Origin of the sequence: Christiangramia gaetbulicola (assembly GCF_003054225.1) — a bacterium.
GTDB classification, from domain to species: Bacteria; Bacteroidota; Bacteroidia; order Flavobacteriales; family Flavobacteriaceae; genus Christiangramia; species Christiangramia gaetbulicola.
The window spans coordinates 461,374-576,716 of sequence record NZ_QBKQ01000002.1; the positions used below are offsets into that span (position 1 = coordinate 461,374).

At 38.5% G+C, this 115,343-nt stretch carries 103 protein-coding genes, 1 tRNA gene and 1 riboswitch (2 of these 105 only partly in view); of the genes, 55 read left to right on the plus strand and 49 right to left on the minus strand.

The window, feature by feature from the left end:
• A protein-coding gene (locus C8P64_RS08720) for a nicotinate-nucleotide adenylyltransferase (protein WP_108171689.1) crosses the window boundary here: on the plus strand, positions 1–718 show its 3' portion. It extends 746 nt beyond the left edge of the window; only the last 718 of its 1,464 coding nucleotides appear in the window; its start codon lies beyond the left edge, outside the window; its stop codon occupies positions 716–718.
• 71 nt (positions 719–789) lie between these two features.
• Here the strand turns inward: C8P64_RS08720 and murA are convergent, their stop codons facing one another.
• From murA to C8P64_RS08735, 3 genes are all read right to left on the minus strand, one after another.
• Positions 790–2,103: a UDP-N-acetylglucosamine 1-carboxyvinyltransferase gene (gene murA, locus C8P64_RS08725; protein ID WP_108171690.1), complete on the minus strand. Its 1,314-nt coding sequence runs from the start codon at positions 2,101–2,103 to the stop codon at positions 790–792.
• A 15-nt stretch (positions 2,104–2,118) separates the two neighbouring features.
• Positions 2,119–2,763: a DUF4290 domain-containing protein gene (locus C8P64_RS08730; RefSeq protein ID WP_108171691.1), complete on the minus strand. Its 645-nt coding sequence runs from the start codon at positions 2,761–2,763 to the stop codon at positions 2,119–2,121.
• A 101-nt stretch (positions 2,764–2,864) separates the two neighbouring features.
• The gene (locus C8P64_RS08735) at positions 2,865–3,158 is read right to left on the minus strand and encodes a DUF493 family protein (protein WP_108171692.1); all 294 of its coding nucleotides are present in this window, start codon (positions 3,156–3,158) and stop codon (positions 2,865–2,867) included.
• An 82-nt stretch (positions 3,159–3,240) separates the two neighbouring features.
• Between C8P64_RS08735 and C8P64_RS08740 the strand changes: the two genes are divergently transcribed.
• From C8P64_RS08740 to C8P64_RS08760, 5 genes are all read left to right on the plus strand, one after another.
• Positions 3,241–3,774: an AAA family ATPase gene (locus C8P64_RS08740; protein ID WP_108171693.1), complete on the plus strand. Its 534-nt coding sequence runs from the start codon at positions 3,241–3,243 to the stop codon at positions 3,772–3,774.
• Positions 3,775–3,780: 6 nt separating this feature from the next.
• On the plus strand, positions 3,781–5,682 hold the full coding sequence (locus C8P64_RS08745; protein WP_108171694.1) for a RecQ family ATP-dependent DNA helicase: 1,902 nt from the start codon (positions 3,781–3,783) through the stop codon (positions 5,680–5,682).
• Complete coding sequence (gene fmt, locus C8P64_RS08750; protein ID WP_108171695.1) at positions 5,679–6,626, plus strand: methionyl-tRNA formyltransferase; 948 nt, start codon at positions 5,679–5,681, stop codon at positions 6,624–6,626. Before C8P64_RS08745 ends, fmt begins: the two co-directional genes overlap by 4 nt.
• Positions 6,627–6,811: 185 nt before the next feature.
• Positions 6,812–7,084, plus strand: a complete 273-nt coding sequence (locus C8P64_RS08755) for an HU family DNA-binding protein (RefSeq protein WP_006990442.1) — start codon at positions 6,812–6,814, stop codon at positions 7,082–7,084.
• Positions 7,085–7,203: 119 nt separating this feature from the next.
• Positions 7,204–7,764: a YqgE/AlgH family protein gene (locus C8P64_RS08760; protein WP_108171696.1), complete on the plus strand. Its 561-nt coding sequence runs from the start codon at positions 7,204–7,206 to the stop codon at positions 7,762–7,764.
• Here the strand turns inward: C8P64_RS08760 and C8P64_RS08765 are convergent.
• Together C8P64_RS08765 and C8P64_RS08770 are read right to left on the minus strand one after the other, a co-directional pair.
• Entirely contained in the window at positions 7,761–8,606 is an 846-nt protein-coding gene (locus tag C8P64_RS08765) for an aminotransferase class IV (protein ID WP_108171697.1), read from the minus strand. The genes C8P64_RS08760 and C8P64_RS08765 overlap by 4 nt on opposite strands.
• 50 nt (positions 8,607–8,656) lie before the next feature.
• Positions 8,657–9,043 carry an START-like domain-containing protein gene (locus C8P64_RS08770; RefSeq protein WP_108171698.1) on the minus strand — a complete coding sequence of 129 codons (387 nt, stop codon included), beginning with the start codon at positions 9,041–9,043 and terminating at the stop codon, positions 8,657–8,659.
• Between the two features lie 190 nt (positions 9,044–9,233).
• On the opposite strand from C8P64_RS08770, the gene C8P64_RS08775 reads away from it, so the two are divergent.
• Positions 9,234–9,307: transfer RNA gene (locus tag C8P64_RS08775), tRNA-Met, on the plus strand.
• A gap of 158 nt (positions 9,308–9,465) precedes the next feature.
• On the opposite strand, the gene C8P64_RS08780 is transcribed toward C8P64_RS08775, so the two are convergent.
• Positions 9,466–12,114 (minus strand): cation-translocating P-type ATPase, encoded by a 2,649-nt coding sequence (locus C8P64_RS08780; RefSeq protein WP_108171699.1) that lies wholly within the window; start codon positions 12,112–12,114, stop codon positions 9,466–9,468.
• 131 nt (positions 12,115–12,245) lie between these two features.
• Positions 12,246–13,094, minus strand: a complete 849-nt coding sequence (locus C8P64_RS08785) for a universal stress protein (protein WP_108171700.1) — start codon at positions 13,092–13,094, stop codon at positions 12,246–12,248.
• Positions 13,095–13,416: 322 nt separating this feature from the next.
• On the opposite strand from C8P64_RS08785, the gene C8P64_RS08790 reads away from it, so the two are divergent.
• Positions 13,417–14,178, plus strand: a complete 762-nt coding sequence (locus tag C8P64_RS08790; RefSeq protein WP_108171701.1) for an SDR family NAD(P)-dependent oxidoreductase — start codon at positions 13,417–13,419, stop codon at positions 14,176–14,178.
• 69 nt (positions 14,179–14,247) lie between these two features.
• On the plus strand, positions 14,248–14,922 hold the full coding sequence (locus C8P64_RS08795; RefSeq protein ID WP_108171702.1) for a peroxiredoxin: 675 nt from the start codon (positions 14,248–14,250) through the stop codon (positions 14,920–14,922).
• Positions 14,923–15,291: 369 nt separating this feature from the next.
• On the opposite strand, the gene C8P64_RS08800 is transcribed toward C8P64_RS08795, so the two are convergent.
• A complete protein-coding gene (locus C8P64_RS08800) occupies positions 15,292–15,843 on the minus strand; it encodes a hypothetical protein (protein WP_108171703.1) in 552 nt (183 codons plus the stop codon).
• A 155-nt stretch (positions 15,844–15,998) separates the two neighbouring features.
• On the opposite strand from C8P64_RS08800, the gene C8P64_RS08805 reads away from it, so the two are divergent.
• Positions 15,999–16,949, plus strand: a complete 951-nt coding sequence (locus tag C8P64_RS08805) for an aldo/keto reductase (protein ID WP_108171704.1) — start codon at positions 15,999–16,001, stop codon at positions 16,947–16,949.
• A 32-nt stretch (positions 16,950–16,981) separates the two neighbouring features.
• Here the strand turns inward: C8P64_RS08805 and C8P64_RS08810 are convergent, their stop codons facing one another.
• From C8P64_RS08810 to hisS, 4 genes are all read right to left on the minus strand, one after another.
• Positions 16,982–18,043: a DUF6515 family protein gene (locus C8P64_RS08810; RefSeq protein ID WP_108171705.1), complete on the minus strand. Its 1,062-nt coding sequence runs from the start codon at positions 18,041–18,043 to the stop codon at positions 16,982–16,984.
• Positions 18,044–18,073: 30 nt separating this feature from the next.
• Entirely contained in the window at positions 18,074–18,805 is a 732-nt protein-coding gene (locus C8P64_RS08815) for a DUF2092 domain-containing protein (protein WP_108171706.1), read from the minus strand.
• Positions 18,806–18,992: 187 nt separating this feature from the next.
• Positions 18,993–19,589, minus strand: coding sequence for a DUF502 domain-containing protein (locus C8P64_RS08820; protein ID WP_108171707.1), 597 nt, complete (start codon positions 19,587–19,589; stop codon positions 18,993–18,995).
• A 143-nt stretch (positions 19,590–19,732) separates the two neighbouring features.
• Positions 19,733–21,106: a histidine--tRNA ligase gene (hisS, locus tag C8P64_RS08825; RefSeq protein WP_108171708.1), complete on the minus strand. Its 1,374-nt coding sequence runs from the start codon at positions 21,104–21,106 to the stop codon at positions 19,733–19,735.
• Between the two features lie 134 nt (positions 21,107–21,240).
• Between hisS and C8P64_RS08830 the strand changes: the two genes are divergently transcribed.
• Entirely contained in the window at positions 21,241–22,479 is a 1,239-nt protein-coding gene (locus tag C8P64_RS08830; protein WP_108171709.1) for an ABC transporter permease, read from the plus strand.
• A gap of 4 nt (positions 22,480–22,483) precedes the next feature.
• Here the strand turns inward: C8P64_RS08830 and C8P64_RS08835 are convergent, their stop codons facing one another.
• From C8P64_RS08835 to rpsF, 4 genes are all read right to left on the minus strand, one after another.
• Entirely contained in the window at positions 22,484–22,957 is a 474-nt protein-coding gene (locus C8P64_RS08835; RefSeq protein WP_108171710.1) for a DUF6495 family protein, read from the minus strand.
• A 148-nt stretch (positions 22,958–23,105) separates the two neighbouring features.
• Positions 23,106–23,555: a 50S ribosomal protein L9 gene (gene rplI, locus C8P64_RS08840; RefSeq protein ID WP_108171711.1), complete on the minus strand. Its 450-nt coding sequence runs from the start codon at positions 23,553–23,555 to the stop codon at positions 23,106–23,108.
• 12 nt (positions 23,556–23,567) lie between these two features.
• Positions 23,568–23,867, minus strand: a complete 300-nt coding sequence (gene rpsR / locus C8P64_RS08845; RefSeq protein ID WP_026916063.1) for a 30S ribosomal protein S18 — start codon at positions 23,865–23,867, stop codon at positions 23,568–23,570.
• A 2-nt stretch (positions 23,868–23,869) separates the two neighbouring features.
• Positions 23,870–24,208 carry a 30S ribosomal protein S6 gene (gene rpsF / locus C8P64_RS08850; RefSeq protein ID WP_108171712.1) on the minus strand — a complete coding sequence of 113 codons (339 nt, stop codon included), beginning with the start codon at positions 24,206–24,208 and terminating at the stop codon, positions 23,870–23,872.
• A 163-nt stretch (positions 24,209–24,371) separates the two neighbouring features.
• Between rpsF and C8P64_RS08855 the strand changes: the two genes are divergently transcribed.
• Positions 24,372–25,082: a LytR/AlgR family response regulator transcription factor gene (locus tag C8P64_RS08855; RefSeq protein ID WP_108172217.1), complete on the plus strand. Its 711-nt coding sequence runs from the start codon at positions 24,372–24,374 to the stop codon at positions 25,080–25,082.
• 50 nt (positions 25,083–25,132) lie between these two features.
• Here C8P64_RS08855 and priA read toward each other — a convergent pair whose 3' ends face one another.
• From priA to nadC, 5 genes are all read right to left on the minus strand, one after another.
• On the minus strand, positions 25,133–27,586 hold the full coding sequence (priA, locus tag C8P64_RS08860; protein WP_108171713.1) for a replication restart helicase PriA: 2,454 nt from the start codon (positions 27,584–27,586) through the stop codon (positions 25,133–25,135).
• A gap of 146 nt (positions 27,587–27,732) precedes the next feature.
• Positions 27,733–28,158: a DUF2147 domain-containing protein gene (locus C8P64_RS08865; protein WP_108171714.1), complete on the minus strand. Its 426-nt coding sequence runs from the start codon at positions 28,156–28,158 to the stop codon at positions 27,733–27,735.
• Between the two features lies 1 nt (position 28,159).
• Positions 28,160–28,720, minus strand: a complete 561-nt coding sequence (locus tag C8P64_RS08870; RefSeq protein ID WP_108171715.1) for a chalcone isomerase family protein — start codon at positions 28,718–28,720, stop codon at positions 28,160–28,162.
• 26 nt (positions 28,721–28,746) lie between these two features.
• Positions 28,747–29,670, minus strand: coding sequence for a YihY/virulence factor BrkB family protein (locus C8P64_RS08875; RefSeq protein ID WP_108171716.1), 924 nt, complete (start codon positions 29,668–29,670; stop codon positions 28,747–28,749).
• Position 29,671: 1 nt separating this feature from the next.
• Positions 29,672–30,529: a carboxylating nicotinate-nucleotide diphosphorylase gene (gene nadC, locus C8P64_RS08880; protein WP_108171717.1), complete on the minus strand. Its 858-nt coding sequence runs from the start codon at positions 30,527–30,529 to the stop codon at positions 29,672–29,674.
• A gap of 51 nt (positions 30,530–30,580) precedes the next feature.
• Between nadC and rlmH the strand changes: the two genes are divergently transcribed.
• The 4 genes from rlmH to C8P64_RS08900 all read left to right on the plus strand — a co-directional run bounded on the left by rlmH (position 30,581) and on the right by C8P64_RS08900 (position 34,479).
• Positions 30,581–31,054, plus strand: coding sequence for a 23S rRNA (pseudouridine(1915)-N(3))-methyltransferase RlmH (gene rlmH / locus C8P64_RS08885; protein WP_108171718.1), 474 nt, complete (start codon positions 30,581–30,583; stop codon positions 31,052–31,054).
• 7 nt (positions 31,055–31,061) lie between these two features.
• The gene (locus C8P64_RS08890; protein WP_108172218.1) at positions 31,062–31,634 is read left to right on the plus strand and encodes a non-canonical purine NTP diphosphatase; all 573 of its coding nucleotides are present in this window, start codon (positions 31,062–31,064) and stop codon (positions 31,632–31,634) included.
• Positions 31,635–31,848: 214 nt separating this feature from the next.
• Entirely contained in the window at positions 31,849–33,645 is a 1,797-nt protein-coding gene (locus C8P64_RS08895) for a DEAD/DEAH box helicase (protein WP_108171719.1), read from the plus strand.
• 81 nt (positions 33,646–33,726) lie between these two features.
• Entirely contained in the window at positions 33,727–34,479 is a 753-nt protein-coding gene (locus C8P64_RS08900; RefSeq protein ID WP_108171720.1) for a carboxypeptidase-like regulatory domain-containing protein, read from the plus strand.
• Here C8P64_RS08900 and C8P64_RS08905 read toward each other — a convergent pair.
• From C8P64_RS08905 to C8P64_RS16575, 3 genes are all read right to left on the minus strand, one after another.
• Positions 34,476–35,006, minus strand: coding sequence for an SRPBCC family protein (locus tag C8P64_RS08905; protein WP_108171721.1), 531 nt, complete (start codon positions 35,004–35,006; stop codon positions 34,476–34,478). The genes C8P64_RS08900 and C8P64_RS08905 overlap by 4 nt on opposite strands.
• Before the next feature lie 34 nt (positions 35,007–35,040).
• Positions 35,041–35,694 carry a TrmH family RNA methyltransferase gene (locus C8P64_RS08910; RefSeq protein ID WP_108171722.1) on the minus strand — a complete coding sequence of 218 codons (654 nt, stop codon included), beginning with the start codon at positions 35,692–35,694 and terminating at the stop codon, positions 35,041–35,043.
• Between the two features lie 61 nt (positions 35,695–35,755).
• The gene (locus C8P64_RS16575) at positions 35,756–37,708 is read right to left on the minus strand and encodes a CHRD domain-containing protein (protein WP_211307604.1); all 1,953 of its coding nucleotides are present in this window, start codon (positions 37,706–37,708) and stop codon (positions 35,756–35,758) included.
• 136 nt (positions 37,709–37,844) lie between these two features.
• On the opposite strand from C8P64_RS16575, the gene C8P64_RS08920 reads away from it, so the two are divergent.
• The 3 genes from C8P64_RS08920 to purB are packed head-to-tail and all read left to right on the plus strand — an operon-like array spanning position 37,845 to position 40,467.
• Entirely contained in the window at positions 37,845–38,531 is a 687-nt protein-coding gene (locus C8P64_RS08920) for an SIR2 family NAD-dependent protein deacylase (RefSeq protein WP_108171723.1), read from the plus strand.
• Complete coding sequence (locus tag C8P64_RS08925; RefSeq protein ID WP_108171724.1) at positions 38,528–39,073, plus strand: hypothetical protein; 546 nt, start codon at positions 38,528–38,530, stop codon at positions 39,071–39,073. Before C8P64_RS08920 ends, C8P64_RS08925 begins: the two co-directional genes overlap by 4 nt.
• Before the next feature lie 56 nt (positions 39,074–39,129).
• A complete protein-coding gene (purB, locus tag C8P64_RS08930; RefSeq protein WP_108171725.1) occupies positions 39,130–40,467 on the plus strand; it encodes an adenylosuccinate lyase in 1,338 nt (445 codons plus the stop codon).
• A 92-nt stretch (positions 40,468–40,559) separates the two neighbouring features.
• On the opposite strand, the gene C8P64_RS08935 is transcribed toward purB, so the two are convergent.
• Genes C8P64_RS08935 through C8P64_RS08950 form a run of 4 tightly spaced genes read right to left on the minus strand, consistent with a single transcriptional unit; the run spans position 40,560 to position 42,647 of the window.
• Positions 40,560–41,162 (minus strand): DUF4252 domain-containing protein, encoded by a 603-nt coding sequence (locus C8P64_RS08935; RefSeq protein WP_108171726.1) that lies wholly within the window; start codon positions 41,160–41,162, stop codon positions 40,560–40,562.
• Between the two features lie 3 nt (positions 41,163–41,165).
• Positions 41,166–41,693, minus strand: a complete 528-nt coding sequence (locus C8P64_RS08940) for a DUF4252 domain-containing protein (protein ID WP_108171727.1) — start codon at positions 41,691–41,693, stop codon at positions 41,166–41,168.
• Positions 41,694–41,704: 11 nt separating this feature from the next.
• Entirely contained in the window at positions 41,705–42,151 is a 447-nt protein-coding gene (locus C8P64_RS08945; RefSeq protein ID WP_108171728.1) for a hypothetical protein, read from the minus strand.
• Positions 42,138–42,647: an RNA polymerase sigma factor gene (locus C8P64_RS08950; RefSeq protein WP_108171729.1), complete on the minus strand. Its 510-nt coding sequence runs from the start codon at positions 42,645–42,647 to the stop codon at positions 42,138–42,140. Before C8P64_RS08950 ends, C8P64_RS08945 begins: the two co-directional genes overlap by 14 nt.
• Before the next feature lie 140 nt (positions 42,648–42,787).
• Between C8P64_RS08950 and C8P64_RS08955 the strand changes: the two genes are divergently transcribed.
• Positions 42,788–44,293, plus strand: coding sequence for a S41 family peptidase (locus C8P64_RS08955; RefSeq protein ID WP_108171730.1), 1,506 nt, complete (start codon positions 42,788–42,790; stop codon positions 44,291–44,293).
• A 62-nt stretch (positions 44,294–44,355) separates the two neighbouring features.
• Here the strand turns inward: C8P64_RS08955 and C8P64_RS08960 are convergent, their stop codons facing one another.
• Entirely contained in the window at positions 44,356–45,426 is a 1,071-nt protein-coding gene (locus C8P64_RS08960; protein ID WP_108171731.1) for a YncE family protein, read from the minus strand.
• 2 nt (positions 45,427–45,428) lie between these two features.
• Positions 45,429–47,258, minus strand: coding sequence for a TonB-dependent receptor (locus C8P64_RS08965; protein ID WP_108171732.1), 1,830 nt, complete (start codon positions 47,256–47,258; stop codon positions 45,429–45,431).
• Between the two features lie 32 nt (positions 47,259–47,290).
• Positions 47,291–47,516, minus strand: a riboswitch (cobalamin riboswitch).
• Between the two features lie 70 nt (positions 47,517–47,586).
• Here C8P64_RS08965 and C8P64_RS08970 point away from each other — a divergent pair.
• The 8 genes from C8P64_RS08970 to C8P64_RS09005 all read left to right on the plus strand — a co-directional run bounded on the left by C8P64_RS08970 (position 47,587) and on the right by C8P64_RS09005 (position 55,054).
• On the plus strand, positions 47,587–48,720 hold the full coding sequence (locus C8P64_RS08970) for an ABC transporter substrate-binding protein (RefSeq protein ID WP_108171733.1): 1,134 nt from the start codon (positions 47,587–47,589) through the stop codon (positions 48,718–48,720).
• A complete protein-coding gene (locus tag C8P64_RS08975) occupies positions 48,720–49,751 on the plus strand; it encodes an iron ABC transporter permease (RefSeq protein WP_108171734.1) in 1,032 nt (343 codons plus the stop codon). Before C8P64_RS08970 ends, C8P64_RS08975 begins: the two co-directional genes overlap by 1 nt.
• On the plus strand, positions 49,752–50,543 hold the full coding sequence (locus C8P64_RS08980; RefSeq protein ID WP_108171735.1) for an ABC transporter ATP-binding protein: 792 nt from the start codon (positions 49,752–49,754) through the stop codon (positions 50,541–50,543).
• 76 nt (positions 50,544–50,619) lie between these two features.
• Positions 50,620–52,047 (plus strand): DNA recombination protein RmuC, encoded by a 1,428-nt coding sequence (locus C8P64_RS08985; protein ID WP_108171736.1) that lies wholly within the window; start codon positions 50,620–50,622, stop codon positions 52,045–52,047.
• Positions 52,044–53,186: a serine hydrolase domain-containing protein gene (locus C8P64_RS08990; protein ID WP_108171737.1), complete on the plus strand. Its 1,143-nt coding sequence runs from the start codon at positions 52,044–52,046 to the stop codon at positions 53,184–53,186. The genes C8P64_RS08985 and C8P64_RS08990 overlap by 4 nt, the downstream gene beginning before the upstream one ends.
• 1 nt (position 53,187) lies before the next feature.
• Positions 53,188–53,553 (plus strand): 6-phosphogluconate dehydrogenase, encoded by a 366-nt coding sequence (locus C8P64_RS08995; protein ID WP_108171738.1) that lies wholly within the window; start codon positions 53,188–53,190, stop codon positions 53,551–53,553.
• A gap of 2 nt (positions 53,554–53,555) precedes the next feature.
• Positions 53,556–54,107 carry an acyl-CoA thioesterase gene (locus C8P64_RS09000; RefSeq protein WP_108171739.1) on the plus strand — a complete coding sequence of 184 codons (552 nt, stop codon included), beginning with the start codon at positions 53,556–53,558 and terminating at the stop codon, positions 54,105–54,107.
• Positions 54,104–55,054, plus strand: a complete 951-nt coding sequence (locus C8P64_RS09005; protein WP_108171740.1) for a bile acid:sodium symporter family protein — start codon at positions 54,104–54,106, stop codon at positions 55,052–55,054. The genes C8P64_RS09000 and C8P64_RS09005 overlap by 4 nt, the downstream gene beginning before the upstream one ends.
• 8 nt (positions 55,055–55,062) lie before the next feature.
• Here C8P64_RS09005 and C8P64_RS09010 read toward each other — a convergent pair whose 3' ends face one another.
• The 3 genes from C8P64_RS09010 to rpmH all read right to left on the minus strand — a co-directional run bounded on the left by C8P64_RS09010 (position 55,063) and on the right by rpmH (position 58,692).
• Positions 55,063–55,461: a DUF423 domain-containing protein gene (locus tag C8P64_RS09010; protein ID WP_108171741.1), complete on the minus strand. Its 399-nt coding sequence runs from the start codon at positions 55,459–55,461 to the stop codon at positions 55,063–55,065.
• Positions 55,462–55,564: 103 nt separating this feature from the next.
• Positions 55,565–58,417, minus strand: coding sequence for a carbamoyl-phosphate synthase large subunit (carB, locus tag C8P64_RS09015; protein WP_108171742.1), 2,853 nt, complete (start codon positions 58,415–58,417; stop codon positions 55,565–55,567).
• A gap of 116 nt (positions 58,418–58,533) precedes the next feature.
• Positions 58,534–58,692, minus strand: coding sequence for a 50S ribosomal protein L34 (gene rpmH, locus C8P64_RS09020; RefSeq protein WP_011708966.1), 159 nt, complete (start codon positions 58,690–58,692; stop codon positions 58,534–58,536).
• A 151-nt stretch (positions 58,693–58,843) separates the two neighbouring features.
• Here rpmH and C8P64_RS09025 point away from each other — a divergent pair, with 151 nt between their 5' ends.
• Both C8P64_RS09025 and C8P64_RS09030 read left to right on the plus strand, forming a co-directional pair.
• On the plus strand, positions 58,844–59,359 hold the full coding sequence (locus C8P64_RS09025; RefSeq protein WP_108171743.1) for a tetratricopeptide repeat protein: 516 nt from the start codon (positions 58,844–58,846) through the stop codon (positions 59,357–59,359).
• Between the two features lie 126 nt (positions 59,360–59,485).
• Positions 59,486–60,187 carry a TlpA family protein disulfide reductase gene (locus tag C8P64_RS09030; protein WP_108171744.1) on the plus strand — a complete coding sequence of 234 codons (702 nt, stop codon included), beginning with the start codon at positions 59,486–59,488 and terminating at the stop codon, positions 60,185–60,187.
• 9 nt (positions 60,188–60,196) lie between these two features.
• On the opposite strand, the gene C8P64_RS09035 is transcribed toward C8P64_RS09030, so the two are convergent.
• Together C8P64_RS09035 and C8P64_RS09040 are read right to left on the minus strand one after the other, a co-directional pair.
• Positions 60,197–61,156: a lytic transglycosylase domain-containing protein gene (locus tag C8P64_RS09035; protein ID WP_108171745.1), complete on the minus strand. Its 960-nt coding sequence runs from the start codon at positions 61,154–61,156 to the stop codon at positions 60,197–60,199.
• Between the two features lie 6 nt (positions 61,157–61,162).
• Positions 61,163–61,870, minus strand: a complete 708-nt coding sequence (locus tag C8P64_RS09040; protein ID WP_170106647.1) for an alpha/beta hydrolase family protein — start codon at positions 61,868–61,870, stop codon at positions 61,163–61,165.
• Positions 61,871–61,971: 101 nt separating this feature from the next.
• On the opposite strand from C8P64_RS09040, the gene C8P64_RS09045 reads away from it, so the two are divergent.
• Both C8P64_RS09045 and C8P64_RS09050 read left to right on the plus strand, forming a co-directional pair.
• Positions 61,972–62,685 (plus strand): pirin family protein, encoded by a 714-nt coding sequence (locus C8P64_RS09045; RefSeq protein WP_108172219.1) that lies wholly within the window; start codon positions 61,972–61,974, stop codon positions 62,683–62,685.
• Positions 62,686–62,696: 11 nt separating this feature from the next.
• Positions 62,697–62,993, plus strand: a complete 297-nt coding sequence (locus C8P64_RS09050; protein ID WP_108171747.1) for a GNAT family protein — start codon at positions 62,697–62,699, stop codon at positions 62,991–62,993.
• On the opposite strand, the gene mtaB is transcribed toward C8P64_RS09050, so the two are convergent.
• Entirely contained in the window at positions 62,990–64,321 is a 1,332-nt protein-coding gene (gene mtaB, locus C8P64_RS09055) for a tRNA (N(6)-L-threonylcarbamoyladenosine(37)-C(2))-methylthiotransferase MtaB (RefSeq protein WP_211307605.1), read from the minus strand. The genes C8P64_RS09050 and mtaB overlap by 4 nt on opposite strands.
• 194 nt (positions 64,322–64,515) lie before the next feature.
• Between mtaB and C8P64_RS09060 the strand changes: the two genes are divergently transcribed.
• Positions 64,516–64,731, plus strand: coding sequence for a hypothetical protein (locus C8P64_RS09060; protein ID WP_146167201.1), 216 nt, complete (start codon positions 64,516–64,518; stop codon positions 64,729–64,731).
• Here the strand turns inward: C8P64_RS09060 and C8P64_RS09065 are convergent.
• Together C8P64_RS09065 and C8P64_RS09070 are read right to left on the minus strand one after the other, a co-directional pair.
• The gene (locus C8P64_RS09065) at positions 64,728–65,900 is read right to left on the minus strand and encodes a GlmU family protein (RefSeq protein ID WP_108171750.1); all 1,173 of its coding nucleotides are present in this window, start codon (positions 65,898–65,900) and stop codon (positions 64,728–64,730) included. The two genes, C8P64_RS09060 and C8P64_RS09065, sit on opposite strands and share 4 nt — an antisense overlap.
• A 125-nt stretch (positions 65,901–66,025) precedes the next feature.
• Positions 66,026–66,280, minus strand: a complete 255-nt coding sequence (locus tag C8P64_RS09070) for a type B 50S ribosomal protein L31 (protein WP_108171751.1) — start codon at positions 66,278–66,280, stop codon at positions 66,026–66,028.
• A gap of 149 nt (positions 66,281–66,429) precedes the next feature.
• Between C8P64_RS09070 and C8P64_RS09075 the strand changes: the two genes are divergently transcribed.
• The 7 genes from C8P64_RS09075 to C8P64_RS09105 all read left to right on the plus strand — a co-directional run bounded on the left by C8P64_RS09075 (position 66,430) and on the right by C8P64_RS09105 (position 73,637).
• Entirely contained in the window at positions 66,430–66,948 is a 519-nt protein-coding gene (locus C8P64_RS09075) for a DUF4199 domain-containing protein (RefSeq protein ID WP_108171752.1), read from the plus strand.
• A gap of 14 nt (positions 66,949–66,962) precedes the next feature.
• A complete protein-coding gene (locus C8P64_RS09080; protein WP_108171753.1) occupies positions 66,963–67,922 on the plus strand; it encodes a glycosyltransferase family 2 protein in 960 nt (319 codons plus the stop codon).
• Positions 67,923–67,971: 49 nt separating this feature from the next.
• Entirely contained in the window at positions 67,972–69,702 is a 1,731-nt protein-coding gene (locus C8P64_RS09085; protein ID WP_108171754.1) for a phospho-sugar mutase, read from the plus strand.
• 10 nt (positions 69,703–69,712) lie between these two features.
• Positions 69,713–71,536, plus strand: coding sequence for an ABC transporter ATP-binding protein (locus C8P64_RS09090; RefSeq protein WP_108171755.1), 1,824 nt, complete (start codon positions 69,713–69,715; stop codon positions 71,534–71,536).
• A 529-nt stretch (positions 71,537–72,065) separates the two neighbouring features.
• A complete protein-coding gene (locus C8P64_RS09095; protein WP_108171756.1) occupies positions 72,066–72,614 on the plus strand; it encodes an RNA polymerase sigma factor in 549 nt (182 codons plus the stop codon).
• Between the two features lie 31 nt (positions 72,615–72,645).
• On the plus strand, positions 72,646–73,179 hold the full coding sequence (locus tag C8P64_RS09100) for a hypothetical protein (RefSeq protein ID WP_108171757.1): 534 nt from the start codon (positions 72,646–72,648) through the stop codon (positions 73,177–73,179).
• Between the two features lie 2 nt (positions 73,180–73,181).
• Positions 73,182–73,637 (plus strand): hypothetical protein, encoded by a 456-nt coding sequence (locus C8P64_RS09105; RefSeq protein WP_108171758.1) that lies wholly within the window; start codon positions 73,182–73,184, stop codon positions 73,635–73,637.
• A gap of 78 nt (positions 73,638–73,715) precedes the next feature.
• Here the strand turns inward: C8P64_RS09105 and C8P64_RS09110 are convergent, their stop codons facing one another.
• Positions 73,716–74,780, minus strand: coding sequence for a WD40/YVTN/BNR-like repeat-containing protein (locus tag C8P64_RS09110; protein ID WP_108171759.1), 1,065 nt, complete (start codon positions 74,778–74,780; stop codon positions 73,716–73,718).
• A 158-nt stretch (positions 74,781–74,938) separates the two neighbouring features.
• On the opposite strand from C8P64_RS09110, the gene C8P64_RS09115 reads away from it, so the two are divergent.
• A complete protein-coding gene (locus C8P64_RS09115) occupies positions 74,939–76,150 on the plus strand; it encodes an RsmB/NOP family class I SAM-dependent RNA methyltransferase (RefSeq protein WP_108171760.1) in 1,212 nt (403 codons plus the stop codon).
• A 26-nt stretch (positions 76,151–76,176) separates the two neighbouring features.
• Here the strand turns inward: C8P64_RS09115 and C8P64_RS09120 are convergent, their stop codons facing one another.
• Positions 76,177–76,743, minus strand: a complete 567-nt coding sequence (locus C8P64_RS09120) for a DUF4377 domain-containing protein (RefSeq protein WP_170106648.1) — start codon at positions 76,741–76,743, stop codon at positions 76,177–76,179.
• 133 nt (positions 76,744–76,876) lie between these two features.
• Here C8P64_RS09120 and purL point away from each other — a divergent pair, with 133 nt between their 5' ends.
• The 7 genes from purL (at position 76,877) to C8P64_RS09155 (ending at position 89,873) form a co-directional block, all read left to right on the plus strand.
• Complete coding sequence (gene purL / locus C8P64_RS09125) at positions 76,877–80,542, plus strand: phosphoribosylformylglycinamidine synthase (protein WP_108171762.1); 3,666 nt, start codon at positions 76,877–76,879, stop codon at positions 80,540–80,542.
• Between the two features lie 124 nt (positions 80,543–80,666).
• Positions 80,667–82,448 carry an AMP-dependent synthetase/ligase gene (locus tag C8P64_RS09130; protein WP_108171763.1) on the plus strand — a complete coding sequence of 594 codons (1,782 nt, stop codon included), beginning with the start codon at positions 80,667–80,669 and terminating at the stop codon, positions 82,446–82,448.
• Positions 82,449–82,609: 161 nt separating this feature from the next.
• Positions 82,610–83,062 (plus strand): MarR family winged helix-turn-helix transcriptional regulator, encoded by a 453-nt coding sequence (locus tag C8P64_RS09135; protein ID WP_108172220.1) that lies wholly within the window; start codon positions 82,610–82,612, stop codon positions 83,060–83,062.
• A gap of 18 nt (positions 83,063–83,080) precedes the next feature.
• The gene (locus tag C8P64_RS09140; RefSeq protein ID WP_108171764.1) at positions 83,081–85,486 is read left to right on the plus strand and encodes a 3-hydroxyacyl-CoA dehydrogenase/enoyl-CoA hydratase family protein; all 2,406 of its coding nucleotides are present in this window, start codon (positions 83,081–83,083) and stop codon (positions 85,484–85,486) included.
• A 61-nt stretch (positions 85,487–85,547) separates the two neighbouring features.
• Entirely contained in the window at positions 85,548–86,738 is a 1,191-nt protein-coding gene (locus tag C8P64_RS09145; RefSeq protein ID WP_108171765.1) for an acetyl-CoA C-acyltransferase, read from the plus strand.
• A gap of 111 nt (positions 86,739–86,849) precedes the next feature.
• Entirely contained in the window at positions 86,850–88,658 is a 1,809-nt protein-coding gene (locus C8P64_RS09150) for an acyl-CoA dehydrogenase family protein (RefSeq protein ID WP_108171766.1), read from the plus strand.
• A gap of 159 nt (positions 88,659–88,817) precedes the next feature.
• Entirely contained in the window at positions 88,818–89,873 is a 1,056-nt protein-coding gene (locus C8P64_RS09155; RefSeq protein WP_108171767.1) for a M43 family zinc metalloprotease, read from the plus strand.
• Between the two features lie 65 nt (positions 89,874–89,938).
• Here the strand turns inward: C8P64_RS09155 and C8P64_RS09160 are convergent, their stop codons facing one another.
• Entirely contained in the window at positions 89,939–90,934 is a 996-nt protein-coding gene (locus C8P64_RS09160; RefSeq protein WP_108171768.1) for a hypothetical protein, read from the minus strand.
• A 206-nt stretch (positions 90,935–91,140) separates the two neighbouring features.
• On the opposite strand from C8P64_RS09160, the gene C8P64_RS09165 reads away from it, so the two are divergent.
• Both C8P64_RS09165 and C8P64_RS09170 read left to right on the plus strand, forming a co-directional pair.
• Positions 91,141–92,901 carry a mechanosensitive ion channel family protein gene (locus C8P64_RS09165; RefSeq protein ID WP_108171769.1) on the plus strand — a complete coding sequence of 587 codons (1,761 nt, stop codon included), beginning with the start codon at positions 91,141–91,143 and terminating at the stop codon, positions 92,899–92,901.
• An 88-nt stretch (positions 92,902–92,989) separates the two neighbouring features.
• Positions 92,990–94,036, plus strand: coding sequence for a mechanosensitive ion channel family protein (locus C8P64_RS09170; protein ID WP_108171770.1), 1,047 nt, complete (start codon positions 92,990–92,992; stop codon positions 94,034–94,036).
• Here C8P64_RS09170 and C8P64_RS09175 read toward each other — a convergent pair.
• Complete coding sequence (locus tag C8P64_RS09175) at positions 94,033–95,829, minus strand: glycoside hydrolase family 15 protein (protein WP_108171771.1); 1,797 nt, start codon at positions 95,827–95,829, stop codon at positions 94,033–94,035. The genes C8P64_RS09170 and C8P64_RS09175 overlap by 4 nt on opposite strands.
• Positions 95,830–95,924: 95 nt before the next feature.
• On the opposite strand from C8P64_RS09175, the gene C8P64_RS09180 reads away from it, so the two are divergent.
• The 4 genes from C8P64_RS09180 (at position 95,925) to C8P64_RS09195 (ending at position 100,864) form a co-directional block, all read left to right on the plus strand.
• Positions 95,925–98,138 (plus strand): bifunctional alpha,alpha-trehalose-phosphate synthase (UDP-forming)/trehalose-phosphatase, encoded by a 2,214-nt coding sequence (locus tag C8P64_RS09180; RefSeq protein WP_108171772.1) that lies wholly within the window; start codon positions 95,925–95,927, stop codon positions 98,136–98,138.
• A 138-nt stretch (positions 98,139–98,276) separates the two neighbouring features.
• Positions 98,277–98,561, plus strand: coding sequence for a YtxH domain-containing protein (locus tag C8P64_RS09185; protein WP_245889686.1), 285 nt, complete (start codon positions 98,277–98,279; stop codon positions 98,559–98,561).
• A 107-nt stretch (positions 98,562–98,668) separates the two neighbouring features.
• Complete coding sequence (locus C8P64_RS09190) at positions 98,669–100,021, plus strand: M28 family metallopeptidase (RefSeq protein ID WP_108171774.1); 1,353 nt, start codon at positions 98,669–98,671, stop codon at positions 100,019–100,021.
• A 15-nt stretch (positions 100,022–100,036) separates the two neighbouring features.
• Positions 100,037–100,864, plus strand: coding sequence for a dienelactone hydrolase family protein (locus C8P64_RS09195; protein WP_108171775.1), 828 nt, complete (start codon positions 100,037–100,039; stop codon positions 100,862–100,864).
• 29 nt (positions 100,865–100,893) lie between these two features.
• Here the strand turns inward: C8P64_RS09195 and C8P64_RS09200 are convergent, their stop codons facing one another.
• On the minus strand, positions 100,894–101,859 hold the full coding sequence (locus C8P64_RS09200; protein WP_108171776.1) for an App1 family protein: 966 nt from the start codon (positions 101,857–101,859) through the stop codon (positions 100,894–100,896).
• Positions 101,860–101,930: 71 nt separating this feature from the next.
• On the opposite strand from C8P64_RS09200, the gene C8P64_RS09205 reads away from it, so the two are divergent.
• Positions 101,931–102,803 carry a diacylglycerol/lipid kinase family protein gene (locus tag C8P64_RS09205; RefSeq protein WP_108171777.1) on the plus strand — a complete coding sequence of 291 codons (873 nt, stop codon included), beginning with the start codon at positions 101,931–101,933 and terminating at the stop codon, positions 102,801–102,803.
• Between the two features lie 12 nt (positions 102,804–102,815).
• On the opposite strand, the gene C8P64_RS09210 is transcribed toward C8P64_RS09205, so the two are convergent.
• The 6 genes from C8P64_RS09210 to C8P64_RS09235 form a co-directional block, all read right to left on the minus strand.
• Positions 102,816–103,736 carry a GyrI-like domain-containing protein gene (locus tag C8P64_RS09210; RefSeq protein ID WP_108171778.1) on the minus strand — a complete coding sequence of 307 codons (921 nt, stop codon included), beginning with the start codon at positions 103,734–103,736 and terminating at the stop codon, positions 102,816–102,818.
• Positions 103,737–103,738: 2 nt separating this feature from the next.
• Positions 103,739–105,100: a vanadium-dependent haloperoxidase gene (locus tag C8P64_RS09215; protein WP_108171779.1), complete on the minus strand. Its 1,362-nt coding sequence runs from the start codon at positions 105,098–105,100 to the stop codon at positions 103,739–103,741.
• Positions 105,097–108,378, minus strand: coding sequence for a VCBS repeat-containing protein (locus tag C8P64_RS09220; RefSeq protein WP_108171780.1), 3,282 nt, complete (start codon positions 108,376–108,378; stop codon positions 105,097–105,099). Before C8P64_RS09220 ends, C8P64_RS09215 begins: the two co-directional genes overlap by 4 nt.
• Positions 108,371–111,679: a VCBS repeat-containing protein gene (locus tag C8P64_RS09225; protein WP_108171781.1), complete on the minus strand. Its 3,309-nt coding sequence runs from the start codon at positions 111,677–111,679 to the stop codon at positions 108,371–108,373. Before C8P64_RS09225 ends, C8P64_RS09220 begins: the two co-directional genes overlap by 8 nt.
• Entirely contained in the window at positions 111,672–114,962 is a 3,291-nt protein-coding gene (locus C8P64_RS09230) for a VCBS repeat-containing protein (RefSeq protein WP_245889687.1), read from the minus strand. Before C8P64_RS09230 ends, C8P64_RS09225 begins: the two co-directional genes overlap by 8 nt.
• A gap of 86 nt (positions 114,963–115,048) precedes the next feature.
• Positions 115,049–115,343, minus strand: partial view of a RagB/SusD family nutrient uptake outer membrane protein gene (locus C8P64_RS09235; protein WP_108171782.1) — the final stretch only. Its footprint extends 1,238 nt past the window's final position; only the last 295 of its 1,533 coding nucleotides appear in the window; the start codon falls outside the window, past its right edge — the gene reads right to left on this strand; the stop codon is at positions 115,049–115,051.

Here is a 115,343-nt window from a genome sequence, read left to right on the forward strand (position 1 = left end):
TTACAAAAAGAATATTCTTGCTTTAAGAGGTAGCTTTAGACCTGTTACCAAGGTGAACATGGATATGTATGAGCGATCTAAAGAAATGTTCTTTAGCGAAACCAAGGTTAATAAAGAGAATACTGAGATCATATTTGAGATCACTCTTTCCAACCTGCGCGCAGAAGGTGAGATCGATGAAAGAGATTTCATGGACCGTGCAGAATTACTTTGTTCTCTTGGTCAAACCGTAATGATCTCTAATTTCCAGGAATATTACCGGGTAGTTGAATACTTCTCGAGATATTCCAAGCAACGAATGGGTCTTACCATGGGGGTTCAAAACCTGGTGGATGTATTCGATGAGAAATATTATCGTCACCTTAGCGGTGGTATCCTTGAGGCCTTTGGTAAACTTTTCTTTAAAGACCTTAAAGTTTATCTATACCCACTTAAAGATCCGGAAACAGGAGAGATCACCACTAGTGAAAATGTGAAGGTACATCCACGTATGAAAGAGCTTTACAAGTTCTTCAAATACAATGGTCGTGTAGAAGACATCACCAATTACAATCCAGATATCATGGATATCTACTCTCGTGAAGTTCTTAAAATGATAAGCGAAGGGAAAGATGGATGGGAAGATATGCTTCCGGAAAAAACAACGAAAATGATCAAGGAAAAGAACCTTTTTCATTATCAGGAGCGCAAAGAGAAAGCAAAGACCGAAGAGGTTTAAGTCTGGAGAAATAATTACATAAAAAAAGCTGTTCGATCGAACAGCTTTTTTTATTTCTTAAGTTTAAAAGATTAGTCCAGCCTGGTGATCTTGGCACCAATTCCCTGAAGTCTTTCAACTATATGCTCATATCCTCTGTCTATCTGCTCGATATTATGAATAGTGGAAGTTCCTTTTGCCGACAGTGCCGCAATTAATAAGGAGATCCCAGCTCTAATATCTGGAGAGGTCATTGTAGTAGCTTTCAACTGAGAAGTAAAATCATGACCAATTACCGTAGCACGATGAGGATCACAAAGAATGATCTTAGCTCCCATATCTATCAATTTATCTACAAAGAACAATCTACTCTCGAACATCTTCTGATGTATAAGAACACTTCCTCTAGCCTGGGTAGCAGTTACCAGAATGATACTTAAAAGGTCTGGAGTGAATCCAGGCCATGGTGCATCACTAATGTTCATGATAGAGCCATCAATAAAACTTTGTACTTCATACCCATCCTTATGTGCTGGAATATGAATATCATCACCCTTCTTCTCTACCGTAATACCAAGTTTTCTAAATGTAGTTGGAATGATGCCGAGCATATCCCAGTTCACATTTTTAATAGTGATATCACTTTTTGTCATTGCGGCAAGACCTATCCATGATCCAATTTCGATCATATCTGGTAAAACAGTATGCTCACAACCGCCAAGCTTTTCAACACCTTCAATGGTAAGTAAGTTAGACCCAACACCGCTAATATTAGCACCCATCGAATTCAACATCTTACATAATTGTTGTAGATATGGCTCACAGGCCGCATTATAGATCGTAGTGGTTCCTTTAGCCAGAACTGCCGCCATCACAATATTGGCAGTCCCCGTAACTGAAGCTTCTTCCAGAAGCATGAAATCCCCCTTCAGTCCGTTTGGAGCTTCTACCCCGTAAAATCTCTCTTCTTTATTATACCTAAAGTCGGCACCCAACTTCATAAAACCTTCAAAATGGGTATCCAGTCTTCTTCTTCCTATCTTGTCACCACCTGGCTTCGGAATAAAACCTTTTCCAAATCTACCTAACATAGGGCCAACGATCATAATGGAACCTCTTAGTCCTCCACCATCAATCTTAAATTGTTCGCTGTTGAGATAATCCATATTTAGATCATCACTCTGGAAGGTATAGCTCCCCTTACCTATCTTTTCAATTTTAACCCCAAGGTTACCCAAAAGATTGATAAGTTTATTTACATCAAGTATATCTGGAATATTATGTATTGTTACTTTTTCATCTGTTAACAACACAGCACACAGAATCTGTAGCGCCTCGTTTTTTGCTCCCTGGGGTTGAATTTCCCCGCTCAAACGGTGACCACCTTCAATTTGAAAAGTTCCCATTAAAAGTTGTTGAATTTAGTAGCGTTTGCGACCTCCTTTACTACGGCCGCCTTTTTTTGTGTTCTTGGTATATTTTTTCTTTCCTCCGCCTCGAATAAGCTCTGAAGCCTGGCTTAGGTCTTCATCCAGAAGATTTTTAGGATTGATCTTCCCGTTGCTCAGCTCCTTAAGGTGTTCAAAGATCACATCATCATCAACAGAATCCCTGTTCCAGTTAAGATATGATTTCTTCATGTGATTGGCAATAGTAAGCACTAAAGCCTCCTTAAATTCACCTTCTTCATAATCTTTTGCCGCATCGATCATCCTTTTGATATTGTTTCCGTAGAAACGATACTTGGGATTATTCTCAGGATACTGCAGCATGTCTGGTCTTTCAGCCAGCATTTCTCTCGTTGGCTTTGGAAATGGTGAATCAACATTAAGTTTAAAATCACTTATTATAAATAACTGATCCCAAAGTTTATGCTGAAAATCGGGTACATCCCTAAGGTGAGGATTCATGTTTCCCATAACTGCGATGATTGAGTTCGCGACCTTATTTCTTTCCTCGTCGTCCTCAATACTTACAGCATGTTCAACCATTTTTTGAAGATGTCTGCCGTATTCGGGAATTATCAATTTACTCCTTTCAGAGTTATATTCTAATGCGTTTGTCAAAATTGAAGTTTAATTAGGTAATTACTGAAGTTATACTCCTGCCTGCAAAATACTAAATATTACCAAAGAACCACAATAAAAAGGATTCTTTTATACGGTGCTTAAAGAGATATAACCCCTTCTACTTTAATGGCAACTTCCTTGTATTTCTCAATGACATGATCTGGATTCTTCATCCTCACATTGATGGAAACACTAGTGTATTTACCTTTTTTAGACTGCTTGGTTTCTATTACAGCCCCCATATTATTGAAAATGCCCTGCACCTGTGAAATTTGATCACCTTTGGTGGGAACAATGAATTTGTATAAATATTCAGAAGGCCACATAGCCGTATCCTGAAGTTGCTTTTTTAATTTGGCGTAAAATTCTTCCGGATTCTTTGATTCACTCATAATTTTTCTCCTTCGTTTAATTGCAAAGATACGAGTAATGATAGCATTTTTATAATCAAAATCAAATGTCGAAATTTGCGCTGTGAAAAATAGAAAAATTGTAATTACCGGAGGCCCTGGCACAGGAAAATCTTCCATTATTCATAAACTGGAAGCTAAGGGCGAAAAATGTCTTCATGAAATTTCCAGGCAGGTTACGCTTGAAGCCCAAAAAGAAGGTATAGACCAGCTGTTCCTGGAAAAGCCTTTACTTTTCAGTGAAAAATTACTGGAAGGAAGACTTAAGCAATACCACGAGGCGAAGGATTTTGAATCTGACCATATCTTCATAGACCGTGGTCTGCCAGATGTGGTGGCCTACATGGATTATTTCGACACGAATTATCCAGGGGTATTCGATAAAACCTGTGAAAATCATCGTTATGACCTCATATTTATCCTTCCGCCCTGGAGGGAGATCTATACAAGCGATAACGAACGATATGAGAGTTTTGAGGAAGCCTTAAAAATTTCGTCTTATCTTTATTCTACGTATAGAAGGTACGGTTATGATCCTATTGAAGTGCCAAAGCTCAGTGTGGAAAAACGTACTAACTTTATATTGGATAAGATCTAAGGAAATTTGCAGGAGGAAGCTTTAAAAATATTAGAAAAATACTGGGGCTTCCGGGAGTTCAGACCGCAACAGCTCGAAGTAATAGAATCCATCCTAACGGGAAAGGAAACCTTAACCCTATTCCCTACCGGAGGCGGCAAATCTATTTGCTTCCAGGTTCCCGCATTGATAAAGGAGGGGATATGCATAGTCGTTTCACCCTTGATCTCTCTTATGGAGGACCAGGTGAATACCCTTCAGCAGAAGAATATAAAGGCAATGGCCATTACCGGTGGTATCTCTTATGCCGATCTGGATCGCAACCTCGATAACTGCATCTTCGGAAATTATAAATTCCTTTATTTATCCCCGGAAAGACTTCAGCAAGAGCTGGTAAGAGAACGCTTAAAACAAATGAACATCAGCCTTGTCGCTATAGATGAGGCTCATTGCATCTCTCAATGGGGGCACGACTTTAGGCCTGCATATAGAAACATAGCAGATCTTCGGGAATTACTACCAGAGGCTACATTCGCGGCTTTTACGGCTACTGCCACCAAGGCAGTAGTAAAGGATATTTGCGGGCAATTAAAGCTAGAAGATCCAGATATTCATCAAAAATCATTTGAAAGGTCTAACCTTATTTATGAGGTTATAAAAACCGAGGATAAATATTTCAGGTTAACCCAAATTCTGAATGAAGATTCTGCCATCATATATGTTAGAAGCAGGAATGCAACCCAGGAGATAAGTCAGTTTCTGAACAAACATGGAATTACAGCCGCAGCTTACCACGGGGGATTAAAGAAAGAAGATAAATCCAAGAAATTTGAGCAATGGCTTACCAATAAGGTTAGTGTAATGGTGGCTACCACGGCCTTTGGTATGGGGATAGATAAGCCCGATGTACGCACGGTGATACATATAGATCTTCCGGAAAGTATGGAAAGTTATTTTCAGGAGGCCGGAAGGGCAGGTAGAGATGGCAAACCTGCCAAAGCGATCATACTTACCAACTCTGGAGATATTCCTGTATTGAAGAATCAATTTCTAAACAATCTTGCTTCTGTAGAAGACGTAAAACTCCTATACCGTAAACTGAATGCTTATTTCAGGATCGCTTATGGAGAAGGTGAAAACACAGAGCATGATTTTAATTTCTCCAGTTTTTGTCATCATTACCAGTTTAATTCCCACAAAGCTTTCAACGCTCTTCAGCTATTAGACAGATGCAGTATTTTAAGGCTTTCTCAGAATTATCAGAAAAAGACCGAGATACAGGTTTTGCTTTCTGGTCATCATTTGGACAATTACCTGGATGAAAATCCAAGATATGCTCACCTTTTAAGGACGATCTTGAGAAATTACGGCGGCGTATTTGAGAATCTTGTGCCCTTCAACCTAAATTCGGTTTGCGATAAGGCCAATATGCCTGAAAAGGAGTGCATAAAGATTTTTGAAGAGTTAGCTGAAAAAGAGATTATAGAATTCAATTTATCTAAACATGACGCCAGCATTACTTTCCTGGTACCAAGGGAAGATGACTCTACTATAAATCGCGTAGCTTCTTTTATTAAAGAGTATAACAAGACTAAAAGAGATAAGATCGAAGCCGTGCTTGAATTTGTACAGAACGATTCTGTGTGCAAACAGGTACAGCTATTAAAATATTTTGGAGAGAAGGATCCGCCGGCCTGCGGAAAATGCTCGGTATGTAAAAAAGAGAAAAAAGAACTGAGTAGGGATGACATGAATGAGATCTACCTGGGCATTTTGAGGCTACTTAGAAAAGGCCCTATGGATTCGAGAGAACTTATTTCCAACCTTGACTATACCGAAACAGCCATCTTAAAAGTATTAAGTTTGCTTTGCGAAAAAGGAATTCTGGACCGAAGCGCTAATAACAAGTATAAAATTTTGAATAAATGAAAGACCTTAGAGTAGTATTTATGGGAACTCCCGAATTTGCGGTTGCAAGCCTGGAAGCTATCATAAATGCCGGATATAATGTAGTTGGTGTAATTACTGCTCCCGACAGACCCGCAGGGAGAGGAAGAAAATTAAGAGAAAGTGCGGTTAAAAGCTTTGCAAAATCAAAGGATCTCAAAATTCTTCAACCCACAAATTTGAAATCTGAAGAATTTCAAAAGGATCTGGAAGCACTAAATCCAAATGTGCAGGTAGTAGTTGCATTTAGAATGTTACCAAAGTCTGTTTGGAATTTTCCTGAATACGGTACTTTCAACCTGCATGCTTCCCTCCTGCCGCAATATCGCGGTGCCGCACCAATTAACTGGGCCATAATCAATGGAGAAGAGAAAACCGGAGTTTCTACTTTCTTCCTGGACGAAAAGATAGATACGGGAGCAATGATACTTCAGGAAGAAGTAAGCATCAAAAAGAATGAAAATTTAGAGTCTTTACATGACCGCCTTATGCAAAAAGGATCCGGGTTAGTGGTTAAAACTCTTGAATTGATCGCAAAAGGTGATGTACACCCCAAAGCACAAACCGATTCTGGAAATCTAAAAGACGCGCCAAAACTTAATAGAGAGAACACCAAAATAAACTGGGATACCTCCGTAGACAATATATATAACCTGATAAGGGGATTAAACCCATATCCTGCCGCCTGGTGTTACCTGGATAATTTTTCTGAAGAAATGCAGGTAAAGATTTATGATATCGAAAAATTAAGCAGAGAACATCATTTGCCAAACGGAACAGTTACCATTGTCGATAATCAGATAAAAGTTGCGGCAATAGGCGGTTATATTATCGTAAAGGAAATTCAGCTTCCCGGGAAGAGAAAAATGGATGCGAAATCACTTTTAAATGGTTTTAATTTCGCTCCGGAAGCAAAAATGCGCTGAAGCCTTATTAACACTGATTCGGTTGCATTTTAATAAAAAACAATTATCTTTATTAACAAAACAACCAAGTTATTAACAAATACGGGCTTTTCCCTTGTCATTACTTGCGTGGACAAGAAATCCGTATAAATTTGTATACCAGTTTAACAGAATGTTTAACCAACAATTAATTTAAAATTCAAATTATGAACAAAACAGATTTAATCGACGCAATGGCTGAAAACGCTGGAATTTCTAAAGCAGCAGCAAAAAAAGCATTAGAGTCTTTCCTTGAGAACGTAGAGAAGTCTCTTAAAAAAGGAGATAGAGTTTCATTAGTAGGATTCGGATCTTGGTCTGTATCTAAAAGAGCTGCTCGTGAAGGAAGAAACCCACAAACCGGAAAAACCATTAAGATTGCTGCTAAGAACGTAGTGAAATTTAAGGCCGGAGCTGATTTACAAAAAGCTGTGAATTAATAATTTGCATTAGTAATTATTGAAAGCCTTCTCCGGAAGGCTTTTTTTTATTTAAAAATTTTGCCAAGGAATTGCATTATTTATAAGAAATAATTAGTTTAGATAAAAAGACTGCTACAATGATCGCGTTAAAACCAACCAAGGGCCATCTTTTAGTCGCAGAACCATCCATAATTGGAGATGTCTCTTTTAATCGTTCTGTGGTTCTACTTGCTGACCATTCAGATAATGGATCGGTTGGATTTATCCTGAACAAAATTCTCGATTTTAACCTGAAGGATCTTATCCCAGAAGTGGAAGGAGACTTTAAAGTATACAACGGCGGGCCCGTTGAACAGGACAATCTTTACTTTATTCATAAGATCCCAGACCTTATTCCAGATAGCATTGAAATTGCTCATGGTATTTACTGGGGAGGGAACTTTGAAGTGGTAATGGAACTTATCTCCAAAAAGCTTATAGACGACACTCAAATCAAGTTCTTTTTGGGTTATTCAGGATGGGATGCTAACCAGTTAGATGAAGAATTAAATTCTCATTCCTGGGTAGTAACAGTCAATGAAGATAACCGGGATTTGCTTGAAAAACCCTACAATTCTTTCTGGAAAGATAAAATGTTAGAATTAGGTGGCGAGTATATGCTCTGGTCTAATTCACCAGAAAATCCAACATATAATTAACCCAATCTTGCCTTTACGTTGAGTTTGCTCAACAGGTTTTTGGAGACCTTATTTTCAAAACTCTTTTTACGATACTTGCTAACAGGCTGAATTCCCTGTGCTACATTTGTAATGAACAATTCATCTGCCTTCTGAAGTTCAAAAGGAGAAATAGAGGTTTCTTCGAGCGTATATTCTTCGGTTTTCTTGAGAATATTCACCAGTTGTTTCCTGATAATACCATTTAGGGCACCATCAGAGATAGGGGGAGTTTTAATAACATCTCCTTTCACTAAAAATATATTTCCGTTAAGTGCTTCCACTACACTCTTCTTTTCATTCAATAAAAGACAGTTATCATAGTCGTTCTCTCTCGCATATATACTTCCCAATACGTTCACAGCGCGATTATTCGATTTAATAGTAGATAACAAGCCGCTATTCACGTAATGATCCTTAAACAATTCTATCTCATAAGGCTCATCATTGAAAAGGTAAAAGGAATTTTCCATGGCTTCTGCGCTAATCACATATCCAATATCCCGGGTTGCCGGGGTGTAATATCCTCCCTGTAGCCTGTAAACTGCAAATCTAATCCTGGCAGGTGAAGTACCCAGGTCGTTTGCCTCAATGATTTCTTTGATCTCTTTTTCCAGGAATTCAGGAGAAAAACTAGAAGGGATCTCCATTCGCATGATGCGCATAGAAGCCATTAACCTGAAATAATGATCTTCCCAGAACATTATTTTCCCGCTAATTACCCTTATGGTTTCAAATACTGAATCTCCATAGGCAAAGCCACGGTTAAGTACCGATAATTTCGCTTCCTTTTGCTTTACTATTGTTCCGTCTAAATTGATCATAAAAAAACCCCGTTTAAAAACGGGGCAAAGTTACTATTTATAATAGAATTTTAGGCTGATCCCAGGATCTGTTTAAGATCTGAAACCATATTTTCCCAAAGCATTTTCCCTTCATCCACCTCATCTTCTTCAGCGAAATCGGTGATCATAAGAGATACATCCTTGGTTATATCATCAACCTGTATGCGTAATTCGAAAAAATACGGAGTATCTTCATCATCTATCCATTTAAATTTTATGCGCTCGTCACTTTTCTTACTTACGAGCTTTGCCTTTTCTTCACTACCTTCCCATATAAAAGTAAAAAATTCCCCTCGGGAATTAACGTTATCGGCATACCACTCACTTAAACCAGAGGGCGTTGAAATATATTGGAATAATAATGAAGGAGAAGCTTGAATAGGAAACTCCATTTCGTACTTTATCTTTTCTTCCATTCTTGATTAATTAGTTTCGGGCAATATAGATATTAATTAGTAACATTAAAAGAAATCAAAATAAATATTTTAGAAAATAAAGTTTGCGTCAAAACAAATTGTTTTTATATTTGCACCCGCATTAAAGAAATCCTGCGAGGCCAATTATGACAAGGCATTTAGCGGATTTTAATTAATGAGAAAATTATACGGCGAGGTAGCTCAGTTGGTTAGAGCGTCGGATTCATAACCCGGAGGTCCCGAGTTCAAATCTCGGTCTCGCTACTAAAAAAAATCCCTTCAAATTTGAAGGGATTTTTTTATGGAGTTTATTTCCCTGAAGTCATTCCGACGTAAGTTTTTTATTTCATTAGCACCCAAATTTTTAGATAGTTTTTAGCGACCGGTAAGGTTAATAACAGCTATCCCAATGCTTTTATTCCCTAAACCTTAACCAACCCGATTCTCTTAAAAACCTGGGAAATTAACAGTGAGGCAAAAGCAAAAACTAAAATAATGATCAATTGATCTAAGTTCAAGCTGGTGAGCGATAAGGTCTCTCTCAGGAAGGGAATAAAATATCCTAGAGAGGTTATACCTATTGAAACTACCAAGGAAAGCCAGATCCATGGATTCATGGTTACCTCGTTTATAAAAAAAGATTCTTTTGCTGGTGGTAAATTGAATACGTTAAAAAGCTGCGCCATAACCAGGGTATAGAATGCCATATTATTCACCAGGATATCTGATAAATCTAAATAGGAATCAGCATAAATTACCACGCCAATTACGGCCAGAGTTATCGATAAACCATAAACCACGGTGGCCTTCCAGTGATTCCTGGTAAGTATTGGCTCATCAGATTCTCTAGGCTTCATTCGCATAATACCCTTACTCCCCTTCCCCATCCCCAGGGCCAGTGCAGGAAAAATATCGGTGATAAGGTTTAAATAAAGAATTTGCAGAGGAAGCAAAGGCAAGGGAACATTTATCACCGATGCGGCCGCTACCGAAATCACTTCGGCCAGATTGCAGGAGATCAAAAAAATAACAAAATATCTGATGTTCTCGAAAATAGATCGCCCCTGGTGAATAGCCTGTTTAAGGGCTATAAATTTATCATCCATTAAAATTACATCTGCTACCTCCCGGGCAGCTTCGGTTCCCCGAATTCCCATGGAAATGCCAATATCGGCTGTTTGTAAAGCCGGGGCATCGTTAATACCATCACCAAGCATTCCCACTACTCCCCTATGCTTTTGGTAAAACCTAACCAAATGGAGTTTCTGTTCCGGTAGCATGCGTGCAAAAACAGAGGCTTTGAGTAAAATTTCTACTTGGTCTGAATCCAGATCTTCAAAATTGGAATAATCAGACCCAAGAACAGTTTTCAATTTAGATTCTTCCTTACTGATCAATCCTATTTCCTGAGCTATTTTTCTTGAAGTGCCCGGATGATCACCGGTGATCATTTTCACCCGTATCCCGGCATCATGATAAATTTTAATTGCCCCGGCAATATCATTTCTAGGTGGATCTATAAAACCAGTGATCCCTATCAAAATTAGTTTTTTTAACAGAACCTTCTCTTCTGGAATCTCCTTTGTTTTTTTATAGGCAAAAGCCAGAACCCTTAATCCATCGTCTGCAAGATCATCGGCACGCTTATACCACCTACTTTTATCTTCGATGGCTTCTGGTTGTCCATTTTTAAGTACGCTACCGCAATATTTCAGTATGCTTTCCGGAGCTCCCTTAACGTTGGTGATAAAACTTTCCTCATTCCTGTTCACCGTTGCCATAAGTTTAAGATTGGGATCAAACGGCAACTCATACTCTTCAGGATACTGTTCGATCATTTTGGAAGAATCATAACCGGCTTCCTTTGTGAATTCAAATAAAGCGAGATCTATAGCATCTGCATTACCATTGGAGTGTTTAGTATTGGCACCATTACAAAGAACCGCGACTTTAATGAATTCATTGAACACAGGATCCCCTCTCAATTTCTTGTTTTCTTCTTCATTTTTGATAAAATCAATATCAACCTCTGAGTTTTCAAAAATGATCTTTTTCACGGTCATCTTATCTTCAGTTAGGGTTCCCGTCTTATCTGTGCAAATAATGTTGGTCTCACCTAAAGTTTGTACCGCCTCCAGTTTTTTAATGACTACCTTCTTTTTAGAAAGTTTCAGCATGCCACGGGCGAGGGTTATGGTAGCTACTACAGGAAGACCTTCAGGAATTGCAGCTACCGCCAGGGCTATTCCAGTTTTTATCATTAAGACTGGATCATTAGAGCTTAAAAAGCCGGATAGTCCTACCATTACCGCTAGAACTAAAGTGAGCAAGATCAGCCAGTGAGTTAAAGAATTGAGCTTTTTCTCAAGTGGAGTTCTTTTATGTTCAGTTTCCCGGGCCAGAGAACTAATTTGACCTATTGCCGTGTTATCTCCGGTTGCTGTTACAATAGCCCTCGCATTTCCCCGGGCTATGATCGTACCATTAAATACCATATTCTTCCGGTCGGTAATCCTGGTATTTTTGGGCAGATCTTCCAGATCTTTCTGCACCGGCTCACTTTCCCCGGTAAGCATAGATTCTTTTAACGACAGCCTTGTTTGCTTTATAAGCCTCGCATCTGCGGGTACCACATCTCCTGCCTGTATAAGTATAATATCTCCCGGAACCAGGGACCTGGAAGATATTTTTCTTTCTTTTCCTCCCCTAATTACCATGGTTTCTGTCTGAACCATTTTCTGTAGCGCTTCTATCGATCTAATTGCCTGCCATTCCATAACAAAACCTATTAAAGCGGTGATAATGATCACAAATAGAATAGCTATTGCTTCCAGAACCTCACTAAATAGAAAAGCCAGGATCATGGCAGCGAATAGTATATAAATTATGGGGCTTAGCAGTTGATCTATAAAAATCTTGAAAATGGATTTTGGCTTTTTCCGGGTAAGTATATTTTCACCTTCAGATCTTATACGATCATTTGCTATATCTTCTTTCAAACCTGTTTGGGCATTAGAACCCAGAGCATCTAAAACCTTTTCAACCGGCAAAGAATGAGCATCGTCTATCATGATGGTGATAGATTAGATTGATATTCTATTACCCGAAAAGATCTCTGGCAATTGCAAAATAGAAAGAACATTTCACTAAGCACAATGAAAGAAAGCCCAGTATGTAAAAAGGTTCTTTTCATGATCAAAAATTAATTACGGGGTAAATTTTGAAGAACTAAAAATGGGATCTGAACTTCCAGACCAATCTTCTCAATTTTGGAATCATATAAGACGCTTTCTAAATAAGAATGCCTCGAATTTACCATGACCAGGAGATCTATATTCTTTTCCTCAATAAAATTATTGATCGCTTCGGTTGTATCATTTCCCGTTATATGTTCAAAATCTGCATCAACACCAGTGAAGATCGAGTCAATAAAAGCCTTATTATTTTGCTGTCTTAAGGAAAGCCTGTTACTGCCTGAAACGTATAAAAGATGGATCATAGCCGCATATCTTTTAGCTAATTTTCGAACCAGTTTCAATTCTCTCTTTTTATAGGGAATCATAAGATCTGAGGGAAATAAAATATTCACTGGGTTTATGTCATTATAATTCTCGGGTATCGCCAGGACAGGGCATTTTACGTATTTCATAACCTGCAGGGTATTGCTACCAAAGGTTAATTTCTTGTCTCCAGCTTTACCCCGGGTTCCCATGATTATCAGGTCTATATTCTCGAGCTCCACAAGATCATTTGCCTCATCTATCAATGAACCAAATTCTGCAATAGTTAAAATTTTATGCCTGGGATTAGGGGAAAAAGATTTTAGCTGTTTTTCTATAGAAGCTAATTCTGAATTTGCCTGCTTAAGAATTCGGTTTTGAACCTCCTTCAATTGAGCTGGTTCCATAAATGGATCTAGCTGAAAGACTTCATCTGCATAAGCATGCATAATAAATATTTCACAAGCCTCATATTTAAAGAGGTCCATTCCATATTTTACGGCATTCCATGCGTTCTGGGAAAAATCTGTGGGAATCAGCAGCTTATACATACTCTTCAGTTTTAACTATAGGTTTAAAAATACAGAAGAAGTAGGCGAAAAAGTATGATATCGATCACCTCTGTCTAATGAAAATCAGTGATCAGAAAAATTAGGAGCAGACAAATTACAAATTGGCAACTTTTCCAACAAAAAGATTTTTATTGTTGATTTTCAATTTATTAGACTTCTAAAATATGATAATTCTCATAGTAATCCTTGCCTGCAAATGATAATTTTAATAGGCGATTTTCAATTCTATGAGAGTTGACGGAGTAGCTTATAAAGCTGAAAAATATACGTGATTTTGAACCAATAGTTAAATAACACCAAAATGGAAAAGTTAAAAAATAAGGTAGTTATCATAACCGGTGGAGCAGGCGGAATTAGCCTGGCGACTGCCAAATTATTCCTGGAAGAGGGAGCCAAAATAATGCTGGTAGATCTGGATGAAAGTGAACTAAAGAAGTCCGTTCAATCCCTAAATTCAGATAAAGTCACCTATTGTGTAGCAGATGTAAGCAATTCTAAAGACCATATGAATTATGTGAATCAAACCCTTGAGAAATTCGGAAAGATTGACATCTTCTTTAATAATGCAGGCATCGAAGGTGAATTTAAACCGATCTCTGAATATCCTGAAGAAGTGTTCGATAAAGTGATCTCGGTGAATCTGAAAGGCGTATGGTTGGGATGCCACCATGTTATTCCTAAAATGGAAAAAGGCGGTAGTGTAATGATCACCTCCTCGGTAGCCGGATTAAAAGGTTTTAAAGGCCTGGGAGCATATGTGGCTTCCAAACATGCCGTTATTGGAATCATGAGGGTTGCCGCTTTAGAATTTGCAGATCGTAAGATCAGGGTAAATTCCATTCATCCCGGCCCGGTAAACAATAGAATGATGCGATCTATAGAAAAACAAATTTCACCTGATAAGCCTACCGTAGCCAAGCAGGGATTTGAGGGAAGTATACCTTTTGAAAGATATGCCGAATCTCAAGAGATCGCTAATATGGCTTTATTCCTGGCTTCAGATGAAAGCAGCTATGTTACCGGAACCACGCAGGTGGTAGACGGCGGAATGATGCTAAGCTAATTTAAATAAGCAACCACCAGGCAATAAGGCTTTTTCATAGCTAATTACCTGTTTTAATATTCAAAAGACATGGAAAATTCAGAAGACAAAGAGTTGAACATCATGCCACGTATAGGCGATAATGCGCCAGATTTTGATGCAATCACCACTCATGGTAAGATTTATTTCTCAGACTATGCAAATGGTAAATGGGTGATATTATTTTCTCATCCCGCAGATTTCACCCCTGTCTGCACTACCGAGCTTATTGGCTTCGCTAAAAGGAAAAGCGAATTCGAAGCTTTGAACACCAAGCTTTTAGGACTAAGTATAGACAGTATACATTCCCACCTGGCCTGGATCAATAATGTAAAAGAAAAAACGGGAGTTTACCTGGACTTTCCAATTATTGCAGATATAGATATGAAAGTCGCCAAATTATACGGTATGCTACAACCTAATGAGAGTAAGACTGAAGCTGTAAGAGCTGTTTTCTTTATAGATCCTTTCCTGAATATCAGGCTGATGATGTATTACCCTCTCAATATAGGCCGAAATATCGATGAAATAATAAGAGTACTGGAAGCATTGCAGATCTCAGATAAGCATAAAGTCGCTATGCCTCTAAATTGGGAAAAAGGTGATAAAGTGATCGTTTCACCACCTAAAACCTTAAAAGAACTTGAGAGCAGGGTAAAAGATGAATCTACAGATAAAACAGATTTCTATTTGATAAAAAAAGAACTGGCAGACCATCAAAATTAAGTTGTCATTAAATAAAAAAACGGATGAGTTTAAACTCATCCGTTTTCTTTTGAGGGGGATAATTCAATTATCCTTTAAAGAACTTTATCAGAATCCCTTTCTCAAATTTTTCAAAAGAAACAGGGACAAGTTTAATGCCCCTGTTTCCTGAAGGTAACGGTACTACGATATGCTTAGTTCTGGTTAAAGTTTCTTAGATCACATCTAAAAAACTACCATTTCAAGTCATATCCCGTTACACTTCTATCATCTTAAGTCGGTTTTACCTGGCTTAAAATATCTTTATGAAGAACTTTCAAAGATCGTTTTCTTAATTGTTATACTAAGATACATAGATAATATGCTTTAAATCATGATTTATATCATTATCTATTTATTTTCCTTTGAAGGAATTTCTGCATCCCTGTTCACATAAGCCGAAATTCCACGAATAAAATCATTTACAATTTCTTCCATGGTCGCCCGGGCATCTGAGGTCAGAGGATATGGCTGGTTATTCTCTGCATAAAAAGCCCAGTCGTTCATTCCTCCTACAATTTGAAAGGTTGGAGCATCTGGACTGGATACTTCTACCATCTCTACATCATAACGAATAAACCCATCTTTATATCTTAACGCCAGGTCGAACATCGCATCCCAGGTAAAAGTCTGTCCTTTACTTTCAATAGAAAAAGCCTGGGGTACAAATACCTTATATTCCAGATATTGATTTTCAATTTCCCGGCTAATCGCCTCGTTAGGATTAGAAATAATATTGTCTGCCCATCGTCTGGTTGCCAGGAACAATTCTTCATCAGATTTACCGGGGTATTCGCGCACTACCGAATCTTCAAATCCGGCAGGTGATAAGGTAAATTTATCTGCTATTTTCTGCGCGCTCAAAAAAGCCGGAAGGAATAAACATATAATCGCAATTCTCATAATTCTTGGTTTTAATGGTTTTTTGAAAAGTTAGGAAAATGTATATCCAGAAATAGTTAAGGTTAAGGCAAGAGCTGTTAAACTATTTTTAAGATGTGGCAAAGAAATGCCGAATATTGATGTTATATCTTATATTATCATAAAACCGAAGAGAAATGAAGAAAAAACAACTTGGAAAAACTGAACTTTATAGCTCTCCGCTAATTTTTGGAGGCAACGTTTTCGGATGGACCGTGAATGAAAAAGATTCTTTTGATTTACTTGATGAGATCCTAGGTATGGGCATAAATGATATAGATACGGCAGATGTTTATTCCCGTTGGGCCGATGGTAACTCTGGCGGAGAATCGGAGACCATAATAGGAAAATATTTTCAGCAAAGAGGAGATCGTGATAAATACATCATCGCCACCAAAGTTGGCTCAAGTATGAAGCCAGATGGTGATAAGGATATCTCAAAAGATCATATCATGAAAGCGGTAGAAGATAGCCTGAAAAGACTTAAAACCGATTATATCGATCTTTACTACACACATTGGGATGATGAGAAAACTCCTGTAGAAGAAACGCTAGGAGCTTACCAGCAGCTTATTAAAGAGGGAAAAGTGAGATATATAGGAGCTTCAAATTTATCTGAAGACAGATTGAAAGCATCCTTGCAGGCTTCAAAAGAAGAAGGATTACCTAAATACGAGGTTTTCCAACCGGAATACAGCCTGGTGCAAAGAGATAAGTTCGAAAACGGTATCAGAGATATTTGTATGGATAACAACCTGGGAGTCGCCAGCTATTTCTCTCTAGCCAGCGGTTTTCTTACCGGGAAATACAGTTCTGTCGAAGATGTAAAAGGCAGCAGCAGGGAAATGTTCCTGAAAGATTATTTTGATGAGAGAGGAAAAAAGATCCTTAAGGCTTTAAAGGATATTTCAGATCACCGGAATATTTCGCAAGCTGGGATCGCTCTAAGATGGATCATGCAGAGACCAGGAATTACTGCGCCAATCGCCAGCGTAACCAAATCCAAGCATCTCAAGTCTTTCAAGGAAGCTATGGAGAATGAGCTAAGCAAAGAAGAAATGGAAAATCTTAACCAGGCAAGCAGTTAAAAGAAAAGCCTCCAGGTGGAGGCTCTCTTGTTTTATGATTCTTCCTTGACCTCTACAACTTCATACATATTCTTACCGTCTACCTGAACAGGTTGATAATAGGTTTCACCATACTTTACAAAAGTCTGGTCACCAACTCTCACCTCCTCTGCTCCTTCCGGTAAGTTAGGAACAATGGTACCGGCCGTGGGAGGTACAACTTTGTACATTTCCCCGTCTTTTTCATAATAAGTGCCTCCGTAATAATAATTATTAGTGGTTTCATTTACCTCGACGGTCTGAGAACCTTCTGGTAACTTTTTGATCTCAGCACCAACGGGTGCCTGAACAACCCTGTATCCATCATCTTCTTCTATATAATACACTCCCTGGTCATAATGATAGCGCTGATTCTCAATACTAATAATTATGGCCGTGGTAGCCAGACTGGTAACAAAATACCCCCATGGATGCCAGTAAGGTCCCCAGTAAAATGGACGGAAAGGATGATAATAATAAGGTCTGAAAGCATAGAATCCAAAGCCCCCAAAAATATAGGGAGGTCTAACATATATTCTGCCACTACTGCGTACCCTGGTATTCCTGATATTGATATCCCTGCTATTATCAATATTTATATTAACGTTATTTTTTCCCTTATCAATATTGATATTATTTCTGTCTCCCGGATTTCTGTTTCCAGGATTCCTGTCACCCGGGTTTCGATCACCTGAATTTCTATCACTTGGATTTCTATCACCAGGTCGATCTCTATTCACCGTTTCCCTACCGGTTGCTGGTCTGGTGGTAGGTGGTTTCTTAATCTCAGATCTATCCAGTTTACGATCCCTGGAAACATCTCTGGATGGCATTTTAGTGTTCTTGGTTTTTACTGCCCCACCATTAATAGAACGGTTGGTAGGTCGGGACATATTCCTTGTATTTACATTTCTGCTAGGTCTTGAAGGAGCAGGTCTTGCTGCGGGCCTGGACATTTGTGGTCTACCTCCCCTATTTATTCTCTGCGCCTCAATATTCTGAAAAGGAACTATAAATAAGAAAAGTGAAAATACTAGGAAGATATAGGGAAACCGGGTATATGCTGGAGTTTTCATTCTAAAAGAAATTTAATTCAGAAAATCATTTTAAAAGCTTTTAGTGGCCATTATAGCAATGTTCTTCGCCTTTGGTGGCGGTTCAAAAGAAAACATATCTTCCGGCAGGTCTGGATTGATCTCCCAGTTGGTGAAGTTCACTTCATATTGTTTATTCATATCATCTTTATGAATGATGAGGAATCTTTCAGGAAGAAAAAAAGCATTGTTAGCTATCCATAACTGCAGATTGGTGCTTTCGTTCACCGCCATGATATGAAAACATTTTACCCCATCCACTTCCTTTTCACCCAGGTATTCTATGTGCGGAAAATTTTCTAAAATAATATCCACGAAACCTGGAAAGAAAATATCAGCTGCCGGAAATTCAATAGCAAAGGTCCTATTGATACTATCCATCATGGTAACAATATCTGACGGTGCATCGATTACAGAATAGTTATTCTCATCAAAAGAATAATAGACGATCGTTTCTCCATTATACCAGTAGCCTTTATGGCCGGTGGAACCATTCACCTGCACATGCATCTTATCTGGCCCAACCATATAAACTTCGTTTTTTGAATATTCCTTAACCAGCCCAAACTTACTCTTCGACACATCCTGGGAAATATTCGCGGTAAAACTAACCGAGCCCAGACTACCGATAAATTCGGCCATTCTATCGAGAACTCTTACCCCGGTGGTATCCAAACTTTCATTGCCCTGTGCGTTTAAAATAAAACCACTTAGAAGGGCGAATATCGCTAAAGACTTTTTCATAGAATTTGTATTAGATCTTCTTCAAAAAAATTTCAACTATAAAATTGTGGATATTCTCCAATCAGGAAAGCTCTATCCAAATCTGGATTAAACCGCTAATTTTTCTTGAAATATCACTCTAACGCCTTCAGTAAGGGCATAAAATAATAGTTGACCATATAAATATAAACAACTAATTATTAAGCTTTTACATTTTTTCTAATTCCTGGTATTCTTTAACACTTAGGCCTTTACCAAAACTCACTAAAAGTTTCATCGCTTCCTGTCTTGGAATATGTTTGTAAATACATTCTGCTTCCGGTACCAGGATCACCTCACCATTGCTTATTTCTGGAGCATCTGGAATGAAAATACTTAGAATACCATTTTCACTTTTAAATGTTATAAAAGCGATATGGAAAGATTTATCCCTCTTAAGCAAAATAGAAATCCAATTATCGCCTGAGTCATCTTCTTCGCTAAAGAATCTGAATTTCAACCTTCTTAACGATGGAAAAAGAGTATATACGGCATCTTCGAAGGTTGAATTCCATTTTTTAAGCAGTCCTAAATGGATTAAATAACCACTGATAAAACATATGATTAGAATAAATAGAATCCCTAAAAGACCTATAGTTGCTGTACCAAAAATGGTGTCTATTCCCAGAAAGTCGGCAATTTTTCGAACCACCGGACCTACAAGATGAAGCGCCTTTAAAATTACTGCGATGAGGATGACTATAGGAAAAAGGAAAAGTATTCCTCCTAGGATTAAAGTTCTTACAGGATTCTTAAAAGCTGACATGTTCTGATGCTATCAATTATCCTATTAATATAAATCAAATAATTGATTTTCAGAACACAACGTATTTCCTTAAATCGAATAAAAAAGAAAAAGCCCTCATCAAAAAGGATTGATGAGGGCTTCTTTAATAATTAAATTGAATTCTAATTCTGAAGCTTTTCCTTTAAACCTTCAAGATCTAAACTTGACTGTTCACCAGACTTCATATGTTTAAGAGTGAATTTCCCATCTTGCATTTCTTCTTCCCCTGCAAGTACGGTGAATGGAATATTCCTTTTATCTGCATACTTCATTTGCTTGCCCATTTTTGCTGAATCTGGATAAAGCTCTGCGGTTACATTTTCAGCTCTAAGTTTCCTAACTGCTTTCATGGCATAAAGAGCTTCTTTATCTCCGAAATTGATAAAAAGTACTTTAGTATTTTGAGTCACGGTTTCTGGGAAAAGTCCAAGCTCTTCAAGCACCAGGTAGATCCTATCCAAACCAAAAGAGATCCCAATCCCGCTCATATTCTTTAATCCGAAAATCCCGGTAAGATCATCATAACGGCCTCCTCCACCAATAGATCCCATCTTTACTTTTTCTGGTGCGCCAACTTCAAATATCGCTCCCGTATAGTAGTTAAGTCCACGGGCAAGGGTAACATCCAGGTCTAATTTTGCAGTTTTCAGTGGCATTTCTTCGATCGCATTCTGAATGAACTGCAATTCCTCGATACCCTTCTGGCCATTTTCTGAACCTTCTAAAATAGATCTTAGACCCTCTATCTTTTCAGCGAAACTTCCGGAAAGATTAAAGATAGGCTGTATCTTTTCCAGCGCTTCTTCAGAAATACCTTTTTCACGCATCTCCTTTTTCACTCCCTCCTCGCCTATTTTGTCCAATTTATCCAAGGCTACCGTAAAATCGATAAGTTTATCCTGCTCCTCTATGACTTCGGCAAAACCTGAAAGCACCTTTCTATTATTGATCTTAATTGTCACTCCCTCCAATCCTAGCTTATTGAAAACCGAATCGTATAATTGTACAAATTCAACTTCCTGCCAGAGACTATTACTCCCTACAACATCAGCATCACACTGGTAGAATTCTCTGAACCTTCCTTTTTGTGGACGATCTGCTCTCCAAACAGGTTGGATCTGATATCTTTTAAAAGGGAATTCGATCTCATTTTGATGTTGCACCACGTAACGGGCAAAAGGCACGGTAAGGTCGTAACGCAAGGCCTTCTCACTTATAGAAGAAGTAAGGCCTGTACTGTCTTTTTCCTGAAGCGCCTTTTCATCGGCTTTTTTAAGAAAATCTCCTGAATTCAGGATCTTAAAGATCAGGCGGTCACCTTCATCACCATATTTCCCCATCAGGGTCGAGGAATTCTCGAAACTTGGAGTTTCTATTGGCTGAAATCCGAATCTTTTGAATTCAGACTGAATAGTTTCGAAAATATAATTTCTCTTTGCGACTTCTTCCGGTGAAAAATCCCTGGTACCTTTTGGTATTGATGGTTTTTGTGCCATGATCTGTTTTGAGCTGAATTTGCTATTAAGGATTGCAAATATCTTAATTTTTAAGCGAACCCAAACAAATTTGAAATTTTAAGTAACAAAGTCCTAATTTTATAGTCTAACCGGTAAGCCAGAAAATTCAACCCATGTTTTCACTCTTTCGGGAAAATATAAGGATAGCCCTTAATTCCATAAAAAACCAATCCCTCAGGACCATCCTTACGGTCCTTATCATAGCAATTGGGATAACTGCGCTTGTAGGCATCTTAAGTGCCGTAGCAGCTCTTGAAAACACGATCAGCAAGGATTTCGCTTCCATGGGATCGAACACCTTCAATCTACAACGCTACGAATTCAGAACACAGAGTTTTGGGAACGAAGAAAGAAAGGTGAATCCTATCATAAGTTATCGTGAGGTTAAAGAATTCGAAGAGAATTTTGAATATCCCTTTACCGAAACAGCCATATCTTTCACCGGAACCTCTTCCGCAGAGATAAAATATGAAAATGAGAAGACAGACCCCGAAATATCGGTTCTAGGAGTTAACGAATATTATCTTCAAAATACCGGCCTGGAAGTAGAAGACGGCCGTGAATTCAACGTTTTTGATATCGACAACAATAACAACGTGGCCGTTATCGGTTCAGATTTTAAAGATGGAATATTTAAGGGATATGATCCTGTAAACAGAACCATTAGTATTCGTGGAGCTAAGTTTAAAGTAATAGGTGTACTGGAGTCTAAGGGAAGTACTTTTGGAAACAACCAGGATCTGCGTGTATTTATTCCTATACAGCATGCGCGTTCTATATTCTCACAGCCAAATATCAATTACAGTCTTAGCGTAAAAGTAGAAGATAAAGAAATGCTTGAGGCTGCCATGGATGAAGCCATCATTACCTTCAGAAATATTCGCGGATTAAACCCGAGGGAAGAGAACAATTTCGGCCTGGAACGAAGTGATGATCTTATCAATAGAATACTATCTATTACCGGCGCGCTTAATGTTGCCGCCTGGATCATTTCTATTATTACGATTTTCGGTTCTTCGATCGCTTTAATGAATATCATGCTGGTAACCGTAACCGAAAGAACGCGGGAAATCGGAGTTCGAAAGGCACTTGGCGCAAAGAAAAACACCATTGCAACGCAATTCTTCCTGGAAACCCTGGTAATAGGCCAGATTGGCGGATTGCTGGGAATTCTTCTGGGAATAGGAATTGGTTACGCTGTAGCCAGTTCGCTTGATTTTGCATTTACCACTCCATGGAAAGCCATGTTATGGGCAACAGGAATCACTATCCTGGTGGCAATACTTGCAGGAAGCTATCCGGCAGCAAAGGCAGCTAAACAGGATCCAATTGAATCCCTGAGATACGAATAAATAATTAGCCTTCTACTATATTCTTGAAATAGCCATAAAGATCACCCTGGGTGATATTGGCTCCCTGCTTGATAAGCGCGAAAATATCCTTATTCCTGTCGTCGCTAATAGCTCTTGTTGAAGTGTAAATAGTTACGGTATCGTCCAGTAAGTTGGTTTGCAGCCATTGATACCCTTCACGAGTAGTAATATCTATCGCTTCATTCTCAACTTTAACAGCTATAAGCTCGATCGTCGCGGTTGTGATATGAAACAGGAAGATCTGGTTTGGTGAGAAATGTTCCAGATACTCTACCTTATTCAAAACACCTTCCCAGATAAGATCGCTGAAAATATCCAGTTCTTCTTCGGCAGCTTCAGGTTTATCTTTTTTGATCTGCTCCCATTCATCTGCAGTAATAGATTGTGTAGCCAGGAAATTGATGAATTCCTGATGCATCTCTTCAAACTGTTCCTTTGTTAATCTTGCGTATTTCATAAGGGTTATTTCGAATAATTTTAATAAGATCCCGAAATTCTTCGGGACTAGTTCAACTAAGAATTTTGCCCAAAATCAAAATTCAGTTTCACTAAAAAAGAAAAGCCCACTCATAAATGAGCAGGCTTTTTTCTATAAGTAAAATAAATTAAGCTTCACCTACCACGTCAAAGGTAAAGTTAGAAACTACCTCACGGTGAAAACGCAAAGTTGCTTCGTACTGTCCTAAACGCTTGATGTTACCACCGGCGATGTTAATGTATTTCTTTTCGATCTCTACACCTTCTTTAGCAAGAGCATCAGCTAAATCACCATTAGTGATAGAACCGAATAACTTATCACCTGCTCCTGCTTTCGCAGTCATCTTAATTTCTAGGTTGTTAAGTTTTTCAGCTTGTTTCTTAGCTTCGTCTATATGCTTTTGTTCTTTATAGGCGCGCTGCTTCAAAGTTTCTTGCAAAACTTTTCTTGCAGAAGGAGTTGCCAGTTCAGCATATCCTTGTGGAATAAGATAATTTCTACCGTAACCGTTCTTAACAGCTACAACATCATCTTTAAAACCTAAATTATCTACGTCTTTTTTAAGTATCACTTCCATAACTGCCTCTTTTTATTTTAATAAATCACCTACGTAAGGCATTAATGCTAAGTGACGAGCACGCTTAACGGCTGTAGCCACTTTTCTCTGAAACTTCAAAGAAGTACCTGTTAAACGACGAGGTAATAATTTCCCCTGTTCGTTTACAAAGCCCATTAAGAAATCAGGATCTTTGTAATCAACGTACTTAATACCAGATCTTTTGAATCTACAGTATTTTTTAGCTTTGGTTGTTTCTATATTAAGAGGAGTAAGATACCTGATCTCTCCGTCTTTTTTTCCTTTTGCTTGTTGTTCAATAGATGTTGCCATGATTACGCTTTTTCCTTGTTACGTTTTCTTCTTTTTTCAGCCCAAGCTACAGCATGCTTATCTAACTTCACAGTTAAGTAACGCATCATACGCTCGTCTCTTCTGAATTCTAATTCTAATGGCTCGATAACTTCACCAGGAGCTTGAAATTCAAATAAGTGATAAAAACCACTTTTCTTGTGTTGGATTGCATAAGCCAGTTTTCTTAGGCCCCAATCTTCTTTAGCTACCATCTCAGCCCCTTTCGAAACAAGAAAATCTTCGTATTTCTTAACTGTCTCCTTTATCTGCTCATCAGATAAAACGGGATTCAAGATGAAAACAGTTTCATAATTGTTCATATAATTAATCTTTAAATTAAATCGGCTGCAAAAATATGATTTATATTCCTTATTTCAAAGCTTAATAATGAGGATAAAACACAAATTTTATCGATGTAAAAATATTTTACCTTGTATTTCTTATATTTAATGAGTAATATTGTTAGTGACTAACCTATTAACCGTGGAAGAAGTACTACTCAAATGTGCCGTCGTTGATGATTCCAGCCTGCAAAGGCTATCAATTGTTAAGTTGATAAAAGATCATCCTAATCTTAAACTCGTTGCCGAATATAATAATGCTATCGAAACCAAAAATGGTTTATTAGATACTGAAACAGATCTGATATTCCTGGATATCGAGATGCCTATACTTTCGGGATTCGAGCTTTTGGACAACCTTCCAAACAAACCTCAGATCATATTCGTTACTGGAAAAACCAAATATGCCTTCAAGGCTTTCGATTATGATGCAGTAGATTACATCCACAAGCCGGTAACTAAAGACAGGTTCAATAACGCGGTAAATAAAGCGGTTAACCTTTATAAGCTGAAACATCAAACAGCTGTGCCAGAAGATGATGATTTCATTTTCGTTAAGAGCAACCTAAAGAACAGAAAAGTATTCCTAAGTAAACTGAAGTATATTCAGGCTCTGGGTGATTATGTAAAGTTTGTGACTGAAAAAGATAATTTTGTGGTCCTTGCCACCATGAAATCTTTTGAAAAACAGCTTCCTAGCGAGCGGTTCCTCAGAACCCATAAATCTTATATTGTCAATCTTGACAAGATAGAGCGTTATAACAGCAAGAATATCGAGATCGACAAAGAGAAATTACCACTTAGCCGCCATAAGAAGGCTAACCTGGTTGAAGCTCTTAGCGCCATACAATAGAAATCAAATTACCTTATTATATATAAAGCCACTTTTTTAAGTGGCTTTTTTTATTGGGGATCTACATTTACCACTACCCTAACCGACCTGTATGCGCCAATAGCTCTGAAGGTAGTAAGGATTCGATGAACCATTTTCTTTGTTTTCCCCAGGGATTGTTTCTTCGGGATCTTAATAAGAATATTCTTGTAGTACTCATTACGTATCCTGGCAACCGGAGGAAATTCCGGACCCAACACATAGCGATCAAAAACGTTCTCTAAAGCTCTCGCCAGCCATTCGGCTGCTTCATTAGTTTTGGAATAATCCCGGCATTTTAGAGTTAACCGTATTAGCCGGAAATAAGGCGGATATTGATACTGATACCTGTCTTCCAGTTGCTCCTTATACATAGCTTCGTAATCGCCTGTAGAAACCTGCTGAATGATCTGGTGATGCGGATTATAGGTCTGAATAAGAACTTTCCCTCTTTTTTTGGTTCTCCCGGATCTACCAGCAACCTGAAGCATTAACTGGAAACTTCTTTCATGGGCGCGAAAATCAGGGAAATTCAGGAGATTATCTGCATTCATGATCCCTACTAGGCTTACTTTCCTGAAATCAAGACCCTTAGTAAGCATTTGCGTACCTATAAGAATATCGGTTTCATGATTTTCAAAGGCTGAAATGATCTTCTCGTAAGCATATTTTCCACGGGTGGTATCCTGATCCATTCGCCCTATCTTATACTTTGGAAATAAAGCTTTTAACTCGGTTTCTACCTGTTCTGTTCCAAACCCCTTGGTAGAGATCTCATTACTGCCACAGGCCATGCATTGATGTTGCATAGCTATATGATAACCACAATAATGGCAGCGCAACTGATTGTTATTGCTATGGTAAGTAAGACTCACATCACAATTAGGACATTGCGGAGAGTGCCCACAGGTATTACACTCCATAATTGGGGAAAACCCCCTTCTATTCTGAAAAAGGATCACCTGCTCCTCTTCCTTCAGACTTTCCTTGATCTCTTCGATAAGCCTTTCAGAAAAATGGCCTGTCATTTTCTTCTTTCGGTGAGCTGTTTTTATATCCACGATCTCGACTTCTGGCATCAGGACATTCCCGAACCTTCGGTTCAATTCCACCAAAGCATATTTATTATGCTCGGCATTAAAATATGATTCTATAGAAGGTGTTGCTGAACCCAGAACAATATTGGCTTGAAACATATTAGCCAGAACTACGGCTGCATCCCGGGCATGATAGCGCGGCGCGGGATCATATTGCTTAAAAGTAGACTCATGTTCTTCATCTACCACGATAAGACCGAGGTCCTGAAATGGCAGGAATACGCAAGACCTGGCACCAATAACTATTTTACCACTTTCTGTATTATCAAGAACCTTCCTGTAGATCTCCACCCGTTCATTTAAAGAGTATTTACTGTGATACACCAGAACCTTATCTCCGAAATAATTCTGAAGTCTTTTTATGAGTTGCGTGGTTAGCGCGATTTCAGGCAAAAGATATAAGGCCTGTTTCCCATTATTGATGGCTTCCTCGATAAGTTTTATATAGATCTCTGTCTTCCCGGAAGAAGTCACCCCATGCAGCAAACAAACCCTGTTCTCATTAAAATTATCTTTGATCTCTCCAAAAGCCTGTTGCTGTATTTTATTCAGATTGATCTCGTGTGAATTAATTTCACCTGAAAAAACTATACGGTCTATTTCCTGAAAGTATTCCTCGAATATATTTTTATCGATAAGGCTTTTCAGAATAGAAGCACTAGCCCCTGATTCCTTTAAAAGTTCTTTTACCTTCAATGATTTTTTAGACCTGGCGGTGATAGAAAAATAGGATAATACTATTTCCCGCTGTTTTGGCGCTCTAGAAAGATCATCCAGCAGAGCATGCATTTCGCTTTCGGCTTCATAAGCTGGATTAAGCCTTACATACCTCACCTCTTTAGGCTTGTATTGCTCATAGATCTCCTGGTTTAGATCAACTATGTTTTTTGAAACCAGTTTATTAATAACCGGTAATACTTTCTTCCTGTCCAGCAACTGTTCGATCTCCTGTATCTTCATGGAAGACTGCCTTTGCAGAGCCTCAACCACCAAATATTCATCGTCATTTAAAACAGCGGTCTCGATCTCGACATCTTTCGAAAGCTTAACGATACTTTCGCTTTCGAGCAAAAAAGCTCCCGGCAACGCGGCACGCATCACTTCCCCTTCGGTACACAAATAATAGGTCGCCAGCCAATTCCAGAACTTTAACTGTTCATAGGTAAGCAGCGGTTTTTCATCCAGGATCTGATGAATTGGTTTTGCCTCATAAATCTCAGGAGGATTTTGATGAATCTCTGCTACGATCCCCGTATAGATCCTGTTCTTACCAAACTGCACTGCCAGTCGCATCCCGGGCTGAATAAACTGGGCCTCTTCATCTGTAAGACTATATGTAAAGCGGTTATCCAGCGGAAGTGGCAGGATAAGATCAGCGAAATAGGACATTTATAACGGGTTGGTTTATAAAAAGAGAAAAAGCTGTTCTTAATCTTAGCTTACCCTCTAACTATTGAATTCAAAAATATTAAGAATCATTAGTTTTTCGAAAGTAAAACTGAAAATTTAAGAACAGCTTTTATATTCTGTAAGATCTATCTGGTCCTAGTCCACTCCTTAGTTTTATAAAACAAAGCAATATAACCTCGAACCTTTAAAACATCTGGATTATCCTCTTCAAGCCATATCTTACAACGATATTTCTTTCCTGTTTTAGGATCCACGATGGTTCCTCCAACATATTCATCACCATCTTTTTCCAGACCTTGCATTATTTCCAGGCCCTGAACGGGTTCATTCTTAAGTTCCCCCGGGCATTTGGTACAAATACGATCCCGATCCTCTTCTCTCATTATCTTATCTACCTTTCCATATATCTTATCTCCTTTTTCATAGATCTCGATAATGGAATTCACACGACCTTCTTCATTGGTATTCTTCCATTTTCCAAGCACAGATTGCGCCTGGACAGGAAGACTTAGTAAGGTTAGAAAGACAATAATTAAAGACAGATCTTTCATATTATTTTCCTAGCATGGCTTCTTTAAGGTCATCGTCTGCTGGTTTGTTAGATAACCAGATTCCGAATAAAGCCTTTTTAAAATCCATACCTTCTATAGTTCCAAGCTCATTATCGTTCTTGTAAACAACAACGCCCTGAGATGGCATGTATACTATATCGAATATGTCGTCACGCTTGATCTCTTCCAGAAAGAAATCCTGGAATTTCTTGATCTTGGCCGCAAGAGGTTTAGTATTCCCATTAGTAGAATTCTCGAAACCTTCATTCACAGCTTCCATCATTTTGTCACTGGTAATAAGTTTTGAAACGATATGAAGTTTAATGCTCATTGGTTCATTTGCCCCCATAATTGCTGAAGCATCTGAAGATTTCTTGGTAAGATACAATCCACCTGCATAAAGGTCTATCCAAAGTTTTTCACGAACACCTGCACCGTTAAGGTTTAGGGTTTGTCCCTGGAAAGTTTCAGAATTAGGAAGATTTACACCACCAACTTCAGTTTGAGCCGAGGTTAAGCCTGCACTCATTAGTGCGATAAAAACAAAAATTATTTTTTTCATTGTTAAGGGTTTAGTTTGGTTTAAAGTTATTTAAATTTTTTCTTCAGTTTGATCAAAGATGCATTTAGTTCAAAACCTAAAAGTAACATATTGGAATTCAGCCATATATAAAACATTAAAATCAGCAAAGCTCCAATAGATCCGTATAATTCGTTATAATTTGAAAAGTTTGTGATGTACAAACTGAACAAAAAAGTGGTTATCATGATAAGGACCGTGGTAAAAAAAGCACCGATCGAAAAGAAACGGGCCTGTCTTGCTTCCCGGGTTCCAAAATAATACAAAATTGAAACCGCGGTATAGATCAATATTACAAATCCAATATACTTAATCAGATCCTCTCCAAAACCTCCGGCGACATCAATCCCAAAATTACTCAAATCGTCGATCGCATAGGTCATATAAACCGCTCCTATAACTGATATAAGCAACAACAGTGCCAATATAAGCGAAACTCCCACAGCTACAGCATATTGACGCGGAATAGACCGGTTGTTTTTTGTATGATAACTAAACTCGAACCCGGTAAAGATTGCATTTACTCCGTTGGTCATTAAAAAAATAGAAAGGAAAAATGCTACAGATAATAAACCACCCCTTGGGGTATTAGCAATATCTTCAAAAATAGTCCCAAAAAAATCTGATGTTTCCGGGGGCAATAGAGAATCCATAAACAATAAGAATTGGATCTGGAAATCATCTATAAATGTAATATAAGGTATAAGGTTTAGAATGAAAAGGAGAAATGGGAATATAGCCATGAAGAAACTGAAAGCAATAGAACTAGCCCTGGTTGAAAAAGTCCCTTTTACGATACCTCCCCAATAAATTATCCACAGATTGTAAAGCGACAATCCTTCTAAACCCGGTAATATGATCTTCTTGGTCTCTCGCTTCCACCAATCGGAAAATTCTTCAAGTTTAGATTTGATCGCTTTTTGTGGGGCCATATTATACGGCTTTTAAGCTCAGGTCTAGATTATGAACAGAATGCGTTAAGGCTCCACTGGAAATAAAATCGACGCCACATTCCGCATAACTTCTAGCGGTCTCGAGTGTAATTCCTCCGCTAGACTCTGTGAGGCATTTTCCATTAATAAGGTCTACTGCCTTACGAGTGTCCTCATAGTTGAAATTATCTATCAGAATTCTATAAACACCATCAGATTTAAGGATCTCTCTAATTTCATTCATATCCCTGGCTTCCACGATGATCTTAAGATCCAGATCATTATCCTGTAAATAATTCTTAGTTTTTTCAATGGCTTTAGTGATCCCTCCGGCGAAATCTATATGATTGTCCTTTAACATTATCATATCATAGAGAGCGAAACGGTGATTCTCTCCTCCTCCTATCTTTACGGCCCATTTCTCCAGGGCTCTGATTCCTGGAGTTGTTTTACGGGTATCCAGGATCCTGGTTTTGGTGCCTTCTAGTTTGGTTACAAATTCTGCTGTTTTGGTGGCGATAGCACTCATACGCTGCATGGCATTAAGCACTAGCCTTTCAGCTTTTAAAATCGACTGGGAACTTCCTTCCACATAAAACGCGATATCCCTGCGCTTTACCTGGTCGCCATCCTTCAGTAGCACCTCCACCTTTAATTCTGGATCTACATAATTAAAAACTCTTTTTGCAAACTCAACACCAGCGAGGACTCCCTGGTCTTTGACCAGCAATTTTGCTTTTCCGGTAGCATCTTTAGGGATACAGGCCAGGGAACTGTGATCTCCATCACCTACATCTTCCCTAATCGCATTTTTAATAATTAATTCAATTTCTTTTTCGAATTGTTCCGGTGAGATCATTTTCTCTGCTTATTTTTGTAAATGTAGTAAAGTCTGTACTAAAATCACGGGATGACCATAAAATTAGTCTGTATAGGAAAGACAGATAAAAAAGAACTGGATACACTTATTAAGATCTATAAAGATAGGCTTCAGCATTATATTAAATTCGAGCTGGAAATCATTCCAGACCTTAAGAAGGTGAAGAATCTGGATGAGAATCAGCAAAAAACCAAGGAAGGTGAATTGATACTTTCAGGTTTGCAGAATTCAGATTTCGTGATATTGCTGGACGAGAACGGCAAACAATTCAGTTCAGAGAGCTTTTCAGAATATATTCAGAAGAGAATGAATACAGGTTTAAAAAGACTCATTTTTGTAATTGGAGGACCTTATGGCTTTTCTGAAGAATTATACAATAGAGCAGATTCAAAGATTTCCCTTTCGAAGATGACCTTTTCCCATCAAATGGTGAGATTATTCTTTACCGAACAACTTTACAGGGCTTTCACTATCCTAAAAAATGAACCATACCACCACAGATAATTCACGCATGAAATTAGTATTTGCCACGCATAATCCCAACAAATTTAAAGAGATCGAAAGCCTTTTACCAGATCATATCGAACTCCTTTCACTTACAGATATAGATTGTAAGGAAGATATTCCAGAGACCGGAGATACCATCGACGAAAATGCTATGATCAAGGCAGATTATGTGAAAAATCATTACGGTTACGATTGTTTTGCAGACGATACAGGCCTGGAGGTAAATTCGCTAGCCGGCGCTCCTGGAGTTTTTTCGGCGAGATATGCGGGAGACGAAAAGAACGATGAAAAGAACGTTGAAAAACTCCTTAGTCAGCTTGAAAAAAGAGATGACAGGACTGCCAGATTCAGGACCGTAATAGCGCTTAATTTAAAAGGACATGAAAACCTTTTCACCGGAATTTGTGAAGGCACTATCCTCAAAGAAAGAAAAGGCAATAAGGGTTTTGGTTATGATCCTATCTTTCTACCCAATGGATTCGACAAAAGTTTCGCGGAAATGGACCTGCGTGAAAAAACCAAAATCAGTCACAGAGGGATCGCTTTTAAGGCACTTATTGAATATCTTTCCCAATAAAAAGCCGAACAAGAAACCCCTAATTTCAAAACTGCTTGATAATCAAATATTTAAATAAAATTATTTATCCTAGGTAGTCAGAAATAAAAGACTATATTTGCCGCTTGAAATTCCTCAGGGTGAGGATGTGTTGCTAGAAGTTTAGGTTTTAAGTATGTCGATTCGCTTCTTATGTAACACTTACATATTATAATCGAATACTTACATTAAACGAATGAACGCATTCCAAAAACTTGGACTTGACGCAGACTTGCTTAAGGCCATTGAAGACATGGGGTTTGAAACTCCAAGTGAAGTACAGGAAAAATCAATCCCAATCTTATTAGAACAGGAAACCGACCTTGTGTCACTGGCACAAACAGGAACTGGTAAAACAGCTGCTTTTGGTTTTCCGCTAATCCAGAAAATTGATTCAAATTCTAAGAAAACCCAGGCATTAATCCTTTCGCCAACCCGTGAACTGTGTCTACAGATCACTAATGAACTTAAGAACTACTCGAAGTATAAAAAATCTTTGAACGTAGTGGCAGTTTATGGTGGAGCTAGTATTACAGACCAGGCAAGAGCCATCGAAAGAGGAGCTCAGATCATCGTAGCTACTCCAGGTAGAATGCAGGATATGATCCGCAGAAGAATGGCAAACATCTCCTCTATTGGATATTGTGTGCTTGATGAAGCAGATGAGATGCTGAACATGGGATTCTATGAAGATATAAAGAGTATCCTTTCTCATACCCCACAAGAAAAGAAAACATGGTTATTTTCTGCAACCATGCCTAAAGAAGTTGCTAAGATCGCCAAGAAGTTCATGACAAATCCTGTAGAAATTACTGTAGGATCTAAAAACATGGGTACTTCTAACGTTTCTCACGAGTGGTATTTAGTAAATCACCGTAATCGTTACGATGCATTAAAAAGGCTTGCAGATGCTAATCCTGATATTTTCTCAGTGATCTTCTGTAGAACAAAAAGAGATACTCAAAAAGTTGCAGAAAAACTGATTGAGGATGGATACAATGCTGCGGCATTACACGGAGATCTAAGCCAAAATCAACGTGACCTGGTAATGAAGAGTTTCAGAAGCCGCCAGATCCAAATGCTTGTAGCAACAGATGTTGCTGCACGTGGAATCGATGTAGACGATATTACTCACGTAATTAACTACCAATTGCCAGACGAAATTGAGACCTATACTCACCGTAGTGGTAGAACAGGTAGAGCTGGTAAGAACGGTGTTTCTATGGTGATCATTTCTAAAAGTGAAGTTCGTAAGATCAGAACTATTGAGAAGATCATTCAGCAGAAATTCGAGGAAAAACAAATTCCTGATGGTAAAGAGATTTGTAAAACACAGCTTTTCCATTTAGCTAATGATATTAAGAAGACAGAGATCAATCATGATATCGATCCTTACCTTCCAACTATTAACGAAGCTCTGGAAGATTTCACCAAGGAAGAATTGATCAAAAAATTCTTTTCGGTAGAATTCACCCGTTTCTTTAATTACTATCAGAAAGCTCCAGATCTTAATTCAGAATCTGCAGGTGGCAGACCACAAGTTTCTGAAGGAAATACCAGGTATTTCATCAACGTAGGATCTAAGGACGGTTATGACTGGAAGAGCCTTAAAGACTTCCTTACCGAAGAACTTAACCTGGACAGGGATGATGTATTCAAAGTAGACTGTAAAGCGAGTTTCTCATTCTTTAATACAGATGAAAAGCACACAGACCTAATTCTTAAGACTTTCACTGAATACAAACAGAATGGAAGATTCGTTAATGTTGAAGTTACCAAAGACCAGCAATCTGGCAGAGGTGGCGGAGGTAGAAAAAGAGAACGCGGCGGTGGCGGCGGAGGAAGAAGAAACTCCAAAAGCTTTGACGATAACAAAGGTGGAAAATTCAGCGGAAGAAGAAGATCTGAAAAAAGAGATGATAAAGGACCAAGAAAAGGAAGCCGAAATAAGAATATCGAGAATTCAATAAAGAGAAGAAGATCGAAAGCTTAATAAATTCAATAAATGCCAAACTTAATCTCTAAGTTTGGCATTGTTTTTTATAAGGATTTTATATTTTTAGCCCCGATTGTTATGAAAAACACCCTTCTTATATTTTTTCTCCTAGTATCGGGATACATGTCTGCTCAGGATATGGTTTCCGGGACGGTTATGAATGCCGCCAATGATAAGCCTATCGAAAATGTGCATATCGTTAACCTGAACCAGGTTAAAGGTGCAGTAACCGATGAAAACGGAGAATTTGAGCTGCAGGCTACAGTTAATGATACTTTATACTTTTCTTACCTGGGATTCAGATCCATACGCGTAAGAGTTACCAATGACTGGCTAAAGTATGGTAACGTGAAGGTGAAAATGACCGAACTAGGTTTTGCTTTAGAAGAAGTAACGGTAAACACTGTAAAATTAACTGGTTATCTTGAGATCGACGCAAAGAATATTCCTATTTATGATAATTACCGCTATAGTATTTCCGGATTAAATTCTGGTTATGAAGGTGGTGATTCATCTCCAAATGCTGTTACCAAAGCCATACGATCGCTTTCTAATCCCGCCGATCTTGTTTATAATATCTTTGGTACAAGGCCCAGACAAATGAAGAAATTACGCCAGATGAAGAAAGATGACAACATCAGAAGTCTTTTGCGTAATAAGTTTGACCGTGAAACTTTGATGGCGCTTTTACAGGTTAACAGAGCTGAAATTGATGAGATCCTAAACAATTGTAATTATTCCCAGGATTTTATGAAAACAGCAAATGACCTTCAGATCCTGGACGCTATAAACAGTTGTTACGAAGAATACAAGGTTCTGCAGAAGAACTAATTCACTTCCAGTATACTTTTTAATTCCTTCAGACCCTCGTCGAATTTGGTTCCTAACGCCTTTTCGGGCGAGTAAAAAATACTGATGATGGTCAATGGAAAGGCCAGATTACCGCGAGCTCCCCAAACCATTTTAGTTTTTTCGGCTTCAATTTCCTTAACCCCAATATAAGTCAAAGCATTTACCTTCACAGGTTTTACAAATAATATCTTGGTTTCGAAAACTCTACCCTGCTTGGCTTTTACGATACGCTGTATCCCCTCACCTGCTTTATTGTTTCCTTTCCAATAAAAACTGGCCCCGATTTTACCATCCTCTCCTTTGTATTTCAGAACGGCTTCCGGGTCTCTTTTAAACCAGGGATTCCATAAAGGCTGCTTTTTTAGCTGACGAACAAAATTGAACACTTCTTCCCTGGGTCTGTTAATTACCACGGTTCTACTCACATCATAATCCTTTTTTGCCCACGCGTGTAGGAAAGCAAAAAATGTAATTAGCGCTATAATTAAATAAAAAAAGAGGGTCATTAAGTAGGTTTAGGCGAGTAAAAGTTACAAATAATTACTGATTAAGAAATCTTTCAATAATTTGTTCTGAATTTTTTATGGTCTTTTTGGTCCAATTCATTCGAATCCTGTCCTTTTCCTCTTCAGTAAATTGCCAATTCACGTCAGATTTTTTGAGTTTTGAGGTTAAGCTTTGTAAAATGATCGCTGCAGAAACAGAAATATTTAAACTCTCGGTGAAGCCCACCATGGGAATTTTTATCGTTGTATCTGCTTCTTGCATTATTTCATCAGACAAACCGTCTTTTTCGGTTCCAAAGAAAAGAGCGGCAGGAGTGCTAATATCAAAATCCTCCAGTAACTGAGAATCATCATGCGGACTTGTCGCCACGATCTGGTAACCTTCTGCTCTCAATCTTTTTACACAATCTTTAGCCGAATTATAACGGTTAATATCAACCCATTTCTGGGCTCCCATAGCGATCTCCTTATCTATTCTACGCGGAATCTTTTCTTCTATAACATGAATATTCTGTACCCCAAACACATCACAGCTTCGCACCACAGCACTGGTATTGTGCAATTGGTAAACATCCTGTGCTACAACGGTTAAGTGATCTGTACGTTCAGCCAGAACTTTTTCGAATAGGGATTTACGTCTTGGCGTAAGGAATTCCTGGAGGTGATCTAAGATTTCTTTGTCATTCATTTCAGGGTAAAAATAAAAAAACCCGGCATAAAGCCGGGTTTAATTTTCCAGATTAATTTTATTAATCGTTGCTTCCAATATTACCCTGAGCAACAAGAGTGGCAAGGTCTTCAGCACTTAAATGAACATTTACGTATCCATCATAAGTTAGAACATCCTCATAACCAAACTCTGTGTCATCATCTAGCATAGAAACATTGGTCATACTTCTACCTGTTGTACCATTTACCGGGTTAAAAGTAAAAGCTATAGCACCAGGAGCTTCAGCAACAGATCCCATATGAATATGAGCTGGGTGCATTCCTCCGTCTGGAGTACCACTCAATACTATGGTAGCAAGAGCTTCTCCATTCATTCTTTCTTCAAACTGAACATAACCAGAAATACCAGCTACATCTTTTGTATCAAGATCATATACTTTAGACATACCAGTTAACTCATTTTGACCTATGTCTCCCTGAGCAACGATAGTTCCAAGAGCATCAGCACTTAAATGAACATTTACATACCCGTCATACTCAAGAACATCTTCATATCCAAAAGCAGTGTCATCATCAAGCATTGCAACATTAGTTCTACTCATTCCAGTAGTTCCATTTACCGGGTTAAAAGTAAATGCTATATCTCCACCTTCAGCAGCAGTATTCATGTGGATGTGCGCAGGATGCATTCCTCCATCAGGAGTACCATCTAACATGATTGTAGCTAGAGCTTCTCCATTCATTCTTTCTTCGAATAATACAGAACCAGAAATACCTTCTACAGCTCTTTCATCAAGATCGTATGATTTGGACTCACCTGTAAGTTCGTTCTGACCTATATCTCCCTGAGCAACGATAGTTCCTAGAGCGTCAGCACTTAAATGAACGTTTACATATCCGTCATAAGAAAGTACGTTAGAATAACCAAAGCTGGTTCCGTCGTCAAGCATAGCCACATCGGTCATACTCATTCCAGTAGTTCCATCCACAGGATTAAAGGTAAAAGCAATATCTCCACCTTCTGCAGCAGTATTCATATGGATATGCGCAGGATGCATTCCTCCATCTGGAGTACCATCTAACATGATTGTTGCTAAAGCGTCACCGCTTTTTCTTTCTTCAAATACAACAGATCCTGAGATACCGTCTACAGCTCTTTCTTCAAGCGCATAGGTTTTAGATTCTCCGGTTAATTCATTTTCACCTATATCTCCCTGAGCTACAATAGTCCCAAGAGCATCAGCACTTAAATGAACATTTACATATCCGTCATAATTTAAAATCTGGCTATAAGTGATAGCAGTACCATCATTTAGCTCAGAAATATTTGTTTGACTCATTCCAGTAGTTCCGTTCACAGAATTAAAGGTAATAGCAATGTCACCTCCCTGAGCGGCAGAATTCATATGTATATGAGCCGGGTGAGTCCCTCCGTCTGGAGTACCATCAAGCATAATGGTAGCAAGAGCTTCACCATTCATCCTTTGCTCGAATAAGATGCTTCCAGAGATCCCATCAACGTCTTTTGTATTAAGGTCATAACTTTTTGAAACTCCAGTCAATACATTTTGTCCTATGTCACCTTGAGCAACAAGGGTGCTAAGGTCATCTGGGCTGGCATGAACATTAATGTAACCATCGAAATTGATAAGCTCCTCGTAAGTGATAGCTGTACCATTGTCCAGTGCAGCAACTTCAGTACTACTGAATCCTGTATCACCATCTACAGGCTCAAGACTAATAGCAATGTCTCCACCTTCTGCAGCAGAGTTAAAATGAATATGAGCAGGATGAACTCCTCCATCTGGTGTTCCCTGTAAGTTTAATTTGACAAACGTAGTGTTGTCACTATTTTGATAAAAAGTTGCCGTCCCCGAAATTGAAGGATCAGCTTTAGATACAAGATCGTAGGTTGTTGAAGTTCCCGTTCGATCGGTTTCTTCCACAGCCGTTGCGAAGTCATCGTCTTCGTCACAACTTGTAAATAGCATTATAGGCAATGCTAGCATTAGTAGTTTAAATAAATTTTTCATAAATAGGTATTGATTACAATTAAAATTAATGGAAAGTTTAGTTTTACTTCCCAGCTTTAAATCTAAATTACTTACGGTTAGTAATAAAATTACAGATGTTAACAAAATCTAAAAAACGTACAAATAAAATGTTAAAATGAAAAATATAGTTATTTTAACTGGTGCAGGAATGAGCGCAGAGAGCGGAATTAAGACCTTCAGAGATGAAAATGGCCTGTGGGAAGGGCATGATGTTATGCAAGTAGCCTCACCGATTGGATGGAAAAAGGATATGGAGCTGGTTCTGGATTTTTACAACCAGAGAAGAAAACAATTATTAAAAGTAGAGCCTAATCCCGCGCATTATGCGTTAGTTGACCTGGAAAATAAATTTAAGGTTGAAATAATTACGCAGAATATAGATGATCTGCATGAGAGAGCAGGAAGTTCGAATGTAACCCATCTGCATGGCGAACTTCTTAAAGCCAGGAGCACCTTCGATGAAAACCTTATCATGGATTGGAAAAAGGATATTAATCCGGGAGATTTTTGCGAGCATAATCATCAATTAAGACCGCACGTAGTATGGTTTGGAGAGGCAGTTCCAATGTTTCAGAAAGCGGCTGAGATAACCGAAACAGCAGATATTCTAATAATTATAGGAACCTCCATGCAGGTATACCCTGCTGCCAGCCTTGTAGATTTTGCCCCTCGCCAGACCCCTATTTATTTTATAGATCCAAAACCTAATATAAGGGAAAGCGGAAATCTTCATATAATAAACGATACAGCCGTTGAAGGCGTACCATCCTTGGTAGAAAAACTTATAAATTCTGAAAAATGAGAGCTCGATCGATTCTTGATCAGGTTGATGCTACTATAAAGAAAAGAGAAGAAGCCGCTGAAAAGATCTCTGGATCTCATGAATTGCTGAATGAGGTCATGCAATATATCTTTAAACATGACGAAGCATATTCACTTAAAGCTTTAACGGTTATCGAGGTTTTGGGCCGAAGGAATTTTAGATGTCTGCATTCCTATATACCAGAATTGGTTCTTTCCGGAAAATTGTACACAGATTCTCCTTCAAGAAGATGCCTGGCGAAGATCTTTAATTTTGCCATTAATGAGCACCTAAATTCCGGATCAAATTTTCATTTAAACACATCCATAAGATCTGAAATTATTGACCTTTCGTTTCTATGGTTGGTTTCTGCGGAACAAACAGCCGTCAAAGTTTTTTCGATGCAAAACATTTATTATCTGAAAAATGAAAGAGAGTGGATATCCGAAGAATTAAAGGCTATACTAGAGAAAGACATCATCTCCTCTTCTGCCGGTTACAAATCCCGAGCAATAAAGATTTTAAGGAAATTAAAGCAGTAATTTTTTTGTAAAATCTGAAGCGGTATCTTTACGCTTTTAATTTTTAAAAGTAAAAGATGACATCCCTTTCTGCAGTATCACCTATTGATGGACGATATAGATCAAAAACCAAAAAACTTTCAGCTTATTTTAGCGAAGAGGCTTTAATAAAATATCGAATTCTTGTTGAAGTAGAATATTTCATCGCTTTATACGAGCAGGGATTACCTCAGCTTAAAGATGTGGATCCAGATAACTTCAAAAAATTAAGAGAACTATATAAAAACTTTACTGCCCTTGATGCACAGGCTGTGAAAAAGATCGAAAAGATCACAAATCACGATGTGAAGGCAGTAGAGTATTTTCTAAAAGAAGAATTCGGCAAACTGGGAATGGAAACTTCGAAAGAATTCATCCATTTTGGTCTTACCTCACAGGATATAAATAACACTGCGATACCATTAAGCCTTAAAGACGCGATCGATGAAGTCTATAAACCAGAACTTAATGAAATACTGGAGAAACTTCAGCAACTGGCAAATGACTGGAAAGATATTCCTTTATTAGCTAGAACTCATGGCCAGCCGGCATCACCTACAAGGTTAGGTAAAGAGATCGAAGTATTCGTGATTAGGATCAAAGAACAAATGAGATTTCTGGATGAGATCCCTCACGCAGCAAAATTTGGTGGAGCCACAGGAAATTACAACGCTCACAAAGTTGCATATCCAGATACAGACTGGAAGAAATTCGGAAATGATTTTGTTGAAAACAAATTAGGACTTCACCACTCCTTCCCTACTACCCAGATCGAACATTACGATCATATGGCCGCTTTATTTGATGCGCTAAAAAGAATCAACAATATTTTGCTCGATCTTGATCGGGATATCTGGACCTATATTTCCATGGATTACTTCAAACAAAAGATCAAAAAAGGTGAGATAGGGTCTTCTGCCATGCCGCATAAAGTAAACCCGATAGATTTTGAAAATAGTGAAGGTAACCTTGGAATCGCTAATGCACTATTCGAACACCTGGCTGCAAAATTACCGGTAAGCAGGTTACAGCGTGATCTTACAGATAGTACGGTATTAAGAAATATTGGAGTACCTGTAGGTCATACTCTTATCGCTTTTCAGTCAACTTTAAAAGGACTTAATAAGTTATTGCTCAACGAAGAGAAACTTAATGCAGATCTTGAAAACAACTGGGCGGTAGTAGCTGAAGCTATTCAAACCATTCTTAGAAGAGAAGGCTTTAAAAATCCTTACGAAGCCTTGAAAGGATTGACCAGAACCAATGAGAGAATTACCGAAAAAAGTATATCTGAATTTATTGATCAGTTAGAAGTATCTGAGGAAATAAAGAAAGAACTGCATCAAATAACTCCGCAGAATTATACCGGAATATAATTCCAAAGCTTATTAGATTAAAAAAAGCCCCGTCTCCGGGGCTTTTTCTTTTCAACTAATTAACTACACTATTCTTCAATAGCATCAAATTCTTATTCCTGGTCTTCTTCTCCCTCGGTGCTTACTTTCATTTCAACTCTCATGGAATCTTTTTCTGAAGCCTGGCTTCCAAAGATCTCTCCAAGACCTTTAATACCTTCTACATTGATATTGTCCTTATCCATAGATTTCATTAATTCCATGATCTTCTCAGGATCCATATCTTCACCTAAAACCCTGGCTATACCAAGACCTTGCTCATCATCATAGCCATATACTATAAGTTCATCGATGGCATCTTCTTCCCCTGTAAAATATAATGCTGCTTTACGGTTTCCTCCACCATATTTCATTAGCAGCTGATATTTCTCATCTTTAAAGATCTCGTTCAGCTTTATTTTTTCTTCTTCAAATTTCGCTGGATTCTCATCCTTCTTCAAGGCAAGAACATTGATCTTTTTAATGCTTTCCAGAGTTGCTTTATCTTCTGCCTCTAAAGAACTGCTATTAGCGAACATGCTGGTAGGAACATCCAGGGCAAGAAAATCTGCATCTTCCTGGTTCTCTACATAATATTTTTGAAGTGATTTACCATCATTGCAAGAAGTAAGAGCTGCAAAAAAGGCTATCGCGATTATAAATTTAATTGTTTTCATATTTTATGATTTATTGTTGGCTTTCTTTAATTCTTCTGCTCCAGGAACCTTTAGGTCTGAGGTGAGCTTCGATAATTGAGATAGGTCTATTTCACCCGTAATACTCAAGATCACTGTCATAGGCTTATTATCTTCGTTCCCTTCGAGGTACATGAAAAGCTCTTTCACATAATTATCATTTTTACCTGGAAGTGAGTAAAATTTGATATTCTGCCCATTATCGTTTACTCTCATTAACTCTTCTAAAGATCCCTTCTGAAGGTAAGACTTAACGTCTGAGGCCATCAAAGACCTTACTTTGGAATCTGAAGACTTAAAGATCTGGATACGATCCAGGTTTTCAATAAGCTTCATATATTCCCTGGCTTCGGGATCATTATCGCTTAGATCTACTTTCGCCAGCATTTTAAACATCTTACTGGTCATTACCATGGCATCCACTTCTTTCATGTCCTCATATTTCTCAAAATTCTGAGACTGAATAAGCATTGGAGCCAGGGCTAACAGGAGGGTAATTACTAATCTATTCATGATTTCTGGTTTTAATCTATTTGAATTATTTTATTTTTTGTGTTGTTGAACTCTTTCAGGTATACTAGATCAGACTTCCCTTCATTCATGATTTGGGAAACCATCGCCAGTGTTTCTTTAGCTTTTTCCAGCGCGATCTCTTCTTCGGTAATTGTTCCCAGGTCACTGTCGTTAAGTCTCTGAGAAGAATCATTAAAAAAGAAGATTCCCAACGCAACAATTAGTATGGCTGCTATCGAGCTCCAGGTATACCAGTTCCTTTTCGAACTGATCTTTGGAGTTTCTTCCAGTTTTTCCCCGGCCTGTCTCGCCGAAAAGATGAACATTAATTGATAGCTTCTTAAATGTTCCGGTACATCTTCTTTGAGAAAATACTCTTTCAGTATCCTCTCTTCAGCTAATGAGGTTTCTCCCTCGTCATACCGCTCAAGAAGTCTTTCTATTTTATCTAATTCCATAGTTGTGCTTTTTTATCAAATTTTCTCTAATAGCTTTTCTTGCCCTTGATAAGGCAACTCTTATTGCCGTCTGATTCATTTCCATGATCTCTGCGATCTCGTCATAATCATATTGCTCAATATCCCTTAACTGAAATATCATCTTTTGCTGTTCTGGAAGTGAGGCAACAATCTTGCCCAACCATTCCATTTCATCGTTTACTTCAATTTCAGACTGAAGGGATTGATGATTGCTTTCATAATTTTGATGAACGATTCGAAGGTTATTGTTTTGCTTCAGTTTTAACTGATCCAGACAGTAGTTCTTGGTCACCGTCATCGCAAAGGCTTCAACATTGGCATAGTGCTTGATTCTATCCTTACGATTCCAAAGCTTAAGAATCACCTCTTGAGTGGCATCTTCGGCTGCTTCCTTCGAAGTAAGCAACCTTAAAGCCAAGCGATACATTTTATCCTTCACAGGATTTATAATATTAAGGAAGGTGTGTTCTTTCATTTGGTTGTGGTTAGTTTAATACTGCCTTCTCAACTTTACGACGAATCAGGAATAGTTTTGTTACAAATTATTTTTTAATTGTATTTATGTAACTATTTTTAGAAAAAAATTGTAGAAAAATATTAACCCTAAGATTAATTATGAAGATTTTTAAATTTATTATGTTCCTTTTCTTAACCGGAGGAATTATTACTTCTTGTTCAGACAGTGATGATGTCGAGGATTTTCCTGTTGAAAAGCCCGACAACACTTTAACAGCAGAAGAAGAACTTGAACTGGAAATTAAGGACTTTGTATGGAAAGCTATGAATAACATCTATTTATACAAAAGCGATGTTCCAGATTTGGCTGATAATCGTTTTTCTTCTCAGACTGAGCTTAAGGAATATCTTTTGAAATGGGACTCTCCTGAAGACCTGTTCTATGATGGCCTTCTTTACGACTATCCAGAAAAAGACAGATTTAGCTGGATCGTAGATGATTACGTAGAACTTGAAAATATGTTTCAGGCAACAGGGAAATCTGCGGGTTTTAAATATGGTTTTGCCTATGCTCCAAATAGTAATTCTCAGGTTTTAGCTTATGTAACTTATGTATCTCCTGGAGGGCCTGCTGATGATTCAGGACTGGAAAGAGGTGATTATATTTCTGAAGTAAATGGTTCTACTATTACCGTAAATAATTATCAGGGCATATTCGGAAATGACGTTTTAGAACTAGGTTTATCAACTATCCAAGATGGTGTAGTTGTCCCGGAAGAAAATCCTATAACTGTTACAAAAGCTTCATTTAAGGAAGAAACTGTTCCAGTTAGTAAGGTATTTACCGAAGGTGGCGTGAAAATTGGTTATTTATATCTTAGTACATTTCTTGGTGAATTCGGTATAGATGACACCAAATTGAATAATGTATTCGGCGAATTTAAGGCTCAGAATGTTCAGGAGCTTATCGTAGATCTACGCTATAATTCTGGGGGGTATTCTGAATTTTCAGCAGATCTTGCCAGTATGGTTACAGGACAGTTCGAAGGAGAAATATTTACCCAGCAGAAATGGAATGAAAATTACCAGGCTTATTTCGAACAAGAAGCTCCGGAGAGATTATATAACAGGTTTGATTCGAAAATAGATGATGGTGCTGCCATAAACAGTCTTAACCTTAACAGGGTTTATGTAATTGCGACCGGTAGAAGTTACTCTGCCAGCGAAAGTTTTATTATTGGCTTAGAACCTTATATAGATGTTGTTCACGTGGGCTCAGATACAGGTGGTAAATTCCAGGGTTCTGTAACTTTATATGACTCGGAAAATTTTAGTAAAACTGGCGCAAATCCAGATCACAAGTATGCATTACAACCTTTAGTTTATAAATTCGCTAATGCTAATGGCTATACAGATTTCATAGATGGTCTGACTCCAGATGTTTTAATTGAGGAATCACCATCTAATTTAGGACAACTAGGAGAACTGGATGAACCTTTACTTGCAGAAACGATTGCACAAATCACAGGAAATAGAAGCCAGAGTCCTGGTGATTTTGAAAGATGGGAATCAGGAAAATTGCAACCTGAAGATGAAAGAGGTTTTTATATAAGTTCCAAGAATATATTTGATGAACTACCACAAAAAAAACCACTATTCAAATAAATCAATAAATAAAAAACCCCGCTATTAAGTGGGGTTTTTTTATTGCCTGAAATTTTGAATACTTAGTTGAAATAAATCCCATTTGGATTAATACCAGTGGAATATTGATCAAGCAGGCTGCCATCGTTTAGATCATATATTAAAAGATCACCATCTCCCGTGAAGTCTGCTCTTGGAGAAGCCACATATATTCTATTCTGGTAGATCTCAAAGCCATAAAGTACAGCGACCTCGTCCAGACTGAATGCCGCGGACGTTGGTAGCTCTTGTCCTGGTTCATATAGATAAACAGATTTACCTATAGTGAAATAGGCATTCCCGTCGTTTAGCTGAAGATTTTCAGGATGAATTGTATTATCGGTAAATTCAAAAACTTCCATAACCTCATTGGTTCCAAGGTCTATTCTGTATAGTCCACCAGCAGTCTCTTCATCTGCGTAAGAAGGTTTTCCAGAAGCCATCACCCATAAGTCATTTCCCTGAACGACCATGGAATTTGGAAGATCGCCAACTTCAACCTCTTTTACTACAGTATTAGACTCGCTATCTATTACCGAAACTATATTATTGAATGAGAAACCTCCTTTGTGCGCAACATAAAGAGCGTTGTTTACAGAAATCAACTTCTCTGGGCCTTCCATTACAGGAATTGCTTCAATAAATGAGAAATCCAGAAGGTTGAAAACTGCTACGAAATCATCATCAGGATTCCCGCCATCTCCCCAATTAGTAACGAAAAGTTTATCTCCAATTACCTCGGCAAACCTTGGGTTCACCAAATTGGTATTTATAGTTCCTAATCTTTCGAATGTAAAGCGATTAACGATTTCGATCTTATTCGAAACATTTACCACTATGATCGCAAAATCATCATGCAGTTCCATGCTTTGCGCGGTATCTCCAAGATCCATCCCATTGACCTCATTAAAGATCTGTGCTGAATTTTGTTCGTTCTCTTCATTTATAAAACTTACCGAAGCATTGGCTGAGCCAAAATTACCTTCGTTCAGGACAAAAATCCCTGAACTAAACTGGGCATCTGTTTCCGGCACTGGGGCGCAGCAATCATCATTTTCACAGGAATTGAAAAATAGTGCGATAAAAAATAATAGAAATAAGTGTTTGTAGTTCATGTTTAAAATTTGAAAGTTAGTGTAGAATTAATAGACCTTCCCGGCATGATGCGGGATGGCAGACTTTGATATTTCTTATTGAAGATGTTATTTAAACGCAGGTCCACGCCTATTTCAGGCTTAGTTAAAAATGTATATCCCACGTAAAGGTCAGCGATCTCATAGGCTTCCAGTTCATAATTATTGTCTGAAGAAGTGTAAATACTTCCATTATAAAGTGATTGCAGCAGGACGCTAAAGTTCTCTATCTCATAGCCAGCCGATAAAGTTACCTTGTGCTGTGGAGTGTAGATGAGTTGATCATCTGTTTCCTGATCTATAGATCGCGTATAGGCATAGCTCGAGTTCAGGCTAAAAGGATTATTCCCTAATTGAGTATTCCATCCGGCAAAAAACTCCAGTCCGTAATTATGGACATTGGCTGTATTTACCGGTCTCCAAATACCAGATCCATCCGGAATCCAGCGTATAAGATCATCGATATCTATAAAATACCCGGTAAGATTGATTTTGAAATCATTGAATTTTAATTCATTTCCGATTTCGGCCTGAAGGGATGTTTCAGGATCCAGATCTGTATTTCCTCCCTGCAACCAGAATAGATCATTAAATGTGGGTATGCGAAAATTATGGGACGAGTTGAACCTTAGCAGATAATTTTCAGAGAACTGATACGAGCTTCCTATAGAAAATAATAAAGGTGAGTCATAATTATTAGTGATCTCCTGCCTTAAGCTAAGCTCATAGCTTAACCTTTCCAGTTGATGACTCCATAACGCAGAAATCCCTCCTATCTTTCTTTCGGCATTTTCAATTCCTGTGCCCTCTCCCTGTACATCGGTATAATCGACTATTAGATTAAGCCTCTTATTTTTAGAAAACTCATATTCCAGGTCATATTTAATAATTCCAGTTTCCGCATCACCAGAACTAAAATTATCAGAATCCCTGTTCTCATAATATTTAAAGCTTTCATCTAACCAGGCAAGTTTGAGGCTACTGGTGAATTTCCCGGCAAAAGACTTCCATTCCAGAAGGTTTCTTGAATTCCGGTCTTCAAATTCGCTATTGGAAGGTAAATTCAAAGTTCCCGAAAAACCACGATCTCCCTGGTAATAATTAGAATAGAATTTTAAAATATTAGAATCTCCTATCCAATGAGCTATAGATGCATTTAAGGACACATTATAAAAGTCCCCGTTTTCATTGCGCTCCTGTGTATCCAGATATTTATAATCGTTTTCAGAACTGACTCCTGCCAATCCTATGTTTACACTGGTCTTTTCGGTAGAAAAATTTCCATTATATGAAGCCTGGTAAGAATCAAAACTACCATAACCCAACCGAAGTTCATTTTCTGAATTCCCGTCAAATCTGAATTCATTGCTTAAATGAATAGTTCCACCAATAGCCCCGCTGCCGTAAACCACACTTCCTCCTCCAGGCCGCAGACTGATATTATCAAATACTTTAGTGTTTACGGTATTGAAATCTGTCTGTCCGGTAAATTGAGAATTGATATTTATACCGTTCCAGATAACCGCGGTTTGCGAAGCTCCAGTACCACGCACAGAAGCTGAAGAGACCATTCCGTATCCATTTTCACGAAAAAAGAACGGCGTATTGAATTTAAGTAGAGAAGTTAACAGAGGCTCTGAACGCTGGATTACCGAGGCACTTATCTCTTTAACAAACTGTCCTTCAGAATTATTATTTAGTTTCACATCACTGAGCAGGACCTCGTCAAGCCAGTTGATGAAATCATTTTGCGCTGTAGCATGAAGACAACAACACAGGAATAACGTAAATAAAAGATATAAGTTTCTGTTCATAATCTGCCGACCTTTATCCCGAAAGTCACTCGATACTAGTTGAAATTCAGGCAGGTCTCCTGGCTCACGTACTGCAATTCACCTTCCCATCTTTAAAGACAGTGGTTTGAAGAATTTATTGCAGCCATCCCGAAAATTATCGGGACTAAGCTTACAGTTGCGGGAACAGCTCAGGTTTACGAAGTTTGCACTTCCCCTGATTCCCTTTTAATCCACGCGGAAATAAATCAGCGTTGAACCAAAATTTCGAGGCAAAATTAAACAATTAAGTTAGGTTAAGGGTTCAAAAATTTAAATAATCTTACTTTTGAACTCAAATCGACCGATCTTGAAAAAAATACTTTTCATATTTCTAATCCTTGGCATCTTTTCGTGTAAAGAAGGATCACAGAAGAATAAAGCTGAAAGTCAGCCCGGTAAGGAGCTCGAAATAGAAGATGCAAAGGGCTTTAGTATCACTAAGTTCGATAATTACAGTATCATCAAAGTGAATACTCCCTGGCCCGATGCTCAGGATCCATTTATATACCTGCTGAAAGAAAAAGATGCGGAGATCCATGAAAATTTAAAATATGACCAGGTAGTCGAAGTTCCGGTTGAAAATATCGTAGTTACCTCTACTACTCATATCCCTGCTTTGGAAGCATTGCATGAAGAAAAAACCTTAAAAGGTTTTCCAGGCCTGAATTATATTTCTTCAGAAAAGACGAGGAAACTAATTGATAATGGTGAGATCTCTGAATTAGGACAGAATGAAAATATAAATACCGAAGTTCTTATCGAGCTTTCTCCAGATGTGGTCATTGGATTTGCTATTGATGCTTCCAACAAAAGTTTTGAGACCATCCAGAAAACCGGTATCCCGGTGATCTATAATGGTGACTGGACAGAACAAAGTCCGCTTGGTAAAGCTGAATGGATCAAATTCTTTGGTGCGCTTTACGGAAAAAAACAAAAAGCGAAGGAAATTTTCAATAAAATAAAGTCTGAATATCTCGCTGCTAAAGAACTGGCTAAAACTGCGGAAGCAAAACCAAAAGTTATAAGCGGCTCTATGTTTAACGATAAATGGTATATGCCTTATGGCAATTCCTGGCAGGCGCAGATCCTGGAAGATGCCAATTCTAATTACCTGTATTCAGATACCCAAGGCGATGGGAGCTTGTCTCTGGCCTTTGAAAGTGTCTTGGAAAACGCAGAGGATGCAGAATTCTGGATGAGCTCCGGCCAATTCACGTCTTACGAGCAGCTATTCAATGAATCTGAACATTACAAAAGATTCAAAGCCGTTAAGGATCGTAATGTATATAGTGTAAGTTTAGCTCAGGGCGAGACCGGGGGAATTCTGTATTATGAATTAGGTCCACAAAGACCAGATCTTATTTTGAAGGATCACATTGCTATCTTTCATCCTGAATTGCTAAAGGATTACGAACTGGTGTTTTACAAACCACTTAATTAATGCTGAACCAGAGGAAATATACTTTCTCCATCATCCTGCTATTCCTGGCAGTGATCTTAACGGGCTTATTCAATATTAGCCTGGGCTCAGTAAATATCCCTATTTCTGAGGTAATCTCCTCCCTACTCGGTCTTGAGGTCGAGAAAGATACCTGGAAATATATCATCGTTAATTATCGCTTACCTAAAGCAATAACAGCAATTATAACCGGATCTGGCCTAGCAGTCAGCGGACTTTTAATGCAGACGCTTTTTCGAAATCCCCTGGCCGGTCCGTATGTTTTAGGACTAAGCAGCGGTGCCAGTCTTGGTGTGGCCATCGTATTTATGGGCGCTTCGGTATTTGGAGCTTCCTTTGCCGTTATCCTGCTTTCTAAATGGAGCTTGGTTATCGCCTCCAGCCTGGGAAGTTTACTGGTGTTATTTGCCGTAATACTGGCTTCTATTAGATTAAGAGATACTATGGCTATACTTATCATTGGATTGATGTTCGCCAGCCTTACAGCGGCTATAGTTAGCGTTCTAGCCTATTTTAGTCCGGCTTCACAGCTTCAGCAATATGTATTCTGGTCTTATGGCAGCCTGGGAGACCTAAGCTGGGATGAAGTAGGCATTCTTAGCCTTTTCTGGATCGTTGGTATCTTGATTAGTATAGGAAGTATAAAGAACCTTAATTCTCTTTTGCTTGGAGAGCAGTATGCGAGAAGCCTGGGAACCAATATCAAAAAGAACAGGTTTGCAATAATCATTGCTACAAGCTTGCTCGCAGGTAGCATTACTGCTTTTGCTGGCCCTATCGCCTTTGTTGGTCTTGCCGTGCCCCATTTAATTAGACAGATCATTCCTTCTGCCAATCATATAACTCTGGTTCCCGCGGTAATATTTGGCGGAGCAATTTTAATGTTGCTATGCGATATCATTGCTCAAATTCCGGGGAGCGAATATAGTTTACCTATTAATGCCATAACTTCGCTAATTGGAGCTCCGGTAGTCATCTGGTTACTGGTAAGAAAAAGAAAGTTCAATTTTTAAATGACAGCATCAAATTCAAATAGCGTCCTTAAAACCGAAAGCCTGAAAATAGGTTACCGGAAGAAAAATAAGGTGAATTTGATCGCTAAAGACATCAATATAGACATTAATCCCGGTGAGCTCGTTGCCGTTATCGGAGTGAATGGAGCTGGAAAATCTACTTTACTTAAAACTTTAAGCGGAATATTGCAAAGTATTGATGGTGAGGTATTTATATCTAATAATAAATTATCAAAAACAGATCCTTCAGATCTTGCTAAAAATATTAGCATGGTCTTAACCGAGCAATTGCTGTCTAAAAATTTGAGTGTTATCGAATTGGTGGCCCTCGGCAGGCAACCTTACACTAACTGGATAGGGCGGCTTACCAAAAATGACCTCAAAAAGATCATGCATGCCATTCAATTGGTGAATATCGAAGACATTAAAAACAAGAAATGCCACGAACTTAGTGACGGCCAGTTCCAGAAGGTTTTGATAGCCCGGGCACTTGCCCAGGACACTCCGCTAATCATCCTTGATGAACCCACTACTCACCTGGATCTTTACCATAAGGCATATGTATTAAAACTGCTACAAAAGCTTAGCAAGGAAACCAATAAAGCTATCCTGTTCGCTTCCCACGAAATCAACCTGGCTCTACAGCTTTGTGATAAACTTATTATCCTTAAAGACAAGAAAGCATTATTCGGAAATCCTCAGGAACTGGTTAAGACCAGGGCTTTCAATGATCTTTTCCCCGGGAATCTTATTCATTTTGACCAGGAATCATCAAGTTTTAAAATTAAATAGAGCTTCCATTCAAATTTCTTTTCTCTTACTTCTTTAAAATTCCTAAATAAGTATCTTTGAGAAAATCGCCTGCCAAATGAACGAATACCTTCTTGTTACTTTAATATTTCTGATCGCATTAGGAATAGGAGGCTACCTGGGGAAGTTAATTTCCGGTCTTAAGTCCAGATCAGAAGCCGGCAGACTGGAAGAAAAAAACACTCAACTATCACTTCAAATAGAAGAACTTAAAGATCAATTAAACAATAACTTAGAAAACTATAAGTCTGATATTCAGCAATTGAAAAATGAAGCCCAGGCAGATATTGATAAGCTAGAATCAGAGCGTGAGGAGATCAGGCAAAAAAAGGAGTATTTAAGCTTACAACTTACCCGGAAAATTTCAGAATTCAATAATCTTCAGGAGAGAAATGAGGAACAGAAAGCCGAGGTTGAAAAACTTCAGGAGAAATTTTCCAAGGAATTTGAGAATCTGGCCAACAAGATCCTGGAGCAGAAATCTGAAAAATTTACCAGTCTCAACAAACAAAATATCGAAAGTATTCTCGATCCCTTGAAGGAGAAAATAAAAACCTTCGAAGATAAGGTGAACCTGAATAACGAGAATTTCATTAAAAGACACAGTGAACTTGGCGAGCAGCTTAGAACACTGAACGAACAAAATATCAGGATAAGCGAAGAAGCCAATAACCTGACCAAAGCCTTGAAAGGCGAAAACAAGACGCAGGGAAACTGGGGTGAATTGATTCTGGAAAAAGTTCTGGAAAAGTCGGGATTGGTAAAAGACCGGGAATACTTTATCCAGGAAGCCCACAAAGATGAAGAAGGCAACAGGTTATATCCAGATGTGGTGATCCATTTACCTAATGATAAACGCATGGTCATCGATTCTAAGGTCTCACTCGTAGCTTATGAGAAATATGTGAGCGAAGAGAATAAGGATGTCCAGGAGCGATATTTAAAAGAACATATCAGGTCCCTAAACAATCATATAGTACAACTGAGCAATAAAAAATATGAAGATCTGCATGAAATGAGATCTCCAGACTTTGTTTTGATGTTCATTCCTATCGAGCCGGCCTTATATCTAGCTCAGAATGCCGATAATACTTTCTTTTATACAGCATTCCAAAAGAATATTCTGCTGGTAAGCCCCACCACCCTTCTATCCACTTTGAGAACTATAGATACCATTTGGAGCAATGAGAAACAACAACAGAATGCTCTAGCCATCGCTAAACACGCAGCCAGTTTATATCACAAGTTCAAAATTTTACTTGACGACCTAAAGACCGTAGGTGATAGACTGGATTCTACCAAAAATGCCTATTCTGGAGCGATGAAAAAATTAACCGGCCAGCAAAACCTCATTAAAGACATCGATAAACTGGAAGAACTTGGTATAGCTCCAAAAAAAAAGATCGGCAAGGCCTGGCTGGATAAAGCAAATGAAGATTCTGAAAGTGAGGAAGAATCGGAAAATCCCAGATTTAAAATTCAATGAAAAACATCTACACCTTAATCTTATTCAGCTTCCTTTTATTTTTCCCTGAATTAAAGGCACAGGAGATATATTTTCCAGATGCAGGAGAATGGGAAGAGCAATCTGCTTCAGAATTCAATTTAAACTTTACTGAAGCTGTGGAATTCGCAAAAGCAAATGAATATTCAGAATCAAGAGATCTGCGACAAGCGATCTTAAAAGGTTTTCAACGCGAACCTTATCATGAGTTGCTGGGTCCAACTAAAAGAAGAGGCGGACCAGCAGGGATTATTCTGAAAGATGGCTATATAGTAGCAAGATGGGGAGACACCGAAAGAGTTGATATGACCTTTAGTGTCACCAAGAGTTTTCTTTCTACCACTGCTCTAATTGCCAGGGATAAAAATTTGATCACAGATTTTAACGATGTTGTCGTAGACTACGTTTGGGACGACACTTTTGAAGGTGAACATAACTCGAAAATCACCTGGAAAAACCTATTACAGCAAAATTCAGATTGGAGCGGAGAACTTTGGGGAGGTTTCGACTGGGCAGACCGGCCACCTCAGGATCAGACCATAGATGAATGGAGGTCGAGAGAGTTACACGAACCTGGAACTTATTTCAAGTACAACGACGTTCGGGTAAATGTATTGGCATATTCTCTGTTAAATGTATTCAGAAAGCCGTTACCAAAGGTGCTGAAAGAAAATATTATGGATCCTATCAACGCATCTCAATCCTGGAGATGGTTTGGTTATGAAAACTCCTGGACCGTTATAGACGGGCTAAAAATGCAATCTGTAAGCGGTGGCGGCCATTCTGGAGGCGGAATGTTCATCAATACAGAAGATATGGCAAGATTCGGACTCTTATTTTTGAACAACGGGAAATGGGAAGATAAACAATTGATCTCGCCCAATCTGATAAATGAGGCTATCCAACCCTCTAAACCAAATCCGAATTACGGATATATGTTGTGGCTTAATACCGAAGGTGATCGCAATATTCCGGAAATTGACCGTGAAATTTTTTATGCCGCTGGTTTTGGTGGTAATTTTATCGTCATAGATCAAAAGAGGAATCTGGTGATCGTGACCCGCTGGCTGGAGCCCTCGAAATTCAAAGATTTTATGAAGCTTATATATAAAGAAATATAAAATGAAAAAGACATTAATCTACATACTCGGAGGTATCCTGGTTCTTTGGCTGTCATATTACGCATTCGTCTATTTTGTACCCTATAGTGTAGGTACACGAAGTGGAGAATTAATAAAGTTCAGCCATAAAGGTGTGATCGTAAAAACCTGGGAAGGAGAAATAAGCCAGGGAATTAGCGGCGCCCAGATCTTCGAGTTCTCGGTTTTGGATAAATATGACGAGGTGATCGAGAAACTTCAGGAATATGAAGGGAATTATGTGAAACTAACCTATGAGGAGCGTTATACCACCTTTTTCTTCTGGGGAGACACCAAATATTTCATTACCGAAGTCGAAAAATCTGAAAGCCCACATTTTAGAAAATAACCATGCAGGAGAATTTCAAAGAAATAAAAGACAGCCAGGTAGTCATATCAGAATTAATGCTTCCCTCCCATTCCAACTTTAACGGAAAGATCCATGGAGGGTATATTTTATCATTATTGGACCAGATCGCCTTTGCCTGTGCCTCTAAACATTCGAGAGCATACTGTGTTACCGCCAGTGTTGATACCGTAGACTTTCTAAAACCTATTGAAATTGGTGAGCTCGTTACTATGAAAGCCTCGGTGAATTACGTGGGCAGAAGCTCCATGGTTATTGGAATTCGCGTTGAAGCTGAAAATATACAATCTGGAGAGGTTAAGCATTGTAATTCCTCTTATTTTACGATGGTTGCGAAAGATAATAAAGGAGATTCTGTAGATGTTCCCGGGCTCATCTTAAGAACAGACAACCAGATTAGGCGTTTTGCCAAAAGCATTAAAAGAAAGAATATGAAAAAGAAAAGAGTTCAGGAGTTTCATGAAACCGACTTTTCTTCTGAAAAATACCTTCATATTCTCGAAGATCATAAAGCAAAAATCGAATTGGATTCTTGAAGTCTCACGGATTCATAGGAGCTATTTTTCTAGCCATCGGGATTGCTTATTTTTTTCCGCAGGGTATAGATCTGCTGCCGCTTAAAACCATTACCGATATTGGTATTGGATTGATTTTCTTTTTCTACGGCTTGAAGCTTTCACCGGCTGAATTTCGTGCCGGAGTCATAAACTACAGGGTTCACATCGTCATACACGTTACCACATTTATTGTTTTTCCTTTACTATGTCTGCTCTGTCTTCCATTGTTTGAAGATGGGCTAAAATCTGATCTCTGGATCGCACTATTCTTCCTGGGGACTTTACCATCAACGGTGTCATCATCTGTAGTGATGGTAGCGTTAGCCAAAGGTAATTTACCCACGGCAATTTTTAACGCCAGTCTTTCCGGACTCATTGGGATCGTGGCAACTCCGCTATGGATAGGTTTTATACTGGGGAAATCTGCAGATTTTGATTTTCTTGTGGTCATGCAGAAACTTTGCCTGCAGATCATTTTTCCACTTGCACTTGGCCTCTTTTTACAGAGATATTTCGGCCGTTTTGCAAGAAAGTATGGTAAACAATTAAGCTTATTTGATAAGACCACGATCATTCTTATCATCTATTCGAGCTTTAGCAACAGCTTTACGTCAGACCTTATTGCTTCGGTAGAATTAGATGAATTACTAAAAATGGCCGCGATCGTTTTGGTTCTTTTCTTCGTGGTCTTCTTTGGACTCGCCTATTTCTCAAAAATCATCGGCTTCAATACCGAAGATAAAATAGCTGCTCAATTCTGCGGAACAAAAAAATCACTGGTGCACGGCTCGGTCATGGTTAGGGTATTATTTGGCAATGCCGCGAATTCAGGACTACTCCTTTTACCAATTATGTTGTATCATTCCATACAATTGATACTGGTTGCCTGGTACGCGGAAAAATACAGGAAAAGAAAGATCGATTAATAGAAATCCTAAGGATTAATATACATCGCAATATCGGCCAGATTAATGGTCAATAATACCCAACCTGCTAGCAGCAAAAGACCTCCTAGCGGCGTAATGGGTCCTAATATTTTAATCTTTTTTCCCTGCGAAGAACTCCAGGTCAATCCATAAATACTGAAAGAAAAAAGTAAAATTCCGATAATAAAACACCAGGCCATTACATTTTGCAACCCAGAAAGAAAAGGGAAGGTGATTCCGCAGATTATTAATACTATAGCGTGATACATTTGATATTTCACCCCGGTTTCAAAACTTTTAAGCTGATCCTCATTAAATTTTTTCTTAAGGGCATGGGCTCCAAAAGCTCCTAAAATAACCGAAAGGCCACCATAACTACCACCAATGATCAATACCAATTCTTTCATAATAGCATATTAAAGAAAAAAGTCATTTCAATAGAACCGAGAAATACATTAAAGCTGGATCTCAATTCAGTCAAAATGACTTTTTAAAAATTTATCACTTATTCTATTTACTTAAGTACATCTTTCTTCTTGAGTAAAGATCGTAGAATTCATCATCTTTCAAACTATCAATAAAGAGGATACTTTCACCTGTACTTTTCATTTCAGGCCCTAATTGCTTGTTCACTTTCTGGATTTTATTGAAAGAGAATACTGGTTGCTTAATCGCGTAACCTTCCAATTGAGGATTAAATGTAAAATCTTTCACCTTCTTGGCTCCAAGCATCACTTTAGTAGCATAGTTCACATATGGCTCTTTGTATGCCTTGGCAATAAAAGGAACTGTTCTCGATGCTCTTGGATTTGCTTCAATAATAAATACCTTATCATCTTTGATAGCAAACTGAATATTTATCAAACCAACGGTATTTAAAGCCAGAGCGATCTTTTTCGTGTGATCCTTGATCTGTTGCATCACCAGGTCTCCAAGGTTAAATGGAGGAAGCAGCGCGTTAGAATCTCCTGAGTGGATTCCACATGGCTCAATATGCTCCATGATACCAATAATGTAAACATCTTCACCGTCACAAATTGCATCGGCTTCAGCCTCTATAGCCCCATCAAGGTAATGATCTAGAAGAAGCTTATTGTTAGGGATCTTTCTTAAAAGATCTACCACATGCTCCTCAAGCTCATCTTTATTAATCACGATCTTCATTCCCTGACCTCCAAGTACGTAAGATGGTCTTACCAGGATCGGGAAATCAAGTTCATCTGCAAGGGCAAGTGCCTCGTCTGCGTTCTCTGCTGTTCCAAAATCTGGATAAGGAATATCATTTGCCTGAAGCAGTTTAGAGAAACTACCTCTGTCTTCTGCAAGATCCAGGGCTTCAAAACTTGTTCCCATGATCTTCACACCATATCTGTGCAGCTTTTCAGCAAGTTTAAGAGCAGTCTGCCCTCCTAGTTGCACGATAACACCTTCAGGCTTTTCATGCCTGATTATATCATATATATGCTCCCAGAAGACCGGCTCAAAGTATAATTTGTCTGCAGTATCAAAATCTGTAGAAACCGTTTCAGGGTTACAGTTGATCATGATCGTTTCGTAGCCGCATTCTGAAGCCGCAAGTACTCCATGCACACAACTATAATCAAATTCAATTCCCTGCCCAATCCTGTTAGGACCAGATCCAAGAACGATGATCTTTTTCCGGTCTGAAACCTGGCTCTCATTTGCCGTATAGAATTCACCTTCTTTAGATCGAATTCCTTCTTCAAAAGTTGAATAATAATATGGAGTTGCCGCTTTAAATTCAGCCGCACAGGTATCAACCAGTTTATATACTCGATTTACTCCCAGCTCCTCACGTTTATTGTAAACTTCACTTTCCAGACAATCCAACATATGAGCAATCTGCCTGTCTGCAAAACCTTTTTGTTTTGCTTCTAGAAGTAAATCTTTAGGAAGTGAGTTGATGTCAAATTTTGATATTTCATTATCAAGAGCATGAAGTTCTTCATATTGCTTTAAGAACCACATATCTATCTTGGTGATCTCATGTATCCTGCTCAGTGGAATTCCCATCTGTATAGCATCGTAGATCACAAATACTCTATCCCAGCTTGGATTAGTTAATTTATCAATGATCTGGTCGTAATCCTTATAACCCTTACCATCTGCACCTAAACCGTTTCTTTTGATTTCCAGCGACTGGGTAGCTTTATGAAGTGCTTCCTGGAACGATCTCCCTATTCCCATTACCTCTCCAACAGATTTCATCTGAAGACCTAAAGTACGATCGGCTCCTTCAAATTTATCGAAGTTCCAACGTGGGATCTTTACGATCACGTAATCCAGTGAAGGTTCAAATAAGGCTGAAGTAGATTTGGTGATCTGATTTTCCAGCTCATCAAGGTGATATCCCAAAGCTAGTTTAGTAGCCACCTTAGCAATTGGATACCCTGTAGCTTTTGAGGCTAAGGCAGAAGATCTGGATACACGAGGGTTAATCTCGATGGCATAGATATCTTCTTTTTCATCTGGACTTACTGCAAACTGTACATTACATCCACCGGCAAAGTCTCCAATGCTTCTCATCATTTTGATAGCCATATCCCTCATTCGCTGGAATGCACTATCACTTAAGGTCATCGCCGGCGCAACTGTAATAGAGTCACCGGTATGAATTCCCATAGGATCCATATTTTCCACCGTACAGATAATTACTACGTTATCATTCTTATCACGCAGTAATTCTACCTCGTATTCCTTCCATCCCAGTAATGCCTTATCGATAAGAACCTCGTGAATGGGAGAAGTTTCCAATCCGTAAGTTAACATCTCATCAAAATCTTCGGCACGGTGAACAAATCCGGCTCCACCACCACCAAGAGTAAATGATGCTCTAATTACAAGTGGGTATCCAAATTCCTGAGCAACTTCTTTTCCCTGTAAATAAGAAGTAACCGTTTTTGCTGGAGCAACCGGAATTCCAATTCTACCCATTAACTGTTTGAACTGCTCTCTATCTTCACAAATATTGATCGCGTCAATATCTACCCCAATCAACTTTACATTAAAATCTGACCAGATCCCTTTCTCATCTGCTTCAATACAAAGGTTAAGCGCAGTTTGCCCTCCCATGGTTGGAAGTACCGCATCAATTTCAGGATGATCTTTAAGGATCTCTATTAAAGATTTTGTGGTAAGTGGTTTTAAATATACATGATCGGCCATGGAAGGGTCGGTCATGATGGTTGCAGGGTTCGAATTTATCAGGATTGTTTTTATTCCGTCTTCTCTTAAAGAACGCAGAGATTGTGTTCCGGAATAATCGAATTCACAGGCCTGTCCTATAACAATTGGTCCAGATCCTATGATTAAAACGCATTTAATGTCTTTGTTTCTTGGCATAATAATGTGTTGTGTTTGCGTTAGTTGTGTTGGGACTAAAAATAAGAAGCGTCTGGGTATAAAAAAAGGCGTTACTTAAAAAGTAACACCTTTATTATTTCGAACACTGAACTTCATTAGTGTTTATGTCTGTTTTCAGAAGATACAGATAATTTCTTTCTACCTTTAGCTCTTCTTCGAGCAAGGACTTTTCTTCCGTTAGCACTAGCCATACGCTCTCTAAATCCGTGCTTATTTTTTCTTTTCCTTTTAGATGGTTGAAACGTTCTTTTCATTGTGAATATCTTTTATCTTCTGTAAATTCGTTTTGTCTGTCTTTAAAACTGCGTGCAAATATACAAAGCTTTTTAAGTACTGCAAATACTAAATTAAAATAATTTTTAATTGTTTTTATTACCTTTGCCGCCTGGAAAAATTCGATAAACAATGTTCAACAAAAATATCAAGTTAGTTTTAGCCGGTTTAATCCTTGCAGCAGCGATCTGGCAATTCATAGAAGGAGAAATTGGAAATGGCATTGCGCTGATCTTATTAGCCGGAATCTTCATATTCCTTTATTTCAAAAATGAAATGATCCTGCTAGCCTTCCTAAGGTTAAGAAAACAAGATTTTCCAGGTGCCAAGAAATGGCTTGATAGGATAAATGATCCTGAAAAAGCCCTGGTTCAGAAGCAACAGGGATATTACTGGTATCTTCACGGACTAATGGTTTCCCAAACCAACATCACCCAGGCTGAAAAATTCTTTAAAAGAGCACTTAAACTAGGCCTTTCCATGGACCATGATCTTGCCATGGCGAAATTAAACCTTGCCGGTATCGCCATGACCAAACGCAGAAAACGCGAGGCTACCATGCTGCTTAACGAAGCTAAAAAACTTGACAAGCATGGTATGATGAACGATCAGATACGTATGATGAAGGAGCAGATGAAAAAGATCTAAGGCTTCTGAATTATAAACATTTTAAGAACAATCACTCTTTTGCCTAATAAATAGGTACTTCAACGATATTTTTTTCTTGTAAGAAAAAGCTGATATACTTTTACTCAAACCAGCCCCACAAATTACATGAAAAAACTATTACTAGTTTTTCTATTTATTGGCCCCATAGTATTCTCCCAGCAACAGCTGCAGGAAAAGACCTATTTTTCTGAGGCCTTATATTTCAACCTTTCAGACTATAATAGAAAAGCAGATCTCGCCTATCGTTTTAATGATTATGAAAAAGGAAAGGAACTTTTTGAAAATTTCACAAGTAACTATCTTGAAGGATCCTACATGGATAATTTCAAGTTCAGGAATTTAAAAAAGAAGGAAGTTTCTCTTTATGATTATAAAAAACCCGTATTCCTTATCACCTATGCATCCTGGTGTGTTCCAAGTAAAGGAGAAATACCGGCGTTAAATGAATTAGCTAAGCAATACAGGGATAAGATAGATTTTGTAGTCTTATTCTGGGACGAACATGATAAAGTAAAGGAACTTGCCGAAAATTTCTCTTCGAACATCTCGATAGTTTACGTGGATGAAAGAAAGAACAATGGAGCTTACGTGGTAAAACAATTAAAGCATTCCTTAGGACTGCCTACCTGTTTTCTAATCGCCGGGGATAAAAAGATCATGGATATACGAAGAAGCGTGTTTCCTCCTCTCCATACCGAAAAGGAAACCGCTTATCGTGAAAATTATATCGCCCTGGAAACTTCTATCTCCAATAACCTCGTAAAAGGTTACGACGGAGTTTATGCAGATAATGTTCAGGCTGAATAAACCTTCTTTTTAATTGATTTCAGGGTAATTTCCTTTTTCAGGAATATCGATGAAATAGGTCTTTCCAGATGCATTCTTAAGATGATCGTCACGCAACCATGGGTTATGTACCTTTAGAATCTTATAATTGATACCGAATTTTTCAGCGAAATCTGGAAAATCCTTAACCACAGTATCTACCTTCACCTTATTCACAGGTATATGCTTGTAAAGATCTGACTCATCAAAATTGAATCCATATTTCTCTGGATTGTTCATGATCTCTTTTAATGCCAGGATTCTAAAAACATATCTCCCCGTCTCTTCGCCTAACAAAAGATCATAATAGTCATCTACTTTTTGTCTTTCTAACTGCTTATCTACACCATACTGGCCTGCATTATAAGAGGCAGCCGCAAGCGTCCAGGATCCAAATCTTTCCTTAGCCTTTTTCATATAGTCTGCCGCAACTCTGGTAGATTTCTCAATATGATATCGCTCATCCACATTAGAATTTATCTCCAGTCCATAATCTTTTCCTGTACCTTCCATGATCTGCCAGAATCCAACTGCCTTGGCAGGAGAAACCGCCTGGGTAAGCCCGCTTTCTATAACCGCAAGATATTTAAGATCATCTGGCACCCCTTTTTCCTTTAGAATTGGCTCTATAACCGGAAAATATTTATGTGCTCTTTTAATCAATAGCAGCGCATTGGACTGCCAGTAGGTATTCACCAGTAATTCGCGATCCATCCTTTCATAGATATCCGGATCTTCTAAAGGCACCTTCTCTCCTGCGAAGCTAAGGTCTTCAGGCATTGGCAAGGCTTTTATATTATAAGAATCTGCAACACTTTTATTAATATTATCATCAACCTTTGCGGTCGATTCCATTGAATTTCCGCTTTCTCCTTGCTGCACTGCATTAATGCTGAAAGCGCAAATCGTTAATAATCCAACAATCAATAATGCACTTTTTAAAATTTTCATAGCTAATCAATTAACTTGTTTTGTTTGTTCTTTCATTTTCAGTTTTCCGGTACTAATTAATTCAGGCAGATGCTCATTAAACCACTTGAAGCGATTTATGATCATTATATGGGTACCTCCTTTAACTTCAATGGCACCCTGAATATTTTTCATAGGAAACACTTCATCCCGGTCACCATGAATATGTATCACCTTCTCATCTGGCTTATCACATTTCCAGTTCACCATATTTTTTATGGCCCAATTGAGATATTGCTTATCTGTGATTGAAATATATTGTTTGTATAATCTGGCTCTCTTCTTCAGAAAATCCCCTACGGCAACCTTTTCAAAATAATCCACGTAATCTGCCAAACCCGTGGGGATCAATTTAAACAGGCCTGTTTTCGAGGCAAACTTCATCCGGGGCGGTAATTCATCGGTACATTTTACACTGGAAATAATTATAAGCCGCTCTACATCTGTGTACTTAGCCATTTCCTGTACAATTACCCCGCCAAAAGAAACGCCTATAAGTACAGGTTCAGGATGTTTAACATATCGAAGTATTCTTTTGGCATAATCCTGAAGGCTTTCGTCTGCTTCAGGAATTTCCCATTTTAAAGGATGGACCTTAAATTTATCTTCCGGAAGCGAAATATTTTCAAAGATCGCAGAATCTGCTGCCATTCCTGGCATTAAATATACATGGGTAAGCTCTTGGTCCTGTTTCATTTTAACATGTATATAACAAAGAATGCTGGCATTTAGTTGTAAATTTAACAATCAAAATTACTGCATAATACTTGACTTTCAAATTTACCAAGCCACAAAAAATGGAAAAAGTATTTCATCCTGCCGATTCGCGGGGTAAGGCCAACTACGGCTGGCTAAACGCTAATTATTCTTTCAGCTTTGCTAATTTTTTTGATCCCAAAAAAGTCCAGTTCGGGCTATTAAGGGTTCTTAATGACGACCATGTAAAGCCTGGAATGGGCTTTGGCACTCACCCTCATCAAAATATGGAAATTATTTCTATTCCCTTAAAGGGCGAGATAAGACACAAAGATTCCATGGATCATACCGAGGTGATCAAAGCTGGCGAAGTACAGGTAATGAGTGCCGGGACCGGAGTAGAGCATAGTGAATTCAATTCTTCAAATGAGGAACTGAATATGCTACAGATCTGGATCTTTCCCGAAAAGAATGGATTGGAACCTAGATATGACCAGAAAGATTTCTCAGGTCTTATGAAAGAAAACCAGCTTGTTAATGTGGTTTCTCCAAGATCTGATCAATCTGAAAACTCTCTTTTCATCAATCAGCAAGCCTATTTACATTTAGGCGATTTTGATACTGGCAGGAAAATTGAGTATGAACTAAAAAAAGAAAAACACGGGGTTTATGTATTCCTTATCGAAGGTGAAGCCAATATAGCTGATGCGTCTCTAAAGAAACGCGATGCTATTGGAATTTGGAATACGAATAAGTTCTCGATGGAGTTCAAAAAACCTTCAAAGGTGCTTCTTATTGAAGTGCCCATGAATTAAAATTTAAAGAAATGAGCAAGGAAGATTTAGTAATTACAGACAATGAGTTTCAAAGGCAATTTGAAACAACCATTAATGACACTTTAGCCACCATCGAATATTCTCAACAGGAAAGGAAGATCTTTCTAACAAAAATGAGAATGCCAGAGGGCACCGAACACAGACAGGAAGACTTTATCATTGCGGTACTTGCTGAAATTAAAGAAAGAAATACAAGTGTAGTACCTACAAGTCCAGAAATTGCCGGTTTTATGAGAAAAAACCGAAGAAAGTATAAAGAACTTCTTCCGGTAGGCATGAATATTTAAACTGCCACTGCTGCTGGTACCTCTTCAAACCTAACCAGCCCGTCCTCATCTATTTCAGTTAATTTAATTTTCTGAAGGGTATTCACTTTACCCGGATCCCAGGGAGCCTTAACTTTCACGTAATTTTCTGTAAATCCGTGAATATAGCCTTCCTTATTTTCACCTTCAAAAAGAACCGTAAAGGTATTCCCTAACTGACTTTCATAAAAGGCACGTCGCTTTTTAGCTGAAAGACCACGAAGCATCTTACTTCTTTTCTTACGAACTTTTTGAGAAACCACCCCTTCCATTTCTGCAGCCGGAGTATTATCCCTTTCTGAATATGTAAAAACATGGAGATAAGAAATATCCAGTTCATTCAGGAAATTATATGTTTCAAGGAAATGCTCATCTGTCTCTCCAGGAAAACCGACTATCACATCCACACCTATGCACGCATGAGGCATCACCTCCCTGATTCTGCTAACCCTGTCTACATATAGGTCACTCATATATCTTCTACGCATGAGCTTTAAGATCTCATCGCTTCCACTTTGAAGCGGAATATGGAAATGAGGTACAAACGTCCTGCTTTGGGAAACAAAATCTATGGTCTCGTTCTTAAGCAAGTTAGGCTCTATGGAAGAGATCCTTAACCTCTCTATCCCATCAACTTCATCCAGCGCCTTTACCAGGTCTAAAAAGGTATGCTCGTGTTTTTTATTCCCGAATTCTCCTTTACCATAATCCCCGATATTAACCCCGGTAAGAACGATCTCTTTAATTCCCTGCTGCGAGATCTCTGCAGCATTATTCAATACATTCTCGAGCTTATCACTTCTAGAGATTCCACGGGCCAAGGGAATTGTACAATAGGTACATTTATAATCGCAGCCGTCCTGAACTTTCAGAAATGCCCGCGTACGATCACCTATGGAATAAGAACCTACATAAAAATCGGCCTCGTTGATCTCACAGGAGTGTACTTCGCCATGATCATTTTTACTAAGATCGTTCAGGTAATCTGTGATCTTAAATTTTTCGGTCGCACCAAGAACAAGGTCCACTCCATCTACTGCCGCCAGTTCTTCAGGTTTCAACTGCGCATAACATCCAACCGCAATAAGAAATGCATCCTCATTTGCCTTTTGTGCATGCTTTACTATGGTCTTAAAACGTTTGTCTGCATTTTCGGTTACAGAACAGGTATTGATTACATATATATCTGCCTTTTCTGAAAAATCTACTCTTTCAAACCCTTCATTTTCAAAAGACCTTGCTATAGTTGATGTTTCAGAAAAATTGAGCTTACAACCCAATGTATAAAATGCGACTTTCTTAGCGTTCATAATCCCTCATTTAAGATCCAACCCCGAGAACGGGGCTGCAAAGATACCAGTTTAAAATGTTTCTGTAAAATGCAGCAGGTAATCTAATTAAAAGAGCCTGTGAAACTTATAAGAATATTGCGCAATTTTTCGTATATTCAAGCTCTTTTTTAGACAGGAACATTATGGATTTTGGCCGCGCAAATCCCGCCAACATGGATTTCGAAAACAAAGCGAAGAACCCCGCTTTAAATAATTCTGAAAGAAAATTCAAGGGGATCATGCAGAGAAGCCGCATTACCGAGGAAGATCTTGAACAATTCCGCCAACAGATCATTGCTACCCATAAAAAAAAGCATTACAGAGTTCTACTGATCTCTGCAATACTTTTTATCTGTCTTATTCTATTGGTTGCCCTTCTTAAATTTTAGGCTTTCCTCCATTTCGCCGAGTACTCAAAAGCGTATTTTAATATATCGCGGTCATGTTGGGTTAACTCAACATTACGCCTCTTCAACACCAATTCCATTGTCTCTAATGCCTTCTCGAGTTTATAAGTAGTTGTACCTGCACTACCTCCCCAGCTAAACCCGGGAATAAAATTTCTTGGAAAACCACTACCAAAGATATTAGCACTTACTCCAACTACGGTACCTGTGTTGAACATGGTGTTAATACCACATTTGCTATGATCACCCATAATTAGTCCACAGAACTGTAATCCCGTTCTGGCAAAATTCTCGGTATTATAATTCCACAACCTTACCTCGGCGTAGTTATTTTTAAGATTGGAGTTATTGGAATCTGCTCCTATATTACACCACTCACCAAGAACAGAATTACCCAGGAATCCATCATGACCTTTATTCGAATTCTGGAAGAAAACTGAATTGTTTACCTCTCCCCCAACTTTACAATAAGGACCAACCGTAGTTGGACCGTAGATCTTTGCTCCCATTTTAATGATAGCACCCTGGCAGACAGCAAAAGGCCCTCTAATAAGGGAACCTTCCATGATCGTAGCATTCTTACCTATATAAATAGTACCAGAAGATGCATTAAGAGAACAATTTTCCACCTCTGCTCCTTCTTCTATAAAAATGTTCTCTGCAGCCTTGACAAAATTAGAATGAGGTATTTCTGCAGATTGCCGGTCTTTGGTGATATAATCAAAATCAAGACTTATAGCTTCTCCGTTCTTCGAAAAAATATCCCAGGTATTATCTACCGTTAAAATCTCTTCTTCGAAATTTATAGTTTCCAGGGAAGAAATATCAACTTCTTCTTCTCCGTTTTGAAAGTAAGCAAGTAGCCTGTCGCCTTTTACCAGCTTTTCGTTCGGCTTTAGAGCTATAATTTTTTCAACCAGACTTTCAGTGGGAATAACAGATGAATCTATAAAAACATTCTTTTCAGATAGTTTTAATGGCCATTTTCCGGAAAGATGATCTTCTGTCTTCGTTGAAGTTTTCGCTTCCAGAAAAGCCTCCCATTTCTCTCTTATGGTAAGTATCCCGATCCTAATATCTGCTACGGGTCTGGTAAAAGTAAAAGGAAGCAGGTCATTTTTTGAAGGACCATCAAAAAGAATATAATTCATCATTTTTGAAATTTTGTCAAAATTAATAGTTCCTGAAGAACTTTCAATTATCTATATACTTAAATCAACAACGTAAAAAAGCCGCTAAAGAGCGGCTTTGTATATCTATAAAAAACAGGAAAAAATTATTTTTTCTTGAATTTTGAGTATTTGTTCTTGAATTTATCAATTCTACCAGCACTATCCACAAGCTTAGTCTGCCCTGTGTAGTATGGGTGAGAAGTTCTGGAAATTTCCAGTTTTACCAACGGGTACTCTGTTCCGTCAACTTCAATACTTTCTTTTGTCTTTGCTGTAGACTTTGTAATAAATACATCTTCATTAGACATATCTTTAAAAGCTACCAGTCTATAATTTTCCGGATGGATTCCCTGCTTCATCGCTTTGATCTTTTAATTTTCGAGGTGCAAATTTAATTAATAAGTTCTTATGAACAAACAAATTTACAAAAACTTTTTCTTGAATTTAGAATGTAACGTTTTCCTATATTTGTTAACTAACTGCTAAACTAATCAAACTTCAATTAATAATGGACAATTCTCCTTCAATTAAACCAATTGCCTATACTTATGGGCTATTGCTTGCCGCCTATTCTATTTTAGTGCTTGTTTTAATCTATGCTTTTAACATCTCACAGGATAACTGGGTTATTGGCGTTGTAAACATTGTTGTTAGCATTACGGTTTTAGTATTAGCTATAAATAACTACAAGTCCAAGAACAATAATTACCTGAGCATAAAGGAAGCCTTAAAGGTTGGATTGGCCACAGCAGCTGTAAGCGGACTTGTTGCAGCGATCTACGCCTACATTCATTATAGTTTTGTTTATCCGGAATTCATTGAGATCGTTAAGGAAACATCCTATCAGAATATGTCAGATCAGGGTATGAGCGATAAGCAAATAAGCGACGCAATGGCCATGACCGATTTCACCATGAAACCATGGTTTTTTGCAACAATGACCCTGGTATCAAGTTTATTCTTTGGATTACTTATATCTTTGATCGCTGGAGCAATCATGAAAAAGCAAGATCCTGCTCTGGGATAGGTAAAGCATAAATTATGCAGATATCGGTAGTTATACCACTTTTAAACGAGGAACAATCTCTTGTAGAATTATATAATTGGATCGTAAAAGTTTTACGGTCCAATTCCTTTTCTTATGAAATTATATTCATAGATGACGGGAGTACCGATGGCTCCTGGCGAACCATTGAGGCATTATCTGAAAATGATGACCGTGTAAAAGGCATTCGTTTTAACCGGAATTATGGAAAATCACAGGCTCTTCATGCTGGTTTTTTAAAAGCCGAGGGCGATGTGGTTATCACCATGGATGCCGATCTTCAGGATAATCCGGAAGAGATTCCGGAGCTTTATGATATGATCATAAAAGATGAAAATGACCTGGTTTCCGGATGGAAAAAGAAGCGATACGATAATGTGCTCACCAAGAACCTCCCTTCAAAACTTTTCAATGCCGCAGCCCGGAAAACTTCCGGAGTAAAATTGCATGATTTTAATTGCGGATTGAAGGCTTACCGTAAAGAAGTGATCAAGAATATAGATGTTTACGGCGAAATGCACAGGTATATTCCTGTTCTTGCAAAAAATGCAGGTTTTTACAGGATCACCGAAAAAGAAGTACAACACCAGGCCCGTAAATACGGTACCACCAAATTTGGGGTCAATCGTTTCATCTATGGATTTTTAGACCTAATAAGCATCTGGTTCCTTTCTAAATTCGGAAGAAGACCTATGCATCTTTTTGGAGCACTTGGTGTGTTGATGTTCATTATTGGTTTTGTCACTGCCGGCTGGATAGGCCTTTCAAAACTATACAAATTATACCATGGCATCCCTAACATCCTGGTAGTAGATAACCCCTGGTTCTATATAGCTCTTATTGTAATGGTTATAGGAACCCAGTTTTTTCTTGCGGGTTTCCTTGGGGAACTAATCCTGAGATCAAAACGCGATAAGGAACGTTACCTAATAAAGAAAACCACTCCTAATATTTAGGAGCATTCTGGTTTTAATCATTATTTTTGTTCAGCAAAACAATCTAATTATGGCTACTAATAAACCTGAAATTCTTCAGAAGGCTGAAGAATGGCTTACCGATATATTTGACAAAGACACCCGGTCTGAAATTAAAAGACTGATAGACGAGAACCCGAAAGAACTTGAAGAAAGCTTTTACAAGAATGCTGAATTTGGTACCGGTGGAATGCGTGGTGTCATGGGTGTGGGAACCAACCGCATCAACAAATATACGCTCGGGAAGAACACCCAGGGACTTTCAAATTACCTGAAAGAATCTTTCCCTAACAAGGAAATTAAAGTAGCTATAGCTTATGATTGCCGTAATAACAGCCAGGAATTGGCCAAAGTTGTGGCCGATGTATTTTCAGCCAATGACATCAAGGTTTTTCTTTTTTCTGAACTAAGACCAACGCCTGAACTTTCCTTTGCAGTAAAGCACCTGGACTGCCAGTGCGGGATTGTTTTAACCGCAAGTCATAATCCACCGGAATACAACGGATATAAAGTGTACTGGGAAGATGGAGGACAATTGGTTCCACCGCAGGATTCAGGATTAATCGATGTAATTAATAATCTTGATTACAGCGCTATAAAATTTGATGCGAACGAAGATCTAATCGTAAAAATTGATTCTGAAGTAGATAAGGCTTTTGCAGAAGCTTCAGTTGAAAATGGAAGTTTCGACACCCCTTCTTCGGCTCGCGAAGACCTAAAGATCGTATTTACTTCTTTACATGGAACTTCGATCACCATGGTTCCAGAAGTATTGGAAAAAGCTGGTTTTACCAATGTTCATATCGTTGAGGAACAGAGAAAGCCCAACGGGAATTTCCCAACCGTAGAATCTCCAAATCCAGAAGAGCCGGAAGCTTTAAAGATGGCCCTGGAAATTGCAGATAAAGAAAACGCAGATATTGTTATTGGTACAGATCCAGATTGCGATCGTCTTGGTGTAGCCGTGCGTGATCTTAACGGAAATATGATCCTGCTTAACGGTAATCAAACCATGCTGGTTATGACCTGGTTCCTGCTGGAGGAATGGAAAAATTCGAACAAATTAAAAGGAAATGAGTTTGTTGCCTCTACCATAGTTTCTACCCCAATGCTCAAAAATCTTACCGAGGATTATGGTGTGGAATACAAGGAAGTTCTTACCGGCTTCAAATGGATCGCAAAACTTATCAAAGATCATCCTGAATTAGATTTTATTGGTGGTGGTGAAGAAAGTTTTGGTTATATGGTTGGTGACTTTGTAAGAGATAAAGATGCGGTTACAGCTACTCTCCTAGCTTGTGAGATCGCTGCGGAAATGAAGGGAGAAGGCAATTCCTTTTATCAAAAATTACTTGAACTTTATACACAATACGGATTATATAAGGAAGAATTGATCTCCCTGGTTAAGAAAGGTATCGAAGGAGAAAAAGAGATCAAACAAATGTTGATCGACCTTCGTGAAAATCCATGGGAAGAGATCGATGGAGAAAAGGTTGTTCTCATAGAAGATTATAAATCCTCAGTAGCCAGAAACCTTCTGGATCGGACAGAAAGCAGTATCGATATCCCTAAATCTAATGTACTCATCTATTATACTGAAAGCGGAACAAAGATCGCGGCCAGGCCAAGTGGTACTGAGCCTAAGATCAAATTCTACATCAGTGTAAATACAGATCTGGACTCAGTAGAGAATTACGAGAAAGAAGATCAAAAACTGAGTGAAAAAATTGCCCGAATCAGAAAAGAATTACAACTGGGCTAACTATTATTAAATGACCTATTTCCGTAAAATACTTCAATTCGCAGTTCCTTATAAGCGTTTTGCGATACTGAATATTATTTGCAACGTTCTATACGCTATTTTCAGTACTCTGTCTTTTATCGCCCTGATCCCTGTTATCCAGGTGTTATTCGATAAAACCAAAAGAGTATCAAAAAAACCAGTCTGGGAAGGCATTGGCAAGGCAAAAGATTATGTAACCGACTATTTTAATTACGAAGTTACCCAGCGAGTGAATGAAGATGAAGTTGCCGCTCTGGTTTTTATCTGCGGAATAGTTGTCTTGCTTTTCTTTCTGAAAAACTTCTTTGGCTACCTGAGTTCTTTCTTTCTTACTTTCCTGCGTAACGGGGTTTTAAGAGATCTTAGAGATGCCGTTTATAAAAAGATATTGGCTTTGCCGGTTTCCTATTTTTCAGAAAAAAGGAAAGGTGATACCATATCGAGGATTACCGCTGATGTAAACGAAGTACAAACATCCTTCCTTTCTATACTGGAATTGATCGTAAGAGAACCATTAACGATTCTCTTCACTATCATCGCCATGTTATTGATGAGTGCTAAGCTTACGTTATTCGTCTTTATTTTTCTTCCAGTAGCTGGTTTTGTTATTTCAATCATAGGAAAACAACTAAAAAGACAATCCAATCTAGCACAGGAAGAGAATGGTCATTTTCTGAGTATCGTAGAAGAAACTCTTTCCAGTCTTAAGATCGTTAAAGGATTTAATGCTGAAAACAAGTTCTACGCTCGCTTTCAGGAATCTACCAATAGATTGAACAATATCCTGAACAAGCTGGTAAACCGCCAGAATTTAGCCTCTCCAACCAGTGAATTTCTAGGGATCTTTGTGATCGTGATCATTTTATGGTTTGGCGGAAATATGGTTCTTGTAGAAGAAAGTCTGGACGCTGCAACCTTTATTGCTTTCCTGGGACTTGCATACAATATACTTACCCCGGCGAAGCAGATCTCCAAAGCTACTTATAGCGTTAAAAAAGGAAATGCCGCCGCAGAAAGAATTTTAGAAGTACTGGAGACCCCTTCGACTATTACGGATGCACCTGATGCTCTTGATAAAAAAGATTTCAATTCTGAGATCAGTATTGAAAATATAGATTTTAGCTACGAGGATGAAAAAGTATTAAAAAACTTCAGCGTCACTGTCCCTAAAGGTCAGACAGTAGCTCTGGTAGGTCAGTCCGGATCAGGAAAATCAACAATCGCCAACCTTATCACCCGTTTCTATGATGTAGATAGCGGCGCTATCAAGATAGATGGTCATGATATACGGCAGATCAAGAAAAAATCCTTGAGGGATCTCTTGGGACTGGTTACCCAGGATTCTATACTCTTTAATGACACTATCAGGAATAATATAACCTTAGGTAAAGAAAATGCCAGCGATGAAGAGATCATCGATGCTTTGAAGATCGCCAATGCCTGGGAATTCGTAAAAGAACTTCCTGGAGTTTTAGACACCAATATTGGAGACAGTGGTAACAAATTAAGTGGTGGCCAAAAGCAACGATTATCAATTGCCAGAGCCGTTCTAAAAAATCCACCGGTAATGATCCTCGATGAAGCTACTTCTGCTTTAGATACTGAAAGTGAGAAACTGGTTCAAAAAGCTTTGGAAAATATGATGAAGAACCGCACCAGTGTAGTGATCGCGCACAGGCTATCTACCATCCAGAATGCAGATAAGATCGTGGTTATGCAGCGTGGTGAAATTGTAGAACAAGGCAGACATCAGGAATTGATCGCAGCCAACGGCACCTATAAAAAACTTGTAGAAATGCAGTCTTTCGATTAAAGATATAAGCCTGACTAGTTCAGGCTTTTTTAGAATAATCTTAATACAGAGAAGATTCTGATTAAAATGATCGCCACTAATTGCATACAATATCAACTCCCACCTTTACCTTTAATTGATTCGTAATTAAGCATTTAAGGAATAAAACTTGAATGTATTAGCTTAAAAACTTGCGGATAAAATTTTTGGAATAGCACTATTTAGTTTCTGAAAACAAAAAAATGGATGATATAACTAAATATCATCCATTTTTACAAATTATTTCCACTTTGGGGCAAATGAAAATAATGCGATCCAATTCAATTTTGTTTGGGGCAAAAAAAGATTAAATCATTTTGATGCGGTAAAGGTAATTAAAACTATACACCAAACAAGGAAATTTAGCATTTAATCTTTAAAAAGTGTCTTTTATCGATTAATCTAGATTCTGTAGGACAAAAAGTCCTACAAAAGGAGATTAGATAATTATTATTAGAAACTTTATCCTTTTCAATACCTTTACAGGATATTAAAAGCTACTCAAATTCCTGTGTCGCAAAATTCAGAAGATCAATTAGTAAAAAGACTGCAGAACAGCTCCACTTCTCATGAAGCTTTCAGAGAACTTATATCTTTATACAAAGAAAGACTCTACTGGCATATACGCAACATGGTAAAGAGTCATGACGATACAGATGATATTTTACAGAATACCTTTGTAAAAGTTTATAAAAATATTGCTCAATTTAAAGGAGATAGCAAACTGTACAGTTGGATGTATCGTATTGCTACGAATGAGTCTATAACTTATTTGAACAATAAGGCACGCAGATTGCAGATAACTTCAGAAGAAATGCAAAATCAGATAATAGATAACTTAGAGAGCGATGTTTATTTTGAAGGTGATCAAATCCAGTTAAAGCTTCAGAAAGCTATAGCAACACTTCCAGATAAGCAACAGCAGGTTTTTAACATGAAGTATTTTGAAGAATTAAAGTATCGGGAGATGGCCGAAATACTTGAAACCAGTGAAGGAGCATTGAAAGCTTCTTATCACATAGCCTCAAAAAAAATAGAGGAATATTTAAAGTCAAATTAAACCTTTAGGCAAAAAGAGTGTCATAGAAGTAATGGAACCTATCAGAAAAAATTATTCGTACAATTCCGGTTTCAAAATACCTGAAGATTATTTCAGGGATTTTGAAGAGAAAATGATGCGCCAGCTGGAAAGCGAGAATTCTGTGGAACTACCGGTTCTAAATAGTGGTTTTACTACACCAGAAGGATATTTTGAAAGAATTGAAGACAACATACTTACTAAGGTAGATACTCCAAAACCAAAAGTCATTAGACTTTTCAAGAAAGAGTATCTGTTTTATGCGGCTGCAGTAGCTGCGATATTCGTAATGTTCCTGGGTAATTTTTTCAACGGTGGTATTAATGATCCTGTGGGATGGGATGATGTGGAAGTTTCTGCAATGGAAAATTATATAGATGAGGGTTATGATATGGGATATATTGACTTGAATACTTCAGACTATTCAGATTTTATGTTTCAGGGTAACCAGCTCGTGAACGATGAAGATTTTAATTCTATGAATTCTGAAGCAGTTTTTGAATATATTGATGAAAATATTGAAGACCCTACTTTTATTTTAGAATAAGTATGAAAAAGCTAATCGTATTATTACTAATCATTTTCACTTCTCTTCCAGGGTTCTCTCAGGAAGAAGATAATGATGCCAGGCACGAACGCATTAAGGCACTAAAAGTTGCCTATTTCACCCAGGAGTTGAATCTGGACGAAAAAACAGCAGAAAAATTCTGGCCTATCTACAATAGATATGAAAAAGAAAGACGCGAATTACATAAACGTGAACATATAGATCTTCAAAATGTGGAATGCATTAGCGAAAATGAAGCCGAAGATCTTATCAACGAATTCCTTTCAGTTGAAAGTGAAGAATACAAAATAAAGAAAGAACTATTTAAAGATCTTAAACAGATCATTTCAGCCAAGGATATTATTAAACTCCATAAGCTGGAAGATGAGTTCCATAAAAAGCTTATAAAAGAATATCGCTCAAAAAGAGAGCGTAACGATGCTAATAGTAGTGAGTAGATAACTATTCATATTTAGTTTTTTGGTTAGTTAGTAGTTAATGATCCGGTAGATTAATTTTTGCCGGATCATTTCTTTTTACCGGAAACTCAATTTTGTTACTCTCCCTTTCCCTGCAGCGTAAGCCACGCTATCATTAATGAATCTTAAAGTGAAAAACCCTTCGTTAGAAAGTTTCTTCCAGTTTTTTCCAGCGTCATCGCTATAGTGAATACCCGTAAATCCGGTTGCAACAACTCCCTGAGCATTAGAATTGGGTACGTATCGAATTGAACTTTTATATCCCGGTTCTTTTCCGTCTGCGATCAATTCCCAGGTTTTTCCGCCGTCTTTGGTAATCGCTTTATTGGCTTTGTTAGCCTCTGGTTTGGTATAATCTCCACCAATGATAATTCCATTATTCTCATCATAAAAATCGATACTGTAACCACCAGTTGTTGCCTCGCCCTGAATTATCGGGCTTTCAAAAATTTTCCAAGTCTCTCCTTTGTCTGGAGAATATAGGATCCTGGATCTCATCCCGCCAGTTAATATCCAGGCATTATCGCCCACTATGGCTATATTAGAATTACTAGCGGCAAAGGCTGCCTCACCCTCAGCTGCTTCAGGCAGATCTTTACAATCTAGCTTACTCCAGCTCTTACCGCCATTCCTGGTCATAATTATAGAAATACAATTACTCACAGGATCTCCCATGGCAATCCCTTCATTATCATTCCAGAATGCCATTGAATCATAGAATACCTTTTCATTTTCCTCTTTGTAGACCAGCTCCATATTCCCGGTATTCCCAGTTTTATAGAGTAAGGCTGGGTTAGCAACACTTAACATGAAAAAGTCATTCGAGGTACTGGCGACAGCTCTAAATTCTGGTTGAATAGTATCAAAACTTTGATTATTGATCTTCCAGGTTTTGCTAGCGGAATTATATAATCCATAAGTTCCATTATTCGAAGCAAAGGCCAGGCTGTTTCCCATCACCTCGATAGCCCGGATACTCAAGGAATCGTTTTCCAGAATCACTTCAACTTCTACAGATTCAAATGGCTTTGATTCAGCAGTTGCCTCCGCATTTTCAGTTTGCTGTTTGTCATTCTTACAGGCAATGATCAATAAGATCAGTAAAAAACTTATTTTCTTCATTTATTTTCATTTTTCAGGAACATTTCACCTCATTTAACATAGGATAAAATTGACCTATTTAGCTGCAGCCCTTCATGTGCTACGCTATTCAGAATTTGAACCAAATATAAATTAATCCGTTTCAAAAAAACGTAACTTTGCCGCCTTAAAGAATATTTATGCGCCTACACAGGAATCTAGTTTTTGCTACCGTTGATGCTTTAGCCGAAATTTTTAATGAAGGGAACTATGCCGATAAGGTTATTGAAAAAACACTGAAACGTGATAAACGTTGGGGCTCCCGCGACAGAAGTTTTATCGCAGAGACTACTTATGACATTGTAAGATGGAAGCGTTTATACGCCGAAATAGCCGAAGTGAAAGAACCATTTAAAAGAGAAGATCTTTTTAGAATGTTTGCGGTGTGGTGTGTTCTAAGAGGGGTTCAGATCCCAGACTGGCCACAATTTGAGAAAACTCCTGAAAGACGTATCAAAGGAAAGTTCGATGAACTAAGTAAAATTAGAAAGTTCAGAGAATCTGTGCCAGACTGGATGGATGAAATTGGAGCTAAGGAACTTGGAGAAAAGGTATGGACAAATGAGATCCATGCTTTGAACAAGCAGGCTCCTGTGGTTATAAGAGCTAATAAATTAAAAACCACTCCTCAGGAATTAGCAAAAAAGCTTAGCGAAGAAGGTATAGAAACCACCAATCTAAGGAACTATCCTGAAGCATTGGAACTTAAGGAACGTGCGAATATCTTTAGAACCGCTGCTTTTAAAGATGGCCTTTTTGAAGTTCAGGATGCCAGCTCACAAAGAGTGGCTGAATTTCTTGATGTTGAACCGGGAATGCGTGTGGTGGATACTTGTGCCGGTGCTGGTGGTAAAACACTTCATCTTGCTGCTCTTATGGCAAATAAGGGACAAATCATCGCATTGGATATTTATGGTAATAAATTAAAAGAATTAAAGCGTAGAGCGAAACGTGCTGGTGCCCATAACGTGGAGACTAGAAGCATTGACTCTACGAAGGTGATCAAGAAATTATACGGGACAGCAGACAGAGTTCTTATCGATGCACCTTGCAGCGGACTTGGAGTTCTTAGTAGAAATCCTGACGCTAAGTGGAAATTACAGCCAGATTTTCTGGATAAGATCAGGAACACTCAGCTGGAAATATTGGAGCAGTATTCTAAGATCGTAAAAAAAGGCGGCAAACTTGTCTACGCCACCTGTTCAGTTTTACCTTCTGAAAATCAGCAGCAGGTTCAAAAATTCCTGAAAACCGAGTCAGGAAAAGAATTCAAATTATTAAGAGAGAAAAGTATACTTTCCAGTGAAAGTGGATATGATGGCTTCTATATGGCCTCATTACAAAAAGAATAAAAAAAGCGACCAGATGGTCGCTTTTTTTATTGCATGGATATTAGTTTAAGCCTATTCCCACCCAGGTGAGTAAAGGTGCCAGTTACCTCTTCATTATTTTCAAGAGCCTGAGATAGCTCCTCGCAAAGCGGTTCACAATCTATCATGTATTCTCCTAGGATCGATAATTCATTGTTAGAGTTTTGAACGAAGTTGCTATCGGCCCATTTTAATTTAATATCAAAATTCTCATCCTCACTTATCTTTTCCTTGGACACCACCCTTTGCAATATATATTTCAAATTTGAAGCATCCTGCGGTGGATTCTGAATTTTGATCTTCCTAACTTTAAGATCATAAACATAACCAGCTTCATACTCAAAGCCCTCGATCTCATCATACAAATATTTCCAGTTCTCCCCTCCTATTTCATCCTCTTCCTGCACCAGGTACACCATTTGCGGGCCAATGCCTACGGCAGTTTGCTTATGATGATTAATACGCATTTCTATTAATTCAATATCATCGGGATCTATTCCTACCAAAGAACAGGAGTTAGTCCCTAAAAAAGTAAGTAATCCGGTAAACAGGATGATAAATAGTTTTGTTTGCATGATATTTTTGATTGATGACATTAAGATAATGAATATTCGCAGGATTATAAATTTAACTTTCCTAAATTATTTAATCTAGCCAATAAAAAATCATAAATTTGTGGCTTTAAAAAACAACACAAACACAACCTAAATGATCCTTTTCTTCGGAAACCAAACTACCAAGGTTTTTGCTGTGGAAACCCACTCAGAACTTTCAGCTCAGGAAATATCTAAATTAAACTGGCTTTTTGGAAATACGCAACAAATACATAAATCTGCCCTGGCAGATTTTTTTGTTGGTCCCCGCGCGGCAATGATCACTCCATGGAGTACCAATGCTGTTGAGATCACACAAAACATGGGAATTCATGGGCTTATTAGAATTGAAGAATTTCTAAGAGTAGATGAACATTTTCATGATTTTGACCCAATGCTTTCTCAAAAGTACGAGGCTTTAGATCAGGATATTTTCGATATACATATTAATCCTGCCCCGATCATAGAGGTAGATGATATAGAAGCTTATAACCAACAGGAAGGCCTGGCATTGAATGTTGAAGAAGTAGCTTACCTGGAAGGCCTTTCCGAAAAACTGGGAAGAAAACTTACAGACTCTGAAGTGTTTGGTTTTTCCCAGGTGAATTCTGAGCACTGTCGTCACAAGATCTTCAATGGTACTTTCGTCATAGATGGTGAGGAAAAACCTTCTTCCCTGTTTAAACTGATCAGAAAGACTTCTGAGGAGAATCCAAACGATATAGTTTCGGCATACAAGGATAACGTTGCCTTTGTAAAAGGGCCTAAAGTTGAGCAGTTTGCGCCTAAAAAACCAGATGTACCGGAATATTACCAGGTTAAGGATTTTGATTCAGTAATATCACTTAAAGCAGAAACTCACAATTTCCCGACTACTGTTGAGCCCTTTAACGGAGCAGCAACAGGTAGCGGTGGTGAAATTCGCGACAGACTTGCTGGTGGTAAAGGTTCACTTCCCCTTGCAGGAACGGCAGTATATATGACTTCTTATTCCCGACTGGATAAAGACCGCAAATGGGAAAATGGTATGAAAGAGAGAGACTGGCTATACCAGACTCCTATGGACATTCTTATTAAAGCTTCTAACGGCGCATCAGATTTCGGAAATAAATTCGGGCAGCCATTGATCTCTGGATCAGTGCTGACCTTCGAACATTCTGAGCACGATCGTTCCCTGGGATACGATAAGGTTATCATGCTTGCCGGTGGTATTGGCTACGGAAAGGAAAATCAGGCATTAAAAGATGTACCTGAAAAAGGTGATAAAATAGTTGTTCTGGGTGGTGAAAATTACCGAATTGGAATGGGGGGCGCTGCCGTATCTTCTGCAGACACCGGTGAATTTTCAAGCGGTATTGAATTGAATGCGATACAGCGTTCGAATCCAGAAATGCAAAAAAGAGCTGCCAATGCCGTTCGTGGGATGGTAGAAAGTGATGAAAACCCAATCGTTTCTATCCATGATCATGGAGCCGGAGGACATTTGAATTGTCTTAGCGAATTGGTAGAAGAAAAAGGTGGAAAGATAGATCTTGATGCTTTACCTGTGGGAGATCCAACCTTATCTGCGAAAGAGATCATTGGGAACGAATCCCAGGAAAGAATGGGACTTGTAATTGGCGAGGCTGAAATAGCTCAATTAAAAAGAGTCGCAGATCGTGAAAGATCACCAATGTATGAGGTTGGTAGCGTGACCGGAGATTACCGTTTTACTTTTGAAGGTGAAAAATCGGGGCAGAAACCTATGGATCTTGAACTTTCAGATATGTTCGGAAGCTCTCCAAAAACGGTGATGACCGATAAAACGGTAAAAAGAGAATACGAAAATGTTAGTTATAACACTACCAAAATACATGATTACCTTGAGCAACTACTGCAATTAGAAGCAGTAGCCTGTAAAGACTGGTTAACCAATAAGGTAGACCGTTGTGTATCTGGTAGAGTAGCTAAACAACAAACTGCAGGTCCATTACAACTTCCGTTGAACAATTGCGGAGTAATGGCCCTGGATTATAAAGGTAAAGAAGGTGTGGCAACTTCCATAGGTCACTCCCCTGTTTCGGCATTGGTAGATCCGGTTGCCGGTTCTAAGAATTCCATTGCTGAATCTTTATCGAACATAGTATGGGCACCTCTTGAAAAAGGCTTGAAATCAATTTCTCTTTCAGCTAACTGGATGTGGCCATGTAATAATGAAGGTGAAGACGCGAGATTATATGAAGCTGTTGAGGGAATTTCAAAATTCGCTATTTCATTAGGTATTAACGTACCTACAGGAAAGGATTCACTTTCCATGAAACAACGCTATAAAGATGGCGAAGTGATCTCTCCGGGTACGGTGATCATTTCAGCTGCCGGGCATTGTAATGATATTACAAAAGTTGTTGAGCCTGTTCTTCAAAAGAATGGTGGGGACATCTATTATATCAACCTTTCCCAGGATAGCTTTAAACTTGGTGGATCTTCTTTCGCGCAGATCCTGAACAAAGTTGGTAGTGAAGTGCCAACTATTAAAGACGATAAAAAATTCGCTGAAGCCTTCAACGCAATCCAGGAATTGATCAAAAAAGACCTTATCCTGGCAGGACACGATGTAGCTTCAGGAGGATTGATCACCACCCTTTTAGAAATGTGCTTCGCAGATGTAAACCTATCTGCAGACCTTAATCTTTCAGCGCTTAATGAAAAGGATATTGTAAAACTACTTTTCAATGAGAACTGCGGAATCGTTTTCCAGGCAAAAGATGGTTCAGTAGAAGAAATTCTGAAAGAAAAGAAAATTGAGTTTTTCAATATTGGTAAGGTTACTGAAGGAAAAGAATTAAGAATTAAAAGTTCTGGGGCAGATCTTAGCTTTAATATTCCTGAATTAAGGGATACCTGGTACAAAACTTCCTTCTTACTTGATGAGAGACAAAGTGGGATAGACAAGGCTACTGAACGCTACCATAATTATAAGGAACAACCGCTTGAATTCAAGTTTCCGGAGCATTTCACCGGGAAACTCCAAGAAATGGACCCAGGTAAACCAAGGATCAAAGCGGCGATCATTCGTGAGAAAGGATCCAATTCTGAAAGAGAAATGGCCAGAGCCATGTACCTGGCAGGTTTCGATGTAAAAGATGTACACATGACCGATCTTATTACCGGTCGTGAAACTCTTGAAGATATTCAATTTATTGCCGCCGTAGGTGGGTTCTCAAACTCAGATGTTCTGGGAAGTGCCAAAGGCTGGGCCGGAGCTTTTCTATATAATGAGAAAGCGCAGGAAGCCCTGGATAAATTCTTTGCCAGAAAAGACACCCTTTCACTTGGAGTTTGTAATGGTTGCCAGTTGTTCATAGAACTTGGATTGATAAATCCAGATCATGAGCAAAAACCTAAAATGTTGCATAACGAATCACACAAATTCGAATGTAACTTTACTTCTGTAGAGATTCAGGAAAACAATTCTGTAATGTTATCTACGCTTGCCGGATCCAAACTTGGTATCTGGGCAGCCCATGGTGAAGGTAAATTCAGTTTCCCATATGAAGAGTCTAAGTATAATATCGTAGGTAAATATGGGTATGAAGGTTATCCTGCCAATCCAAACGGATCTCATTTTAACACCGCGGTTTTAACAGATGACACCGGTAGACACCTTGTAATGATGCCTCATCTAGAAAGATCTACCTTCCAATGGAACTGGGCACACTATCCAAAAGGCAGAAAAGACGAAGTTTCTCCCTGGCATGAAGGATTCGTAAATGCCAGAAAATGGCTGGAAAAGAAGCAGTAAGGAGAAATTTTTATGAATAAAATTAAAGGGATGTTAAAAACATCCCTTATTTTTTGCATATTCGATTTGAAGTAGCCCCCTTTTTTGCTATTTTGCAAAGCACATAAATAAATTGTTCAACTTGATGAATGACATTAAAAGACTCTTTGACTTCCCTTATTTCCAGCTTGAAAATTTTCCTTTAGAGGAAGCACTTGCCACAAAATATGGCAATGAATGGAAAACACTTTCAACTCAACAATATATAGATCAGGCTAATGCTATTAGCCGTGGACTTTTGAGATTGGGTGTAAAGCCTAATGATAAGATAGCAGTAATCTCAACCAATAACAGGACAGAATGGAGTGTTATGGATATAGGTATTCTGCAGCTTGGAGCACAAAATGTGCCTATTTATCCTACCATTTCTGAAGAGGACTATGAATATGTATTGAATCACAGTGAAGCTATCTATTGTTTTGTTTCAGATAAGGAAGTACTTGATAAGGTTAACCGTATTAAAGCGACCACGCATCTTAAAGAAGTATATAGTTTCGATGAGATCCCGGGGTGTAAGAACTGGACAGAGATCTTAAAGGATGGCGAAGACAAAGGAAATCAGGACGAGGTTGAAAAACTGAAGAAAGCAGTTAAGCCAGATGATCTTGCTACCTTAATATATACTTCTGGAACTACCGGAAGGCCAAAAGGTGTTATGCTAACCCATGATAATATTGTAAGTGATGTATTGGGAAGCGCTCCTCGAGTGCCTTTTGAACGTGGTACATTTGTAGCGCTTAGCTTTTTACCGGTATGTCATATTTTCGAAAGAATGATATTATATCTATATCAGTATTATTCTGTTTCAATTTATTTTGCTGAGTCTATAGATAAAATAAGCGACAACCTTAAAGAAGTAAAACCTCATGTGATCACCGCAGTACCAAGATTACTGGAAAAGGTTTATGATAAGATCATCGCTAAAGGAACTGCTCTAGACGGAATCAAGAAAAATCTTTTCTTCTGGGCTGTAGAACTTGGTCTGGAATATGAACCATACGGAGCTAACGGATGGTGGTACGAGACCAAACTGAAACTGGCTCGCAAACTGATCTTCTCTAAATGGAAAGAAGGTCTGGGCGGAAATATTGAACTTATAGTTTCTGGTAGTGCCGCATTACAACCACGACTCGCCCGCGTTTTCGCTGCTGCTGAAATTCCTGTAATGGAAGGTTACGGTCTTACAGAAACATCTCCGGTGATCTCTGTTAACGACCAGAGAAATCATGGATTCAAGATTGGTACAGTTGGTAAGGTACTGGATAATGTAGAAGTTAAGATCGCAGATGATGGTGAGATCCTGGCAAAGGGTCCGAACATCATGAAGGGCTACTATAAGGATGAAGAAAAAACCAGGGAAGTTCTAAATGGTGAAGGATACTTCCATACCGGTGATATAGGAGAAATAGATAAAGATGGCTTCCTGAAGATTACAGACAGGAAAAAAGAAATGTTCAAAACTTCAGGTGGTAAATATGTAGCACCACAATTACTTGAAAATACCATGAAACAGTCTCGTTTTATAGAGCAGATCATGGTTGTTGGTGACGGAGAAAAGATGCCTACAGCATTGATCCAGCCTAATTTTGAATTTATTACCGACTGGGCTCGTCGTAAAAATATCGATCTTGGTAAAGGAACCGAGAAAGATATTGCCAATAACAAACTGGTTAAAGAGCGTATACAGGAAGAGGTAGACTTCTATAATCAGAAATTTGGTAAGTGGGAAAGAGTTAAAACTATCGAACTTACTCCTGAAATATGGACTATTGAAGATGGACACCTTACTCCTACCATGAAATTAAAGAGACGAATTATAAGAGACCGATATAATGATCTATATGAAAAATTATATGGCCGGTCTTAATTAGTTATTAAGAATATGATAAAAAAAGCTCCTCCTAACAAGAGGAGTTTTTTAGTTTTAAGAATATTTGATCCGTTAATTCACTATATTAATATTTTTAAACGAATTTTATTATGCATGCATAATAATTTTTCCTAACTTTGGATTCATTCAAAATCCAGATGAAAGAAAAAACAATAGATTATGTATTGCGTGCAACCTGGATGGCCGTCTCAAAGATGTATAATGAGGAGGCTGGAAAAGCAGGAAGCACAATGGCTACAGGATTTGCCCTTTTAAGTATAGATCCTGAAGACGGCACCCCATCTACTTCACTTGGCCCAAAAATGGGAATGGAAGCTACAAGTCTTTCCAGGATACTGAAAACCATGGAAGAAAAAGGTCTTATCATAAGGAAAAAGAATCCTAATGATGGGCGTAGCGTGCTTATCTATTTAACCGAATTTGGTAAAGAGATGAGAGATTATTCTAAGCGCGTGGTACTTCGTTTTGATGAAGCGGTTAAGGAAAATGTTTCTGACAAAGACCTTAAAACCTTTATAGAAGTAGCCAATACCATCTTGAATTTAATTAGCGAGAAGAAGATTTATACAAAGGAAATTAGTATCAGATAAAATAATAAACACCAAAAAATGAAAAGAAGGATTAATAAAGTCGCAGTTGTAGGATCCGGAATTATGGGTAGCGGTATCGCTTGCCATTTCGCCAATATCGGCGTGGAAGTCTTACTTCTGGACATAGTTCCAAGGGAACTTAATGAAAAGGAAAAGAAAAAAGGACTCACCCTGGAAGACAAAGTGGTTAGAAACAGGATCGTAAATGATTCTCTTCAGGACTCTGTTAAGTCTAAACCATCTCCTATTTACCACCAAGATTTTGTAAAAAGGATAACAACCGGAAATCTTGAAGATGACATTTCGAAGGTTTCTGAAGTAGACTGGATCATAGAGGTGGTTGTTGAACGTCTTGATATTAAAAAACAGGTTTTTGAAAACCTTGAAAAACATAGAACTCCAGGTACTTTGATCACTTCAAATACGTCTGGAATTCCGATCAATTTTATGACTGAAGGTCGTAGCGATGATTTTAAAAAGCATTTCTGCGGAACTCACTTCTTTAACCCACCAAGATATTTAAGATTGTTCGAGATCATTCCTGGAAAAGAAACTTCTCCTGAAGTTCTTGATTTCCTTGAGATGTACGGTGAAAAATTCCTTGGAAAAAAAGCAGTTCTTGCAAAAGACACTCCTGCATTTATAGGGAACAGGATTGGTATCTTCTCTATCATGAGCCTTTTCCATACCGTAAAGGATATGGGAATGACCATCGAAGAGGTGGACAAACTTACGGGTCCTGTAATTGGTCGCCAGAAATCGGCAACTTTTAGAACTGTAGACGTTGTTGGTTTAGATACATTAGTTCATGTTGCCAACGGTATTTACGAGAATGTTCCAGATGATGAGCAACACGAACTTTTCAAATTACCAGGTTTCATCAATACCATGATGGAGAACAAATGGTTAGGTAGCAAAACCGGCCAGGGATTCTATAAGAAAATTAAGAATGACGACGGATCCAGCGAGATCAAATCTCTTAATCTTGATACTATGGAGTATCGCGATAGAAAGAATGCTTCTTTTGCAACACTGGAGATGACTAAAACCATCGATAATGTTGCCGATCGTTTTGAAGTACTGGTAAAAGGAAAAGACAAAGCCGGAGACTTTTACAGAAAAAGTTTTTCAGCTCTCTTCGCATACGTATCTAACAGAATTCCAGAGATCGCAGACGAGCTATATAAGATAGACGATGCTATGAAAGCTGGATTTGGTTGGGAACATGGTCCATTCCAGATCTGGGATGCGATTGGTGTTGAAAAAGGTATCGAAATGATGAAGGCTGAAGGTTATGAACCTGCTGCCTGGGTAAATGAAATGCTGGAAAGCGGAAGTAAAAGTTTCTATACCGTAAAAGAAGGAAATACCTATTACTATAATATAGACGACAAAAAACAAACTAAGGTTCCTGGTCAGGATGCATTTATTATTCTTGATAATATCAGGGAATCTAAGGAAGTATTCAAGAATAGCGGCGTAGTAGTAGAAGATCTTGGTGACGGTATCCTGAACGTAGAATTCAGAAGTAAAATGAATTCTATTGGTGGCGATGTTCTTGACGGATTAAATAAAGCCATTGATATTGCTGAAAAAGATTATCAGGGGCTGGTTGTTGCCAATGATGGTAAGAACTTCTCTGTTGGTGCGAATATCGGGATGATCTTTATGATGGCCGTAGAGCAGGAATATGAAGAGCTGAACATGGCTATCAAATATTTCCAGGATACTATGATGAGAATGCGTTACTCCTCTATTCCAACAGTAGCTGCTCCTCATGCAATGACCCTTGGTGGTGGATGCGAGATGTCACTTCACGCAGATAAAGTTGTTGCCGCAGCCGAAACTTACATTGGATTAGTAGAATTTGGTGTTGGTGTGATCCCTGGTGGAGGTGGAACAAAAGAAATGACAGTTAGAGCTGCCGATACTTTCCAGAAAGATGATGTAGAGTTAAACCGACTAAGAGAACACTTCCTTACTATAGGAATGGCGAAAGTTTCAACTTCAGCTTATGAAGCTTATGACCTGAACCTTCTTCAGAAAGGAAAGGATATTGTAGTTGTAAATCCAGACAGACAATTAGCGATCGCTAAGAAACATGCGCTGTTAATGGCTGAAAATGGATATACAAAACCAATTGAACGAACAGATATTAAAGTTCTTGGAAAACAGGCATTAGGGGCATTCCTTGTTGGAACAGACCAGATGGCTGCAGGGAAGTATATCAGCGAGCACGATAAGAAGATCGCTAACAAACTAGCTTATGTAATGGCCGGTGGTGATCTTTCAGAAAATCAACTGGTAAGTGAACAATACTTATTAGAACTTGAAAGAGAAGCTTTCTTATCCCTTACAGGAGAAAGAAAAACTCTGGAAAGGCTTCAGCACATGCTTAAAAAAGGAAAACCATTAAGAAATTAGAATTGAGCAACTATAAAGAAAAATCTAGAAACTCAAATCTAATATCTAAATACTAAGAAAAATGAAAACAGCATATATAGTAAAAGCATACAGAACCGCAGTAGGAAAGGCTCCTCGAGGAGTATTTCGCTTCAAAAGACCTGATGAACTGGCTGCGGAAACCATCCAGTACATGATGGATAAATTACCAGACTTCGATAAAACGCGTATCGACGATGTGATGGTTGGAAACGCAATGCCTGAAGCAGAACAGGGATTGAATGTTGGTAGACTGATCTCTTTGATGGGATTGAAAGTTGAAGACGTTCCTGGAATGACCGTGAACAGATATTGCGCTTCAGGATTGGAAACGATTTCTATCGCCACTGCTAAAATTCAGAGTGGAATGGCCGACTGTGTGATCGCAGGAGGTGCAGAAAGCATGAGTTATATTCCAATGGGAGGTTACAAACCGGTTCCAGATTACGAAGTGGCCAAAGAAGGTAACGAGGATTATTACTGGGGAATGGGATTAACTGCAGAAGCAGTTGCTAATAAATACAAGGTCTCTCGTGAAGACCAGGATGAGTTCGCTTATCAGTCTCACCAGAAAGCGATTAAAGCTCAGGCTGAAGATCGTTTCCAGGACCAGATCGTTCCAATCACCATTGATGAGACTTATGTAGATGAGGATGGTAAAAAGAAGACCAGGTCTTATACTGTAAATAAGGATGAAGGCCCTAGAAAGGATACTTCTATTGAAGTTCTTAATAAACTTAGACCGGTTTTCGCCGAAGGTGGAAGCGTAACTGCGGGTAACTCTTCCCAGATGAGTGATGGTGCAGCTTTCGTTATGGTGATGAGCGAAGACATGGTAAAGGAACTAAATCTTGAACCTATCGCCAGAATGGTAAGTTATGCTGCGGTTGGTGTAGAACCAAGAATCATGGGAATAGGACCAGTTCATGCAATCCCAAAGGCTCTAAAACAAGCCGGACTTAAGCAGGATGACCTTGAACTAATTGAGCTGAACGAAGCTTTCGCTTCTCAGTCTCTAGCCGTGATCAGGGAACTAGGATTAAATAAAGATAAACTGAACGTGAATGGTGGAGCAATTTCCATGGGTCACCCACTAGGATGTACCGGAGCTAAATTATCTGTTCAAATCTTTGATGAAATGCGTAAGCGTGACCTGAAGAACAAACACTGTATGGTAACCATGTGTGTTGGTACCGGCCAGGGTGCGGCAGGAGTTTTTGAATTCCTGAACTAGAATTGAGTATTGAGATCTCAGTATTGAGGTTTCCTACCAAATAATAAAATAAATAATCAATAAAGTGAGATTCTCAATACTAATATCTCACTTCTAAATACTAAAATAAAAATGAGCACAGAAACAGCAAATAAAGATCTTCTTCGCGGTGGGCAATTCTTGGTAAAGGAAACCAAAAGCGAAGATGTTTTTACTCCTGAGGATTTTAACGAGGAGCAAATAATGATGCGCGATTCCGTTAAGGAATTCGTAGAACGTGAAATTTGGCCTCACAAGGAAGAGTTTGAAAAGAAAAATTACGAATTAACTGAAGAAGTGATGCGTAAAGCCGGAGAGCTTGGATTCCTTGGTGTTGCCGTTCCAGAAGAATATGATGGTCTTGGGATGGGATTCGTTTCTACAATGTTAGTTTGTGACTACATTTCTGGAGCTACAGGATCTGTTGCGACTGCCTTTGGAGCACATACAGGGATTGGTACTATGCCAATTACATTATACGGAACAGAAGAGCAAAAGAAAAAATACGTTCCAAAACTTGCTACTGGTGAGTGGTTTGGCGCCTATTGCCTTACCGAACCTGGAGCAGGATCTGATGCGAATTCAGGAAAAACAAAAGCTGTACTTTCTGAGGATGGAAAGCATTACAACATAAGCGGACAAAAAATGTGGATCTCAAACGCTGGATTTGCAGACGTATTCATCGTTTTCGCCAGAATAGAGGATGATAAGAACATTACCGGATTTATTGTAGAGAATGATAAAGACAATGGTATCAGCTTTGGTGAGGAAGAAAAGAAACTAGGTATCCACTCCTCTTCTACCCGTCAGGTATTTTTCAATGACACTAAAGTACCGGTAGAGAACATGCTTTCTGAGCGTGGGAATGGTTTCAAGATCGCGATGAATGCACTTAACGTAGGTCGTATCAAGCTTGCTGCTGCATCTCTTGATGCTCAGCGTAGAGTTACAGATCTTGCTACTAAATATGCTAATGATAGAGTTCAGTTTAATACTCCTATCGCTAAGTTTGGAGCGATCAAATCTAAGTTAGCAGAAATGGCTACTTCGGCATACGTTGGTGAAGCAGCTTCTTACCGTGCAGCTAAAAATATCGAAGACAGGATCAACATTCGCCTGGAAGAAGGAGCTTCACATTCTGAAGCTGAATTGAAAGGTGTTGAGGAATATGCCATAGAATGTTCCATTCTTAAGGTTGCATGTTCAGAAGACGTACAGAACTGTAGTGATGAAGGTATCCAGGTTTACGGAGGTATGGGATTCTCTGCAGATACTCCTATGGAATCTGCATGGAGAGATGCTCGTATCGCTCGTATCTACGAAGGTACCAACGAAATCAACAGAATGCTTTCTGTTGGAATGTTAGTAAAGAAAGCTATGAAAGGTCATGTAGATCTTTTAGGTCCGGCAAAAAGCGTAGCAGACGAATTAACCGGAATTCCTTCTATGGATAAGCCAGATTATTCTGAGCTTTTCGCCGAAGAGAAAGAAATGGTAGCAAAACTTAAGAAGGTATTCTTAATGGTAGCCGGTAGCGCTGTCCAGAAATTTGGACCTCAACTGGAAGAGCATCAGCAATTATTGCTTGCTGCAGCAGATATCCTTATCGAGATCTATATGGCAGAGTCTGGAATTCTTAGAGCTGAAAAGAACGCTAAGAAATTAGGTGAGGCTGCTCAGAAAGAGCAAATCGCAATGGCTAAATTATATCTTTACCATGCAGTTGATATTGTAAATACCAAGGCTAAGGAAGGAATTGGATCTTTTGCTGAAGGTGATGAGCAACGTATGATGCTTATGGGTCTTAAGAGATATACTAAGTATACAAACATGCCGAATGTAGTGGAACTTAGAAATACTATTGCTGAAAAACTTACTTCAGAAAATAAATATTGTTTCTAGAAGAAACATTCTTTTAAACTGAAAAAGCCACCTATTAAGGTGGCTTTTTTTATGAAATTTGCAAAAATTCTAAAAATGTCACAAAAACTTTGGAATAGCGTTAAGGAACCGTAAAAATTTAGATATATTCGGCTCAAATCAAACAAAACCCTATTAATTATGAAAAAAGTTTTTTTAGGAATGGCCGCCCTTGCCTTCCTTTTTGCTTCTTGTGAGCAAGACCCAAATCAAGAGATTACCAGTGAGCAACAAGAGGCTCAGGTAGACATGAGTGACTTCTACCTTTACACCGACTCTTCAGATGAAAAAAGATCTGATAATGCGGCTGAAAAATGTTACAGTATGAAAAACCTTAATCGTCTTCTAAACGAGAACAAAGGGCTTCATGAAAAAATGTATAATATCGAAAAGAACACTCGTTCTATTCTTGCAAAATCTGAGAACGCCAAAGGTGGTAAGCCTGGAGGCGGAGGCGGTGGAACTGAACCACCTGTAACCGATAACTTAGGAGTAGTAAATATTCCGGTTGTGGTACATGTTGTGTACAGCAATGCTCAGCAAAATATCTCAGATCAGCAGATCAACTCTCAGATAGATGTGCTTAATGCAGATTTTAGAGCTTCTAATAATGATGTAAATAGTATACCATCAGAATTTGCAAATGATGTTGCAGACTCTGAAATTTCATTTACCCTAGCTGCAGTAAATAGATACAGTAATTCTACCTCTCAATGGGGTACGAATGATGCTGTAAAAGCGCAATATCCTCCGGTAAATCCATCTACTACTCTGAATATCTGGGTAGCGAACATTGGTGGTGGAATTCTAGGATATGCACAATTTCCTGGTGGACCTGCTTCTACAGACGGTGTAGTGATCTCACCTCAGTACTTTGGTACAACAGGTTATGTTTCTGCTCCATTTGATCGCGGTAGAACAGCGACTCACGAAGTTGGTCACTATCTAAACCTTCGTCACATCTGGGGTGATGGTAGATGTCGTCAGGATGATTTCGTTGCAGATACACCAGATTCTGATGGACCAAACTACGGTTGCCCATCTTATCCTACGGTAAATTGCAGGTCTACAGACATGACGATGAATTACATGGATTACACTAACGACGCATGTATGTATATGTTCTCTGAAGGACAGAAAGCTCGTATGAGAACTATCTTCATGGATGGAGGACCAAGAACTGGATTTGTAAACTAATCCTATCTAAATATGGATAAGGAAGCCACCTGTAAAGGTGGCTTTTTCTTTTATAAAATTATATCTTAATTCTCTGGCCAGGAAGCCCAGTTACTACAATGCCCAGCATTATCGGTAGCCTGCACTTCAGTATACGTACCTCCAACATACCCTGCATTCATTACTGCTCTAGGTGAAAAATGAAATTTGCCATTAGAATCAGTTCTAAAAAGCTTGCCAAAATGAGCCTGGCTTAATCCATGACCTGCTTCATGTAGCGCAATACTTTCAATATCGACCGTATTCCCATCGTTCCAGGTGAAATTTTCGTTATAATATATTTCCCTCCAGGCAACATCAAACTTACCGTTATTATCAAGGTCTATCGGATTTCCTTGTTCATCTGTAAATTGAATAGTGAAAGTTACGCCAATTACAGAATTGGAGCCTCCCCCTGGACCAAAAATTAGTTCTATATCAAAAAATTCTGCTGGTAACCAGCCGGAATGAACCACATCACCAAAATAGTCATAACTACCACCCAGATCCTGATCGATTAAACCAATATCGTAGACTAGCTTTGCAACATATCCTGAGGACAATTGACCCTCTGGAGTGAATTCAAAAAGTCCTAATTCAGAGCAGGTTAAATCATCCCATGTTGCCATTGCCCTTTGAATAGCATTTGTCGAAATTTCTAATGAGATATCAGTGGTAGGTCTTGTTTCATCAATATAATATGAAATATCTGGAGTTCCATCTAATGGATCAAAAGGAAGGAAATCAAAAGACAGCTGCTTTTTTCCTCTATTATTGAAAAATACTGTGTTTCCAATTTTTCCACTTTCAGAACTTGTGATATACTCTGCCATGGCCAATCTTACGAATTTCTGATTAGGTTTTTGTGTGGTTTGAGCCTTAGTTCTGTTAGTGACTTCATAAACTGGAAAATCAACATCTACAAAAATAGGTTTAACATTTAATTCCTGGGGATTAAGATCTCCTTGGTCAACTTCAGAATCCTTATTACAGGAAACCAGGACAAGCGCCAGAATTAACAATTTCAGACTGATAGTTCTCATAATTTTATAATTAGTGGTTAATAAAGTCTTAAATATAAGTCATATATCCCAATAAGCTGAATATCATAACCTTACAATAGAATCTTTTTTAGTTAAAATTTTTAGATTTATAAATAAAAATTAAATGTCGCCGGTCATACTTCAGATCGTCTGCTTATTATTAATTTCATAAATTGAATATCAAACCGACCTAACTAGCTGATAATATGCTGAAGATCATTATTCAAATAATGCTGTTCATTTTTTCATGCTCTGGCTTTGCTCAGTCAAATTCTGTTCAGCAAAAAGACACGGTAGGTCAATCTGAAGACCAGAAACTACCTTCTAAAGAATTTGTTGTCCAGGATAGCTCTGCCCTGGGAGAAAATTACCTGGAATCTTATGATGAAGCATACTACCTTAGTGACCGATGGAACAAGGGAATAGGCTTCCCTCCGGAAAAATTCAATCTTCAAACTCCGCAGGCAGCTCTGGAACATTTTGTTGTAAATGCCCGTAATGAAAATTTTGAAGCTGCTGCCTACGCAATGAATTTTAATTTACTGCCAGAGAATCTAACGATCTCCGAAGCAGCTATCATTGCTGAAAAATTAAATTTTATAATCAATCAAAGAGTTCCAATACCATGGGGAGAACTTTCAGACAGACCTGATGGGCAGATAGACATAAGCACTTCAACCAATAAAGCAGTTGCTGGAAAACCCAGAAGAAGTATCGATTTTGGAAAAGTTGATATGGATAATAGAGATGTAGTCTTTAGGTTACAGCGAATAAAATTTAAAGAACGTAGTCCAATATGGCTTATTTCAGGCCAAACGGTAGAAAACACCGAACAGCTTTATGATATTTATGGCCCCAGAAAACTAGAAAAGCTTATTCCTAAATGGATAAGTTTTCAAATCTTCGACGTCCCCGTTTGGAAACTGATTGGCACCTTCATCCTTATTCTTTTAGCGTTCCTTATTGCAAAACTTACTTCCTATCTCATCATTAAAATTTTTTCAGGCACAGACAGGTATTGGATAAAGAACATCGCGAACCGCCTGGCCTCCCCTACCGGTGGTGCCGTTGGAATGCTCGCGTTCTATATACTTCTCAATAACCTAATATCATTTTCAGGGCCACTGGCACAGGGTTTCTATTCAATACTTTTAATTCTTCTAATCGTTGTATTTACCTGGCTCATCATGCGCCTTATCGATTATGTGATGGACTTTTTTGCAGTTCATAAGATTGGAGATATAAATGACGAAGAAAATGAAGAATCTAAAAGGATGCTTACCTATGTATCTGTAGGCCGTAGAATATTCATCTTCATCGTTTTCATCGCTGGTGGATCTATCATCCTCTCCCAGTTCCCCGGTCTTCAAAAACTGGGTATATCTCTTATGGCTTCCGCAGGTATCGCTACTGTAATCATAGGTATAGCAGCACAAGGCACCCTTGGAAATATTATTGCAGGAGTACAGATTGCCCTCACCAAACCTGTAAGAATTGGTGACTCGGTGATTATCAAAGATCATTTTGGTTATGTAGAAGACCTCACTTTTACTTACATGATCTTAAAAACCTGGGACCTTAGAAGGGTAGTTATTCCTTTAAAAACAGTGATCTCCGAAAGTTTTGAAAATCTATCCATGACCAATTCGCAAACTATAGGGGTAGTAGAAGTGTATGCAGATCACCGAATTGATGTTGAAAAGGTTAGGACTAAATTTGAAGAACTGGTAAAAAATTCAGATAAGTGGGATGGAGATGAGGAGAAAGCGCCTGTAGTGCAGGTGACAGAAATGGATAGTAAATCCATTAAGATCAGGTGTCTCTGCAGCGCAAAAGACTTTCTAACCACCTGGGATCTTCATTGCGAATTACGAGAAAAAATTGTCAGTTATATTGCTGAGCTCGAGGACGGTTTTTATCTAACCAAGGAGCGGGTTGAATTAGAAGATAAAAAGAAACCGGAATAGCGTGCGAAAACCTTTTAGGTTAAACCAGGACGTCAATTCCCTCGCTTAGAGTATATAGTATAACTTTAAAGCATAAACTCATTTAAGTATGCTAGCGATTGAACAAAACATGACCACTTACCTCATCATTGGAATCTTAATTCTTATTATCAGTTTTGCCCTCGCCTTTTATATTCTTAGGAAAGTTGGGAAGGATCCTCGAAATATACTCCCGGTTAATTTCGCGCATAAGATTCGTATTCCATTACTTATATTCCTGGCAAGTCTTTTAGCACAGATCGCCGTTATTAGTGATATTTTCATTTTTGAGACTACAAATACAATCGTAGGCCATGTGAGCGTGATTGGAATTATACTAAGCATTGCCTGGTTCCTGATATTACTGTTTAAAGTGGTAAAGAAAAGGATGTTGAAGAAATATGATGTTGGCAGTTCAGATAATCTGAAGGCAAGAAAGGTCTATACGCAGTATATGATCCTTGAGAATATTGTCATCTTTATCATTGTGATCCTGGCCATAGGTATTGCTCTTATGAGTTTTGAAAGTATCAGGTCTATAGGGGTTAGTGTACTTACCTCTGCCGGGATAGCCGGTATCATTATTGGTCTGGCCGCCCAAAAAGCTATAGGAACTTTGCTGGCCGGGATCCAGATCGCCATTACCCAGCCTATTCGTCTGGACGATGTAGTGATCGTAGAAGGTGAATGGGGCTGGATAGAAGAGATCAATCTTACCTACGTGGTGGTGAGGGTCTGGGATAAACGAAGGCTCGTGGTGCCTACGACCTATTTCATTGAAAAAACATTTCAGAACTGGACCCGTAACTCTGCTGATATTCTTGGAACCGTATTTCTTTATGTGGATTATGAACTACCGGTCGATGCTATAAGAAAAGAGCAAACAAGACTTCTGAATTCCACCGATCTCTGGGATGGAAAAGTTGATGTGCTTCAGGTAACCAATACCACCGAAAAATCGGTTGAATTGAGGGTATTGGTAAGCGCTAAAAATTCACCCACAGCCTGGGATCTTAGAGTTTACCTCAGGGAAAAACTACTAGATTTTATCCAGAAGAATTATCCCGAGTCCTTACCCAAAGCACGGATTTCCATTAATAAAGAGCCTGAAGATTAGTCATGGAACATCATGCCTTCTGTAGCAATTCCCTTGCTAAAGTTGGCCGCAGTTTCGATCAAGGCTAAATGCGAATAAGCCTGCGGGAAATTCCCCAGCAGTCTTTTGGTCTTGAAATCTATATCTTCACTAAACAAGCCAAGGTGATTACTGTAGGATAAAAGCTGGTCAAACATATCTTTAGCTTTCTTCTTTTCACCTATTTTGTAAAGACTATCAATAAGCCAGAAGGTACAAATAGTAAAAGAAGATGTTGGTTTTCCAAAATCGTCATTATTCTTGTACCTGTACATAAGGCCATCCTCGCATAATTCTCTTTCCGTAGCCTGAACTGTGCTAACAAATCTTGAATCGTCTGCTTCAATAAACCCATAAGGCTGCATCAATAAGGTCGAGGCATCCAGGTCTGAAGACCCATAATATTGTACGTAAGCCTGTTTTTCTTCATTCCAGCCATTATTATAGATATCTTCATAGATCTCTTCCCTAAGGGCTTTCCAGTGCGTATCGTTAATACCCATTCTTAGCACCTCTCCTATTTTGATCGCCCTGTCTATGGCCACCCAACAAAGAAGTTTTGAAAATACGAAGTGACGGTCTTCTGTTCTAAGTTCCCAGATTCCTTTATCTGGTTTTTTCCAATTCTCTTCAACGATCATTACGATACCTCGCACAACCGTCCACAAAGCCTCTGAATTTTCTAAAGAGGTCTCAAACATTAAGAATTGCTGATAGATCACCTCCATTAGAATTCCGTAAATATCATTTTGCTTCTGAATGTAGGCAGCATTCCCGGTTCTTACGGGATGCGATCCTTTATAACCGGAAAGATGATTCAGGATATGTTCTGTTAACTCCTTTTCACCATTGATGCCATACATGATCTGTATCTTCTCATCCTTATTGGGGATGATATCTATGATAAACTGAAGAAAATCCTTGGCAGATTTAATATGCCCGAGTCCGGCCATAACCTTGATCACCATGGAAGCATCTCTAATCCAGCAAAAACGATAATCCCAGTTACGCTCCTCTCCTATGGTTTCTGGTAAGGAAGTCGTGGCCGCAGCCAGTACGGCTCCAGATTTTTTATAGCTCAGGGCTTTAAGTACAAGCGCACTTCGCATGATCTCATTTCCGTAATGTGTATATCTGGTGGTCTTATCGCTCCAGTTCATCCAGTAAACCTTGGTTCTCTGGAATTTAAGATAAGATCTATCCAGGGTCTGCTCTACCAGTTTTTCATGATACCCAACCAGGCAATATTGATTGCCTTCTAGAGTAACCTCTTTCTGGTCCAGGATATCCTGCAGGTTAAAACTTGAGTAGAAATAAGCAGAGTCATATTTACCTTCCTTGGTGAAGCTTTTTATATACTCGCCTTTATGCTCATTATAGGTCTTTTCCTTTGCAAAATCCAGTTTAGGGTCGTACTTAATGGTAAACTTTGGTTTACCGCTAATAAGTCTGAAAAACCTTATAATATCTGGCGGAGCATAATACGAACCATCTTCCCTCGGATATCTAGGCATAAAATCTATCAGCTGAAAAGAATCTGTACCATTATCAAAAACAGTACTTAAAATATTGGTTTCCCAAAGGTATTCCTGTTTAATCGTATATTCATCATCAATAAGTATCTCAAAACTACCGCCTATCTTCTCATCGAGAATTTTAGCGAACATAGCTGAAGAGTCAAAATTGGGCATACAACACCAGTCCAGAGAGCCCGTTTTTGAAATTAAAGCAGCGCTTTTACAATTACTTATTATACCATAGTCGAGGTTATCCATAAATCTAAAAATTCTTATAAATCAATTGCTGTCTGAAATGATTTTCGGAAATTTAATAAAAATCAAATTCGTCACAACAGCATTTACATATTATTATGAGTAAAACGATCATTATTTCCAACCGATTACCACTGCAAATTTCAATTGAAAATGGTAAACTGGATGTCACTCCAAGTGTGGGTGGACTCGCAACCGGTTTAAAATCATTTCATAAGGATGGGGATAGTGTCTGGATAGGCTGGCCCGGTCTTACTGAAGAAGAAATTCCAGAGGATCTCAAAGAAGATGTTCAGAAAAAAGCCAGGGAAGAGAATTGTGTAGCTCTTCATTTAACTTCAGATGAAATTGATGGTTTCTACTACGGTTTTAGTAATCGTACCATCTGGCCTCTTTTCCATTATTTTATGGAATACACCGAATCTGACGATGAATACTGGAGATCCTATAAACAGGTGAATCAGAAATATGCCGATGAGATCCTGAAGCATTATGAAGATGGTGACGTCATCTGGGTACATGATTATCAATTACTATTGGTTCCTAATATGATAAGGGAACAAAGACCTGAAGCTGTTATTGGCTTTTTCAATCATATCCCTTTTCCGTCTTACGAGGTGTTCAGAACCCTACCATGGAGAGATGAAGTTCTCAAAGGAGTACTAGGTGCAGACCTTATTGGATTCCACACCTATGATTATGAGCGTCACTTTTTAAGTTCGGTGAGTCGTATTTTGAGGCATCAGGTAGATTTCAACGAGATCACTCTTCCAGACAGGATCGTAAAAGTGGATTCGTTCCCTATGGGAATAGATTACAAGAAATTTGAACAGGCGGCACTGGATCATTTTGAAAGTACCACGGCAGATCAGTCTGAATTGCAAAGAAGACTGGACCATCATCTTGAAGCTACCCCAGATGCTAAAATGATCTTGAGTATAGACAGGCTTGATTATACCAAGGGAATTGCTCACCGTATAAGAGCTTATGAATATTTCCTGGATAAGAACCCGGAATATATTGAAAAGGTGAGGCTGGTCATGTTAGCGGTTCCATCACGATCCAATGTCCCACAATATAGAAGACTTAAAAGAGAGATTGATGAACTTGTTGGTAGGATCAATGGTAAGTTCTCTACCGTAAGCTGGACTCCTATCTGGTATTTTTATCGCTCCATGCCTTTCAATAACCTTATAGACCTTTATACTACCTGTGATATTGCCCTGCTCACCCCTATTCGTGATGGAATGAATCTGGTGGCCAAAGAATATATCGCTACACGAACAAATCATACCGGAGTTCTTATTTTAAGCGAAATGGCGGGTGCGGCACACGAAATGAACGAGGCCCTTATCATTAATCCGAATAATTTCGAGCAGGTTTCAGAAGCTCTTAAAACGGCTTTTGAAATGCCGAAAGAAGAACAGATCGAACGAAATAAAATGCTTCAAAAGAGGCTTAGAAGATACAGCGTTGAAAAATGGGCGAATGATTTCATGAAAGCCCTTAGGGCCACCAAAGAGAATCGTGATTCATTTAAGTCTATCAGGATCACTCCAGATATTTCTGAAGATATCATGGAACAATTCAGAAAAGCGAAAAGAAGGATCCTCTTTATAGATTATGATGGCACATTGGTGAATTTTGTAGATAAACCCGAAAATGCACGTCCAGACCAGGAATTAAAAGAATTAATAAGATCACTTAATGCTGAAGAGAATACAGATGTCATCTTAATTAGTGGTAGAGACAAGCATACGCTAGGCAGCTGGTGGAAAGATGTTCCGGTGGAACTTATTTCTGAACACGGGGTTTGGATGAGACAGATAGATGGTGAATGGGAACTTTCTGAAAATGTAAAGAACGAATGGATGGATGCGGTAAGACCTGTGATCGAAAACTTCGTAGACAGGACTCCCGGTACATTCATCGAAGAAAAGAACTATTCCCTGGCCTGGCACTATAGAAAAGCAGATCCTGAATTAGGAGAGATAAGAGCCAACGAATTAAGTACGGTACTCAAAGAATTGATCTCCAACCGCGGCCTTAGCGTTCTGGAAGGAAATAAGGTTCTCGAGATAAAGAGTAGTGATGTGAATAAAGGAAAGGCATCCTCCAAAAAGCTAATTGGAAAGAACTATGATTTCATCTTTGCGATTGGTGATGATTGGACAGATGAATATATGTTCCAGGAATTGCCTGAATCTTCATATACGGTTAAAGTAGGTATCAAAAAAACCAGCGCCAGATATTACGTGGAAGGTACGCCGAAGGTTAGAAGTTTACTGGAAAAATTCAGGGATAACCTGTAGAGAAATTCCAATGTTAAATTAATTAGCAATTAACCTGAAAGTTTAATTATACATTAACTCATAGACTATGGTATCGACCTGTTTTCTACTTAATTTTACCATATGAATTTAAATCAAACCAATTTAAAACCAAATACTATGAAATCAGGAAAGTTGTTATTAGGATTAGTTTCCGGAGCAGTTGCAGGAGCAGTTGTGGGACTTTTATATGCACCTAAAAAAGGAAAAGATACGCGTAAAGCTATCACTGAAAAAGGAGATGATTACATCAAAGGCGCAAATAAAAGCATTCACGACTTTACAGATTCAATAAATCATAAAGTTGAAGCTCTTAAAGCTAGAACGAAAGCTAATTTGGCAAGCTCAAAATCTGAAGAGAAAATTAACCAGGCCAAAGCAGAATTGCATGATGTGGCAAGTTAATTTGTAGGAAATAATATATTTCTAAGCCCCGGGGAGTCTTCCTCGGGGCTTTCTTTTTTTAAATCTTCAAAACTTCTGTATTTTAGAAGGCTCATAAAAAGAAAAACATGAAATTATCCCCTCGAAAGATCTTAACCTTTATTGCCCTAAGCGGACTAACCTTTTATTCGAATGCCCAGGAAACCGATCAACGATTATATGAAATCATAGATGAAGTATCGGCAGACAGCATTGAACACGATATTAGAAAACTGGCTGGTTTTGGCACGAGAAACACCTTTAGTGATACCGTTTCTGATACCAGAGGCATCGGTGCCGCCAGAAGATGGATAAAATCTGAATTCGAGAACATTTCTTCTAAATGTGATAATTGCCTGGATGTATTTTATCAAAAGGATTATGTAACCCCAGAAGATGGCGAACGCATCCCTAAGGAAGCCTGGGTGGTAAACGTGGTCGCTATTCAAAAAGGAACTAAATATCCCAATCGCTACGTCATCATGAGTGGTGATATAGATTCCAGGGCAAGTAATACTATGGATTTCACTACAGATGCTCCTGGCGCCAATGATAATGCCAGTGGAATGGCCGGTACAATTGAGGCTGCCCGTGTATTGTCTAAATACGATTTTGAAAGCAGTATCATTTATGTAGGCCTGTCTGGTGAGGAACAGGGGCTTTTTGGTGGTAAAGGTCTTGCTGAATATGCAAAGAAGAATAACTGGGATGTTATTGGAATTCTGAATAACGATATGATCGGGAATATTGAAGGTGTTGACGGAGTTATCGATAATAGAAGTTTCAGAATCTTTTCTGAACCCATCCCTCCTACCGAAACTGAGCGTGAAAGAAGAATGAGAAGGTTTTATGGTGGCGAAGTTGATGGTATTTCCAGACAATTGGCCAGATATATTCATGATCATGTAGAAACCTATATGCCAGAAATGAACCCTATGATGATCTATCGTCTGGACAGGTTTGGCCGAGGAGGTCATCACAGGCCTTTTAATGACCTTGGTTTCGCCGGAGTCAGAATTATGGAGGCACATGAGAACTACAACCGTCAGCACCAGGATATACGCACTGAGAACGGAATTAAGTACGGCGATGTGGTAGAAGGTGTGAATTTTGACTACGCAAAGAAATTAACTGCGGTAAATGCTATTAATCTAGCCAGCCTGGCCTGGGCTCCACCCGCGCCGGCCAAAGTGGAAATTGGAGGAATTGTTGAGCCCAGTACAAAATTAAGATGGGATGCTGTAGAAGGAGATGTTGCTGGTTTTAAGATATACTGGAGAGATACTACCGCGCCGCAATGGCAAAATTCCAGGTTCGTTGGAAATGTTACTGAATTTACCTTAGAAGGAATTGTAATAGATAACTATTTGTTTGGAGTTGCCGCTGTAGGTAAAAATGGCCATGAAAGTCTGGTTGTTTTTCCTTCAGGTACCTTTAGATAGAAAACAACCAATATTATGAAATACTTTAGATCTGGGATCGTCCTAATGCTCTTTGCTGCTTTACTATTTTCATGTAAGAATAAGAGCGAAAAGAGTGAGATGAGTAGTGAAAATTCTGAGACAGGTGAACTTTCTAGTTCATCCAGACATCATGAATGGGTAACTCTTTCCCATGGTAATCGCGAGTTTCAGGCATTCGTAGTTTATCCTGAGGTAAAGGAAAAAGCGAAACCCGTGATCGTTATTCATGAGAACCGGGGACTTAATGACTGGGCCAGGCTATTCGCTGATATACTTGCAGAAAAAGGTTACCTCGTAATCGCGCCAGATCTTATTTCGAATACAGTAGAAGGAAAAAAGAAAACTACAGATTTTGAAAATCCTGATGCAGCAAGGGAAGCGATCTATGACCTGGATAAAGATCAGGTGACGGCAGATCTGAATGCAGCATATGAATACATTAAAAATGATCCTGCTTCTACCGGTGAGGTAGCCGTTGTTGGTTTCTGCTGGGGAGGTTCCCAGACCTTCAGGTATGCCACCAGTAATCCTGATATAACTTCGGCGCATGTATTTTATGGGACTGCACCAAAAGATGAAGAAGTATTCTCAAATATCAACGCACCCGTTTACGGATATTATGGAGGAAACGACAACAGGGTCAACTCAACTATTGAGGAAACTGAAAAGTATATGAAAGCAGCCGGAAAAACATACGAGTACGAGATCTATGATAATGCGGGTCATGCTTTTATGAGAAGCGGTCACCAACCTGAAGGTGAGCCGGGAAACAAAAAAGCTCATGACCAGGCCTGGGAAAGATTATTGAAAAACTTGAAGTAATTCTGTAAGCGAATATTAAAGAAAAGAGATCAGATTATTTTTTCTCTTTCAGAATGATGGATGGCTTTTTCACTATCCCTGAAATAACAGGTACTTACATCCATTGTCTCGAGATTCGATAAAACTTTCTGCACCTTCCCATTTTGCTTGCTGGTAGTTTGCCGTATATAAACCGCCTTGATATTCATGGGAAAGGTTTTACAGATTCTCTCATATAAATAGGGATCATGCTGCGAATCATCACCCATAAGCACATATTTAAGGTTGGGATAGAATGAAATAATATCCTTGATCTTAATGAATTTATGATCGTGGTTCCCCCTGCCGGTACTTACAAAATCGCGCAATCCCGTTTTGATCTTTTTAAGCTTAATTACTGCCTTTGGAAGTTCATGCATATCGGCGAATTCAGATATGAAATCATATAAATTCCATTCGCTACTGGAAACATAGAAAAAGGAGTTGGTCGCCTCTTTACTATTCTGTCCAGCCTGACTAAGCCGGGTATAGTGCTTCACCACATCGTCAAAAACCTTTCTTTTATTGATGTTTTTGGAAAGCATCACGTAAAGCTTTTTAAAAAGGCTATTACTATGGGAAATCAGGAAAGTATCATCTATATCTGAAATTATGGCCAGTTTGCTGGGATATGGTTTTAAAAGCTCTCCCTTTTCTATCATCCCAAACTCATACATCTTGCAGGTCACTTCATATTCATGCCAGCCTGGCTCTAGAGGAGTATTATACGGAATAGTAAATCTAAAATAGCCATCTTTCTGGGTCTTCGTAGTTACATCCAGATCCCTGAATTTTAACCTGACCTTAAAATTTTCCAGAGGTTTGATCCTGAATTTATGAAGGATAGCGTGGGCATGCTTGATACCTTTCTTTTCAATACTGAATTTATCTGGTGCCCAGGATTCAAATAAATGCCCGAAAACTACGAGTTCTTCATCATTCACATATCCACGGTACAACTTAAGGTCTAGTTTCAAAATATTGGCCTTTTTTTAAAATTCCTTCAATCCAAAATACTTAATTTTAGGCGTTTCATAAAGATTACAGAATGAATTTTAAGGAAGTTTTATTGATTGTAAATCCTATTGCGGGGCACACAGATAAAAAAAAGATCATCTCCACGGTTCACGATCATTTAGAACAAATAAAGGCTGGTTATCATTTATACATGACCACCGGAGAAAATGATAAGGATAAAATTCAATCAGAGATAGAGGACCATAATATAGACCGGGTGCTGGTTGCCGGTGGTGATGGTACCATTAATCTAGTTGCTGAAGCCATCAAGGATTATGACCTTACTCTGGGCATTATTCCCTCTGGATCTGCTAATGGTCTTGCGGTGAATTTTGATCTGCCAGAAGAACTGGACTCACAAATCGAGGTTGCCCTGGGTGAAAATTACAAGGATATCGATCTGCTTTGTTTGAATGATATCATCTGTCTGCATATGAGTGATCTTGGCATAAATGCAGAACTCATCAGGAATTATGAGAACTCTTCTTTCAGAGGGAAATTTGGCTATTTGATACAGTCCATTCCTACCCTCATCCAAAGTGAATATCCTTTCGATTTTCTTATCGAGACAGAAGATTTTTTTCAGGAAGCAAAGGCCGTATTACTTGGTTTCGCTAATGTCAAAAAATATGGCACCGGTGCGAATGTAAATCCCAATGGTATTCCCGATGATGGCATTTTCGAGATCCTTATCTTTAAAAAACTAAGCTTAGGTGAAATACTCAAGACCCTTAGAAATGAAACCGATCTTGATCCAGATTTTGTAGAGATCATTCCCGCGAAAAAAGCAAAGATCACCTGTAGAAAACCAGTATCCTTTCAGATAGATGGTGAGTATATCGGCAAGAAAACTGAGATAAATATTAAAATACTTCCTCAAAAATTAAGGCTGGCAATTCCTTAGCCGGAGATAAAACTATTCAGCAACAGGTAAATAAATTTCTGCTACCCAGTTCATATGGTCACTATCGATCTTTGGATTGTCATGGTAAATTTCCATAGGTCCTTCTTCTACTTCGATACCACGATCCTGAGCCATATAGACCAGGTCGAACCAGCTAACATGTGAAAGCCGATAATTACCATTAAATACAAGTTTTAGCGCCTTTTGAGAAGGATATTTCTTAAGGCTGATTTTACCGGTTTCTTCCAACTTACTTATATCCTCTACCGGAAAACAAAAGTCAAAATCTACGAGATCCTTTTCCCTGTTCCATTTAGTAACCTTCAAAAATGGAAAGCCATTTAGGTTGATCTTATTCCTAAGCACATAATTTTCCAATAATGAAATTGTACTCATCATTTCAGTAGCTTTCCCGGTAAGCGGTATATTTTTAGAAGTACTGCAAATACATTCCAATTCAGGAGTTTCTACGACAGACTTTTCAGGAGTTATTTTATATTGATTTTGATGCTCTATTAATGATCTTTTAAAAGAAAGCACTTGTTCTTTAAGTGTATCGATATATACGCTTTCCTGAAAAGGATTTACGATATCTATACGATTAGCTAATTTATTTTTCTGAGATAACACATTTAGAGTGATCGCAGTAGCACTATCATTGATTCTTTCCAACTCCCATTTAAACTCAATTGAGTTGGTGCTGTCTAATTTTATTCGTTGGGTAAGTGAATTAAAGTCACTTCTATCCGTTATCTCTATTTCTTTTGAATTCCCATTTGCATCAAGGGTTTTCCATTCCGACAGCTCATAAGAAACAGCGCCAGGGCCAAACCTGGCTGTAGTTTCGAATTGATAATCATATTTTTTAATAAAAAGATACCAGCCAAGACCGGCAACACAAAGTGCCAGAACTACGATTAAAATTTTCTTCATGATCAATTGGAAACCAGGCTCTGGTCTTCGCCTTTTAGTTTTAAATTCTCTACTACGAAAGCACCAAGTTCGCGCCCTTGTTTTAAACCAACTTCAATAGCCGCTCGGTAATGTATACCACCAAATAACCTGCTATTTGCAGCTTCTCTGGAAGCTTCATTAAAAGAATTGAATGATCTTACCGGCAAACCATAATTCGTCTCGGTATCATCTTCAAAAGCGAAATTATCACCAAAAATATCGGTCAGCACCACCGCAGCAGCACCAGAAACTACAGAATGTCCACTGGTATATTCAGGAAACGGAGGAGTTTGTAACACCGGTGACCAGTTCTCATCTATATATTTATTAATAAGCGTTTCTGGTCTAACCAGGCTGCTTCTGTACTTCTCATCCCAACAACTAATAAAAGCATCGGCCATGGCGATAGAAGTCCTGGTATAGGCATAAACCGTTTTATCAAAATCTGAATTCGATTTTCTACAGGCGATCTTGGTGATCCCAATCCAGTGTCCTCCAGGAGTGATCTTTTTAGTGGCGAACATCAAATGCCCCTTCTGTGTAGATACATAAGGATTACAATCCCAGAATTTAGCAATTTCGAGTTTTTCATTATCATCACTGTCTCCAATTTCATCCATTTCCTTTTTCACTTCATACACTTCCATCAATTCCTGATAGAATTTAGAGTCAGGTTTCATGGAAAATTCCGGTGGAGGAGCTGGTTTAAACTGCCCCGCAGAATCGATCACGAAAGGTCTTATTTTCATCCAGTGAGGTTCGATCCCATCCATATATGAAGGAGGTGTTGGCTGCCATCTGCTTTCGTCATCGGTATATAAAGAAAACTTAGGCATGGTTCGGGTCGCGGCATAATTATCATTTTTCATCCATGCTTTTATATGGTCTGCAACCTGTAGCCCGTATTCCTTAGATTTCCTGAAACTTTCCGGGTTCTTACTTTCCCAGTTCTTATAGATACTATCCCTGAACTTCTCAATGCTTTCTTCCGAAAAAATAAGGCTCTTCCCTATTTCATAAAAAGCGACGATAGATGAGATCCTTGGGTTCAAGCCAGTGGTGTCTTGAGGAGCAGGCACTGGGGTAAGTTCATTTAGCTGCCCGGCCAAACTGGTATATTCAGTCTCGCCTGCCTGTAAAGCCTCGTAAGCCGCAATGTTCGAATAGGCATAGATCCTGCTTGCTACCGGCGGAGAGAAAATATCATGCACCTGTACTTCAGTTAATTTATCAACTGCCGTATGATAATCTTCTGTAGATACCACGATAGGTTCGTCCTTTTTACAAGCAATAAAACTTAAAAAGGATAAAGCAAGAATAAATGTATACTTCAAAAACTTCATTTAGAATACTGATATTTATAGATGACCGGTTTAGAATCGTTCAAAAACCCGATCACGTATCTTTTATTATTAATTTCAATTTCAATCAGGCTGTTTACAGGTTTACCTGTAAAATCTATCCCGCTATTAATTGTAGCAATTTTCCCAGCAGAATTTATAACTGCCCCGGGAAAAGCTCCAAAGGCTCCATGATAAGGCGTTACCCCGAAATAGTTCCCAGCAAGTATCGCCATTTTATCATCTAGACTCGCGTCCTGAAGCACTAATATAGCATTTATAGGCGCAAATTGTAAATTTTTGTTAAAAGGAATGAAAACCAATTTTCCATCATCATTTCTCAGGTAACCAGACTCTGTTGTTTTGATCTCTCTGATGGTCATTTTAGACAGGGATTCACCGTAAATCTCCCCTACATTTTTACCGGCAAACTTTTTATAATTGGGGAATTTCTTCTTTAAAAAATTCATTTGCCCGGTAAGTTCATCCAGGCCGGCAAAAGTAAAATATTCACCATTTATATTCCGGGCGAGGATGGTCTCAGAATTGCCATTTCCATCTATATCACCATAGTACATGCGTAAAGGTGCCCCGGCCGAAGCTTTGAATTTTGAATTTAATCCCCAGTTTCCAAGAAGATAATCAAGATCTCCGTCTGCATCGATATCAAATGCTTCGATGCTTTGCCACAGTCCTGATAATTGATCTAAACCAATATCATTTAAAAGATTCAACTTACCCTCATTATTTTCGAAGATCTTTGGCGCCATCCACTCTCCTACCAGGATCAGTTCTGGAAATTCATCCCCGTTAACGTCACTCCAGATTGCGTCGGTGATCAGGCCGGCATTTTTGATCTCTTCACTAGTGACCAGTTGAAATTTCCCACCGATATTTTCCAGTAAAAATGATTCAGGAATTTTACCAAAATCACCTGCGATGGCACGACCTCCAACAAATATATCAAGATCACCATCTCTATCCATATCTGCAGATACAACCACCCCGGCATCTGAATAATATACCGGAAGCTCGATCTTTTTCCAGTTCCCATAAACCTGAGTCCAGTAGCTATCCTTTAGTACGTCAAATTTTCCATTGAACTCTCCACCTCCGGTAACAAAAAACAGATCATCCTTGCCATCATTATTAAAATCGGCGATCTCAACTCCTCGCACTTCAGCATTCGTAGTTTCCTCGAGAAAAGGGAAATCTATCTTAATAAGACCGGTACCAGTTTGTAAATAAACTTCAGATTTAACTCCCCGGGAATTTCCAATAAAAATATCCTCCAGCCCATCATTATTAAGATCCCCGGTAGCCGCAACAGGCATTTCATCTGAAATTCTATAAGGAATAAGCTTTTGCCTATCGAAATCATTATAAGAGTTCTCTTTATGAATATATTTAAATCCAGGAATGCTATCTACAGGTTCAAACATTTTTGCTGTTACTAAATCCTTAATTGCATATGGTCTATTATCTGAATTTTCAGGTGGGGTTAATACAAGTTTCTGATTTGTCTCAACCTTATATAATTTTTGAACTGTCCCTGCTGGCCAAATAATATGTAAAGAATCTATGATTTTCGTATTTCCATATCCAAAATGGATCAAAGGCTCAGAGGATGATTCAAATCCTTTACTATTAAAGAGCTGCTGGAACTGTAATTTTCCATTATGAAATGAATATACCTTTGTCCCGATCCCAAAGGTGTTTTTATCATTGCCTTCGAATTGGATTCTAAGGTAATTATTCTTTTCAGAAGCTGAATTCTTATAAATAAAGGCCTCTGCGTTAATATTATTGGTCACCAGGTCCAGATCACCATCATTATCCAGATCACCATAGGCACTTCCGTTGGAAAATGAAGCTTCTGGAGTTACCCATTTAGAAGAAAGGTCCTGAAAAGCGAGATCATTTGTTCCCCTGAAAAAATAATTATTCACCTTGCCTTCAGGCATAAGATTCAATGACTCCTTATCCATAAATTTAGAGTCATCATTTTTCTTATTAATCTGGGAATTCGAGATGAATTTTATATAATCCAGGTTATTCGGCCTGCGCACGATTCCATTGGAAATGAACAGGTCTTTTTCGCCGTCCATATCATAATCTGCAAATAAGGGAGACCAGCTCCAATCTGTTGCTTCAATTCCGCTCAAAAGAGCAATTTCCTGGAAATTTTCGCCACGATTGTTTAATTGCAGCATATTTCGGCTGAACTGACGGTGATAGCCGTATTTCATCCTCAGGTTCAGAATATTGATATCTTCATCTCCCACAGAAGCCTTTAAAGCAGTCTCATCTTCGGGCAACATATCTACTGAAAGGATGTCTGGATAGCCATCATGATTTATATCTGCTACATCGCTACCCATGGAAAACCGACTCACCTGGGTCATTTTGTTCTTGATCTGCTCAGTGAAAGTCCCGTCACCATTGTTTATGTAGAGATAATCATCCTCATGAAAATCGTTACTCACGTAAATATCTGTAAATCCGTCGTTATTAAGATCGGCAGTGGCAACTCCCAGGCCATAGCCATTAGGACCACCAAAAATCCCTGCCTGTTCACTTACATCATGGAATTTTCCATTTCGGAATTCGAAAAGTTTATCTCCGCTAGGCTCTGAACGTCGTTTCCTGATATCTGCGGGGCTAAAAGATTCATCTGTATGTACCGCATGATTCAAGACATAAAGATCCAGATCTCCATCATTATCATAATCGAAGAAGCTAGCCGAAGTTCCATAATTCTTCAATCCTATACCATATTTTTCAGCAGCCTCGGTAAAGGTATTGTCACCGTTATTTATGAATAATTCATTTCTTCCTTTTAAGCCATGAATTCCACTTACAGCCAGCACATAAATATCCAGCAATCCGTCTGCATTCACATCGGCCATGGTCACCCCGGTATTCCAGTCTGAATTACCCGAGATTCCTGCGGATTTCGAAATATCCTGAAATTTCATATTTCCCTGGTTCAGGAACAAACGGTTCTTATCCTGGTTCGAGGTAAAGAATATATCCTGCAGCCCATCATTATTGATGTCACCAATCGCGACTCCTCCTCCATTGTAATAATAGAGGTATTCCAGGATGTTTAAAGAATCGGTTTCGGTAAGGTCGTTTCGAAAATCAACGCCAGTTTCTTCAGAACTAAGTTTAGTAAAAAGATGATCTGTATCCTTCTCCAAATCTTCATTTTTTTCCTTTGCACAGGAATAAAGAAGGATAAAAATCGATAAAAGAAAGCCCCATGAAATTCTACTCATTGCGCTTAAATAATTTGGGTTTGGCATTGGTAATACCCGCAAGCAGATATTCGTTACCATTCTTGTCTTTCAGCCATTTCATGGCCTTAACTTCACCTTTTAAAAGCAATCCGGAATCTTCAGATTCTGCTACTTTAAAACCATTCTGATCATTTAGTAGTATTGTGCCAAAACTGGCATCCAGCCTGCCAAACTGAGGTTTTAAGGAGTAATTGTTCCCAGCGAGGATAAGGTCTTGTTTCCCATCCTTATTAAAATCACCAGTATTTATACTACAGATGCAGGAATATTGAGCCTGGGCAGGCAAGGCTTCTATTCTGAAATTAGCGTTCCCGTCATTATATGCGACGATACTTTTAAAATTATGGATCACACTTACTTCAGCTTTTTCAAGTATATCAGCACCAAAAAGTTCCTGGATAGATTTGTTGGAATACTCACTGAACTTCATATTCTGTTTCTTAATAGAAACAATTTGCCCGGCCAGCTCCCTTTTAGTGTGTAAAGGAATATCCCTGCCATTTATGGTTTTAGTAAAAACCTGTTCTGTAGTACCATTCAAGTCAAAATCTGTCACGAACATTTTAGCAGGTTCGGTCTTAGAAGCCTGATAACTAGCATTAGATCCCCTATTCCCGAGAACCAGGTCTGGAAACCCATCATTGTTAAGATCTTGCGCCAGGACGCTGTTATACAAGCCTGAATATTCAGATAATTCATTTTCCTTCAGGATAAAATTCCCTTTCTCGTTCAGGAAGATCTTAGGGCTCATCCATTCTCCTACCACGGTAAGGTCTTTCTGCCCATCTCCATTAAGATCTTCAAAAACCGCAGCTTTCACCATTCCGATATTCTTCAATCCCGGAGCAGCAGATTCAGTAATATCTTTAAATTCTCCTTTTCCATCATTTTCCAGCAGAACACTGGAAACCTTAAGTCCATAGATCCCTGGAACGGTATATACTCCGAGGAAAATATCCATATCTCCATCGTTGTCGATATCGGCTGTTTCTACATTAGAGGTATTATTAGGAGAATATGACACGATCCTGTAATCGCTGAATTCTAAATTTCCATTATTAATATAAACGCGAAGACCTGTTCTGGCATTCTTGAAATTTCCTCCGGAGCTTACCAGTAAATCAAGGTCATTATCTCCGTCTATATCCACAAATTCAGCATCTGTATCTTCAAAATTCACTCCGGCATCAAAAGCTATCTGTTTTAATTCTCCAGCTTTTTTCTGAAGATAGATCCTTCCAGAAGTCCCAAAAGAACCTCCAAGATAAACATCATCATTACCATCGTTATCGATGTCGGCAACAGCCATGGCCGGACCTTCCTGGGATTGCATTTTAGGAATAAGACCTTCATAATCAAAATCCACGTGCCTGTCTTCCGACTGAGGCTCGAAATTGGTCGCGACTTCCTGAAACCAGGTAGTTTTATCTTCTTTGCTTTTTGACCATTCCATGTTCGCTTTAGATTGATCAAGAACCAAAGTGGAATTTAATTCAGGGTCTTTTACTAGCATTCGTTTTTTATCTGGAAAAATGATCTGTACGGAATCTATCTTTTCTTTATCACCAAGACCTATGGTTTGCACATAATCTACCGAAGACTGAAAACCTCTGGTTGGAATCAATTCCTGTCTTATGATCTCTCCATTAGCGTATAGATCGATTATACTCCCTACAGCCATAGTATTTTTGCCTTCACCTTTTACCTTTAGCTTTATAAAATTCTTATCATACCTTTCGCTGTTGTTTTTATAAACGAAAGCAGGCATATTGAAGTTATTTACAATAAGATCAAGGTCTCCGTCATTATCCAGATCGGCATAAGCAGCGCCATTGGAAAAACCTGGATCGTCCAGCCCCCACTCCTCGGCCTTATTTTCAAATACCAGGTCCTGGCCATTTTTAAACGCATAATTAGGTATTGGCGTAGAAGGCATTTTATTTATGACCTTATCGATATCTTCTTTTTTTCCAGTGATGCTCATTTTTTGAATGATATCGTTGGCAAAAAAGTCCATGAAATCATTATTGGTCAGATCATGAAAAATACCATTGCTCACAAAAATATCGCGATAGCCATCATTATCCATATCAAATAACAAAGCACCCCAACTCCAGTCGGTTTTTGCCACCCCGCTAAAATGGGCGATTTCAGAAAACGTACCATCACCATTATTCAACTGCAGGGTATTTTGCATATACTGATTATAGAAATCCCTGCTTTTCTTAAGCTGAAAAAGATCATATCTTTCATAATCCCCGGTTTCCTTGAGGCGGGCGTCGTCCTCGGGAAGCATATCGGTCACGAATATTTCAGGCAATCCGTCATTATTCAGGTCGGCCATATCAGCACCCATAGAAGAAAGACTTAGATGCTGCATGTAATCCTTAATTTGCTCCTTAAAAGTGCCGTCTCCCTGATTTATATACAGGTAATCGCGCTCATAAAAATCGTTGGAAACGTAGATATCTGGCAAAATATCTCCGTTGATATCTCCTATGGTCACACCTAATCCAAAACCAATCAAACTCCCGTAGATTCCAGCTTCCTCGCTTACATCGGTAAACCGGCCATCATCGTTTCGTAATAATTTATCCCCTCCTCCTTTTAATGGCTCAGGTATATCCCAGTCTTCACTGCGTGTTTCTCTTTTATTCACATAACCAAGACTGCTTACCGGTATAAAACTATTATTAAGTATGTATACATCCAGGTCCCCATCTGCATCATAATCAAAAAAAGCTGCATGGGTTCCAAAACCGCTATCGTCAAGATTATATTCAGCAGCCTTTTCGGTAAAGGTCAGGTCACCATTATTAATAAATAGTTCGTTCTTTTTATCGTCACCTTCCAGGTTACCGGCATTGCACACGTAGATATCCAAAAATCCGTCGGCATTAATATCTACCATAGTCACCCCGGTAGACCATGACCTGCTCCCCTCTGCTCCAGAGGATTCAGTAATATCTTCAAACTTGAAATTCCCTTTATTGAGATAAAGCTTGTTCTTCTTTCTATTCGCCGTCAAATAAACATCTGGCAAGCCATCATTATTTAGATCACCAATTCCTACTCCTCCCCCGTTGTAAAAATTTCTATAATTGAAAATATTGAAATCCTTCTCGTTTTCAACCTTATTGATGAAATCTATTCCTGTAGAGTCTGAAGGCATTTCAGTGAAAAGTAAGTCTTCAGCCGGCTGCGCCTCTGTTTGCTCCTTATCCTTTCCGCAGGAAACTGCTAAAAGAACCAATAATATTTTAAAAGTCTTTTTAATCATTGAATTTGGGGTATTTCACGAACTGTGTACGATCATTGTTTATTCCGAAAATGAGATAATTCTCATCTAAAACTTTTACTTTATTTATAGACTTAACCGGTCCATTAATGTAGAGTTTGTTCCTTATAAGTTCAAAATTCAAGTTGCCTTTATTTCGAAGTATTACGCCTTTACTTGCGTCCAGCCTGCCCAGTTGGGTGTTCACATGATAATTATTACCTCCCAGAACAAGGTCTGTTAAACCGTCGTTATCCATATCGGTTAGCAGAATATCATGAACCGAAGAAAATTGTACTTCCCTCGGCAGGGTTCTTTTTGAAAATTGAAGATCTCCTGTATTTTCAAATAAAGTAGTTTCCAGGGTTACGACCTTTTTCTTTATTGCGTTATCAATTTTCCCTTCCGAAAAATAATCATTAAAATCTGCTTCTGCGAAATCTGTATAGGATAAAAAAGATTTATTCAATTGCGGAATCTGCTTGGTAATTTCGTCTTTCGTAACCAGCGGAGTTTCTCGGTCCTGGTAAAAATAAGTAAGTATAGGATCAACCTTCCCGTTATCGTCAAAATCATTCAGGTAAAGCTGTAAAGGACTATCAGAACTGGCTTTTAACCTGCTGTTGAGACCCCAGTTACCAGCAATGATATCCATATCCCCGTCTGAATCAAAATCCTCTATCGCTACAGAGTTCCACCAACCTTCAGTATCAGGTATTTCTTTTTTGATAAAACCTCCTTCCCCATTATTTATAAGAAGAGTTATTGGCATATAATGTCCTCCGATGACTATATCTGGTAGACCATCTGCATTCATATCTATAATTTTAGCGTCATAGACCATTCCCAGATCTTTCAAAGATCTTGAAGAAGCTTCAGATTTGCTGAAACCAGATCCATTTTCATTGAGCAATATTATAGCATCCTGGCTTTTTCCATAACTTCCATAATCTGAATTGCTCCCGATAAAAATATCTTCAAAGCCATCATTATTAAAATCTGCCGATCTTATCACCGAAGCATTGATCTCAACATCTTTCAGAAGTTGTGTTTTTTCTAAAGTCCCATTCTTATTTAAATACAGCTCCGGGTGATTTTTATTGATATTATTAGGATCTGTACCTCCATAAGCAATTATTAGATCCAGAGCAGCATCATTATTCATATCTAAGAATACCTGGTCTACCGGCTCCAGGGAATTTGAACTCAGTTGAATTTCCTTTACAATACCAAAACTGCCGTCAGCATTTTGCTGCCACATTTTCCCAGGATTAAATTGATCTCCTGAAATAAAAATATCGTCCCTGCCGTCCTTATTGAAGTCTATAACAGAAACCGACGGACCAAGGTTGGACTGAGAATAGGGAATCAAAGGTTCGTAAGAGAAATCTTTAAATGAGTATTCCTTATGGGTTTTGTTTACCAAAAACTTTTCTGTTTCGGGCCTTAGATTATCTAAACTTTCAGAGGATTTATTAGCATACTCAAACTTGATCTGCAATTTTTGATCTGGCTTAACATTCCGAAGGCGTTGCTGAAAACCTCCTGGCCAAGAGATATCAATTGAATCTATATTATTTAGCTTACCAAGTCCAAAATGAAGTTCTGGAGCAACCGCAGACATGAAACCACGAGTTGGATAATTCTCCGCGATCTGAATTTTATCTCCGTGATATAATGTCACTTTTGCTCCTATTCCAAATTTGTTAGTTTCAGGACCATTGAATTTTATCTGTAAATAATGCGAACTATCCTTATCACGACTTAGGTTTTCATATACAGAGGCTTTAGAATTCACATTATTGGTAACAAGGTCCAGGTCACCATCATTATCTAGATCTGCATAAACAGCCCCGTTACTAAAGGATTCCTCGCTATTGATCCACTTCGAGTCCATATTTTCGAATTGGAGTTCCCCGGCATTTCTGAAAAAATAATTGGCAGTTCTTTTCTCAGGGATCTCATCGATGATCTTTAGATCCTGATCGTTCATTCCCTTACTGAGACGTTTCTGAATATTCTCATTGGCTATAAAGCTTATATAGTCCATATCGTTGGTAGCTCCAAGAATTCCGTTGGAGATAAAAAGATCCTTTACCCCATCATTATCAAGATCTGCGAATAATGGCGCCCAACTCCATTCTGTTGCCGCTATCCCTGAAAGATGTGCTATTTCACTGAAATTGAAATTCCCCTGATTCAGCTGCAGCGCATTCTGCATATACTGGTTGGCATATCCCTTATTCAGATAATTATGGTAGATCTGGTAAGAGTAATCTGTGCCCGAAGCCTTGTAAGTGGTAAGATCTTCAGGAAGCATGTCCAGACTTATTATATCCTGTAATCCATCATTATTAAAATCGGCAATATCAACACCCATGGAATAATGCGAAGTATGTGCTATCCCACTATTCTCTAATGAAATATGGTCTTTAAAGGTTCCATCCTTCTGATTGATATACAGGTAATCATTTTCAAAGAAATCATTCCCTACATAAATATCTGGATAACCATCATTATTTAGATCACCTATCGCCAGACCAAGCCCATAACCAATTTTACTGCTATAGATGCCACTTTCTTTAGAAACATCGGTAAAGCTACCGTTATCATTTCTAAATAGCCGGTCACCGGAAATGCTGTCTGTTTCTTTCCTGGTTTCGCCAATGCCATAATTTGAGTTTGGATGAACGGAATGGTTCATAATAAAAACATCCAGGTCACCATCCAGGTCATAATCGAAAAACGCCGATTGGGTGGACATTCCACTAAAATCTAAATTATATTTTGCAGCTTCCTCCTTAAAAATGGGTGTACCGTCTGCATCCTGACCCTGGTTGATATATAATTTATTACGTCCTTTTAAGCTCTTATAATTGCCTACTTCACAAACATAAATATCCAGAAGCCCATCGTTATTGATATCTACCGTGGTTACCCCGTTAGACCATGAAGTTTTTTGAAGAATTCCGGCAGTTTTAGAAACTTCGTTGAACTTAAAATCACCCTGGTTGAGATACAGTTTATCGCTATCCATATTAGCTGCGAAATAAAGATCTGTAAGTCCATCATTATTAAAATCGGCCGCGGCTACACCAGCGCCATTATAGAAATAAAGGTAATTCAGGATATTGAGATCTTTAGAAGAAGTGATCTCATTCCTGAAATCTATGCCGCTTACTTCTGAAGGGAGCATTTGAAACCTGAAATTCTCATCTTTTGGAGTTTCCTTTGAACAGGAGAAAATTAGGAATAGAAAACACAATAATAAAACCAGTCTTTTCAATATCAACTATTTGGGGTTATGCTGTTATAAATTAAAAGCCTTTCCAAATTACGGAAAGGCTTTTATTTATGAAATACAAAAGCTAATTAATATCCAGGATTCTGGGTTAAATTAGGATTGGTAGACAATGCTGCCGGCGGAATCGGAAACAGTAAATACTGTTCTGAAGATGCTGGTTTTTCATGATGCGCATCAAGGAATGTAGAGAAACGAATTTGATCATTTCTTCTCCATCCTTCCCAGTACAATTCTCTGGCTCTTTCATCAAGGATATCATCTAAGGTTATTCCAGTAAGATCTGAAGTTCCTCTTAAAGTTCTTATAGAATTAACCAAAGATTCCGGAGTATCTCCCATTGTAGCTGATCCACCTCTTAAGATC

Coding starts and splice junctions, on each gene's coding strand:
- C8P64_RS08900 (WP_108171720.1), top strand. CDS start 33,727: ATGAAAAACACCCTTCTTATATTTTTTCTCCTAGTATCGGGATACATG.
- C8P64_RS08830 (WP_108171709.1), top strand. CDS start 21,241: ATGTTTTCACTCTTTCGGGAAAATATAAGGATAGCCCTTAATTCCATA.
- C8P64_RS08905 (WP_108171721.1), bottom strand. CDS start 35,006: ATGACCCTCTTTTTTTATTTAATTATAGCGCTAATTACATTTTTTGCT.
- nadC (WP_108171717.1), bottom strand. CDS start 30,529: ATGATCTCACCGGAACAATTCGAAAAAGAAATTGAATTAATTATTAAA.
- C8P64_RS08990 (WP_108171737.1), top strand. CDS start 52,044: ATGAAAAACATCTACACCTTAATCTTATTCAGCTTCCTTTTATTTTTC.
- C8P64_RS08945 (WP_108171728.1), bottom strand. CDS start 42,151: ATGGAATTAGATAAAATAGAAAGACTTCTTGAGCGGTATGACGAGGGA.
- rpsF (WP_108171712.1), bottom strand. CDS start 24,208: ATGAACAATTATGAAACTGTTTTCATCTTGAATCCCGTTTTATCTGAT.
- C8P64_RS09025 (WP_108171743.1), top strand. CDS start 58,844: ATGTTCAACAAAAATATCAAGTTAGTTTTAGCCGGTTTAATCCTTGCA.
- C8P64_RS08765 (WP_108171697.1), bottom strand. CDS start 8,606: ATGATCAATTTAGACGGAACAATAGTAAAGCAAAAGGAAGCGAAATTA.
- C8P64_RS08785 (WP_108171700.1), bottom strand. CDS start 13,094: ATGTATAAGCTGCTGATTCCCACAGATTTTTCCCAGAACGCATGGAAT.
- C8P64_RS09040 (WP_170106647.1), bottom strand. CDS start 61,870: ATGAAACAGGACCAAGAGCTTACCCATGTATATTTAATGCCAGGAATG.
- mtaB (WP_211307605.1), bottom strand. CDS start 64,321: ATGAACGCTAAGAAAGTCGCATTTTATACATTGGGTTGTAAGCTCAAT.
- C8P64_RS09085 (WP_108171754.1), top strand. CDS start 67,972: ATGGCTACTAATAAACCTGAAATTCTTCAGAAGGCTGAAGAATGGCTT.
- C8P64_RS08965 (WP_108171732.1), bottom strand. CDS start 47,258: ATGAACAGAAACTTATATCTTTTATTTACGTTATTCCTGTGTTGTTGT.
- C8P64_RS09050 (WP_108171747.1), top strand. CDS start 62,697: ATGAGCAAGGAAGATTTAGTAATTACAGACAATGAGTTTCAAAGGCAA.
- C8P64_RS08950 (WP_108171729.1), bottom strand. CDS start 42,647: ATGAAAGAACACACCTTCCTTAATATTATAAATCCTGTGAAGGATAAA.
- priA (WP_108171713.1), bottom strand. CDS start 27,586: ATGTCCTATTTCGCTGATCTTATCCTGCCACTTCCGCTGGATAACCGC.
- C8P64_RS08755 (WP_006990442.1), top strand. CDS start 6,812: ATGAACAAAACAGATTTAATCGACGCAATGGCTGAAAACGCTGGAATT.
- rpmH (WP_011708966.1), bottom strand. CDS start 58,692: ATGAAAAGAACGTTTCAACCATCTAAAAGGAAAAGAAAAAATAAGCAC.
- C8P64_RS08955 (WP_108171730.1), top strand. CDS start 42,788: ATGAAGATTTTTAAATTTATTATGTTCCTTTTCTTAACCGGAGGAATT.
- purL (WP_108171762.1), top strand. CDS start 76,877: ATGATCCTTTTCTTCGGAAACCAAACTACCAAGGTTTTTGCTGTGGAA.
- C8P64_RS08800 (WP_108171703.1), bottom strand. CDS start 15,843: ATGAGAATTGCGATTATATGTTTATTCCTTCCGGCTTTTTTGAGCGCG.
- C8P64_RS09175 (WP_108171771.1), bottom strand. CDS start 95,829: ATGGATAACCTCGACTATGGTATAATAAGTAATTGTAAAAGCGCTGCT.
- purB (WP_108171725.1), top strand. CDS start 39,130: ATGACATCCCTTTCTGCAGTATCACCTATTGATGGACGATATAGATCA.
- C8P64_RS08960 (WP_108171731.1), bottom strand. CDS start 45,426: ATGAACTACAAACACTTATTTCTATTATTTTTTATCGCACTATTTTTC.
- C8P64_RS09045 (WP_108172219.1), top strand. CDS start 61,972: ATGGAAAAAGTATTTCATCCTGCCGATTCGCGGGGTAAGGCCAACTAC.
- C8P64_RS09180 (WP_108171772.1), top strand. CDS start 95,925: ATGAGTAAAACGATCATTATTTCCAACCGATTACCACTGCAAATTTCA.
- C8P64_RS09010 (WP_108171741.1), bottom strand. CDS start 55,461: ATGAAAGAATTGGTATTGATCATTGGTGGTAGTTATGGTGGCCTTTCG.
- C8P64_RS08770 (WP_108171698.1), bottom strand. CDS start 9,043: ATGGAAGAAAAGATAAAGTACGAAATGGAGTTTCCTATTCAAGCTTCT.
- C8P64_RS08980 (WP_108171735.1), top strand. CDS start 49,752: ATGACAGCATCAAATTCAAATAGCGTCCTTAAAACCGAAAGCCTGAAA.
- C8P64_RS08865 (WP_108171714.1), bottom strand. CDS start 28,158: ATGAAAGATCTGTCTTTAATTATTGTCTTTCTAACCTTACTAAGTCTT.
- C8P64_RS08995 (WP_108171738.1), top strand. CDS start 53,188: ATGAAAAAGACATTAATCTACATACTCGGAGGTATCCTGGTTCTTTGG.
- C8P64_RS09195 (WP_108171775.1), top strand. CDS start 100,037: ATGAAATACTTTAGATCTGGGATCGTCCTAATGCTCTTTGCTGCTTTA.
- C8P64_RS08935 (WP_108171726.1), bottom strand. CDS start 41,162: ATGAAAACAATTAAATTTATAATCGCGATAGCCTTTTTTGCAGCTCTT.
- C8P64_RS08940 (WP_108171727.1), bottom strand. CDS start 41,693: ATGAATAGATTAGTAATTACCCTCCTGTTAGCCCTGGCTCCAATGCTT.
- C8P64_RS09110 (WP_108171759.1), bottom strand. CDS start 74,780: ATGAAGAAAATAAGTTTTTTACTGATCTTATTGATCATTGCCTGTAAG.
- C8P64_RS08870 (WP_108171715.1), bottom strand. CDS start 28,720: ATGAAAAAAATAATTTTTGTTTTTATCGCACTAATGAGTGCAGGCTTA.
- C8P64_RS09115 (WP_108171760.1), top strand. CDS start 74,939: ATGCGCCTACACAGGAATCTAGTTTTTGCTACCGTTGATGCTTTAGCC.
- C8P64_RS08920 (WP_108171723.1), top strand. CDS start 37,845: ATGAAAAATATAGTTATTTTAACTGGTGCAGGAATGAGCGCAGAGAGC.
- C8P64_RS09135 (WP_108172220.1), top strand. CDS start 82,610: ATGAAAGAAAAAACAATAGATTATGTATTGCGTGCAACCTGGATGGCC.
- C8P64_RS09225 (WP_108171781.1), bottom strand. CDS start 111,679: ATGATTAAAAAGACTTTTAAAATATTATTGGTTCTTTTAGCAGTTTCC.
- C8P64_RS08975 (WP_108171734.1), top strand. CDS start 48,720: ATGCTGAACCAGAGGAAATATACTTTCTCCATCATCCTGCTATTCCTG.
- C8P64_RS09210 (WP_108171778.1), bottom strand. CDS start 103,736: ATGAAGAAAATTTTAATCGTAGTTCTGGCACTTTGTGTTGCCGGTCTT.
- C8P64_RS08925 (WP_108171724.1), top strand. CDS start 38,528: ATGAGAGCTCGATCGATTCTTGATCAGGTTGATGCTACTATAAAGAAA.
- C8P64_RS09140 (WP_108171764.1), top strand. CDS start 83,081: ATGAAAAGAAGGATTAATAAAGTCGCAGTTGTAGGATCCGGAATTATG.
- C8P64_RS08790 (WP_108171701.1), top strand. CDS start 13,417: ATGGAAAAGTTAAAAAATAAGGTAGTTATCATAACCGGTGGAGCAGGC.
- C8P64_RS09060 (WP_146167201.1), top strand. CDS start 64,516: ATGGATTTCGAAAACAAAGCGAAGAACCCCGCTTTAAATAATTCTGAA.
- C8P64_RS08810 (WP_108171705.1), bottom strand. CDS start 18,043: ATGAAAACTCCAGCATATACCCGGTTTCCCTATATCTTCCTAGTATTT.
- C8P64_RS09100 (WP_108171757.1), top strand. CDS start 72,646: ATGGAACCTATCAGAAAAAATTATTCGTACAATTCCGGTTTCAAAATA.
- C8P64_RS09185 (WP_245889686.1), top strand. CDS start 98,277: ATGAAATCAGGAAAGTTGTTATTAGGATTAGTTTCCGGAGCAGTTGCA.
- C8P64_RS08835 (WP_108171710.1), bottom strand. CDS start 22,957: ATGAAATACGCAAGATTAACAAAGGAACAGTTTGAAGAGATGCATCAG.
- C8P64_RS09150 (WP_108171766.1), top strand. CDS start 86,850: ATGAGCACAGAAACAGCAAATAAAGATCTTCTTCGCGGTGGGCAATTC.
- C8P64_RS08910 (WP_108171722.1), bottom strand. CDS start 35,694: ATGAATGACAAAGAAATCTTAGATCACCTCCAGGAATTCCTTACGCCA.
- hisS (WP_108171708.1), bottom strand. CDS start 21,106: ATGGCACAAAAACCATCAATACCAAAAGGTACCAGGGATTTTTCACCG.
- C8P64_RS09080 (WP_108171753.1), top strand. CDS start 66,963: ATGCAGATATCGGTAGTTATACCACTTTTAAACGAGGAACAATCTCTT.
- C8P64_RS09075 (WP_108171752.1), top strand. CDS start 66,430: ATGGACAATTCTCCTTCAATTAAACCAATTGCCTATACTTATGGGCTA.
- C8P64_RS08760 (WP_108171696.1), top strand. CDS start 7,204: ATGATCGCGTTAAAACCAACCAAGGGCCATCTTTTAGTCGCAGAACCA.
- C8P64_RS08985 (WP_108171736.1), top strand. CDS start 50,620: ATGAACGAATACCTTCTTGTTACTTTAATATTTCTGATCGCATTAGGA.
- C8P64_RS09215 (WP_108171779.1), bottom strand. CDS start 105,100: ATGAAGTTTTTGAAGTATACATTTATTCTTGCTTTATCCTTTTTAAGT.
- C8P64_RS09170 (WP_108171770.1), top strand. CDS start 92,990: ATGCTAGCGATTGAACAAAACATGACCACTTACCTCATCATTGGAATC.
- C8P64_RS09030 (WP_108171744.1), top strand. CDS start 59,486: ATGAAAAAACTATTACTAGTTTTTCTATTTATTGGCCCCATAGTATTC.
- C8P64_RS09190 (WP_108171774.1), top strand. CDS start 98,669: ATGAAATTATCCCCTCGAAAGATCTTAACCTTTATTGCCCTAAGCGGA.
- C8P64_RS09155 (WP_108171767.1), top strand. CDS start 88,818: ATGAAAAAAGTTTTTTTAGGAATGGCCGCCCTTGCCTTCCTTTTTGCT.
- C8P64_RS08805 (WP_108171704.1), top strand. CDS start 15,999: ATGAAGAAAAAACAACTTGGAAAAACTGAACTTTATAGCTCTCCGCTA.
- C8P64_RS09090 (WP_108171755.1), top strand. CDS start 69,713: ATGACCTATTTCCGTAAAATACTTCAATTCGCAGTTCCTTATAAGCGT.
- C8P64_RS08875 (WP_108171716.1), bottom strand. CDS start 29,670: ATGGCCCCACAAAAAGCGATCAAATCTAAACTTGAAGAATTTTCCGAT.
- C8P64_RS09205 (WP_108171777.1), top strand. CDS start 101,931: ATGAATTTTAAGGAAGTTTTATTGATTGTAAATCCTATTGCGGGGCAC.
- C8P64_RS08895 (WP_108171719.1), top strand. CDS start 31,849: ATGAACGCATTCCAAAAACTTGGACTTGACGCAGACTTGCTTAAGGCC.
- C8P64_RS08795 (WP_108171702.1), top strand. CDS start 14,248: ATGGAAAATTCAGAAGACAAAGAGTTGAACATCATGCCACGTATAGGC.
- C8P64_RS09105 (WP_108171758.1), top strand. CDS start 73,182: ATGAAAAAGCTAATCGTATTATTACTAATCATTTTCACTTCTCTTCCA.
- fmt (WP_108171695.1), top strand. CDS start 5,679: ATGAAAGACCTTAGAGTAGTATTTATGGGAACTCCCGAATTTGCGGTT.
- C8P64_RS08815 (WP_108171706.1), bottom strand. CDS start 18,805: ATGAAAAAGTCTTTAGCGATATTCGCCCTTCTAAGTGGTTTTATTTTA.
- carB (WP_108171742.1), bottom strand. CDS start 58,417: ATGCCAAGAAACAAAGACATTAAATGCGTTTTAATCATAGGATCTGGA.
- C8P64_RS16575 (WP_211307604.1), bottom strand. CDS start 37,708: ATGAAAAATTTATTTAAACTACTAATGCTAGCATTGCCTATAATGCTA.
- C8P64_RS09035 (WP_108171745.1), bottom strand. CDS start 61,156: ATGAAAATTTTAAAAAGTGCATTATTGATTGTTGGATTATTAACGATT.
- C8P64_RS09000 (WP_108171739.1), top strand. CDS start 53,556: ATGCAGGAGAATTTCAAAGAAATAAAAGACAGCCAGGTAGTCATATCA.
- C8P64_RS08820 (WP_108171707.1), bottom strand. CDS start 19,589: ATGTCAGCTTTTAAGAATCCTGTAAGAACTTTAATCCTAGGAGGAATA.
- rlmH (WP_108171718.1), top strand. CDS start 30,581: ATGACCATAAAATTAGTCTGTATAGGAAAGACAGATAAAAAAGAACTG.
- C8P64_RS08890 (WP_108172218.1), top strand. CDS start 31,062: ATGAAATTAGTATTTGCCACGCATAATCCCAACAAATTTAAAGAGATC.
- C8P64_RS09220 (WP_108171780.1), bottom strand. CDS start 108,378: ATGAGTAGAATTTCATGGGGCTTTCTTTTATCGATTTTTATCCTTCTT.
- rplI (WP_108171711.1), bottom strand. CDS start 23,555: ATGGAAGTGATACTTAAAAAAGACGTAGATAATTTAGGTTTTAAAGAT.
- C8P64_RS09120 (WP_170106648.1), bottom strand. CDS start 76,743: ATGCAAACAAAACTATTTATCATCCTGTTTACCGGATTACTTACTTTT.
- C8P64_RS09070 (WP_108171751.1), bottom strand. CDS start 66,280: ATGAAGCAGGGAATCCATCCGGAAAATTATAGACTGGTAGCTTTTAAA.
- C8P64_RS09160 (WP_108171768.1), bottom strand. CDS start 90,934: ATGAGAACTATCAGTCTGAAATTGTTAATTCTGGCGCTTGTCCTGGTT.
- C8P64_RS09165 (WP_108171769.1), top strand. CDS start 91,141: ATGCTGAAGATCATTATTCAAATAATGCTGTTCATTTTTTCATGCTCT.
- C8P64_RS08780 (WP_108171699.1), bottom strand. CDS start 12,114: ATGATAGACGATGCTCATTCTTTGCCGGTTGAAAAGGTTTTAGATGCT.
- C8P64_RS08735 (WP_108171692.1), bottom strand. CDS start 3,158: ATGAGTGAATCAAAGAATCCGGAAGAATTTTACGCCAAATTAAAAAAG.
- C8P64_RS09130 (WP_108171763.1), top strand. CDS start 80,667: ATGAATGACATTAAAAGACTCTTTGACTTCCCTTATTTCCAGCTTGAA.
- rpsR (WP_026916063.1), bottom strand. CDS start 23,867: ATGGCAACATCTATTGAACAACAAGCAAAAGGAAAAAAAGACGGAGAG.
- C8P64_RS09145 (WP_108171765.1), top strand. CDS start 85,548: ATGAAAACAGCATATATAGTAAAAGCATACAGAACCGCAGTAGGAAAG.
- murA (WP_108171690.1), bottom strand. CDS start 2,103: ATGGGAACTTTTCAAATTGAAGGTGGTCACCGTTTGAGCGGGGAAATT.
- C8P64_RS09065 (WP_108171750.1), bottom strand. CDS start 65,900: ATGAATTATATTCTTTTTGATGGTCCTTCAAAAAATGACCTGCTTCCT.